At 43.0% G+C, this 115,343-nt stretch carries 90 protein-coding genes, 1 tRNA gene and 1 other RNA gene; 30 read left to right on the top strand and 62 right to left on the bottom strand.

What is annotated here, in order from left to right; all coding sequences use genetic code 11:
- Positions 1-97: 97 nt before the first annotated feature.
- Entirely contained in the window at positions 98-1,192 is a 1,095-nt protein-coding gene (locus V7R35_RS00460) for an MbnH family di-heme enzyme (RefSeq protein ID WP_334012575.1), read from the bottom strand.
- Positions 1,183-1,980, bottom strand: coding sequence for an MbnP family copper-binding protein (locus V7R35_RS00455; protein WP_334012574.1), 798 nt, complete (start codon positions 1,978-1,980; stop codon positions 1,183-1,185). Before V7R35_RS00455 ends, V7R35_RS00460 begins: the two co-directional genes overlap by 10 nt.
- Before the next feature lie 70 nt (positions 1,981-2,050).
- Between V7R35_RS00455 and V7R35_RS00450 the strand changes: the two genes are divergently transcribed.
- Positions 2,051-4,798, top strand: a complete 2,748-nt coding sequence (locus V7R35_RS00450; RefSeq protein ID WP_334012573.1) for a choice-of-anchor B family protein — start codon at positions 2,051-2,053, stop codon at positions 4,796-4,798.
- 113 nt (positions 4,799-4,911) lie between these two features.
- Positions 4,912-4,988 (top strand) — tRNA-Ile (locus V7R35_RS00445).
- An 86-nt stretch (positions 4,989-5,074) separates the two neighbouring features.
- Here the strand turns inward: V7R35_RS00445 and V7R35_RS00440 are convergent.
- The 4 genes from V7R35_RS00440 to V7R35_RS00425 all read right to left on the bottom strand — a co-directional run bounded on the left by V7R35_RS00440 (position 5,075) and on the right by V7R35_RS00425 (position 7,227).
- Positions 5,075-5,287, bottom strand: coding sequence for a hypothetical protein (locus V7R35_RS00440; RefSeq protein ID WP_334012572.1), 213 nt, complete (start codon positions 5,285-5,287; stop codon positions 5,075-5,077).
- 148 nt (positions 5,288-5,435) lie between these two features.
- The gene (locus V7R35_RS00435) at positions 5,436-5,834 is read right to left on the bottom strand and encodes a hypothetical protein (protein WP_334012570.1); all 399 of its coding nucleotides are present in this window, start codon (positions 5,832-5,834) and stop codon (positions 5,436-5,438) included.
- Positions 5,835-5,891: 57 nt separating this feature from the next.
- Positions 5,892-6,845, bottom strand: a complete 954-nt coding sequence (locus V7R35_RS00430) for a PA2778 family cysteine peptidase (protein ID WP_334012569.1) — start codon at positions 6,843-6,845, stop codon at positions 5,892-5,894.
- 1 nt (position 6,846) lies between these two features.
- Positions 6,847-7,227 carry a PA2779 family protein gene (locus V7R35_RS00425; RefSeq protein ID WP_334012567.1) on the bottom strand — a complete coding sequence of 127 codons (381 nt, stop codon included), beginning with the start codon at positions 7,225-7,227 and terminating at the stop codon, positions 6,847-6,849.
- 541 nt (positions 7,228-7,768) lie between these two features.
- Here V7R35_RS00425 and V7R35_RS00420 point away from each other — a divergent pair.
- Positions 7,769-9,223 (top strand): esterase/lipase family protein, encoded by a 1,455-nt coding sequence (locus tag V7R35_RS00420; RefSeq protein WP_334012566.1) that lies wholly within the window; start codon positions 7,769-7,771, stop codon positions 9,221-9,223.
- 128 nt (positions 9,224-9,351) lie between these two features.
- On the top strand, positions 9,352-10,944 hold the full coding sequence (locus tag V7R35_RS00415; RefSeq protein WP_334012564.1) for an ABC-F family ATPase: 1,593 nt from the start codon (positions 9,352-9,354) through the stop codon (positions 10,942-10,944).
- 70 nt (positions 10,945-11,014) lie between these two features.
- On the opposite strand, the gene nagA is transcribed toward V7R35_RS00415, so the two are convergent.
- Together nagA and V7R35_RS00405 are read right to left on the bottom strand one after the other, a co-directional pair.
- Positions 11,015-12,151: an N-acetylglucosamine-6-phosphate deacetylase gene (nagA, locus tag V7R35_RS00410; RefSeq protein ID WP_334012562.1), complete on the bottom strand. Its 1,137-nt coding sequence runs from the start codon at positions 12,149-12,151 to the stop codon at positions 11,015-11,017.
- Positions 12,133-13,029, bottom strand: coding sequence for a BadF/BadG/BcrA/BcrD ATPase family protein (locus tag V7R35_RS00405; protein WP_334012560.1), 897 nt, complete (start codon positions 13,027-13,029; stop codon positions 12,133-12,135). Before V7R35_RS00405 ends, nagA begins: the two co-directional genes overlap by 19 nt.
- Before the next feature lie 166 nt (positions 13,030-13,195).
- On the opposite strand from V7R35_RS00405, the gene V7R35_RS00400 reads away from it, so the two are divergent.
- Positions 13,196-13,954, top strand: coding sequence for a MipA/OmpV family protein (locus V7R35_RS00400; protein ID WP_334012559.1), 759 nt, complete (start codon positions 13,196-13,198; stop codon positions 13,952-13,954).
- 59 nt (positions 13,955-14,013) lie between these two features.
- Here the strand turns inward: V7R35_RS00400 and V7R35_RS00395 are convergent, their stop codons facing one another.
- The 4 genes from V7R35_RS00395 to V7R35_RS00380 form a co-directional block, all read right to left on the bottom strand.
- Positions 14,014-14,505 carry a CreA family protein gene (locus V7R35_RS00395; protein ID WP_334012558.1) on the bottom strand — a complete coding sequence of 164 codons (492 nt, stop codon included), beginning with the start codon at positions 14,503-14,505 and terminating at the stop codon, positions 14,014-14,016.
- Positions 14,506-14,577: 72 nt separating this feature from the next.
- Positions 14,578-16,128 carry a histidine ammonia-lyase gene (gene hutH / locus V7R35_RS00390; protein WP_334012556.1) on the bottom strand — a complete coding sequence of 517 codons (1,551 nt, stop codon included), beginning with the start codon at positions 16,126-16,128 and terminating at the stop codon, positions 14,578-14,580.
- Positions 16,129-16,131: 3 nt separating this feature from the next.
- Positions 16,132-17,826, bottom strand: a complete 1,695-nt coding sequence (gene hutU / locus V7R35_RS00385; RefSeq protein WP_334012555.1) for a urocanate hydratase — start codon at positions 17,824-17,826, stop codon at positions 16,132-16,134.
- Between the two features lie 132 nt (positions 17,827-17,958).
- Positions 17,959-18,711 (bottom strand): UTRA domain-containing protein, encoded by a 753-nt coding sequence (locus tag V7R35_RS00380; protein WP_334012553.1) that lies wholly within the window; start codon positions 18,709-18,711, stop codon positions 17,959-17,961.
- A 138-nt stretch (positions 18,712-18,849) separates the two neighbouring features.
- On the opposite strand from V7R35_RS00380, the gene hutI reads away from it, so the two are divergent.
- Positions 18,850-20,079 carry an imidazolonepropionase gene (gene hutI, locus V7R35_RS00375; RefSeq protein WP_334012551.1) on the top strand — a complete coding sequence of 410 codons (1,230 nt, stop codon included), beginning with the start codon at positions 18,850-18,852 and terminating at the stop codon, positions 20,077-20,079.
- Entirely contained in the window at positions 20,072-21,073 is a 1,002-nt protein-coding gene (gene hutG, locus V7R35_RS00370; protein WP_334012549.1) for a formimidoylglutamase, read from the top strand. The genes hutI and hutG overlap by 8 nt, the downstream gene beginning before the upstream one ends.
- 104 nt (positions 21,074-21,177) lie before the next feature.
- Here hutG and V7R35_RS00365 read toward each other — a convergent pair whose 3' ends face one another.
- The gene (locus tag V7R35_RS00365; RefSeq protein ID WP_334012548.1) at positions 21,178-24,936 is read right to left on the bottom strand and encodes an AAA family ATPase; all 3,759 of its coding nucleotides are present in this window, start codon (positions 24,934-24,936) and stop codon (positions 21,178-21,180) included.
- Positions 24,936-26,285, bottom strand: coding sequence for an exonuclease subunit SbcD (gene sbcD, locus V7R35_RS00360; RefSeq protein ID WP_334012546.1), 1,350 nt, complete (start codon positions 26,283-26,285; stop codon positions 24,936-24,938). The genes V7R35_RS00365 and sbcD overlap by 1 nt, the downstream gene beginning before the upstream one ends.
- 534 nt (positions 26,286-26,819) lie before the next feature.
- Here sbcD and V7R35_RS00355 point away from each other — a divergent pair.
- Positions 26,820-28,439, top strand: a complete 1,620-nt coding sequence (locus V7R35_RS00355; RefSeq protein ID WP_334012544.1) for a Calx-beta domain-containing protein — start codon at positions 26,820-26,822, stop codon at positions 28,437-28,439.
- Between the two features lie 219 nt (positions 28,440-28,658).
- Here V7R35_RS00355 and V7R35_RS00350 read toward each other — a convergent pair whose 3' ends face one another.
- From V7R35_RS00350 to V7R35_RS00310, 9 genes are all read right to left on the bottom strand, one after another.
- On the bottom strand, positions 28,659-29,924 hold the full coding sequence (locus V7R35_RS00350) for a hypothetical protein (protein WP_334012542.1): 1,266 nt from the start codon (positions 29,922-29,924) through the stop codon (positions 28,659-28,661).
- Positions 29,925-29,962: 38 nt separating this feature from the next.
- Positions 29,963-31,225, bottom strand: coding sequence for a hypothetical protein (locus V7R35_RS00345; protein WP_334012540.1), 1,263 nt, complete (start codon positions 31,223-31,225; stop codon positions 29,963-29,965).
- 15 nt (positions 31,226-31,240) lie between these two features.
- On the bottom strand, positions 31,241-32,191 hold the full coding sequence (locus V7R35_RS00340; protein WP_334012539.1) for a VWA domain-containing protein: 951 nt from the start codon (positions 32,189-32,191) through the stop codon (positions 31,241-31,243).
- Entirely contained in the window at positions 32,191-33,249 is a 1,059-nt protein-coding gene (locus tag V7R35_RS00335) for a VWA domain-containing protein (RefSeq protein ID WP_334012538.1), read from the bottom strand. The genes V7R35_RS00340 and V7R35_RS00335 overlap by 1 nt, the downstream gene beginning before the upstream one ends.
- Before the next feature lie 13 nt (positions 33,250-33,262).
- Positions 33,263-34,033, bottom strand: coding sequence for a MotA/TolQ/ExbB proton channel family protein (locus V7R35_RS00330; RefSeq protein ID WP_334012537.1), 771 nt, complete (start codon positions 34,031-34,033; stop codon positions 33,263-33,265).
- 132 nt (positions 34,034-34,165) lie between these two features.
- Positions 34,166-36,148: an SUMF1/EgtB/PvdO family nonheme iron enzyme gene (locus V7R35_RS00325; protein ID WP_334012536.1), complete on the bottom strand. Its 1,983-nt coding sequence runs from the start codon at positions 36,146-36,148 to the stop codon at positions 34,166-34,168.
- A 20-nt stretch (positions 36,149-36,168) separates the two neighbouring features.
- Positions 36,169-37,611: a hypothetical protein gene (locus tag V7R35_RS00320; protein WP_334012535.1), complete on the bottom strand. Its 1,443-nt coding sequence runs from the start codon at positions 37,609-37,611 to the stop codon at positions 36,169-36,171.
- Between the two features lie 14 nt (positions 37,612-37,625).
- Entirely contained in the window at positions 37,626-38,879 is a 1,254-nt protein-coding gene (locus V7R35_RS00315; RefSeq protein WP_334012534.1) for a hypothetical protein, read from the bottom strand.
- An 11-nt stretch (positions 38,880-38,890) separates the two neighbouring features.
- A complete protein-coding gene (locus tag V7R35_RS00310; protein ID WP_334012532.1) occupies positions 38,891-39,409 on the bottom strand; it encodes a hypothetical protein in 519 nt (172 codons plus the stop codon).
- A gap of 1,090 nt (positions 39,410-40,499) precedes the next feature.
- Between V7R35_RS00310 and V7R35_RS00305 the strand changes: the two genes are divergently transcribed.
- Together V7R35_RS00305 and V7R35_RS00300 are read left to right on the top strand one after the other, a co-directional pair.
- Entirely contained in the window at positions 40,500-41,357 is an 858-nt protein-coding gene (locus V7R35_RS00305) for a phytanoyl-CoA dioxygenase family protein (protein ID WP_334012530.1), read from the top strand.
- Positions 41,357-41,941: a TetR/AcrR family transcriptional regulator gene (locus V7R35_RS00300; protein ID WP_334012529.1), complete on the top strand. Its 585-nt coding sequence runs from the start codon at positions 41,357-41,359 to the stop codon at positions 41,939-41,941. The genes V7R35_RS00305 and V7R35_RS00300 overlap by 1 nt, the downstream gene beginning before the upstream one ends.
- Positions 41,942-42,023: 82 nt before the next feature.
- Here V7R35_RS00300 and V7R35_RS00295 read toward each other — a convergent pair whose 3' ends face one another.
- Positions 42,024-43,289 (bottom strand): TMEM143 family protein, encoded by a 1,266-nt coding sequence (locus tag V7R35_RS00295; RefSeq protein WP_334012528.1) that lies wholly within the window; start codon positions 43,287-43,289, stop codon positions 42,024-42,026.
- 190 nt (positions 43,290-43,479) lie between these two features.
- Between V7R35_RS00295 and V7R35_RS00290 the strand changes: the two genes are divergently transcribed.
- A complete protein-coding gene (locus tag V7R35_RS00290) occupies positions 43,480-44,079 on the top strand; it encodes a YigZ family protein (protein ID WP_334013245.1) in 600 nt (199 codons plus the stop codon).
- Between the two features lie 54 nt (positions 44,080-44,133).
- Here the strand turns inward: V7R35_RS00290 and V7R35_RS00285 are convergent, their stop codons facing one another.
- Both V7R35_RS00285 and V7R35_RS00280 read right to left on the bottom strand, forming a co-directional pair.
- Entirely contained in the window at positions 44,134-46,074 is a 1,941-nt protein-coding gene (locus V7R35_RS00285) for a M1 family metallopeptidase (protein WP_334012526.1), read from the bottom strand.
- 296 nt (positions 46,075-46,370) lie between these two features.
- Positions 46,371-46,799: an organic hydroperoxide resistance protein gene (locus V7R35_RS00280; protein WP_334012524.1), complete on the bottom strand. Its 429-nt coding sequence runs from the start codon at positions 46,797-46,799 to the stop codon at positions 46,371-46,373.
- A gap of 164 nt (positions 46,800-46,963) precedes the next feature.
- Between V7R35_RS00280 and V7R35_RS00275 the strand changes: the two genes are divergently transcribed.
- The 3 genes from V7R35_RS00275 (at position 46,964) to V7R35_RS00265 (ending at position 48,863) form a co-directional block, all read left to right on the top strand.
- Positions 46,964-47,410: a MarR family winged helix-turn-helix transcriptional regulator gene (locus V7R35_RS00275; RefSeq protein WP_334013244.1), complete on the top strand. Its 447-nt coding sequence runs from the start codon at positions 46,964-46,966 to the stop codon at positions 47,408-47,410.
- A 227-nt stretch (positions 47,411-47,637) separates the two neighbouring features.
- Positions 47,638-48,315 (top strand): PAQR family membrane homeostasis protein TrhA, encoded by a 678-nt coding sequence (gene trhA / locus V7R35_RS00270; protein ID WP_334012522.1) that lies wholly within the window; start codon positions 47,638-47,640, stop codon positions 48,313-48,315.
- Positions 48,312-48,863 (top strand): hypothetical protein, encoded by a 552-nt coding sequence (locus tag V7R35_RS00265; RefSeq protein ID WP_334012520.1) that lies wholly within the window; start codon positions 48,312-48,314, stop codon positions 48,861-48,863. Before trhA ends, V7R35_RS00265 begins: the two co-directional genes overlap by 4 nt.
- 113 nt (positions 48,864-48,976) lie before the next feature.
- On the opposite strand, the gene V7R35_RS00260 is transcribed toward V7R35_RS00265, so the two are convergent.
- The 9 genes from V7R35_RS00260 to V7R35_RS00220 all read right to left on the bottom strand — a co-directional run bounded on the left by V7R35_RS00260 (position 48,977) and on the right by V7R35_RS00220 (position 59,615).
- Positions 48,977-49,921: a hypothetical protein gene (locus tag V7R35_RS00260; protein ID WP_334012519.1), complete on the bottom strand. Its 945-nt coding sequence runs from the start codon at positions 49,919-49,921 to the stop codon at positions 48,977-48,979.
- 16 nt (positions 49,922-49,937) lie between these two features.
- A complete protein-coding gene (locus V7R35_RS00255; RefSeq protein WP_334012517.1) occupies positions 49,938-50,717 on the bottom strand; it encodes a hypothetical protein in 780 nt (259 codons plus the stop codon).
- The gene (locus V7R35_RS00250; RefSeq protein WP_334012515.1) at positions 50,717-51,247 is read right to left on the bottom strand and encodes an RNA polymerase sigma factor; all 531 of its coding nucleotides are present in this window, start codon (positions 51,245-51,247) and stop codon (positions 50,717-50,719) included. The genes V7R35_RS00255 and V7R35_RS00250 overlap by 1 nt, the downstream gene beginning before the upstream one ends.
- 279 nt (positions 51,248-51,526) lie before the next feature.
- Positions 51,527-52,435, bottom strand: a complete 909-nt coding sequence (locus V7R35_RS00245; protein ID WP_334012513.1) for a hydrogen peroxide-inducible genes activator — start codon at positions 52,433-52,435, stop codon at positions 51,527-51,529.
- Positions 52,436-52,653: 218 nt separating this feature from the next.
- Positions 52,654-53,925: an inorganic phosphate transporter gene (locus tag V7R35_RS00240; RefSeq protein WP_334012512.1), complete on the bottom strand. Its 1,272-nt coding sequence runs from the start codon at positions 53,923-53,925 to the stop codon at positions 52,654-52,656.
- A 340-nt stretch (positions 53,926-54,265) separates the two neighbouring features.
- Positions 54,266-54,982, bottom strand: a complete 717-nt coding sequence (gene phoU / locus V7R35_RS00235) for a phosphate signaling complex protein PhoU (RefSeq protein ID WP_334012510.1) — start codon at positions 54,980-54,982, stop codon at positions 54,266-54,268.
- A 71-nt stretch (positions 54,983-55,053) separates the two neighbouring features.
- A complete protein-coding gene (gene pstB, locus V7R35_RS00230) occupies positions 55,054-55,860 on the bottom strand; it encodes a phosphate ABC transporter ATP-binding protein PstB (RefSeq protein WP_334012508.1) in 807 nt (268 codons plus the stop codon).
- A 16-nt stretch (positions 55,861-55,876) separates the two neighbouring features.
- Positions 55,877-57,433: a phosphate ABC transporter permease PstA gene (gene pstA / locus V7R35_RS00225; protein ID WP_334012506.1), complete on the bottom strand. Its 1,557-nt coding sequence runs from the start codon at positions 57,431-57,433 to the stop codon at positions 55,877-55,879.
- Positions 57,426-59,615 carry an ABC transporter permease subunit gene (locus V7R35_RS00220; RefSeq protein ID WP_334012505.1) on the bottom strand — a complete coding sequence of 730 codons (2,190 nt, stop codon included), beginning with the start codon at positions 59,613-59,615 and terminating at the stop codon, positions 57,426-57,428. Before V7R35_RS00220 ends, pstA begins: the two co-directional genes overlap by 8 nt.
- 209 nt (positions 59,616-59,824) lie before the next feature.
- Between V7R35_RS00220 and V7R35_RS00215 the strand changes: the two genes are divergently transcribed.
- From V7R35_RS00215 to V7R35_RS00200, 4 genes are all read left to right on the top strand, one after another.
- The gene (locus V7R35_RS00215) at positions 59,825-60,331 is read left to right on the top strand and encodes a glycine cleavage system protein R (RefSeq protein ID WP_334012504.1); all 507 of its coding nucleotides are present in this window, start codon (positions 59,825-59,827) and stop codon (positions 60,329-60,331) included.
- An 84-nt stretch (positions 60,332-60,415) separates the two neighbouring features.
- Positions 60,416-62,488: a polyphosphate kinase 1 gene (ppk1, locus tag V7R35_RS00210; RefSeq protein WP_334012502.1), complete on the top strand. Its 2,073-nt coding sequence runs from the start codon at positions 60,416-60,418 to the stop codon at positions 62,486-62,488.
- A 7-nt stretch (positions 62,489-62,495) separates the two neighbouring features.
- Entirely contained in the window at positions 62,496-64,061 is a 1,566-nt protein-coding gene (gene ppx, locus V7R35_RS00205) for an exopolyphosphatase (RefSeq protein ID WP_334012500.1), read from the top strand.
- Positions 64,062-64,193: 132 nt separating this feature from the next.
- Positions 64,194-64,922 (top strand): substrate-binding periplasmic protein, encoded by a 729-nt coding sequence (locus V7R35_RS00200; RefSeq protein WP_334012498.1) that lies wholly within the window; start codon positions 64,194-64,196, stop codon positions 64,920-64,922.
- On the opposite strand, the gene V7R35_RS00195 is transcribed toward V7R35_RS00200, so the two are convergent.
- Complete coding sequence (locus V7R35_RS00195) at positions 64,915-67,029, bottom strand: S9 family peptidase (RefSeq protein ID WP_334012496.1); 2,115 nt, start codon at positions 67,027-67,029, stop codon at positions 64,915-64,917. The genes V7R35_RS00200 and V7R35_RS00195 overlap by 8 nt on opposite strands.
- A gap of 205 nt (positions 67,030-67,234) precedes the next feature.
- Here V7R35_RS00195 and V7R35_RS00190 point away from each other — a divergent pair, with 205 nt between their 5' ends.
- The gene (locus tag V7R35_RS00190) at positions 67,235-67,684 is read left to right on the top strand and encodes a hypothetical protein (RefSeq protein ID WP_334012494.1); all 450 of its coding nucleotides are present in this window, start codon (positions 67,235-67,237) and stop codon (positions 67,682-67,684) included.
- A gap of 91 nt (positions 67,685-67,775) precedes the next feature.
- On the opposite strand, the gene V7R35_RS00185 is transcribed toward V7R35_RS00190, so the two are convergent.
- The 4 genes from V7R35_RS00185 to tkt all read right to left on the bottom strand — a co-directional run bounded on the left by V7R35_RS00185 (position 67,776) and on the right by tkt (position 73,223).
- Positions 67,776-68,675: a fructose bisphosphate aldolase gene (locus V7R35_RS00185; protein WP_334012493.1), complete on the bottom strand. Its 900-nt coding sequence runs from the start codon at positions 68,673-68,675 to the stop codon at positions 67,776-67,778.
- A gap of 202 nt (positions 68,676-68,877) precedes the next feature.
- Positions 68,878-70,053 carry a phosphoglycerate kinase gene (locus V7R35_RS00180; protein ID WP_334012491.1) on the bottom strand — a complete coding sequence of 392 codons (1,176 nt, stop codon included), beginning with the start codon at positions 70,051-70,053 and terminating at the stop codon, positions 68,878-68,880.
- Between the two features lie 148 nt (positions 70,054-70,201).
- Entirely contained in the window at positions 70,202-71,212 is a 1,011-nt protein-coding gene (epd, locus tag V7R35_RS00175; protein WP_334012489.1) for an erythrose-4-phosphate dehydrogenase, read from the bottom strand.
- 19 nt (positions 71,213-71,231) lie between these two features.
- Positions 71,232-73,223 (bottom strand): transketolase, encoded by a 1,992-nt coding sequence (gene tkt, locus V7R35_RS00170; RefSeq protein WP_334012487.1) that lies wholly within the window; start codon positions 73,221-73,223, stop codon positions 71,232-71,234.
- A 415-nt stretch (positions 73,224-73,638) separates the two neighbouring features.
- Between tkt and metK the strand changes: the two genes are divergently transcribed.
- Both metK and V7R35_RS00160 read left to right on the top strand, forming a co-directional pair.
- Entirely contained in the window at positions 73,639-74,784 is a 1,146-nt protein-coding gene (gene metK, locus V7R35_RS00165) for a methionine adenosyltransferase (protein ID WP_334012486.1), read from the top strand.
- Positions 74,785-75,078: 294 nt separating this feature from the next.
- Complete coding sequence (locus V7R35_RS00160) at positions 75,079-75,576, top strand: hypothetical protein (protein WP_334012485.1); 498 nt, start codon at positions 75,079-75,081, stop codon at positions 75,574-75,576.
- Positions 75,577-75,601: 25 nt separating this feature from the next.
- Here V7R35_RS00160 and V7R35_RS00155 read toward each other — a convergent pair whose 3' ends face one another.
- Entirely contained in the window at positions 75,602-76,096 is a 495-nt protein-coding gene (locus tag V7R35_RS00155; protein WP_334012484.1) for a 3'-5' exonuclease, read from the bottom strand.
- A 312-nt stretch (positions 76,097-76,408) separates the two neighbouring features.
- Here V7R35_RS00155 and V7R35_RS00150 point away from each other — a divergent pair, with 312 nt between their 5' ends.
- From V7R35_RS00150 to V7R35_RS00140, 3 genes are read left to right on the top strand one after another with little or no spacing between them, the layout of a single operon-like run.
- Positions 76,409-77,578 (top strand): ABC transporter substrate-binding protein, encoded by a 1,170-nt coding sequence (locus V7R35_RS00150; RefSeq protein ID WP_334012482.1) that lies wholly within the window; start codon positions 76,409-76,411, stop codon positions 77,576-77,578.
- Positions 77,578-80,448 carry an ATP-binding protein gene (locus V7R35_RS00145; protein WP_334012480.1) on the top strand — a complete coding sequence of 957 codons (2,871 nt, stop codon included), beginning with the start codon at positions 77,578-77,580 and terminating at the stop codon, positions 80,446-80,448. The genes V7R35_RS00150 and V7R35_RS00145 overlap by 1 nt, the downstream gene beginning before the upstream one ends.
- A gap of 22 nt (positions 80,449-80,470) precedes the next feature.
- Positions 80,471-81,205 (top strand): substrate-binding periplasmic protein, encoded by a 735-nt coding sequence (locus V7R35_RS00140; RefSeq protein ID WP_334012478.1) that lies wholly within the window; start codon positions 80,471-80,473, stop codon positions 81,203-81,205.
- 17 nt (positions 81,206-81,222) lie between these two features.
- On the opposite strand, the gene V7R35_RS00135 is transcribed toward V7R35_RS00140, so the two are convergent.
- Positions 81,223-82,236: a DMT family transporter gene (locus V7R35_RS00135; protein WP_334012477.1), complete on the bottom strand. Its 1,014-nt coding sequence runs from the start codon at positions 82,234-82,236 to the stop codon at positions 81,223-81,225.
- Between the two features lie 170 nt (positions 82,237-82,406).
- On the opposite strand from V7R35_RS00135, the gene V7R35_RS00130 reads away from it, so the two are divergent.
- The gene (locus V7R35_RS00130) at positions 82,407-82,985 is read left to right on the top strand and encodes a trypsin-like serine protease (protein WP_334013243.1); all 579 of its coding nucleotides are present in this window, start codon (positions 82,407-82,409) and stop codon (positions 82,983-82,985) included.
- Positions 82,986-83,039: 54 nt separating this feature from the next.
- Here V7R35_RS00130 and V7R35_RS00125 read toward each other — a convergent pair whose 3' ends face one another.
- From V7R35_RS00125 to V7R35_RS00030, 20 genes are all read right to left on the bottom strand, one after another.
- Positions 83,040-84,086, bottom strand: a complete 1,047-nt coding sequence (locus V7R35_RS00125) for a protein-glutamate methylesterase/protein-glutamine glutaminase (protein ID WP_334012475.1) — start codon at positions 84,084-84,086, stop codon at positions 83,040-83,042.
- A gap of 2 nt (positions 84,087-84,088) precedes the next feature.
- Entirely contained in the window at positions 84,089-84,706 is a 618-nt protein-coding gene (cheD, locus tag V7R35_RS00120) for a chemoreceptor glutamine deamidase CheD (RefSeq protein ID WP_334012473.1), read from the bottom strand.
- 8 nt (positions 84,707-84,714) lie between these two features.
- Entirely contained in the window at positions 84,715-85,545 is an 831-nt protein-coding gene (locus V7R35_RS00115) for a CheR family methyltransferase (protein ID WP_334012472.1), read from the bottom strand.
- Positions 85,545-88,460, bottom strand: coding sequence for a methyl-accepting chemotaxis protein (locus tag V7R35_RS00110; protein ID WP_334012470.1), 2,916 nt, complete (start codon positions 88,458-88,460; stop codon positions 85,545-85,547). The genes V7R35_RS00115 and V7R35_RS00110 overlap by 1 nt, the downstream gene beginning before the upstream one ends.
- Positions 88,461-88,564: 104 nt before the next feature.
- Entirely contained in the window at positions 88,565-90,871 is a 2,307-nt protein-coding gene (locus tag V7R35_RS00105) for a methyl-accepting chemotaxis protein (protein WP_334012468.1), read from the bottom strand.
- 5 nt (positions 90,872-90,876) lie between these two features.
- Positions 90,877-91,380: a chemotaxis protein CheW gene (locus V7R35_RS00100; RefSeq protein WP_334012467.1), complete on the bottom strand. Its 504-nt coding sequence runs from the start codon at positions 91,378-91,380 to the stop codon at positions 90,877-90,879.
- The gene (locus V7R35_RS00095; protein ID WP_334012466.1) at positions 91,377-93,299 is read right to left on the bottom strand and encodes a chemotaxis protein CheA; all 1,923 of its coding nucleotides are present in this window, start codon (positions 93,297-93,299) and stop codon (positions 91,377-91,379) included. Before V7R35_RS00095 ends, V7R35_RS00100 begins: the two co-directional genes overlap by 4 nt.
- 38 nt (positions 93,300-93,337) lie before the next feature.
- Positions 93,338-93,703, bottom strand: a complete 366-nt coding sequence (locus tag V7R35_RS00090) for a response regulator (protein WP_334012464.1) — start codon at positions 93,701-93,703, stop codon at positions 93,338-93,340.
- A gap of 64 nt (positions 93,704-93,767) precedes the next feature.
- A complete protein-coding gene (locus tag V7R35_RS00085; RefSeq protein ID WP_438823442.1) occupies positions 93,768-94,898 on the bottom strand; it encodes a methyl-accepting chemotaxis protein in 1,131 nt (376 codons plus the stop codon).
- A 446-nt stretch (positions 94,899-95,344) separates the two neighbouring features.
- Positions 95,345-95,696: RNase P RNA component class A (gene rnpB, locus V7R35_RS00080), an RNA gene on the bottom strand.
- Between the two features lie 95 nt (positions 95,697-95,791).
- Positions 95,792-98,365 (bottom strand): protein translocase subunit SecD, encoded by a 2,574-nt coding sequence (gene secD, locus V7R35_RS00075; RefSeq protein WP_334012461.1) that lies wholly within the window; start codon positions 98,363-98,365, stop codon positions 95,792-95,794.
- Between the two features lie 75 nt (positions 98,366-98,440).
- The gene (locus V7R35_RS00070; RefSeq protein WP_334012459.1) at positions 98,441-98,830 is read right to left on the bottom strand and encodes a hypothetical protein; all 390 of its coding nucleotides are present in this window, start codon (positions 98,828-98,830) and stop codon (positions 98,441-98,443) included.
- A 783-nt stretch (positions 98,831-99,613) separates the two neighbouring features.
- Positions 99,614-100,435, bottom strand: a complete 822-nt coding sequence (locus V7R35_RS00065; RefSeq protein ID WP_159118435.1) for a hypothetical protein — start codon at positions 100,433-100,435, stop codon at positions 99,614-99,616.
- Positions 100,436-100,483: 48 nt separating this feature from the next.
- Positions 100,484-100,885 (bottom strand): hypothetical protein, encoded by a 402-nt coding sequence (locus V7R35_RS00060; RefSeq protein ID WP_334012457.1) that lies wholly within the window; start codon positions 100,883-100,885, stop codon positions 100,484-100,486.
- Between the two features lie 300 nt (positions 100,886-101,185).
- Positions 101,186-101,443: a hypothetical protein gene (locus tag V7R35_RS00055; protein WP_334012456.1), complete on the bottom strand. Its 258-nt coding sequence runs from the start codon at positions 101,441-101,443 to the stop codon at positions 101,186-101,188.
- Entirely contained in the window at positions 101,440-103,041 is a 1,602-nt protein-coding gene (locus V7R35_RS00050) for a TnsD family Tn7-like transposition protein (RefSeq protein WP_334012455.1), read from the bottom strand. The genes V7R35_RS00055 and V7R35_RS00050 overlap by 4 nt, the downstream gene beginning before the upstream one ends.
- Positions 103,038-103,952 carry a hypothetical protein gene (locus V7R35_RS00045; protein WP_334012453.1) on the bottom strand — a complete coding sequence of 305 codons (915 nt, stop codon included), beginning with the start codon at positions 103,950-103,952 and terminating at the stop codon, positions 103,038-103,040. The genes V7R35_RS00050 and V7R35_RS00045 overlap by 4 nt, the downstream gene beginning before the upstream one ends.
- A 4-nt stretch (positions 103,953-103,956) precedes the next feature.
- A complete protein-coding gene (locus tag V7R35_RS00040; protein ID WP_334012451.1) occupies positions 103,957-105,252 on the bottom strand; it encodes an AAA family ATPase in 1,296 nt (431 codons plus the stop codon).
- Complete coding sequence (locus V7R35_RS00035) at positions 105,245-107,452, bottom strand: integrase catalytic domain-containing protein (RefSeq protein ID WP_334012450.1); 2,208 nt, start codon at positions 107,450-107,452, stop codon at positions 105,245-105,247. The genes V7R35_RS00040 and V7R35_RS00035 overlap by 8 nt, the downstream gene beginning before the upstream one ends.
- Positions 107,440-108,342, bottom strand: a complete 903-nt coding sequence (locus V7R35_RS00030; RefSeq protein WP_334012448.1) for a TnsA endonuclease N-terminal domain-containing protein — start codon at positions 108,340-108,342, stop codon at positions 107,440-107,442. The genes V7R35_RS00035 and V7R35_RS00030 overlap by 13 nt, the downstream gene beginning before the upstream one ends.
- A 685-nt stretch (positions 108,343-109,027) precedes the next feature.
- On the opposite strand from V7R35_RS00030, the gene V7R35_RS00025 reads away from it, so the two are divergent.
- From V7R35_RS00025 to V7R35_RS00005, 5 genes are all read left to right on the top strand, one after another.
- Positions 109,028-109,963, top strand: a complete 936-nt coding sequence (locus V7R35_RS00025; RefSeq protein WP_334012446.1) for a restriction endonuclease — start codon at positions 109,028-109,030, stop codon at positions 109,961-109,963.
- A 79-nt stretch (positions 109,964-110,042) separates the two neighbouring features.
- Positions 110,043-112,604 (top strand): N-6 DNA methylase, encoded by a 2,562-nt coding sequence (locus V7R35_RS00020; RefSeq protein WP_334012445.1) that lies wholly within the window; start codon positions 110,043-110,045, stop codon positions 112,602-112,604.
- Entirely contained in the window at positions 112,597-113,823 is a 1,227-nt protein-coding gene (locus V7R35_RS00015) for a restriction endonuclease subunit S (RefSeq protein ID WP_334012444.1), read from the top strand. The genes V7R35_RS00020 and V7R35_RS00015 overlap by 8 nt, the downstream gene beginning before the upstream one ends.
- Positions 113,824-114,025: 202 nt before the next feature.
- Entirely contained in the window at positions 114,026-114,622 is a 597-nt protein-coding gene (locus tag V7R35_RS00010) for an SLATT domain-containing protein (RefSeq protein ID WP_334012442.1), read from the top strand.
- A partial coding sequence (locus V7R35_RS00005) for a reverse transcriptase domain-containing protein (RefSeq protein ID WP_334012441.1) occupies positions 114,619-115,343 on the top strand: 725 nt, incomplete at its 3' end. The genes V7R35_RS00010 and V7R35_RS00005, both read left to right, overlap by 4 nt.

Genomic DNA, 115,343 nt, shown 5'->3' with positions numbered 1-115,343 from the left:
CTTTGAGTTTATCACGATGTTAACTGTCAGCACATAAGCAATTTGTTGTAATTAGTGACTAAAGTATAAACACAAATAGTTCAAAATAAGTAAAAAATCACTCTTTTTTGTGCACTTTGTGTGTATCGATGAATTTATCGTCAGTTAAGCCATGTAAAAATGCAATCAACGCCGCCTGCTCGCTTTCTGTTAAGCGAAATCCTTTGATAAAAGGACTGCGGTAAGGGTTAATTTTATCTCGCTTGTTGCCGCCACGGGCATAAAACGCCACTACGTCTTCTAATGTTTCAATACTACCGTCGTGCATATACGGTGCCGTTAAAGCGATATTACGAAGTGTAGGTGCTCGAAATTTGCCCATATCGGCTTTATTATGGGTAATGCTGTAAAGGCCCATGTCTGACTTTGGATAGCTTCCCATACCATCTGTATTGTACATGCCAGTATTGTGAAAAGGCTGGTCTGCAAACGACTGAGAACTGTGTTTCGACGATTGCGTAAAATTAACTCCACCATGGCAGTGAAAACATTCTGTACGCTCCGAAAAGAATAAATTTAGTCCTCGTATTTGCTGAGGTGTAAGCGCGTAGTCGTCACCAGCATAAGCGTATTTATCAAACGAACTATTAAACGACACCAAACTTCTTACATAGCTTGCAAGGGCGCGCACTACGTTATTCATATTTGGAGAGCTGTCGCCATACGCTGCTTTGAAGCTTTCTCGATACGCCGGAGTATTTAACCTCGACAGTATTAACGATTCATTACCGGTAACCCCCATTTCGACAGGGTGCTCATTAAATAAAGGAATAAGAATTTGTTTTTCAATACTGTCTAAATTGTTGTGAGCCCAAGTGAACGACGCGTTGTAGGCCACATTCACCAATGCCAAAGCATTTCGAGTTAACGCTTCGCCGCTAGCCCCGATCGAAACAGTACGAGGGTCGGCAAACGCATGTTCTGGTAAGTGGCAGCTGCTACAAGCAATACTTTCATTAACACTTAGCGCTGTATCAAAAAAAAGTTTTTTACCTAAAGCCACACCCTCTTCAGTCATAGGGTTATCATTCGGCACTTGAGGAGGCGGAACGTTATGCGGCAGGTTCCACGAATAAGGTGTTGGCGGCTTACTGCATGCAGCAAGCCCAACTATAAATATACTGAGTAAGAAAGTTCTAAGCGCTATTGCCATTGCAGCCAAGGTCTGTGTGTAAGGTTGCGAAGAAGCTTATCGCATGGCTTGGTTTCAGGGCTGTCGAACATGCAGCTTGACGCCTCGTTAATGTTCACCTGTGTAACAATGTTCGAAACATGCACATCAATATCTAGCTGCGTATCAAGCTGTGTCATAGGTAAAATAAATTCCACGCGATTGGTAAAAGCGCACGATTTCTCGGGTGGGCGGACGGCCGAATCAGATTCACAGCCAACGCTACCTAGATGATACGACCATTTCTTCTCTTCATTCCCCACTTTTGACACATCCATACGCAAAAACTTATGGCCATTCTGCCAGCTCCAGAACATTGAGCTATCATTTAAGGGCGGAGGCTGCGTTAACGGGTTAGCGTGGTTGATATCAAAAGGAAGACTCATCTTAAAGCGAAGATTAGTCGATAGCTGCATCAACTCTTTCGAGGCCTCTAACACAATTCTGTCGTTAGCGTCTCGAGGGTTACTGCACAAAGAATGGAATTTTAACAGCGCGCTATCTGTCGTTTGCCATTTCGTTTGTTTGAATTTAATCCGTTGCCATCTACCATCTATACGCAGTTCGGGCTCACTCAAGTAAAAGCTGAAGTAATCAATATTCCAACGGTCATTGCCGATGCTCATTATCATTGGGCATGCCGCAGTATCTACTCCCACTAAATCAAAAGGTATTTCGCCCGGTTCTCTGCTGCTTAGCCCCAAAAAGTCACAGCCCGCTAGCGAGAAGAGTAACGCTGAGATGACACCAATGCGATAAGGCATTTTCATTTGTTTATGTACTTCCTATAGATATCTGGTACTTTTTTATGCGACACATACAATTTGCACGGACGATAATATGAGAGTATTTCTTTTTTCCCTAATAGTGCTGCTTTTGGCATTTACTAGTCAAGGTGCATACGCACACATAGATCACGATAAAGCGCGCTTTGTTGCTGCAGATGGTATAGATGAAGGACAGTGCAACAACCGCTTTCGTCCGTGTAAAACATTAGCTTATGCCGCAAGACAAGCAAGTAAAGGTGACAGGCTACTGGTTGCGGAGGGCACGTACAAACTCGAAGACAATATTGAAAGCCTACTATTAAATGATAGCCTAATGCCGGTGTTGGGTGGGTTTTCTCGTATCGATCATTTTCAAGTGCAAAACCCTACCGTAAACAATACCACTATTGTTAATACGCCAGCTTATTTGTCGGAATCACTTTACCTTAAGGGGTTTAATACAATATCAGACGGTAAAAGCGGCGAAGCCATTGCTCATTTACCACAAGATAACGTTTCACAACAAAATCTCACCAACGTTGCATGTGAAAATGGCCTTGCCGACGGATATCCTTGCGACAATGTGTCGTTGTTAAGTCGAGTCACTATCAATCAACTATCCAACGTATCGAATGACGTGAATGACATTTGGGGCCATATTGATTTAAACACGCAGCGTGAATATGCCATTGTAGGTATGAACTCAAGCGTTGTGGTAGTAGATATCACTACACCTACTTCACCTACTGTAGTGGGTGAAGTTTCCGGAAGAAGTACTGGCTGGCGTGATATTAAAGTACTGCAGTACTACGACCATACATCAAGTCGCTGGCGTGCTTTTGCTTATGCGAGTTCTGAAAGCGAAGGCTTCTCAATTATCGACCTGAATGACTTGCCAAATAGTGTTAGCTTATCTTCAAGAAACCGAGACGATAACAACGCTCACAATATTTATGTGTCTAACGTTAATTACACATTCAACACCACCATTAATAACGCCGCTGCTCAGCTACATTTAGTTGGCCAAGCCTCTAACGGTGGTGCATTTCGTTCTTACAACTTAGACACGCCACAAACACCTGCAGCAAGTTTTACGCCTAACGGGTTAACAAGGGCAGATTATACACACGACATTTCATCGATGTTTGTTACCGATGGTCGTGCCCAAACCGACTGCGTTAACGGCAACACCAATGGCTGCACAGTTATGCTTGATTTTAACGAGTCGGAAATGCGCCTGTGGGATCATACCGTACAAAATAGCACGGTTGAGCTTAGCAGTATTAGTTACGACAACGTTGCCTACACACACAGTGGCTGGGTAACTGAAGACCAACGTTTTGCTTTTGTTCACGATGAAATTGACGAACGCCAGTTCAGCTTGAACACCCGTGTAATGGTATTTGATATTTCATCGCTTACTAACCCTGTGTTGGCGGCAACGTGGGTAAGCGACAACACTACAGTCGATCACAACGGCTATGTACGTGGTAACCGCTACTATATTTCCAACTATGAGCGTGGACTAACCATACTGGATATTTCAGACCCGACAGCACCTGAACAAGTTGGTTTCTTCGACACTTACCCCGACTTTAACTCGAGTAATTTTAACGGCGCGTGGGGCGTTTACCCATTTCTTCCTAGCGGTAATATAATTGTGAGTGACAGGCAGCGAGGCCTGTTTGTACTTAAAGACAACACATTAAGCAGCACAACTACCGTTGGCTTTACGCAATCGACGTTAGAAACCGCGGCAAACACAACGCTTAACGTTCCCGTGAATAAAAGCGGTAACAACGCGCTAACGGTGAACTATGAAGTAATTCAAGGTTCGGCTGATGGCAGCGATGTTACATTAGCTTCAGGTGAACTAACGTGGGGGTTAGCTGAAACCGGTACAAAAAATATCGAGCTAAACATTGAAGCTAATGCAGACGATGAACCTAGCGAGCTGTTCTTTGTACGCCTTTTTAACCCACAGGGCGGTGGACTTGTGCCAGGGCTTGGAAGCAACATGGTGAAAATTCAAGGCGTTGCACAAGTGGGCAAAGCTGAACTAAGTACTACTGCAATTTCGGTGCTGGAAACCAATGGACAACTTGACGTTGAAGTTACACGTCAAGGCGGAAGCGAAAGCGAGCTTAACGTTGCTTATGCGCTTGAAAGCGATACAGCCGTTGCAGGTGAAGACTTCGAAGCACTAACGGGTACACTAAGCTGGCAAGAAGGCGACACAAGCGCCAGAACAATTTCAGTAACGCTGCTAAACGATACGGCTAGCGAAGACACCGAACAATTTTCAATAGTACTTAGTGCTGACGATGCCAACCTATTGGGCAGCTTTACGCAAACAACGGTGTCGATTAAAGATGATGAAAGTAATCAGGCACCTATTGTGAATGCGGGTGACGACTTTACGGCCTTACTAAGAACTAGCCAGTCATTGGATGGCACTGCAGCAGATCCTGAAGGCGAACTAACCAGCACGCAATGGTCGCAAGTGTCTGGAGAGACCGTCACTATAATGAATGCTAGTTCGCTTTCAGCCAGTTTTACTACGCCAGACAATCCAACAACTCTAGAATTCCGCCTATCGGCCACCGATGAGTTTGGTGTAGTAAGTAGCGACACGGTTATTGTTGAAGTTGAAGAACCAGCATCATCGACACCTGTAGATCCACCTCCTGTTGAAACGCCTCCCGTAGAAGACGTTACACCACCAGCAAACAATGGCGGTGGCGGCGGTTCAACTGGCCTTTGGTTACTTGTTTCTTTAGCTGTATTTACTGTGTACCGAAGACGTACTGAACAAAAATAAAGCAAACGCTCCATAAAGCCACTAGCGAGGCGTGACAAGGCAAATAAAACTGCTTATACTTGCGCTCGCTTGTGGTTGTTTTGGTAACGAAATACCACAACGCATCTTAAAATGGCCCTATAGCTCAGTTGGTTAGAGCATCCGACTCATAATCGGCAGGTCCCCTGTTCAAGTCAGGGTGGGGCCACCATTTTTTCTACAAATATCCGAACAAACCCAATTTTGAACAAAAGACACAAGACAGTGGGTTCTACCCAATCAATGTGGCTTAAAAGCTTAAAATTTACTTCGCAACCAGTTCTTGAAAGAACCCCAACGAGTCCGATTTTCGTACTCACTGCGAGTTTCTAATGTAACAAGATGAATATATTCGAAGCCACCGTCGTCATGATTTGTAGTAAGGTTTTCCTTGTGCACCTCAATTTCCGAATCATCGAGCGAAGTTGCTACTAAGTGTTTTAGAAAATCTGGTGGAGGTAGTGAAGACATACTAACTTCAATCCTTGTAGTTTTTGGTAAGTAATCTGACTATAGAAGGATGTTAGGAAAGTTGAAAGATTATCTGTCGCTATATAGCTTCCGATGAAACATTTATATAACTTCTAGTGAAGCGCTTTGCTCTCTAGCTCCACAATAACTAGGTATTTGATTTCTTCATAAACTCGTCACTAAGCCAATCATGAGCTTCATCGAAATCGGTAAAAAACAAATATTCCATTTCTTTAAGTTTAGGAATGCGCTGAAACATGATGCCTTTTATCACTAAGCCTTCATAAACATACGCCTTTGCGCACAACCCCATGTTGGGTAGCTTTCCAATTATTTCACTCAAAATATCAAACGCATCAGGGGTTGCTCCCTTTACATCACGAATATCGGCTAGCAATGCAAAGGGCTTTCCATTTAGCTCTCTTACTAAGCCAAAAAGCTCCTTGCTATAGTCATGGGCACTGTGTTCATTGAATAAACCATTCAGCGTTACTGTTACAATACCATTGTCGTACTGTACAGACGTTTTACTTAGTTTCTTTGGCATACCTTATTAAAACTTTTTTTATCGCTGTTTTAATAATAGATGATAATTGGTTTGCCGCTAATTCAAAGCACTTAATTGTGTCATATTGTGTTTGTTAGCTAGGTCTTTTAAATCTTTATTGTCAGGAAACTGTTTGAGAGCCTGATTGAGCAAGTCGTTGGCTCGCTGACTATTTCCCAGCCGATGCAGCACTACAATATAGTTGTGCATATAAGGCGCTTGATACTGCCCAACACTAAAGCCTTTTTCAAACCAATACTGCGATTTTTCAGCGTCATTCTTCAAATAGTGGTTAGCCAGCAAAAAGTACCCTAGCCATTCTTTTGGCCACTGCTGTGTCGCCGTTTCCAAAAAGGCAATGGCTTTGTCTTTATCTCCCACTTTAAGCATGTCGTATGCGGCTTGGGTATAGTTAAAGGGTATCATTTCGGTTGACGTAACCCCAGGCGGAACTGGCGTCATATACCAATAATTACCTCTACCCCAAGTGCGCTCGAAAAGTTCGAAAGACATTTCGTGGCTTTCTGTCACTCCTGTATGTAGGGTGATTGTGCCTTTTTCGCTATTAAACCCAATGACTACAGCGTAGTGCCATTGAGGTAAAAGCTGAATAGACAGGTTTTGAAAGACGATTACAGGAACATCATCGCTTACCATAGCCATAATCGATTTTAACGTACCGCGCTCGGTATAAGGTAAAAAACCATACTGCCTAGTAGCACTTACCATCTCTAGCTGAAGACTGCCCTCTTTATCTGGAATAAAGAGCTTTGGAGCAATATCGTCAGGCGATACATTTACGCCATAAAACCCGAACACTTCGGAAAGTGTTGTAGGACCACAGTAATATTGCTGTTGAGGGTAAAAAGGTACCGAGGAAATGGTATGCGGTGGTGGCAGGTTAGCCAGCCCTTGCTGACGCAGCTGGTCAGTTTGAGGCGTACCTTGGCAACCCACTAACAATAAAAAGCCTGCAAACAGGCAGGCTCTTTGAATTAATTTATCAACCATATTAGCTGCTGATCGGACGAATAAATGGATACACGTCGGTAACACCGGCAAGATCTAAGATGGCAATGACTGCAAGCACCGTTAACACAGCGCCAACAATACCACCCGCTGGCGCTTGATTAATTTCTTCATTCAACTGTGCAATTTCACTGTCGGTCATAGCATTAATACGAGCGATAGCATCGTTAGTATCTACACCCAAACCAACTAGTTTACTTTGCACGTCTGCACGATTCACCATGGCAACTAACTGTTGTTTGTTGTAGTTAGCCGTTTGCGCTTGCATAACTGTGTCTGAACTTATTGCTTCAGCGTGAACGCTGCCTGCCGTTAGAACTGTTGCGGTAAAACAACCCACTACTATCGATTTAAGTGCTTTCATAATGCTTCCTTCTTGCTAATGGCAATGGGTTATGTAAAAACTAATGCTACGGTTATATCGTATTTCTTAAAACCTGACTGTATTTCACAGTATTCGCACTGCACGTATTTTTGCATGTTTACATTGATGCTTAGTAACAGTACTAAAAACGACCATTGCCAACTTTAATGGTTTTTGCGTATGTGTTTTCACAACGCTACTATTACAGAAGCAAATGCTGCAACGATAAGGCCAACATGACATTGGGAGTGTGGTTCAGCGTAAAAAAGCAGTATTACAGAACGACAGTAATACTCATGAAAAGGGTATAAGCACTTTTTGCTGCACTAACAAAAACAAAGGCTGAAAACAGGTGCATAATTTTTATTGTAGTGTTTTTTTACTCATCATTGTTAGCTTAACTAGCGCTTGTTCATCTAACGATTTTTATCGAGAAAATAACAACACCACCTCCCTTGCACCCAGCTACGGATATGGCTTTCTTCCCCATTTATCGTTGATAAATACCAATGATCTTTTTAAGCGCTGCCAAACCCAAACTATGACAAATTCTTTGGATATCGCACTTACCCTGCACTGCACAACGGCGCTACTTTCTAGACAAGACATAACCGATAAACAAAAACGCAAAGCTTTAGAAAAATATAATAACGCTACCAGCATCTTATTCAGTCATCGCGATAAAAATGACAACCTGATTCAGGTAAAATATACCGGCCCAAGTAATATTTTCTTAGTTGATGATATGTCCCCAACCGATGAACGGCTATCACCGAAGATATTTGGCGAAATAGGCGTTGCAGCGGTAGGTAGAGAAACTAACCAGCGGGAAGACGGTACTAGTATTGATGACAACTATCCGCTTGAAGGAAGGTTTTCGGCGCTATCAATTTATCCAACCAACATCTCACTTAGCGGTTTGCGTATCCACATAGAATTAACCGCCAAACCTGTCAGTAATGCGCAACATATTCTCATGGGCTCTCAACAGTATGCATTGCGCTATTCACCTTCTGCGGCCTATTTGGCGCTTTTACAAAACGCCGACATTCACAACTTTAGCTGGCTAGGGTTTACAACCCCTCAAGAGGCAGAAAGCAGAATGGGCGTATTTAGTATTGGCCCGCTATCGGCAGACAAAACGCCTATTATCATGACTCACGGGCTTAATTCCGACCCACTTATTTGGCGCCACCTTACCATGGCAATATTAAACACACCTAGTCTGTATAGTCGCTATCAAATATGGCATGTTTACTACCCATCTGGCCCGCCACCATTTTACAACGCCATGCGTGTTAGAACCAAGCTTCGCAACTTGAAGCTACGCCTTGAAATGGAAACAGGGAATACTTTTGAAGATGCTGTTTTTATTGGTCATAGCATGGGCGGCATTATTTCTAAATTACTCACTACCCATTCAGACCAAAAGCTGTGGGATGCTACGTTTACTGCTCCTCCTGATGAACTGCTTGGCAGTGAAGACGCGACCTTGGCCGACGTATTTTTGTTTACGCCCGTTTTTTACAACAATACGGTTTTCTTTTTAGATACCCCTCACAGAGGGTCTGATGTGGCAAATAGTATCATTGGCACTATTGGATCTGCCCTTATAAGCCTGCCGTATAATTTTAAAACCCTTTTCAAACAGTTTATCGACAGAGTTGGCGTAGACCGGTTAACTGTAGCCATGCTGCCTTTTTTACAGAACTACGGGCCAGATAGCGTGCAAGTACTAAGGCCTAACCACCCACTAATGAATGCCCTAGACACTATTTCCGTGCAGGGCGAAAGCTATTCAATTATTGGCTCTACTGGCGCCCTTACATGCAGTGGCAGCATACAATGCAATGCTATATCAGATTCAGTGGTTAGCTACGCCAGTGCGTACATTGCTGATGCAAAGGAAACGCGTATTGTGCGTTCTTCACATAACTCGTTTCAAAACTACACGGCCATTGAATTTATTGTCAATAAGCTATCAAAACGGCATTAAGGCTACTGCGCTGGTTAAAATTCCCTCGACATAGTCGGCACAATTCTCTATAGTGCGCGCGCTTTTATATATTGGTGATCTACACCACCAATATCTCTTCTTTTGTTTTACCCCCTTGGATACCTGTTTTGATTACTACCGCGAATATCACAATGCAATTTGGCTCTAAGCCATTATTTGAAAATATTTCTGCTAAATTCGGTAACGGTAACCGTTATGGCCTTATTGGTGCGAACGGTTGCGGCAAGTCGACGTTTATGAAAATTTTGAGCGGTAAGCTCACTCCAAGTTCAGGTAATGTGTCGATGGCGCCAGGTACAAAGCTAGGCATACTAAGCCAGGACCAGTTCGCCTTTGAAGAATTTAGCGTTGTAGACGCGGTAATTATGGGCGATCGTGAACTGTGGGCGGTTAAACAAGAACGAGACGAAATTTACAGTAAAGCTGAAATGAGCGAAGAAGACGGCATGCGCGTTGCCGACCTTGAAACCCAGTTCGCCGAAATGGATGGCTACACCGCAGAAGCACGCGCAGGCGAAATTCTTACCTCTGCGGGTATCGACGAAAGCTACCACTTTGGCTTAATGAAAGAAGTCGCTCCAGGTAAAAAAGTGCGGGTACTTTTAGCCCAAGCGCTATTTGCTGAGCCAGACATTCTGCTTTTAGATGAGCCAACCAACAACTTGGACATTTACACCATTAGCTGGCTTGCAGACGAATTAAATAAGCGCAAATCAACCATGCTTATTATTTCGCACGACAGACACTTTCTTAACTCTGTGTGCACACATATGGCCGACATTGATTACGGCGAACTGCGTATTTACCCAGGTAATTATGACGACTACATTCAAGCCGCTATGTTAGTTCAAGAACAGCTTCACGCAGAGAATGCAAAAAAGTCTGCTGAAATTGAAGAGCTGCAAAACTTCGTTGCGCGCTTCTCGGCAAATGCATCGAAGGCGAAGCAAGCTACATCACGAGCACGTCGTTTAGAAAAAATTGAATTGGCGGAAGTTAAAGCGTCTAGCCGACGTAAGCCATACATTGTTTTTAAACAGCACAAAAAGCTTCATCGCTTAGCCATAACCTTGGAAGAGCTAGGCCATAGCTATCCTGAACTACCGCTTTTTGATAACGCAAACCTGTTATTAGAAGCGGGCCAACGCCTTGCCATTATCGGCGAAAATGGCGCTGGCAAAACCACCCTACTTAAGTGTTTGGTAAACGATATAGAGCCAACAGCAGGTAGCTACAAGTGGGCTGAAAACGCAGCGATTGGCTACATTCCGCAAGATAACGCCAAGTACTTTGCTGAAGACATCACTATGTTCGAGTGGATGAGTCAATGGCGAAGCCCTAAGCACGATGACTTGCATATTAAAGGTATGCTGGGACGACTTTTATTTACATCAGACGACTTCAACAAGCGTGTTCAGGTTTGTTCGGGTGGTGAGAAGAACCGCTTATTGTTTGGAAAGCTGATGCTTGAAGACATTAACGTGCTGCTAATGGACGAACCTACCAACCACATGGATATGGAATCCATTGAAGCGTTAAACAATGCGCTTTATAAATTCGACGGCACCGTTATCTTTGTAAGTCACGACCGAGAGTTTGTATCTTCATTGGCTACGCAAATCATTGAAATTAAAGATAAGAAATTAAACCACTTTGACGGCAATTACGAAGAGTTTCTTGCACACAAAGAAAACGCCTGAGCTGACAACAGGTAAGAGAAAATAAGTTAAAGGCCATATGCCCACAGGGCTTTTGGCCTTTAACGTGTCGCTATAATACTTTGCGCCCGCTACTCCATACCTGAAGCAACACCTGACTGTTATCAAGTAAAACAAAGTCGGCCTGTTTACCCACCTCAATACTGCCAATTTCATGCTGCAAGTTCATAAACGTTGCTGGCGTGATACTTGCCATTTTACTGGCGGCCTCAAGTGATATGCCGCAGTCGCTGTAAGTATTAACAAGTGCACTGTGCATGTCCAAGCAAGAGCCCGCTAACGTACCTTCAGGCGTGGTCAATTTATTGCCCCTGCGTACAATTTCAGTATTGAAAAAAGGTAAACGAGAGATATCGCTCCCCACATGTGCCATCGCATCGGTTACTAACATTGCACGGTCTTCACCCTTTATTTTAAGCGCAATTTCCGCACTTTTAGGGTGTAAGTGATGGTGGTCGATAATAAAGCCACTGTACGTTTGCGCATTGCTTAACGCGGCTCCAACAGCGCCAGGCTCTCGAGAAGTGAGCGCTGACATTGCATTGTATAGATGTGTAAAGCCTGTAGCCCCAGCATCAATGGCGCGCTGTACTTGTTCAAAGGTAGCGTTAGTATGCCCAATGGATACCACTACCCCTTCACTCACCAACTCTTCTATAAACGTAGAGCTAACACTTTCTGGCGCAATGGTTACTAATACGGCACCGAGATCGCTGCGTGTAATAGTAGCTATTTCAGAGTCTGACGGCACTCGAATAAATCTATCGTCGTGGACGCCTTTTTTCGCAGTACTTAAAAAAGGTCCTTCAAAATGAATGCCCTTAATAAGCGTTTTTATACACTCAGGCCCAGCCGCTAATACTTCTGCTATCGCATCTGCAGCACGTGTCATGGTGTCGGCGTTGTCTGTGATTATTGTTGGCAGCATTGATGTTGTGCCAAAACGCAAATGTGCCAATGCCATTGTCTCTATTGCAGCAGCAGAAGGCTTCGCATTAAATAGCACGCCACCACCGCCATTTACTTGCACATCTACATAGCCCGGCAATAAACGGCCGTTAACACTCAACGCTTTTTCTCTTTCAGTCGCGCTACGAATATTAACTATGCGTCCATTTTCAATTTCAAGTGTTTGGTGATAATGCCAACCAGAGGGCAATAAGACGTTGTCTACTGTGATGCACTGCATAGTAACTGTCTTTCATCGTTGGAAAAAAATATAGCGCCGTGCTGTGCATCAAATTTCGGCCTTACTAGCTGCTCTTTCAAATTTTGTTCAATAAAAGGTAAATACACAGGTGCCATTCCTCCTACAATACAAAGAGGTAACGTCGTATTTGTAGATGCCAATAAAGATTTTGTGAGCGACGTAAGGTAAGCAGCTCCCTCAGCAAGAAGGCCGTGACTGATATCGCAACCATTATCCATTGCCTCTACCGCAATAGGCGCTAACTTGCCAAAGTTATCTGGCGTGTATGAAGATACAGCTTGCACCAGCTGCAATGGCGTTGTCACCTTAAGATAATCAATTACACGCGAAGATAGCTCACTACGCTTTTGTACATCATCAAACGCCAGCAGCGCATGCTGTACGCTTTTTTGGCCCAGCCATGCTGCGCTTGCTTGATCACCTATATTAAACCCGTAGCCGCCTTTATCGGTAAACGCGCCATCAAAGTAAGCCGTTCCCGAAGAGCCTGTACCGCAAATGATAAGTACACCTTCGCTACCGCCATGTGCGCCCAAACAAGCGGCATGTGCATCGCTGATAACGGTTAATTCAGCAAATGGGTGCTCAAGAGTAAGAAAATGCGATTTTGCGTCGGGTACATTTGCTCCCGCAACGCCAGCACATACAGACACATCCTTTAATGATATGGGCAATGAAGTTTGCGCAATAACAGATTTACACGCTGTAACTATTGATGACATCGCCTGCTGAGCATCGCTCATAATATTAGCTGGCCCCGCTTCAGCACGACCTAACACATTACCGTTTATATCTTTCAATAATGCACGGCAACGCGTTCCTCCGCCATCGATGCCAATGACAAACTGTTGTCTCACGTAATTTCCAAATATTCTAATTAGTGGCTCAGATTACCACAGCGCGTAAAATCTTCTAATAGCCAAGTATATCTATTACTGGGCATCGTCTGAATAAACATTATGCAATCTAAACTGATCGAAGCACAACAGCGCTATGTATAGTCAGTAAAAAGGAAATACTTTAATGACAAAACTTGTTCACCGTCTTCTTTCATCTGTAAGCTTAACCATCGCTTTTTCTTTCCCCGCTCTCGCACAAGCTCCTCAGCAGCCACAAGGCTGGATGTATGGTTTCGGTATTAACGCCGCGCAAGATGTTTACACTGATTTTGATAACCGTATTATCCCAATCCCTATTATTGGCTATGTAGGTGAACGCCTGCGTATTTACGGGCCTTTTGTTAGTTATCAACTGTTGCAAGAACGGCAGCTGACTATTGAAGCGCAGTTGGTGCCAGTATTTGCTGGGTATGAGCAAGATGACAGCCCGGTTTTTGAAGGTATGGAAGATAGAGATTTTAGCTATGCAGCCGGATTGGGTGTGAACTATAACGTTGATAGCTGGGCATTTTCAGTATCAGGTAACGCGGATATTTTGGGCAAATTCGACGGCTTTCAAATGACAGCTAGCGCCGGGAAAACCTTTATAATTCAGGGCTTCATGATAGAGCCTGCCATTGGCGTTACTTACCAAGACAGCAACTATGTAGATTACTACTACGGTGTACGAACCGAGGAAGCAACGCTTTCGCGAGCTGCATATCAGGGTGATAGTGCCATTAACACAGAAGTGTCATTAGCAGTATCAACCCGGCGCTTTTTAGGTGGAATGACTCGTTTCGAGATTGGCGCAACATTTTTCGATGACAGTATAAGCGGCAGCCCAATTACCGACGACGATATGGCAATGAACGCCATGCTTATTTACACACGCTTCTTCTAAATGATGCGCACGGCCTTGCACTTTTTTCTCCCCGTAAATACCAAGCCGTGCACCTCTGGCTAATTTCCTGCGGGCTGCATATTAGTAAATGCCTGAGTTTCCCACAAAGGCACGGTGGATAAACTGTGTTTGTAACTTCCCGATGTTTCTTTCGTGCTGTAAGACAAATAAATCAATGTTTTTGCCTTTTCATCGTAGATACGGCGAAGCTTCATATTCTTGAAAAATACACTTTTAGACTTCTTAAAAATGACTTCGCCAGAGTCTGACTTATCTATTGCTGCAAGCATAGGCGCAGTAATTGGTCCGGTTTGTCTGCATGCTATCGCGCTATCTGAAGGGTCTGATAAGTCCAAGTCAGCTTCGATACTAGAAATGTGACACGTTACCCCGGTTACGATAGGGTCTTGAAGCGCATCTATTTTGATATCTTTGGTAGTAAATAATCCTAACGATACATCCCCTACTTCACTGTCGCTGCAGCCAGTAAGTCCAAGTAACGTCGCTCCAATTGCACTGAAAAACAAGTATGACTTAAACCTAGTTCTCATTACGCCTTCCTTATATTTTACGCGAGCTAACCGTCACGATTTGCCCTTCCATTTTATAATGGGGTGTCTTACCTAATCATTCAACATATTGAGCTGTGTCGCGTCCATAAGCTGATGTTGTTTTATAAGTCGTTTTGCTGCTTCAATATCGGGCGCAAAATACCTGTCTTGCTCATAAAAAGGCACACTTTTTCTAAGCAATGTCTTGAGCATTTGAAGTCTTTTACTTGTATTAAGTGGCTTGCGAAAATCGAGCCCTTGGCAGGCCGCTAACCATTCAATAGCCAATATGCCTGACACATTATCGAAGATATCTCGAAGCCGGCGAGCTGCGAACGTGGCCATTGAAACATGATCTTCCTGATTGGCAGACGTAGGTAGTGAATCAATTGACGCTGGATGTGCCAGTGTTTTGTTCTCACTCGCCAGTGCTGCACAAGTTACTTGGGCAATCATGAACCCTGAGTTAACACCGCCATTTTCGACTAAAAATGGGGGCAAACCACTCAAATGGGTATCAATCATTAACGACATCCTTCGCTCTGACAACGCACCAATTTCAGATAGCGCTATGGCAAGCATATCGGCTGCCATTGCTACGGTTTCGGCATGAAAGTTACCACCAGACAAAATGTCATCTTGCCCGTCATCGCGTATAAAAACGAGCGGATTATCACTAACCCCGTTAGCCTCGGTAATTAGTATTTCTTGAGCAAAGCGCATCTGTTGTAAACAGGCTCCCAGAACCTGTGGTTGACAGCGAAGTGAATAAGGATCTTGTACTTTCTCGCAGCGATGGTGTGAATTACCAATATCTGATGTTGCAAGCAGTTCTCTTAGCGCCTTTGCCACATCACTTTGAGGTTGATGACCACGTACTTCGTGAATGCGAGGGTCAAACGGCACTCGCGAGCCAAGCGCGGCTTCTACGGTCAGCGCACCAATTCCAATTGCACTGGTGAGTGCGTTTTCAGCGTAGAACAAACCTTGCAGAGCAAAAGCAGTAGATGCTTGAGTACCATTGAGTAATGCCAACCCTTCTTTTGGCGCTAACGATATAGGTTCAAGACCTGCAATTGACAGCGCGTCTTTCGCCGACAATCTTTGTCCATTGTAGAAAGCCTCACCTTCGCCAAGTAATACAACGCTCATGTGTGCTAATGGCGCCAAATCGCCACTAGCACCAACCGACCCCTTTTCAGGGATCGCCGGGTACACTTTTGCGTTGTATAGCTGAATGAGTGCCTCGATGACACTTAAACGAATTCCAGAATAACCTCGAGCAAGGGAATTAATTTTGAGCAGCATCAATAACCGCACCGTACCTTCGGACATGAAGTCTCCGGTGCCTGCGGCATGAGATAATACTATGCTGCGTTGCAATAGCTCGAGTTCATCAACATTAATACGCGTATTAGCAAGCAATCCGAAGCCGGTGTTAATGCCGTAAACCGTGCGGCCTTCTTTAATAACATTTAATACAGCCTGTTCCGCTGCATTTATCCTAGCTCTAGCACCAACAGTATCATTTTTGTCTAGAAACAAAGGGACGTGCTTACGACTGACCTCTCGCAGCTGAGAAAGAGTAAGCGTACCGGGTATAAGATTTAACGTACTAGACATGCTTTATTTCTTCCCATCGTTAACTGGCTGAGATGTGTTGACCATCGGTAAATCAAGTCCGTGTTCTTTAGCGCATGTCTTTGCGATGTCGTAGCCAGCATCAGCGTGTCGCATTACACCTGTTGCCGGATCATTATGAAGAACACGTGCGATACGTTCATCGGCCTCTTTTGAGCCATCACATACAATCACCACACCGGAGTGCTGACTAAACCCCATACCTACCCCTCCACCATGATGAAGGCTTACCCAGGTGGCACCACCAGCGGTGTTTAAAAGCGCGTTAAGTAACGGCCAATCAGATACTGCGTCAGAGCCATCAAGCATTGACTCCGTCTCGCGATTTGGTGATGCAACAGATCCGGAATCAAGATGGTCACGCCCAATGACAACGGGAGCACTTAACTCACCATCTCTTACCATTTTATTAAAGGCCAAACCTAGTTTTTGACGTTCACCAAGACCCACCCAGCAAATTCGCGCAGGCAAGCCTTGAAATTGAATACGCTCTTTGGCCATGTCTAGCCAGTTGTGCAAATGAGGGTTGTCAGGAATAAGCTCTTTAACTTTTGCATCCGTTTTATAGATATCCTCGGGATCGCCAGATAATGCAACCCAACGAAATGGACCTATGCCTTGGCAAAAAAGAGGGCGAATGTAAGCTGGCACGAAACCCGGAAAATCGAATGCATGTTCAATACCTTCCTCTAATGCCATTTGACGGATGTTGTTACCGTAATCAAGCGTTGCGGCACCGGCTTTCTGAAAACCTAACATTGCTTTTACTTGAAGCGCCATTGACTGCTTTGCAGCTTTTACGACACTGGCTTCATCAACTGTACGTTGACGTGCGGTTTGTTCCATTGACCATCCCATTGGTAAATAACCATTGAGCGGGTCATGTGCACTGGTTTGATCGGTGACTACGTCAGGAATGATGTCTTTGGCGAGCAGTGATGGGAATACTTCAGCTGCATTACCCAGTAGCCCAATCGAAATTGGTGTTCCTTGAACTTTTGCATCATTTAACATATCTAATGCTTCGTCTAGCGATGTGGCTTTTTTGTCGACATATCCCGTTCGAATACGAAAATCTATTCGACTCTCATCAACTTCTACTGCAATCATTGAAAAACCAGCCATCGTGGCCGCAAGAGGCTGCGCCCCTCCCATTCCACCGAGTCCACCCGTTAAGATCCAGCGGTTCTTAGCACATCCTTCAAAATGCTTTTTAGCAACACTCACAAAGGTCTCGTAAGTACCCTGTACGATCCCCTGCGAACCAATATAGATCCACGAGCCTGCAGTCATCTGCCCGTACATCATGAGCCCGTCTTTATCGAGCTTATTAAAGTGTTCCCAGTTTGCCCAATGCGGTACCAAGTTGGAGTTTGCAATTAATACACGAGGTGCATTTTCATGTGTTGGAAATACACCTACTGGTTTACCCGATTGAACCAAAAGTGTTTCGTCATTATTGAGTCGTTTTAGCACGTCCACAATTTTATCGTACGAACCCCAGTCACGCGCGGCCCTGCCAATGCCACCATATACCACAAGATTCTGTGGATGTTCTGCAACTTCAGGATCAAGATTATTCATTAACATGCGCAAAGGGGCTTCAGTCTGCCAGCTTTTAGCCGTGAGCGTATTTCCTCGTGGCGCGCGTATTTCTCTTGTAGGGTCAAAACGTTTCATTACTCTCTCCTAATAACATGAATGACGCATGTAATAATGGTCTTTAGCATTGGCGCGAGAATATTTTCGAAATTACTTATTTGCTCTAGTTGCTCGCGCATAAGGGTATTGCTGTAACTTCTATTTACGCCACTAGAATTCCAAATGTCCCCCCAGCCGGTAGCGACTTCCTGGGTGATACAATTCGGCGTAGCTCACTACGCTATTGGTGCTTTGTGTATTGGTTGTAGATGGAGTTAAAGATGTATCGTTAAGGCTTCGACGGGTAAAGGTTCTGCGAGATACTTTTAAACAAGGCTCATTATTTTTTATTATCAGTGCCTTTGCTATATCCTGATTAACAAGCACCGCCTCTACACTGTTATCAGCTTGGCTTAATGGTGCTACTTCGTTTAGGTAAAAGTTTGCAGTTTGGGATGTTAAGTCTTTTTCCAAGTAGTCGGGTAACCACATTGGATTTACCCAACGTTCTTCATATTGCACCGGTAAGGTATTTTCACAATGTACGATAACACTTCGAAACACAGTGGCTTTTTCGTTTACAGCTAGCTTATTAGCCAGCACTGTGCCTGCCAACAAGGTCTCTAAGACCAAAATGTGATTAGTGTAACGGTGCCCACGCTGCTCTATTTCATCGCGAATACTTTTTATTTCAAGCATCGAACTCATTGGGCGGTGATCCGATACAAACGTACCAACCCCCTGGCTGCGCATCAATATACCCTCGTCAACCATTTCACTTAGCGCGCGGCGCGCGGTCATTCTGCTCACACCATGTGTCTGAGCGAGCTGGTTTTCAGATGGCACCTGATCACCAGGCCTCATATCACCTGCCTCTATAGCATCGAGTAATAGTGTTTTGATGTGTATATAGCGTGGCTGCATAGTACAGATTACGACATTATTGTTAACATTTTGGCAACATCATACTTGTATATACAAGTATGTACAAGTAAACTTATTTTAAGTGAATCGCGGTTAATATATGCATTAACTGAGAGCAAAAGCACATAGGCAAATTTGATGAACACTCGGTACGACACGCTAATTTATAATGTGCATATAGCGTCTATGCAGGCAACAGATGCACCCTACGGACAGTTTAAAAATAGCGCCATTGCTATCAACGATGGGGTAATAGTTGCGCTAGCCAGTGCTGCAAACACCGAAGTATTAGCAGAATTTAAGGCGTTATCTGACAACGTAATTGATGGTAAACAACAGTGGCTATTACCTGGCTTCGTCGACTGTCACACCCACCTAGTATACGGCGGTAACAGAGCTACAGAATTTGAATTGCGACTCAAAGGTGCGAGCTATTTAGAGATAGCGCAACGCGGAGGCGGCATAAAAGGCACCGTTTCACATACTAGGGCTGCAGATAAAGACACGCTATTATCGAGTGCGATCAAACGTGCCTCCCGTTTGTGCGAGGAAGGAGTTACCACGCTCGAGATAAAATCAGGCTATGGCTTAGATCTCGACACTGAAGTTCGGATACTGCAGGTTGCAAAAGAACTAGAAACAAAACTTCCTCTGTCTGTGCGAACCACGTATCTCGGTGCTCACGCTGTACCTAGTGATTTTAACGACAACGCAGATGCCTATATTGATTTCGTGTGTCAAGACGTGCTGCCACATATTGCAAAACAGAAACTCGCAGATGCTGTGGATGTGTTCTGTGAGTCTATAGGCTTTAACCTATCCCAAACCGAGCGTGTATTTAACACTGCGCGAAGTGTCGGTTTGCCTGTAAAAGCCCACGTTGAACAACTTAGTGATAGTAAAGGCGCATTGCTCGCAGCAAAATTTAACGCGCAGTCTGTCGACCACATAGAATATTTAGCCGAATGCGATGTGCCTGCATTAGCGAATAACGGTACTGTTGCTGTGTTGCTCCCCGGCGCCTTTTATTACTTAAATGAGGAACAAAAACCTCCAATTGACGTACTGCGACATCATAATGTACCTATGGCCATTGCCACTGACTTTAATCCCGGAAGCTCTCCCCTAGCATCAATCCTCACCGCTATGAATATGGCATGCGTTTTATTTAGGCTAAGTCCAGAGGAGGCACTAAGAGGCATTACTGTTTACGGTGCACAAGCGCTTGGCCTCAATGACCGAGGGATAATTGATGTAGGTTATATGGCGGATTTCACATTATGGGATATAGATACGCCCGCAGAGTTGGCATATTGCATAAATGGACATAGGCCTGCTGCCATATTTAAAGGTGGAAAACGTGTTTAAATGGCATGGTCGCTGTGACGCCGAGGACGGCGCAAAAGGGTTACGGTGGCACCAACGTGTGTATAACGAAAAGACGCGTAGCGGAACAATAAACAATAATTCCGACTTCCTAAAGCGCATCTTTCTTATTGGGCTTGAAAGCGACGTAGGGGTAGAAAACAATAAAGGTCGACTTGGAGCCGCTAACGGTCCTAACGCCATACGCGATGCACTTGCCAATTTGCCGTGGCTCTGGCCCGATACTGCACTTATTGACATGGGTAACTGTGGTCTAGTCATTAACGGAGACAAAGATAGTAATTGCCCAGACACACGTCTTGATTCTCTTCAAACACGTTATGCAAATGTGGTATGCGATGCCTTGATGACTGAAAATACTGCATCGAATTTTGTGATTGGGCTTGGAGGAGGTCATGAGATTGCTTGGGGAAGTTATCAGGGATTGTTTAACGCCATTTCTAATTCTAAACGTATTGGCATAATCAACTTCGACGCTCACTTCGACCTGCGCAAACCAGCCCCTTATTACAGTTCTGGCACGCCTTTTCGACAAGTATTCGACCACTGCCAACAACACCATTTGCCGTTCAGCTATGCATGTATTGGGGTGTCTAAAGCAGCTAACACTGCTGCATTGTTTGAGTTTGCAAACCATTCTAAAACACGCTACTTGCTTGACCGAAGCTGCAATGACCAGAGCATTAAAAGCCTTCTTACACCCATGTTAGAGAATATTGATGAGCTGTATGTCACTGTGTGTTTAGACGCATTCCCAGCGGCTTTCGCACCGGGTGTTAGCGCTCCTAGCGCATTAGGTATTGCACCAGAGCTCGCTATCAATACGCTGCACTTTTTGGCGCAACAACAATCGGTGTTGAATTACGACTGGCGTTTATGTGATATCGCTGAAATGAACCCGACATTTGATATTGACAGTCGCACTGCCAAATTAGCTGCGCGACTTATTTTTGAGGTAGTGGACGCAATCATTTAACCATGCCGTGTGCGTTTTGCACTCTTCGTTAAGAAGAAATATACTTAACACATACAAACAATCATTCAGCCTACGTCGGGTTTGTAGATATCAAGAACGATGAGCTATTGCACGGTCACTGCAAACACCTTCTCTAACGCACTTAGTCCTACCCCATTGCGTTTAATCACCTTAAGCTGTGTCGGAATACGCTCTTTCATTGCTTCAATATGACTAATTACACCTATCATTTTGCCGCTGGCATTTAAGTTATCTAAGGCATCTAGCGCTACATCTAAGGTTTCAGCATCCAAGGTACCAAATCCTTCATCTAAGAACAGCGAGTCGATGCTGGTTTTATGGCTCACCAAATCAGACAATGCAAGGGCAAGCGCAAGACTTACAAGAAAACTCTCTCCGCCAGACAGTGTCTTTGTATCGCGCACCACATCACCTTGCCAGGTATCCAGTACGCTTAAGCTTAACCCATCGTTTTCTTTACGCACTAGCTGGTATCGCCCGTGCAACTTATCCAGCTGTTGATTCGCGAGAAGCACCAAGTTATCAAGGGTTAGCCCTTGTGCAAAGCGTCTAAATTTATCACCACTGGCAGAGCCAATTAACGAGTGCAAATAGGTAATGTCGTCGTAGTAAGCTTCAAATGCCGACATTTCTTGTATTAGCTGATGCTGTTTTTCACGCGCCTGCTCATTTGCTGTTAATTGCTGCTGTATTTCTCCTACTTTCGAAAGCAAACTGTCTTTTTGTTGTGCTAATTCGCTTATGCGCTGAACTACCCAGTCAGCACCATGCTCATCAACACAAGACTGCCATTTAGCAGCGCTTTGGTTAGCCTGCAGCTTTTCGTATTCTGCTTTTGCATTATTCAGGCGCAATATGCTTTGCTGCTGCTTTTCAACTAACTGCTTTTGTAGCGCAACGAGGGATTTTCGCTCTTCTTCATCAAGTAATGCTTCACAAAAACTTGCTTCATCATTAAATGGGCTAGAAGAGAGTTTTTCATTAAACGTTGTTTTCGCATCATTTAAGGCGTTTTGCTTGTCATTAAGTTGCTTTTGAAGCTGCGTTATTTCGGCATCTAAACGCTGTACTGTATTTTCTATTGTTTGGTACTGATGCCTTGCCAATTTTAAATTACCCTCTGCATTTTCAATGGCGTTTTTTGCTTTGGCTCTTTCGGCAGCAATATCGTTTTCAGGGAAAACTTGCTTTCGTTTCTCGGTAAGAGTAATTGCACTTGAAACTAACTGCTGAGTATCATTTTGAACCCGCTGCAATTGTTTTTCCGCACTTTCACTGTCGCGATTAAGCTCTATTATTTTTTCATTAAACGCATTAATGGTAGGCGTAATGGCTTCCAGCTGCTGCTTGTTGTGCTTATATGTTTTTAGCGCTTCAGACTTTTCAGACAACCATGTCTCTAAATCGGCGATAGCCGCCGCCAAGCCACTTAACGAGTCATTTTTCACATCAAATTCTGGCGTAAAATTATCGTGCGCAGCTACTTCATTGGTTAATGCGTGGTAGCGCTGCATTAGCGCAGTCTGCTTTTGCGTTAATGCATCGTTATCACTCGTTATCTGCTGATTAAGCGAACTCATTTGTTGCTGAATAAGCTTTAGCTCAGCGCTTTCATTCACCCATTGGTGGTTTACCGCTGACACTTTTTGATTGGCATCATTTACCGCTACTTCTGCATCGCCAATTTGCTGAAGCCGTTTTTTTAACGCTTCTGCGCGTGCTTTATTTTGCGTAACAAAATCACTCAGGCTAGCTGTATCGTCAATTGTGAGCACTGGCGCTGCTTGATGTGTTTTTAGTAGCGGCGTTATGTTTGTTATCAACGCTTTCCATTTATCAGTGTGGCTTACTTTGGTTTGCGTAAGTGACTCACACTGTTTTTCAATTTGGGCAAGCGACAGCTCTGCATGTCTTACTGCATCTTTTGCGTTATTACCTTTTACTTCAATATCTGCAAGCTGGGCTTTTAATGTATCTCGCCTTACTACGGTCTCTGGAACATCAATAGCAACCGATGATGTCGCGTGATCGCTTGCGCCGCATACAGGGCAAGGCTCTCCAGCTTGAAGTTTGGCTCGCAGACTAGCTACCTCTGCATCAAGCGCTATAAGTGCTTCAGTGTCTTTTAACGCATCTCGTGTTTGCTTGTACTGCTCGGCTAATTGATTTCTTTCTGCCTGTGTTTTGCGTAGTTCTTCGCTTTGCACCTGCTTTTGCTGATGCAAATCGTGGTACTCTTTTTCCGCCTGTCCATATTGTTGCTGTACATGTTCCAGCTCAAACAAGGTATTAAAGTGTGCTAGCTGGTTATCGCGCTCTTGTATCAGCTGCGCTTTGTCAGTATCGCCAAGAATGTCACTTAACGTTTGCTGACACTGAGCAAGTTGCTCTTTTTCTTTATTCAACGTGTTAGACAAGCTTTCAACGTTATTAGCCAACAGCTGTTGTTGCTTCTCTAATGCATTAAGTGAGCGGATATCTTTTTGATGCTTTTCAAGCAGCGCACTAATGGCAGTATTTTCACTAGCAATATACTGTGTGCTTTCACTCCAGCTGCGTATATATTCCGCCATATTACCCAATGCGTGGTTGTTGCTAAGAAATTGCTCAAGTGCTTCTGCCTGCTGCTTTTGGGCTTCAAACGCTTTTTCGTCCTGTACTTTTTGTTGTTCAATGGCTGCTATTTCTTGAGTAAGCCTGGTTATCTCTTGTTGCCCATGCTGTTGTGCTTTTTTAAGGTGGGCCAGTTCATTGTCAATGGGAAGTACATCGTTAGTAATTCGCGCTTCAAGCGCATTCATTTGCGCCTTTGTTTCAGCCAGTTTTGTTTCAGCTTCAGACATAGCGGTGGCAACGTCATTTTTTTGCTGCTTGAGCGCGGGTAGCTTTTCGTTTTTATCCTTAAGCTGTAGCGCATAATTGTCTGCATCACGCTGCAATGCCTGCACAGTAGTGAATGGTAATCTAAGCAATTCCGCAGGCTCACTTTGCGCTAGCTTATCTAGCTTAGGCTTTGCTTCAGCAATTGCGCCTTCTACTATTGTATGTTCGTCTTGGGCAGTAGAAATAGCATGGCGAATGTTATTAACGTCTTGCTGCCAACGTTTTTGTTGCTGTAGTTCTTCAATGTCGGTATTCAGTACGCTTACTGTATTTTTGGTTTGTGTAAACTCTTGCTGCAATGAAGTAATGTGCTCATCACTTAGTAACGTTACGCCTTCTAGCTTAAGCGAGAACTCATGCTTCTTTTGTTTTGCTTGCGTAAACTGATGATGAATTTCTTGAGAAATTTGGCCATATATTTCAGTGCCAGTGAGTTCTTCTAACAGCTCAGCCCTGTCGCCTTCGTTGGCGTTCAAAAAGGCTGCGAAATCGCCCTGCGATAGCATCATCGACTTGGTAAAGCGGGCAAAATTAAGCCCCGTTAGCTTTTCAATTTCTTCACTTTTAGGGCGCACTTGAGTTGCTAACACTTTTCCGCTTTCAACTTCTGCCAACTCAACATCGGCACTTTGCAGGTTTCCATCGGCTTTGCCACGTGCTCGCCGCATGCTCCAAAAGGCGCGGTAAGCTTTCCCTTTTATATCAAACTCAACCTCGGCTAGACACTCTGCTGTCCCTCTGGTCATTATGTCGTTATTCGATACCGAAATTGCACCTAAGCGAGGCGTTTGGTGATAAAGCGCCAAGCAAATTGCATCCAGTAGCGTAGTTTTACCCGCACCTGTTGGCCCAGTAATAGCGAACAATCCATTGTCGATAAAAGGTGACTGTGTGAAATCAATTTTCCATTCACCTTTAAGCGCATTTAAGTTTTTTAATCGAAGTGTAAGTATTCGCATTAGTGCTGCTCCTTTGCAGATTCAGCAATGCTTTTGGTGGTTTCTAACTCTTGTAAATCTTCTACATTACTTTGTATTGAAAATACCGCTTCTTTAAACAAACCCTTAATTCGCTCAACGCGTCCAGCGGTTTCTGCTTGTTCATCAGACTCGACAATCTCTTCTAAAGCCAATCTAGCTTCAAATACGTCTTCTACGCTTAACTCACTTAACTGCACATTACGCTGTTGCGACAAGGCTTTAGAAGCTTGCTTTCGCACCCGCTTAAGCTGAAGAATTTCGGCAGGTTTATCGTCAAGCAGCGCTTGAATGCGTTGTTGAAGGTCGGTTAAATAGTCTTGCGTTTCTACTTCTATGCAAAGCCATACTGGGGCATCAGGTGTGGCATTGGCAATATCTTCATGGATGTTAAGTGTGTTCTCAATATGCTGAAGGTCGCCCCGAATAACGGCCATTGCTTGAAAGCGCGGCACTTCTAATGGCGTAAGAATGGGTTGATACTGCAAATTCGGCTGCAGACTATCTTCTTCAAACTCTACAAGCATTACCTGTTTTTGGGTGTTCAGTTCATCAAAGCTTAACGGAATTGGCGAGCCGGAGTAGCGAATGTGCTCGGTTTTTGCCACCTTTTGGGGGCGATGAATATGACCTAGCGCTATATAATCTGCCGGCGGAAAACCACCTGCATCGAAGCCTTCTAACGTACCAATATAAATATCGCGCACACTTTCAGACTGACTAACGCCTAGTGCCGTTAAATGTCCGGTAGCAATAATGGGCAGGTTGGTTTGATTTGTCGTTTTTTGAGCCAGCAATGCATTTCGCTTCGCTACCGCACTTTCATATAACAAGGCGTAATGCTGTTTTATTGCGTCGCCCAGCAGTTGACGTTTGTCTGTTGCGCTTTGTCCAGCCTCGCTTACCATCACATCGCGCGGCCGAATAAACGGCACGGCACAAAGTACTGCTCCTACATCACCGTTTCTTTTATTAAGCGTTATGACTTGTTCGTCAATGTTGCCATAAGTACTGGGGATAACGTGACTGTTTAAATACTTAAGTAATTCTTTGCTTTCGTTAAGCACCGACACTGAGTCGTGATTACCGCCTAACACAACTAGCGTACACTGCTTTCCTTGAAGCGCACCGATGAACCCGTGATACAACTCTCGGGCATAACTTGGTGGCGTACCGGTGTCAAATACATCACCAGCAACAATTACTGCATCAACCTCATACGTATCTACCTGTTCTAGCAACCACTGCAGAAAAGCAGCATGCTCGTGCTTGCGACTTTTCGTAAAAAAACTTTGCCCTAAATGCCAGTCAGATGTGTGCAGTATTTTCATGAAACCTTGCTATTGGATGTGTTGTAAAACCGTTGAGTAGTGTAACAAGGGAAACAGAACAAATTCACGCCCTTGGTAACAAAACAGCTGATTATTTGCCTTCGTCGATATCAATTGAATAAACAGGAAAGGTGCATCGTAGGCCAAGCATTGGCTCTCGGATTCATGTTTAAGACCAGCAGCATATTGGCTTCGTAGGTAGAATTGTTTTTTATCAATTACAACAATGAATCTGTAAAAGAATTCTCGGTGATATCGAAAATAACAAAAGTGTAATCCATTCAGCATGCACTTACATAAGTTTACGACTATGTTTTTGTGGCGTTATCGTTAAATAGAGACAAGGATTACTATGCTACACAACGAATATGATACTTTTTCCGTATCAAAAAAGATGAAACCTCCAACACGTAAACACTCACTCGCGACAGCAGTCGCCACGTTTTTTTAGCGTCCTCTGCGCATGCTACCTCATACTTCCACAAACACTATGAACACTTACACTCTACAAACACGCAGTCTACGACTTCTTTTGTGGAATTCGATTTAGATTCAACAGTACCAGACAACATTCAGTTCTTTGACTATGTAGAGTCTGCTGACGTAATCGACATGAACGTGTTAGCGTTTTACACAGACGAGTTACTGGTACAATTAGGCAACGATATTACGGAAGTCTACGCTTTTATCGAAAAAGCGGTCGAATTTAATAATCGCGCATTAGCGTTTAATGGTGTTCCAATTAAGCGGAACCTAGCTGGTATCGTTAAGTTACCGGAAGACTTTGATGAAACTCAGGTTCATATCCCTGGTGACCCTATAGCTTACGATCCAATTACGGGTGTTGGTTACGTGGCAACCTATCTAAGTGGCATTGAAGACACCTTGTTCCAACGTGATGCTATGGATGAAAGGTTTGGCTCTTATGGAGCCAGTTATTATGCGGTATTTACTGGTCGCTCACCTATTTCACGAGTAGGGCAAGCGCAATTAGGTCGCAACATTTTCTACACCAGCTTAATCGAAGATAGTGTAGCAGAATCTTTATCTGTGTTTGCTCATGAAATTGGACACAATGACGGCTTAGAACATGACCGCTCAGAACGTGAATTTTCTTTCAGTTTTCATCTATCACCTTTAGGCATCCCTGCTGTTTGCGATAACGCAGGTACAATTATGCAACCTACTGTAAGTTTCGGGCGCCTACCTTTCTATTCTGATACCAATTTATCAGTAGAAGGCACAAGCGATATTTGCGGTATTCAAGATGTAGCGGATGTAGCACTTGCTTATCGCGAGTCAATTGAAACTGGATTCCTTCAAAGACGTTCTGGCATTATGACTAACTATCGTGATGCACTACCAAAAGACGGTGTGGTTTCATTGGTAATGGATAACACTGCTGATGAAGAAGACGGTGTAATTCGTGGCACAGTAATTTGGGATGGTCTAGCTGCTGAACAAAACGCATTTGTTAATGTGGCTATCAGTGACTACGGTACGGCATCACCTAATGATTTTGCTACCCACGACGTACATATCGAGTATACAGGCGAAGGTTCAACGGATTTCGTTATCGAATTAAACGATGACTCTGATGCTGAAAGCAACGAACAAGTAACGTTCTCACTGTTTGCAGCAAACGGCGTAAACATTGATTCAACGAAATCAACAGACACAGTAACGATTGTATCTGACGAACAAGCAAACGCAGGCTCTGTGGGCTTATCTCAAAGCACTGTCTCAGTAAATGAAGGCTCAAATGTAACATTGACGTTAGAACGTACTGGTGGCTCTGCAGGGGATTTAATAGTATCGGTAAACGCATCGTATCAAACAGCTAGCGCGAACGATGTAGACTTTACTACAACAGCTGTTACTTTCCTTGATGGTGAAACTTCTAAAACAGTATTACTTGAAGCGCTAACTGACAGCGAAGAAGAAAGCACTGAAACGCTAACACTCACGCTTACTGGCGATAACGTTGGTAACACAGATGAAGTAACGGTGAGTATCAATGATACTACGGAGTCTTCAACACCTGCTCCATCAACGCCTAACAATGGTACTGCTGGTGGTGAGAGCGGTGGTGGTAGTATCCACTTTGGCCTGCTCGGTCTTTTCCTAATGACAATCCTTAGAAAACGAGCCTAATCGACTTTTGGATAAAAGGACGGCATGCAAATCATGCCCCACTTAACCTGTGTGGTTAATATCTGACTTGATAATGTTGATTGAAGGTTTTGAGTTGACAAGAAAAACACCGCGCTTTTTGAATATCAATCCCTACTGCTGTGAACATAAAAAGCCGCGATAAAATAGCGGCTTTTTTGACTTTAACTCTTACAGCTTAATGTTCAACCCTTAAAATAGTTAAATTCCAAGTTCAATATTAGGTGTTGTCTCAAGTAGGGCGATTTTTCTCAATTGACCCTGCCACTGTGTATATTGCTCATGAAGGGTACCGGTTAGCGTGACAACTTCTTCATCAATTTTTATCACCGTTGGCGCCAAAGCCAGATCTGCATTACGACCAAGCTCCTCTAGAATCATAGATTCTTCTTTAAAACGCTGGTTTTGTTTAAAGGCGTTTTCTACTTCTTTGAAAGTCTCGTTTAATGCGAGAAGTTTTAGCATGGCCACGGCACTAGCATCTCCGCTTATAGCTACAATTGCACCTGCAAAAAGGACAGATTTAAAAATTGACCAATTACGTTCATCTAACGCTTCTCTTACTGCTATTGCAACAGGTAGAGACTCTGCTTGCCAAGACGTGTAGGCGCCATTTGTAAACATAACTGTTGCATCGATATTATCTTGGTAAGCATCCCAAAACGCATCATCCTTTGCTCTAATCGCATTAATACGATTAAACGTTTTGTCATTGCCTGCCGGAAATTGCTTAATGTTATAGGACGTCAGGACTTTGCCATTCCATTCTGTTGTTCCTGTTTCTAGCATGCTCTCATACTTCTCAGGCATATACATCGCTGCATAACGAAGTGATGTTGTGCGTTGAATGTTTTTTACTTCTTCTTGCGAAAGTTTATTGATTTCGTCGCCGGCCCAACGTGCAATAGTCCTGTAGACAGGCATATACGAATTTTCAGTCGGGTCAATACCTGGGCATTGGTAATGATGCTTGGGTACGCGATATGCAAAAACCTTCGAGTCAATTATTTCACCCCGGCTATCAACTATTGCTACATCGATTGACACAAACTCGGATGTAGATGCTTTCACTTCACCTAGTAAGTAAACGTCAGCGCTGGCACCTGCATGTGGGGTCATTACAACAGAACCAAAGGCGCCGGTTGCGCTAATTTGCTCTCTCAGAGCATGAGCATAGATATGACTTTCCATGCGTCGTAAGTTAGGCCAAATACCAAGTTCATCCAGCTCTTCTTTGTCATAGTTGCCATATTTATTTGTAGGAATGCCAGGATCTAACGTAGGGATAGCGATATCTAAATAAATGCCGTGCTTATTTTTTACAGCGACAGGCTTATCTTCGGTGCATGATATTTTACTGGCGTTTGTATACTGATTGGCATCAGGGCCAATTGTGACCTTTTTACTTGTCGACGAACAGGCTGACGTAAGCGTCAACAAAATACATAGTGGAATTAGTTTTTTCATTGTTGTTTCCATCTACTCTTTGAGATTTCAGGTTGCGTTTACAACCGCGTTGCGACGTAGCAAACGTGCGATGTGAAAACCTTCCCAGCTTGCTTTGTTGGCATATCCAAGCTATCACCAAGAGAGAAGATCAGATGTTCGCCATCTCTAGTAACCGTGAACGTATTTTTTTCAACACCACCTTTGTTTTTTCCTTGGCTAGGTGTAGAAAATAAGCCTGTGAATTTATTGCCATCAAAGTAATCATGTGAGGCATTGAATTCATGATTTGTGGCATCTTGCTCCGCCCATTCAACGGCAAAACGTGATAATAGATCATCAGTAGGATTTAAGAACTTTAGCTTTCGGTCGTAAACTTCATGAGGCACACCATTAACACTGACGTTAACTAACTGCATCAAAAGAGAATTTTTTTCCATTTCCTTTTTGCAGTTAACGACACTATTAACATACTCGCCTTTTTTGGATAGCGTCTTCTGGTCGCGTTTGTGAAAATGGTTATTCCACTCACCGCCATACAAATCAAGTGTCCACACTGGTCGAAATTCGCCTCGCTCATTTTCACTGAGTATTGCCATGGTCTCTGGGTAGCCATAAAGCAGCAACTCGCCACCTTTGGAAAGTGACGCGTTTTCCCAATCTACGCGAACAAACAACGCTGCTTTACTTTGCTCGAATTTACCGACGATTTCTTCATTGGTGTAAAGAGGATTTGGGATAATTATTTGCTTGAAATTACAGTCTTCTCTTAGTCCAGTGTCTCCTTTATTTGGAGCTAAGCGCAATGTAGTTTTATTGGAAATTTTGATGTCTTGACTGAAGTAGTTAGGGCTACACACGTGTGTTGGCACACCACCTATATTAGTTTTTAGATATCTACTGCTAGCATCAAACTTTGTAGGCCTATCGAAATCGAAAAACAACTCTACATAGCTATTGTTTTCACCAATATGCTTTGAGGCATCGATAAAAAAGCCCATTGATTTTGGAAGCTGTTTGTAAAAGATATCGTTCGTAGCATCATCATGCTTATCCCAGATACCCTGTTTTATAGCGTCTTTTACTTTATCTAGCTCGCGACTTAGAGGTGCTTTCGTGTTGTCCAGTTCGGCATAAATCGTCGAACTCAGAAAATTATTCTGTTTTTGAGGAATAAATCCAACATAAGAACGAGACTTACTTTCAACAAGTTCTGCCTGGAATATTTCTTTTTTCTCTGTTGAGCTGCATGCGCTTAAAAGTAGCGCACTCGCTAATATTGAAAATTTAATTTTGTTTGACACTAGGGTTGTATACATCATAACTATATGTCCAATTTAATAATAAAGTCCTACATAGGCACCGCGGTTCCGTGATGCTACTGCTTGCATAAATGCTGCAAAGCGCGCTGGGTTTCCTTGCCTCCTATTAAATCCAACACCATGGATTCTGATTACAGGCTTACCGTCACGTCCTTCATTCGCACGAGTGATACCACTGACAATACGGTCTAGCCCGGAAGGTTGATAGTCATCACCAAACACATACAGACTTACTTTGCCTTTGGTGTTTTTATAAAGCTGAATAACTTTAAGCATGCCTTTTTCTGGTTGACTTGCTCCGCCGCCAAAACGCTTTAATTCATTTAATGCTGTGTTTCGCATAGAAGGTCTATCTTCCAGCCACTGGCCCTCCCTGGCGCTAAACATAAAGCTTCCATCCGCTGAGATGATCTGGAAACCTTTCATCTTTGGATGACTTTTCAGAATATCGTCGACCACTGCCAACACTCTGGACCATCCTTTCCCAGTCTTCATTGAGCCAGAATTATCGATTGCGAATATCACATAATCAGCGTCAGTTGGTATGCCGCCCACTTCATCGTCCGGTATATCCGTTGACTTAGGCACGTCAAGCATGGCTGTAGCCTCATGTATTTCTTTTCGAAGTGACGAAGCTTTGTCTTTCAGTTCTTGAATCTGTTTTTGTGCGCGTGGCACAGCAGATTCATATTTTTGTGTTGCTTTGTTTACGGACGCGGTACTGTTTTTTGCCTGTTTAAGCTCCTGTAATTTGTCTGATTCTGCGCCTTTCAACGTTTCTACTTCGAGTTGCGCTTGCAGGACAGATTCAATGAGCGTGTTTAGGTTACTCGGGCTCCGTTCCGTATCTTCTGTTCCGTTTTTAGCAAGAAGTACAAGCATTACGACTGCACCAAAGGCGCAAGAGATAATGTCCAGAAAGGCAAGGTTAAACACCTCTACAGGTGCGCGTTGGATTTTTTTCATCACGGCCACTCCTTAGCAGGCGACAAGAAGGTTCCACTGGTTATGCGTGACCAATCCCAGTAAGAAGAGGGCGCGTAAGGATCACCTTCAAGAGGCAGGAGTATAGTGTTGTAATGAACGCCCTGAGGCGCCTTGGTGATGGTTGCAGCAAAGAGTTCTCGTCGACAATCTGAGGAGATGGATTTTTGCTCTGAAATAAAGCTTTTACATTTGAGGGGTAAACCATCGCCGAGTGTAGGTAATCCGTCAGTAACCAAGTAAACGTCTGTGATTTTTGGATTGGCGCTGAACAATGTTCGTAGTCCGATTTGGAGGTTAGTGCCACCATCTGGCACTACACTACCAAGATCTTTAACGATGGCCTGCATGGAGCTTTTCACGCGGGCACTGCTAACAGTATTGTTCCCCAGCACCTTCGCGGTCTCTGAAAACGCAACGACGGTTACTTTTGAATCCTTTGGTAACCGAGCAATCATCCATTGCGCAATTCGCTTAGTGCGGAGCCATTTTCTGGTCGAAACCTTTTCTCCGTCACTCAGGGCCAATTTACCCAGAATATCGAGCAGGTCATCCCCCATCATCGAGGCGCTTTTATCAATAAGTAAGCCTATTTGTTTCCCTTCAATTTTCATTCCTGTGATATAGTTCTGCTCCCCAGTGCCTTGCATCTGAATATTGGCACTTTTTTCTACTTCTTTTGAGATTGCTGCTTTCTGGTTTTCCAAGTCAGCGAGAACAGCTAGCAACGTCGCTTGGTCTTGTAATAACTTAGATTGATAATCAGTCGAATTCGCTCTGGCTTCTTCAGCTTCGTCTTGTCTGGCAGACTCTTGGGCTATCTTGTCATTGATTTCATCAATTGATTTTTGTAGCTTCTGCTTCTCATTTTCAGAGGCAGCAAGCTCTTGCTCAAGTTTGTTTTTCTCTTCAGTTGGGTCTGGGCTGAACGCCTTAAAATCAACGAGAATGAAAATCAAAATGACGGCGCCCAATCCGCACGCCATAACATCAAGAAATGCCAGATTAAAGCCATCCTGTGGTTTTCTAAGTTTAGGCATGAATCACGCTCAATTAGTTATGCAGGTGGGATAAAAGCAATGTTTCGCAAGACTCTTGTGTGCGGAGCACCATTTTGTCTTGTCGACCGTTTAGTAGGTGCATGAGCAACATCAGTACAAGCGAAATAAAGAGTGCGACGAGTGTGGAGTTGAAGGCAACACCCAATGACGCTGTCATCCCTGCAATATCCCCTTCGAGAGCTACGTCTGCTTGAGCAAGAGCTGCACCGATACCTCTTACTGTACCAACGAACCCAATTGAAGGAATGGCCCAAATGATGTAGCGAATGACGTTATTTCCGCTTTCTAGTTGGGTCGCAATTTTTTCGACTGACGACTCGATGGCGTCAGCAGCGTTTTGGACGTTATTGGTGTTTTTAAAGCGGCGAAGACAACTTATCCAGGTTTTATAGGCTGGGGTGCCACTAAATGCCGAAGTTTCAAGTTCTTTGATTGCAGCGTCAACATCAAGCGTTGTTGATTTGTCATGCTCTGGTAACAGGTCTCTTTCGTAGATTTCCTCTTCATCCAAGAGACTCCACAGTTTGTAGACCATAAGAAAAATGCAAAAGAACATGAGCGAGATACAAAACTGTTGCTCTATATCTTTTAAAATTACCCAGAAAGAAGATAACCCGGCAGTGCCTGAATTGGTCATTACCTGTTCGGCAGCCGGTCGCACCACCCCTGCAAACAAGAAATGTACGGCAGCAAAAATTACTAGAAAAACTCCCATACTCAAGAAAAAGTTTGGGTTCATGGAGAGCGTATTGTTTTTTTTCATGCGTTTCTAACCGTTAAATGTTAATTGGAAAGTCTTGTGGTGAATCAAGAGATACAAAATAAGCGCTGGCTGTCCCAGTAAGTAAGATCAAAACAGCAGCTAGGACGATTCTTTTCTTCATAACTAACCCCTTCAGTTTGCATAACGTGCGATGCGAAAACCGATGTCATCGGCTTTATCCGACACACCTTCTCGAAGACTGGCTCGTAAATTTTTCATACGACCAGTTTTAAATGAGGCACCTTTAACCACATGTTTAGTGCCGCTAGAAATGCCAAGATAATTAATGTGAGTAATGTCTGTTTTTGGTGGTCTTACAGAATAGAAATCATGTACCCATTCGCGGACATTTCCATCTAAATCGAAGAACCCTGATCGTTCTGGTTTGAACGAACCAATAGGTGCACGACCTGCAAAGCCATCGTTGAAATCTTTCAATAAAAAGGTTTGTTGTCCCTTACGTGATTGATCGGCGAAATTTCCCTGTTTGTCACGTAATCGCGTGTGAGAACCCCAAACGAATGTCGTGGGTTTTGAACGACGATTTATTTTGGCAATAAATTCCCATTCTGCTTCAGTAGGCAATCTGTAGCCGTTAGCATTTTTGTTTACGCCTACAACTTGACCATTGCTTTCCATATAAAAAGGCTCTAAGGCTTCATTTCTACTCAGCCAATTGGTAAAGAGCGCTGCATCGTTCCAAGTCACATTTACAATAGGTAGGTCTGATGCAACTGACTCCTGTTTGAATGCACTGAATTGTTTCTCTGTAATTTCGTGTCGAGAAATCCATATTTCTCGTTCAAAATCCACGTTCACGTTATGTTCATTGCGCTGTCTATTCTTTTCGTTAGGCGCTGAACCCATGGTGAAAGCACGGGGTTTCACTGACGTCATTTCAATGCCCAGTGTTTTCACGAATAAAGGTTTTCCCTCTTGTCGACGCGCATCAAACTCGGTTAGAAGCTGAGCCGTCACTTTAGTTGAGCCATCGATTTTTGGCGTAAAGCGTTTTTGGACGCTTCGGAAAGTAGGAGAAGAGAAAATAACCTCATGCGGTATGGTTTGAAGTTCTGCAGTAAGCGGCGTATTGCCTAATGGTTTACCGTCGACTTCAACAAATGCGGCTACATTGGATGAAAATGTTACGCTGGCAAGCTCTTTATCTAAGGAAAACTGGATATTCTTGTTTTCGCCCGGTGTTAATTTCACCGTTTTTGATTGACTGATAAAACCTTTCTTTTCATAGCGAAGCGTGTGATTGGTATTAGCATCAACACTTGAATGAATATTTGCAGCCCTATCGTTGATAAATAGTGCGCCACCAACTGGATTTGCTGAAACCGAAATAGTCGCTTGTTCAGGGATAAGCGTATATTTTCGTGTTGGGAACGAATTATTTCTTGTAATAGAGACATTATCATTAACAGGCTCATAACCTGCCTTTTGAACTTTGACTGCGTATTGTCCACCAGGTTGATTTATTGTTAATGGGGTTGTACCTACGTAATTGCCATCGATAAAAATTTTGGCGTTTGATGGGGATGACTCAAATTTTAAGGTGCCATTGATAGCTATCAATGCTACGTTCTGCTTTATATCTTGGGCAACTCCAGCGTCAATCTCTACCGTAGTTGATTCATAAAACGGGTGAGTTATACCAATCTGATATTGGCCTGGCTCTAGCTCTGTGCTTAGGTTAGAAGATTGAGCATATGATTTGCCATTAATGGACCATGTTACAATATCGAGACTGGGACTCGTCGTAATATTGATAGTAGCAGGGAGTGGTTTAAGTTCTAATTGAATGATGGTCGGTGAGGCAGCATTAATATCTAAATCAGCGGTTCTAAATTTCGGGGCCGAAGCAATGACTTTTGCTGCACCACCTATAACGTAGAGCTTGTTTTCAATAAAGAAACCATTTCCCTCTGACACTGAGAGCTTCGCAGATTTGGTTATTTCGTCGGGAAGCACTTCAAAACTATAACCCTTCGTTAAAAAGAGCCAACCAAAATAAATGCTGATAACACTGAATAGTGTAATAACAGTTATAAGAGCCACCAGCTTTCGTTTTTTGCGTCCCTTTGCAATGGTTTCATCATGAATACTCATGTACTACTCCAATAAAAGTTTTAAATGCGTTCAGAACAAGCTATGTAAACGCTTTGGTTAGATGTTTGAGGGGATATGACAATATCGAAAATGACCGAGCGATAACCATCACGACTGCCTTCTAATTGATATTTACCCGGTTTGAGTGAGATTATTTTTTCGTCAACCTTACCAACAATACCGACACTCAAAACCCTAATATAAGTGTTATCATCTGACGTGATAGTTAATGGTACTGGGGTGTTTTGCTTTACGATGAGCGATTCAAGGGCATCTATTTCTTCACTTAGCTTTGCACTGAACTCACGAAGATAGTTGACGTCCGCAACTGCTGTTAGTGCTCGCTGTCGAATGTTGTCATCAGCTAAACGCGATGGGTTAGCTTTGTAGCTTTCAATAACCGACAACGCGTTTCCAATTTGTTCTGCATGATTTCTGGCTTCGTTCAAAAATTCATCATTTTCGAATTTCATTAGCCCTTGATTGGTAAGTATTTCGACCGTATCCCACTCATCGAGTGTTATGAACATCTTTATCTTATTAGTTAGTTCACGTAATTCCTTATCTTTGACTAACCCAGCGAGTCGATCCCTTAATGTACGAAGGTTAGGATGATTTGGGTAAAGAATTTTCGCTTCGCTGATTAATAATTTAGCTTTTTCAAATTCCACACTTTTAATTGCACCATCTGCATCTGATATTAATTGGTAGAAATCACGTTCTTTGATTGATTCGATTACGCGGGACAGTTTTTCTCTAGCATCCGTATGCTGTGGATCTAATGTGAGAGCCTTTTGTAATGCTTTACGCTGCTTTTCTAGGCTACGCTCTACAACACCTACGCGATACTCTTCAAGAGCTTGTTGTACGAGTTCATAAGCATCAATGCGAAATTTGAGAGATATCGCTTTGTTAGAAGTTTTATGTAACCTAAGCGCTTCATTGATGTGGTATAACGCTGAACCGATATTTTTTTCATCAAATGATTGTTGTGCGTCATTAAAAGTCTGCTCAAATGCTGTGCGTAATTTATTCTTTAATTCCGCAGAGATAGACGTTATTTCGTCAAGAATACTGTCAGCTATGTCATAGTCAGGTTTGCTGTAAGCATAATAGGCATCTTCCATCCTAACCGCTAAAAACTGTGCGCGTTCTTCATATTCAGAAACCATTTCCAACTGTTCAATAAGCGGAGTGATTTGCTTTTTCACTTCAGAAAGTCTTTTTTGTAATTCTGCGCGATCTTTATTTGTTGGCTTACTTTTAGATTGTTGTTTCGTTTTTTGGGAAGGCGCTGGCAGAGGTGCCATTTCTGAAACAGGTTCTGTGTCAGGTAACTGGTCTATAAACACATAAGTGCCAACACTCAACACTGCAAGCGCAACGGTTCCAATTGCAACTTTTTGAACTAAAGCTTTCTTTTTTGCTTTGCTTTCGATGATTTCAGTATCGAGGTTGGCCATGATTTTATGTATTCCTACAACGCGGTCAAAGGAGTAGATTCCATTTCATAGATTTCTTTTAGGTGAGAGCGAAGCTGATAATATTGCTCTGTCGCCGTCCCCTGTAACTCTATGCGCTGGTCATTGAATTCAACAATCTGCTCAGCGACTTCGATGTCTAAGTTTTGTCCCATTTCATCAACAAGTTTGCGCTGAGTTTGCAGTTCTTTGTTTGTTTTCACAGCTGATGTGATGGAAGCAACCGCACCAACACCTGCAACTAGTGCAGTTGCCTGACCAAGAGAAGAGCCAGAGTTCTTCCCTAACAGTGCACTACCGATTGCTAGTAAACCACCTACGACTTGCTTCTTTGTGCGTTCTTCCTCTAACTCTCGAATGCGCTTCGCTTCGGGCAGAGTTTCGCGCTGATAATCTCGATAAGGTTGCTCAGTTATCGTCCAGAATGACTCATAGCTATCTTGAAGCTGATCCAAAAACTGTTCATCTTTGGCCTGAATGGCTTCTATCCGCTTTAGCATTCTGTCATTTTCAGACGGCATGCTCACAAGCTCAATCACACCTTTGCGGGAAGTACTTAAGTACTTACTGAAAGTTTCAGGGCCATACATGTTTGCATAACGTAAGTCAGCAACTTGTTGTACTTCCTTCTTATATACTTCAGTTTTTTGCATTAAGAGGTTGTACACAAAAGTTGCAACTTCAGTAAAGATAGGTCCGTTGGGGTTTTCACCACGTGACATAGCATCGCGATACCAACCCTCGCTTACGCGGTACTCGAATTTTTCTTCGTCCCAAACAGTGTTCTTCGCATCCATAACTTTGATGTTTAATTCAACTGTTTCAGTATCTGACGTAATAATATTACCAAGAACATAGACATCAGCGACAGCAGAGGCGTCTGGAGTGACGTGGATGGAGCCGAATGCATTCGTTTCTGATAATGCGTCCTTAGTAGCAATCGCAAAACGATTCGCTTCAAGACGGCGAACTTGAGGCCAAATACCTTCTTCTTCGATTTCGTCATAATCGATGACATTGCCATTCATGGGGAAGCCCGGGTCAAAAACCGGCACGGCAACGTTCAAAAAAATATCTGAATTGTACGTATAAACCGGCTTGCTTGAACCTAAAGGCTGAGCCGCACCGGGCCCAACCATAGAAGGCCCTACACTAGAAACTTTAGAGGAGGTTGACTGACAACCGCTTACTAGCACGAGAGATGATGTAAGTAGCGCTACAAGTGCGCTTTTGTTTCCAATTAACTTCATTTTTGTTCCTTTTAGTTACAGTTATATTTTTGACTTAGCCCCGACCAATGAGCTTTTTCCTCATCTGTCTTAACTTCCGCAAGACCTCTTGAAACTGTGTCACAAACAGCTGAATTTCCTGTTGTAACGGAATTTGGAGAGGAGCCAGAGGATGCAGCCCCTGAGTTATTTTCTGAATTAGAATTAGATTGGTCTTGGTCTGCTTCCCCGCCGCTACCAACATAGTTGCCAGGCTGCCCTGAAGAACTAGCTTCTATACTCCCACTACTGTCTGAGGCTTGATTTCCGCCGAAACCAGTTACGCCGCCAGCTGCATCACCAATTTTTTTGCTACTAGTTGCAACCGCGGCCTTCATGCACTCTTCAGTGTTATCCAAGCCAGCAAAAAGGTTCTCTTCCATGCGCTTGATTATCTCTTCGCGTGTCAGAGTAGATTCATCAACTTCGCCGATATCAACATAGGCGCAATCACCATAGGAAACGTTTTTATTCTGTTGCGCGTGAGCACAGCCAGAAGTTGTCAGTATCATCACAAGTGGAAATGCTACAGAGATACTATTGAGCATCTTTGGCGAACTGTTCATTTACGTGTTTCTCTTTTCTTCTATTTTTTGTGCACTAAACAAGCTTTTTAGCGAATAAGTTTTCAAGCATAAGAAGAGTAGACAGCATTGCTAAAAACGCAATATATGCACTTTTAGTTATACTGGAGAACCTTAACTCAACACTTCAGGAATTGTTTTGGCGACAGGTTATCTTTGTTTTATTGATGGAACCTGTTTACATAAATTATTCCTTGATCGCAGATGTTAGTCTTATGCTAGCCCTTAAGTTTTTACCGTTCTGTTTTTATTTAATAACAGACGTTTACGTCTATTATTTTGACTCTACGATTGACCTCATTAATTAGATGCAAAAAAAGTTATATATATTTTTTATAGAGGTGTCTTTTGAATGAAAGGGGCTGCGCACTGACCGTACTGGTTTTAGTTAATTTTTAGTAATCTTGTACTACTGTTTAAATTTAAAATACGTTGCGCTGTTACATTTTTTAGAAAGACACTCAAATTTGGGGTTGCCATTTGTAACTGCACAATCGTTATTAAGTACAACGCCACTTCGCACCCCTCGTCCTGCTGTTCTAGTGCACTAGCTGTTTACTTTAAATTCTACAAGTATTACCTGTTTTTTCGGTGTTTAGCTCGTCAGAGCTTAATGGTATTAGGGTGCAGGAGTGGCGAATATGCTCAGTTTTAGCCAACTCTCGGGGCGATGAATACGACTTAGCGCTGTGTAATCTGACGGCGGAAAAACACTTGAATCGACCCCTTCTAAGGTACCAATACAAATATCGCGCACATTTTCAAACTCACCGACACTTAATGCCCTAAATGCCAGTCAGGTTTGTGCAGTATTTTCATGAAACCTTGCTGTTAAATAGGGTGTTAAACAGTGAGTAGTGTGACAAATGAACTAGAAACTGTGTCTGTTTAATTCTTATAAAAAGCAACTTTAAGTCACAACTTATCAATGGGTTAAGTTGTTTGTAAAAGAAACAGCGTTGAACAAATTTCAACCACACTATATATTGAGTTGAACTCAACTTAATGAGGATTTAGCATGCCAACACTTTCTACAAAGAATATCAGCAGTGACTATATTTCCGGTGACAACGCAGGAAAATACCGCCAAACCACGAGCGAAAACGCAAAACAAATTCCAGAAGAAGTGACAAACGCCGACTTAGCGCAAATAGAAAAACAAGGCTACGTAGTTATTGAAGACGTGTTGTCTGCTGAAGAACTTGCAACCATTAAAGCGGAAATAGGGCCACTGTTAAAAGAAACAGGTAGGAACGCTTTTGAAGGATATAAAACACAACGCTTATATGCGGTACTCACCAAAACAAGAGCATTGGATCGCCTTGTTGATCATCCTCGTATTTTGGCCATGTTAGACAAAATGTTTATGCCGAATTATTTATTGTCGCAACTGCAAGTCATTAACCTATTACCCGGCGAGAGCGGTCAGCCGTTGCACTATGACGATGGTTTTTACCCAATTCCAAGACCACGCGCAGGCCTAGGCGCAGCGTCTGTTTGGGCAATTGATGACTTTACCCACACCAATGGTGCAACAGTGATTGTGCCCAACAGCCATACTTGGGATGATGAGCGCAAGCCTCAACCTGAAGAAGCTATATCTGCTGTAATGAAAGCCGGTTCAGTTTTATTCTATCCGGGAACCTTTTGGCACGGTGGCGGTGCTAACCAGTCTGATGCAAACCGTCTCGCTGTAACATGCCAATACTGTGAGCCATGGTTGCGAACACAAGAGAACTATTTTCTGGGTACACCACTTGAAGTCGTTGCAGAAGTATCTGAAGATATTCGCCGAATGCTTGGTTATTCAATTCATCCGCCTTTTGCTGGAATGGTTAATGGCATGCACCCCAAACGCTTACTTGAGAATTTGTAATGGCTAAATCAGCGGCGAAGGAATCTACCCGCCAACGTATTTTAGACGCAGCGCGTAAAGAAATAGTGCTTGGCAACGGTGACTTAGAAGTTGCCAATGTTGCCAAACGCGCAGGCGTCTCAGACGGCTTAACCTATTATCACTTTGGCAATAAATCAGGTCTAATCAACGCGATAGTAAACGACTTCTATACCAAATTCGATGACAAAGTAGCGGGCGTTCCTTTTGAGGGAGACACTTGGGCTGAGCGAGAACAAGCTCGCGTTAATGCAATGGTGACGTTGTTCTACGAAGATCCTGTGGCAATGATAGCAGTCACTCGCCTTCGTACCGATCCTACCTTTGCAGAAGAAGAAGCTGAACGAAACAGTAGACTAGAACAATTAGGTGCAAGCAATATCGCCAGCGCACAAAGGGCTAACGAACTAGATCCTTCGCTAAACCCGCTTATGATGGCATCAATGTTGTTGGCTGGCGTTATGGCCGGGGTAAGAGTGGCGTTAACCACATCACCTCCGCTCACGCTAGCGCAAGCACAACGTTCTGTGTGGAATTTCGTTGCGCGAGCTGTAGGGCTCAATTGAGGCGCTGTGACGTAGTTCTGAACAGAACAAAAAGCTGAAAATCAAATTTCAGCAAACGTCTAGTTAGAAATCGACAGCTTGGTTAAACGGGCTGATAAATATTATCCCAGTAATCATCTAGCTCTTTTACGGCTTCATTAAGCGGCAGTGCGACATAACGTTCGTGCTGCTGCGTTACCAGCTTCATTGCTATTAGCTTTTCCATGGCATCTGGTATATCAAAGTCTAATTCGCAGCTGTAAGTATGTTTAAACCACTGTTCTATTTGGGTATCAAGCGCATCTGCTGTTAGGCCCTCGTTGCCATGTTGTAGTAAAAACGTGTAGGCCAATAGCGCTTCTTTGCAGTCTTCTTCCTCAGCTGCGTCGATTAGGGTATGAAACACGCCAGCATTGTTGTCTAGGTTTTTGAAATAGAGGTTGTCAGACAGTGCCTTCATAAAACGAATTTTTCGGTTTTTAAATTTCGTCCACTCTTTAAAAATAAAGCTTCCAAACACGCCCATGCCAATACCAAAGGTAATTAAACTTTGTTTGGTCAGCTCTACCGACTCGTCTTTTAAGCCAAAATAAAAGGCAAGAAACGACGCCATCAACACCAAGGAAGCACCTAACTTTGTTACTAATACTACGGTTCCGCCAACTGCTGCCGATGCACCAATAATTAACTTGTCTAATGGGCGCATACGCACTTCGCTATTGGGGAACAACATTTCTAAGTCAGCCTTAGGTACATTCTGAAACAGCTTTATAATGGTAGAGCCAGGCGTAAATGTCACTGGATTCTGCTTTATGTTGTTGAAGTAATCTTCATCTTTAAACGTGATAAACACCGCCACACGGTCGTAATGTGTAAAAGTAATATCTTTCTTGCGTAGCCCAAAGAAATAGCGCAGCGTTTCGGTTTTCATTGACTCGCCGCGTCGATAAAACACCACGTTTTCAAAATCATCAAAGTTTACTTCAAGCCTTACTTTAAACAACGACTCTTCATTTAGCGCTTCCGCTAAATCGTCATCGGTAACACGCTCGAAGTTTGCTGCATTGAGTAGCGACGCAAAACGTTTAGAAAAAGTCTGTTGTGCGCTTTTTTTGTTGTCACGAGATACCGAAGTAAGCCTTCGCGTATCGGTATTTGGCTCGAACAATGCGTAACTATCTTTTAGCTGCTCAAGCTGCTCGTGATACTGATAGTGGATGCGACTAACAAGTAATTTAGCGAACGTAAGAAAGTTGCTATCAGCTTCTGTGCTGTGTAGTGCATGTTGAGTAAGAAAAGTGCTATGCACCTGTTGGCACATTTGAATGACGTCTTGTTTTCTAAAAGGAATAAATCGTTCTGCTGGCATGCTTATTAATATCAGTGACACGTTGTGAAAATGCGTGCTTATAAAATTCACGCTTAATAGTTATTTACGAGTAAACCACAAATTCCACATAACACAATGCCTCAAAAGGCTATAGAAGATGGGTTACAGCTTAAATGTGGTTATGGCATATGCACTTAATTGTTCATCGCCTTTGGTTTACAATGCCGACATGAGCTATCCCGTTCCCGCCAATCAGGTTGAAACCCTGTACGAAATTAAGAAAAGCAAATTCATTGCGTTAGCAGGTTTTGTTAACTCGCGTGAAAGCGCTATGACGTTGCTTGATCAAGCAAAAGCAAAATACCCAGATGCTAGACACCATTGTTGGGCTTATGTTTTTGGTAACCCTAACATGCCCACCAGTGCAGCCATGGCCGATGACGGGGAACCCAGTGGCACTGCAGGAAAACCCATTTTAAACGTACTTCAGCACAAAGATATTGGTGACATTATGATTATTGTCACGCGCTATTTTGGTGGTGTAAAACTCGGCGCTGGTGGTTTGGTACGTGCATATTCTGCAGCCGCTCAACAGGCTATAGATGCGTTAGAAGTACGCGAAGAAATAGTGCTAGACGATGTGTTTGTTGAAGTCGATTTTAAACACGAACAATTTGTTCGCCATATCGTTGAACAGGCATCTGGCAAAATAGCGCAATGCAACTATTCTCATTGTGTTGATATGCATATTCTTCTACCTAACGCTGCACTAGATGACTTTGAACAGCAAATGGCGCCTATCGCTTTATCAATAAAAAAGCAGCGCTAAGCGCTGCTTTTTAGACCTTTTAGTTAAGCATCTCTGCTTTTTAAGTAAGGGGAATTACTGTACGTATCCCTCATTAGCTTTAACCGTTAACGGGTGATACCCAGGCTTAGCTTCTTCGAAGGCACGTTTAGCAAATGCTTTGCCGTCAGGTGTTTTCGATAACTCTCGGTAAAGCGGCTTAACCAGCTTGTTTCGACCAATAGACACCAAATAATCATACAATCGGTCATAAGCAGGTTCATACTTATTCGCTACTGCAATCATTAGCCAGCTATGCGCTATTTCGTTATTTTGTGTAGAGGTTAAAGCAAAAGCAGTATCTAGCTTTTCAAGCTGCTGCGTGCTCAGTGTTGTAGGCATATTATTTAGAAAATATAACCACTCGTGCACTGTCCAGTTTGTCGTATCGATATCAACTGCCTTTACGCTACCTTCTAGCCATGCCGCACGCGTTTTGTCTATTTTTACGAAGGCATCAGATTCTGGTTTTGGTGCATCTTGTGGAATACCCGGTTCAAAAATCCAAGTATTGATGCGCTTTGCATCAAGTTTGTCGGGGTATTGTGCCAACAAGGTATCTTCTAAATACGCGATAAAGGTGTCGGTAGTAATGCTTTTAAAAGCAAAGTCTTGGAAGTATTGCATTAAAAACGCATCAAAGTTTTCACGACCAATTTTGTGCTCTATTTCCCGCAGAAACAACGCGCCCTTTTCATAAGGAATGTTTGAGAACACGTCATCTGGGTTACGTCCGCGAAGATCAATAGCAAGAATTTCGTCATTGGCTTCAAGGGCTGCTATATCGTTTTGTAAGTCTTGGTAGCCCAACACCGCTTCTTTTTTGAAACGATCATTACCGTAAATCATTTCCATAATGCGGTACGTTAGGTAAGTAGTAAAACCTTCGTTTAACCATAGGTCACGCCATGTGGCATTGGTTACCGTGTTGCCAGACCAACTGTGGGCAAGCTCGTGAGCAATAAGCGAAACCAAGCTTTTATCACCTGCAATAACCGTAGGCGTTATAAAAGACAAACGCGGGTTTTCCATGCCACCAAAAGGGAACGAAGGCGGTAAAATGAGTAGGTCATAACGATCCCACTGATACGGTCCATAGGTTTTTTCCGTAACTTCAAGCATTGCTTCAGTGTCTTCAAACTCTTTCGCAGCGCTTTCAAGCAGTGCCGGTTCTGCGTACACGCCTGTGCGCTCACCCATTGCTTTAAACTTTAAGTCACCAATGGCTAACGCAATCAGATAAGACGGAATAGGCTGTGGCATGGTGAATTCATATTCGCCGTCGCGTGGGGTATCAGGATCGTTAGAGGCACTCATTACAGCCAATAAAGATTCAGGCGTTTTAATGGTAGCGTTATAGGTTACGCGAACTTGCGGTGAATCTTGCAGTGGAATAAAGCTACGTGCGTGCACCGCCTGTGCTTGCGTAAACAAAAACGGGTGTTCTTTTCCTGCGGTTTGCGCTGGCGTAAGCCATTGTACGCCCGATGCTTCAGCAGACGTTGCATAAGCAACTTTTACAGTGTTAACACCTTCTGGCAGCGTGATTGATAGCGCTGTACCTAAGTCTTTATCTTTTTCGCCAAGCGTAAATGGTACGGGTTTACCCTGTGCTGTTACTTCACTAATATCCAGTGCACGGGTATCTAACACTAGATCGTTAAACTGCGGCGACGCTCGCTCTACTTGAAGTTCAGCGTAGCCCACTAGCTGTTTAGTGTCGAAGTTTGCTGTTAAGTCTAAGTTTAAATGTGTAACACGTATTTCGTTAGGGTTTGAAAACGAGTGATAGTCGACGCCAGATGCAATATCAGATTGTGTAAGGCCTCTCGAGTCTGCATTATCAACACTCTCATTAGCTACTTCTTTGTGCGCTGCCGCATCAGCCTGTGTTTTTTCTGAAACACTATTGTTCTCGCTGCACGCGAATAGAAGCGGTAAACACACTGCTCCTGTCAGTAATCCGTATTTTTTCATTCTTTTTCCTACACAAAATAATGACTAAGCTTTGTAATTAAATAGCTCGGTGCTTTTATAACGCAATGCTTAAAATAGCGCGATGCTTCAACAAGACTATGTTTAAGCGCTGCACGTTAAGGTAAAACAAAGCTTAAATAAAAACCTGCTATCACAAGCTTCTTTTATCACTATCCTATCAAGGCTTTAGTAGCTAAGCGAATACATAACAACTTCAGCGTAATTGAGAGAAAGCGCTCTGGTTGCAAAAAAGGCCGCATAAGCGGCCTTTTTACGGAAAACAACAAAATAAGAACTTACGCTAGTGCAATTTCAACTTCAATGTTACCGCGGGTAGCATTTGAGTATGGACACACCTGATGGGCAGTATCTACCAGTGTTTGAGCTTGTGCTTTGTCCATATCGCCTAAATCTACAGTGAGTTTTACCGCAATAGCAAAGCCTTGCTCAATAGGACCAATAGATACATCGCCGGTTACGCTAATATCATCTGCCAACTTAATTTTTTGAGACGCCGCAACATGTTTTAACGCACCGATAAAGCATGCTGAATAACCTGCAGCAAACATTTGCTCTGGGTTAGTGCCGTCACCACCAGCGCCGCCCAGCGCTTTCGGGGTAGAAAGCTTAAGCGCTAAATTGCCATCACTTGATTCTGCTGTTCCTTCACGGCCGCCTGTTGCAGTTGCCGTACCTGTGTATACCACTTGCTGTAATTTGTGCATTAAGTCTCTCCGTGTTGATAGTACGTATTGATATTACGTGTTAATACTAATAACGCAATTTAGTTTGCATGCAATATAAATTAGCATTAACGCTACTTGCAGATCAAGTAATTTGTATGCAAAATAAAAAACGTGTTTACCTATTACTATACGAAGGCAGTTACGTGTCAGAGCTTTTAAAATTGGAAAATCAGTTATGTCATCGGTTTTATACGCTGTCGAATGCATTCACACGTGCTTATCGCCCGCTGTTAAAAACGTTAGATATTACTTACCCACAGTACGTAACGTTAATGGCTTTGTGGGAGACTGATAATTTGACAATAGCTGAACTACTCACGCGCACAGCTATTGATGGTGGCGCAATGTCGCTAATGCTTAAAAAGCTAGAGAGCAAAGGCTTCTTGCAAGTCGTTAAAGACGAAAGTGATAAACGCGCTAAACGTGTTTTACTTACTCAGAAAGGAAAGGATGCCAAAACAACAGCTGAACAAGTCCCTAAGCAAATGCTGTGTAAGCTTCAAGGCATGACAACCGAAGAGAGTCGCCAGTTAAAAGATTTACTCGACAAATTAGGCGGCTGTTTTGCCAATGATGAATTAGACGAATAACCAACATCACAGCTTCTTTTTTAATTTGTAATCTCTATGTCATCACATTAAGACTTAACTTTGCTATTATCAATTAAGCGTACACTTGTTCGCTTAATTGGTACGTTATCTTAATTTTTACGTTGTATTAGTTTTTTCATTATATGAGTAGCTAAATTTTCATAGTGAAAAATGTGGGTTTTACAACGCCATACACCATTGATAATGTTAAAAAGATGGGAGTTAGCATGAGTCACACTTCGCACATTTCATCCCCTAAAAATAGCGAAGAACCAAGTATGCAGGCAAAAGCGTATTCGGTAATAGAAGAATGGTTAAACAGCATCAGTCACGGTATTGGATTTGTAGCCGCTATCGTCGGCTTGGTGTTTATGCTGTATCGCGCCGACAATACGCTTGCACTTACCACGGCGGCTATTTACGGCTCTACGCTTATCTTAATGTTTCTAAGTTCAACGCTGTATCATGCTATTACTCACCAAAAAGCAAAAGGCTGGCTGAAGCTTTTCGACCATAGCGCAATATATTTATTGATAGCGGGTACTTACACACCTTTATTGCTCGTTTCTATAGGCGGTGTATTAGGAATCACAATGACCGCAGTAATATGGTGTTTAGCACTGGGTGGCGTGACCTTCAAACTTGTTGCGCAGCATCGCTTTCCAAAAGTTTCCGTAATGACTTATTTGTTAATGGGATGGATAGCGCTGGGTTTAATTTACCCACTTTATATGGCATTACCCGGCGCGGGGCTATGGCTTTTAGTGGCTGGTGGTATATGCTTTAGCGTTGGTGTGTGCTTTTACGTAGCAAAAAAGGTAAAGTACACACATGCAATTTGGCACTTATTTGTCATTGGCGGCTGTAGCTGTCATTACTTTTCTATTTATTATTTTGTGGTATGACGAACACCTCAACAAGCTCAAATTTTAATGCTGATATTTCCGATGAAAGCGGCAACAAAAGCACGACAACAGCGCGTGAGATTGCTTGGTTTTCTTTGCGTAGTGGAAAAATTTGTCTTGGTAAGAAGCCTACTGACGCCGACTTTGCACGTTTGAAAGGCTTGGGCGTTACCCATTTAGCCACGGTTCAAACCAGCGAAGAAGACGCGCCTCGCATTAGAGATGGTGCGATTGCCGCAGGCTTAGAGTGGTCATGGGTGCCGTTTTTACATCCATCTGCGGTATCGCCTACCGACGATGTACACCTTCATCAATATCTTCATGAACTTTCACAGCTACTGTTAGAAGGTGCGCGTATTTACCTACACTGTGACGGTTCGCAACATCGCTGTTCACTGTTGTTTTACGCGCTATGTCATTATTGTCGAGTTCCGTCTGACAGTGCATACAACGCACTACATAGTTTTGGTGCAACAGCAGCTAATAATTTAGTGCGCTCTGAATTGGCTTGGGCTGCTGAGCTTGGTCATACCGCACCGCGTATGTAGATTAAACGTGAAAATCAAACAAAGCGGTTATACGCACTGATAAGACGCATTGATAAAAAAACTTAAGCAATTGGCTATACTATTCGTCTTTTTACCAGTGCGTGTTAGCTGCCTTAGAACTTATATACTTCTGCATTAGCCAACAGTTTGTTTGCATCAATTTTTTCTTGCACGCATCGAACCACATCGGTACGAGAGAAAACATAAATCCTATCTTTTCGAGCGCGATTACTCTCTACTTCGAAGTCTTTTAATACCATACTGATGTGCTCGTCTTGAGGTAGACCGCGAAGCCCTGCGCCAAATCGGCAAAGTGTTTCACTTATACCCACTTCAAAACCAGCAAGAAACGCTTTGTACTGCTGCTCTTGTTTTTCTTTGCGTTTAGCCAGCTCTTTCTCTTGCGCTTTTTCAACGGCCTTTAGCTCTTCTTGCATGTTTTTCGCTTTGGTTTGCACTTGCGAAAGCTTTTGCTGTGAAGCCTCTTTCTGTTCAAGTAGTTCTTTTTTACGCTCTTCATCGGCATGGCGCAGCTCAAACGTAATGTCGCGAAGCTCGCGTTCTGCTTCTCGGGCTTCCCACGCCAGCTCTCGCTGCATAGTTCTCAAGTCGCGCATTCTGTCATTATTGTCAGCTAACGCATGGGAAAAGTGTCTGCTTGTTGCTTCAGCATAAGACTCCCACTCTCGCGTAGCCTCCATCACTATTTCGTCCATCTCTTCAAATGAACCACTGATATGAGGGACAGGTGGCACAGGTGGTGCCGACGGTACCGCACCTACAAAACCTTCAACTAAGGTTTCAATTTCATGAACCCAATTATTGCTATGACCTCTAAGCGACAATGTAAACACCGCCCCTTGCCCAGCTAAATAACTAGTATCAATTTGATTAACGCGCCAGCTGTCAGAGGTAACGTTTTGACGTAGGGATGTATTAAGCACACCTGACATTATTTCCAGCTCATTTGCCAAGTCTTCATATTTATTCTGACTTTGCGCGACAGACATACCACTGGTTACAGTACATAGCACTAATGCTGTTATTAAACGTTTCATATATTTACCTGCTTGCTTAGTCTTCAATTAACGGTGTGGGCTCATTCAACAATGAATAAGGCGTAGCATCACCCCCAACACCTTGCTTTAGTGTTGTCATGCTTGGTTTTGTCATTTGGGGGTTTAAAACGGCGCTATAACCTATTTCAATGTCATCAATTTCGTCTTGTAAACGGCTAAACTGCTGCGCATAAAATCGTTGATCATCTATGCGTTGGTCGTTAATGAACGATAGCAGTTCAGCAAAGTCTTCTTTGCGTTCTTCTCGGCTGGACGCCAATAAATACTGTGTAAGCTCGGCGCTACTTCTTTGCTGCTGTGTCGACAAAGCTTGGGCATATTCTTTAAACAAGGTTTGATTAACCTGCTGATAATATTCTCTTTGTTCACCAAGTGCTGTTGCCACCTTTTCGGCCACCATGGTATCTACATCTTTCTTCGCTTGGGTAGCAGAAAATGTCAGTGCAATACTGTTTTGGTCAAAAGACAGTTGCGCGCCCGTGAGCACAGCTACTAAAGCACACGCAGATGTGGCCATTGCCATTGAGGATAGTGAAAACCAGCTCGCCTTTGACTTTGAAGCCGTTTGTTCAAAGAACGTACTGCTTTTGTCCCATTGCGGTGTGGCTGGCGAAGCAAAGTTGTCAGCACTGTTTTTAATAACGCTAGCGGCGTCTATGCGCTGTGCAAAGTCGCTATCTGACTGACATAGTGCATCAAACTTGTCCCGCTGGTTTTGTGTTAGTGTTCCTTCTAAAAAGGCTGCCAATAAGGCTTCTTTTTCATGTAGATTCATTACTCTAACTCCAACTTCAACTTTGCTAACGCAGCGTACAGGCGCGATTTTGCGGTGTTGGCTGATATATCCATTTGCTCAGCTATTTCATCAAACGTAAATTGGCCAAAAAACTTAAGCTCTACCACCGCTTTTTGCCCTAATGGCAGCTGTTGCATAGCTTGCATTAGTGCTCGGCTTTCTCGGTTACTACTCAGCTGCATTTCAGGGCATGGCGCGTCGCACAAAGGCGACTGAATATCGTCTATATCTACGCTAGGCTTGCGCTTGCGATAAAGTTCCACACATCGACAGTGCGCAATTCGATATAGCCAACTTTTAAAGCTGCCCTCGCCTTTAAAGCAGGTAAGGCTGCGAAACACCGAGATAAAAATCTCTTGCATAAGGTCAGCAGCATCATGGCTGTTACCCGTCATACGAATACCGTATTGATACATAGCGGTTTCATAGCGAGCAATCAGCGTATACCACGCTTTCTTATTCCCGTTTAATGCCTGTTCCACGAGCTTTTCATCTCGTTTTTTAAACACGGCCTTCCCCGTTTTGTTTATCTTTTAGTTACTTAACCATTAAGTCGTTAGGGTAGCCAAAAAAGTTTGGTAGATATGCAGTTTTTTTAGTTGTTGAACAGAAATGATGGGTAAAGTGCAGCTTTAAGTGACTTACACCTGCACGATACATATTGAATGCGGTTGAAATGGCGCTAAAACGTTAGCATTTGAAAATAAAATAAAGTTATATAAGCGGTGACACGAAACCATATCACCGCATGTCGAATTTAATTTCTGGGCCTTCTATTTCCGAGCCCTTTATTTCAACGTGGGAATAGGCAATAGTGGCGATAGAATTTCACCAATTCGTCTAAATAGCTGCATACGCGTCGTACCCGAACGCCATACTAACCCTATTTCCCTAAAGCCCTTTTCTTCTGCGGGGAAGCTCTTAAGACCAGTATGCTCCAAAATTGATTGATTAAGTGCTAATTCGGGTAAGAATGTATAGCCCATTTTGCTATTAGCAAGCTGTACTAGTGTGTATAGGCTGCTCGCGGCAACACTGCTAATTTGATCGCTATGCTGCAAGTTACAAGCACTTACGGCGTGACCGGTCATACAGTGTTCTTGCTGAAGTAAGAAAATACTCTTCTTAGGCAAAGATGAGATATCTACCGGATTCGGCAACTGCTCTGCCATTTCTTCATGGGCAATAAGATGGAACGGGTCATGCCCTAACACCATTTGCTTACACCCTGGCGTTTCCATAGGTAACGCAAGAATAAGCAAGTCCAAACGACCATCGGTAAGTTGTTGAAGTAACTTTTCGGTCGTATCTTCCTGTAGCTCTACATTAATATCAGGCAGAAATGCTGAGAATGCGCCAAGCATCCCTTCAAACATGAACGGTGCAATAGTTGGAATAACACCCAGTTTTAATGTGCCGCGCTGCCAATTACCTGCATTTTTTGCGTACTCTACAAGCTCGCCGGCTTCCTGAAGTAACACTTTACTTCGCTCTACAATATCAAGCCCAAGCGAGGTAAACACGAATGTCTTATGCTCACGTTCTAACAGCTGACTGCCAAAGTGCTCTTCAAGGTTTTGAATTGCGGTACTTAACGTAGACTGGCTTACGTTGCAACGCTGTGCTGCACGGTGAAAGTGCTGCTCTTGATGTAGCGTTACAAGGTAGTGCAAATGCTTAAGGTTTGGCCACTTCATGTATCTTCTCTCAAAAAAAGAAAAATGAATTAAAAAGGATATGTTTAATCTATCATAAAGATTACAAACAACCCACCCTAAAACTACGCTTTGCATAATCTAAGTTATAGGAGTAAGCGTACGCAGCTACAACACCATTAAAAAAGCCGCATACGAATTGACGTTATGCGGCTTTTTGTGTCATTTATGACTTGGCATCTTTAACGTAAAAGCAGGTGCTACGCTACGCCAAATGCAGCTTTCAATATGTAGAAGAAAATAATAGAAAGAATAGCGCCTGCTGGTAACGTGACAATCCACGACACAACAATATTTCTCACAATACCAAGGTTAAGCGCAGATACACCGCGAGCTAAACCCACGCCCAATACTGCACCAACAAGCGTTTGTGTAGTTGAGATAGGCAAACCTGTACCAGATGCGATTACTACCGTACAAGCAGCAGCTAGTTCTGCCGCAAAACCACGGCTAGGCGTAAGGTGTGTTATGCCCTGGCCAATAGTTTTGATAACGCGATGACCAAATAGCGCAAGACCAGCAACAATGCCTAAGCCGCCTAAAGGTAAAATCCAAGGCGCAAGCGTTGTGCTTGAGTTTATAGCACCGCCGCTACTTACCACGCTAACTACTGCGGCCAATGGACCAATAGCGTTAGCAACGTCGTTAGAACCGTGTGCAAAGGCCATACAGCACGCTGTAACTACCATTAATAGCGCGAATACCTTTTCTACATTTGCGGTTTGAAGGTCAGCGTCTTCAGAGCCGCTAAATCTCATGCGGCCAATTAACCACTTACCCATAAAGGCAAGCAACACAGCAATACCAAAAGCGAGCAGGTAACCGTTTACGGCGCTAAGCTCTAAACCTACGTGCTTTAAGCCTTTCTTGATGGTTACTAGCGACATTACGAAGCCTGCTAGTGCCATGTAAAACGGAACATATCGCTTTGCATTTTCAAACGGCGATTGCGTTTGGAAAATCAGCTTATGCGCACTCATAAAAATGAGATACGCAATAATGCCTGAAATCGCAGGCGTCACCACCCAACTACCTACAATGCCGCCTACTTTGTCCCATGCAACAGCATCCATACTCACGCCAGTTGCCGTAAAGCCAATGATAGCGCCAATAATAGAGTGCGTTGTTGAAACAGGCCATCCTAACCATGATGCAACGGCAAGCCAGATACCTGCTGCCAGCAACGATGAAATCATACCTAAAACTAAATATTCAGGTATGTCGATGAAATAGGTTGAGTCGATGATTCCCTTTCGGATGGTAGAGGTTACTTCGCCACCTGCAAGGTAAGCGCCAGCAAACTCGAAAATCATAGCAATAATGATTGCTTGTTTTATCGTTAAAGCTTTAGAACCTACAGACGTTCCCATTGCGTTAGCAACGTCGTTCGCTCCAATACCCCATGCCATGACGAAACCAACGCCGGCGGCAAGAAGAATCAGAATTAGGCCATAACTTTCAAAAAATTCCACGGATAACCGCTCCCGATCTAAACGCGATTTAGGCTAGATGCCACGTGACAACGCAGCATAGACTCTGGGCCGACTAGGCTAGAGTGAGAAGTTAAAGACAAATTGTGTTTTATCATAAGGTTCGATTAAATTTTGCACGATCTGTTCTTGGCTGCGGCGCATGATAACTTAATCGTCTACGAAGCCATAGCGAAAATCACTGAAAAACGATAAAAGAATGTGGAAATATTTGAAAGCGATGATAAAACCACCAAATATTTCACTTTTATTACAAACGTATTTCAAAGTGTAACCATAGCGTTAACTATTATATAAATCTATGTAGACCAAATGGACAAGATTACGTTAAATCTTCCAGCTTCTGCGCCATGTTTTCCAGCGGTGTATGTCGAACATCTGTTCCGCGTGTTAAATACACCACATACTCACACACATTTTTGCATCTATCGCCAATTCGCTCTAGTGAGCGCAATGCCCACAAAACATCTAACCAATCTTGCATATCGTCGGTGCTTTTTTGCATTTCTGAGGTGGTGTATGACAACAGGCGCTTATATTCACTATCAATGCGGTTATCTTGATCGTATACCTCAAGCGCAGCGGCTTCATCTTGTCGCGCAAAGGCGTCAAACGTACCTCGCATCATGGCCGCCACACGTTCACCTATTAGCAGCATACTGCTTTTTATTGTGTCTGATGTAGGTAACTTGTTTCGGGTTACTAATTTAGCAATACGCTCAATTTCATCCCCCATACGTTCTATATCGGTGATGGCCTTTGAAATTGTCATGATTAATCGCAGATCGCTGGCGGTAGGATGACGCTTTGCGATGATGCGTAGGCACTCTTCATCAATCTGCATCTCCATCGAGTTTATCTTTAAGTCGTTCAAGACAACCTTTTCGGCCAACCCCGCGTGATTGTGCTTTACTGCTTTCAGCGTATCGACAAGCTGTTGCTCTACTTCGCCGCCCATGGTCAACACCGAGTTACGTAAATTTTCCAGCTCGATGTTAAACGTGCCGGATATATGCGTGTTTAATGCAACCTGACGCATGCTAACGCCTCCTGTTACCGTTAAAAGACCAATATGGTGAATTAACCGCTTTTAAATTAACTGTCTTCAGGTTAACCATAGCGCCCCGTTATATAGTCTTCGGTTTGTTTCTTGTCTGGCATTGTGAAAAGTGTATCGCTGTCTGCGTACTCAATTAAACGCCCCTGATGGAAAAACGCGGTGTAGTCGCTTACCCGTGCCGCCTGCTGCATATTGTGCGTAACAATAATAATAGTGCACTGCTTTTTAAGTTCGTCCATCAGTTCTTCAATAAATAATGTGGTAAGCGGGTCGAGGGCCGACGTTGGTTCGTCTAGTAACAGAATATCGGGCTTTAACGCTAACGCACGCGCTATTACCAAGCGCTGCTGCTGACCGCCTGAAAGCACTTGGGCCGACTCAAACAGCCTGTCTTTCACCTCATTCCAAAGCGCCGCCTTCTTTAGCGCATTTTCAACAGCATCATCTAAATGACGACGTACTTTAACGCCTTGTAACTTTAATCCGTAGCATACGTTCTCATAAATACTCATAGGAAAAGGGTTCGGTCGCTGAAACACCATGCCCACGTTTGCGCGAAGGCGCGATACGTTTACTTTCTTACTATTAATGTTGCGGCCATCAATAATAATTTCGCCGCTGTATTTACAGCCGTCATATAAATCGTTTAGTCGATTGAAGGCACTGATTAACGTTGATTTACCGCAACCACTTTGGCCAATCAGCGCGGTAATTTTATTGCGCGGAATACGCATGCTAATGTCGTTTAATACGTGTTTATTACCAAACCACAAATTCAAATTTCTAACATCTACCGCAGTATTGTCGTCGGTTATGTCGTCTACGCTTTGGGTATTGTGTTCGAACAGCTTCAACATAATAAGTAGCGCCTGTTTATCCTGTTAAATAGCGTCTTCGCAGACGACTTCTGAGTATAACTGCTAAAATATTGAGTACAAAAACCACAATGAGCAGCAGCAAACATGCTGCAAACATCATACTTGCGCTTTTGCCATCGGTTTGGCTATGAAACGCGCCGTCATAAATTAATACACCTAAGTGCATAAACTGTCTGTCGAGATGCAAATAGGGAAACTCACCGTCGAGCGGAAGCGTAGGTGCGAACTTTACGGCACCCACTAACATAAGTGGTGCCACTTCCCCAGCAGCACGAGCAATAGCCAAGATAACGCCGGTCATAATACCGGGAGACGCAATAGGCAATATCGTTCGAACTATGGTTTCCATTTTTGTTGCCCCTAGCGCATAACTGCCAGCTTTCAAGCCCTCCGGCACACGTCTAAGCCCTTCTTCAGTAGCTACTATTACTACCGGCAACGTAAGTATGGCCATGGTTAACGACGCCCAAAACACACCAGGACTACCCATGGTAGGGGCCGGTAAAGTATCGCCAAAGAACAACTCATCTATGCTGCCCCCTACGGTGTAAACAAAGAACCCCAAACCAAACACGCCGTAAACAATAGATGGCACACCTGCCATATTGCTCACACTAACGCGTATTACCGTGGTTAAGCCGTTATTAGGTGCGTATTCACTTAAATAAATAGCGGCAAGCACGCCAAATGGCGTAACAATAATGGTCATTAAAAACACCATCAGCACGGTACCAAAAAGGGCTGGGAATACACCACCAGACGTATTGGCTTGCTTGGGTGAATCAGTTAGGAACACGCCCACATCATTGAAAAAAACTTTCCATTTTTGCCAAAGCGTTAAGTTACTCACAAAGTCAACAGTCTGAACGCTGGCCATGGGCACTAGCAGGCTTTCACCATCAGCAAATTTTACTGCCAGTTGGTACTTATCGCGTCTAGACTCCAACGCGTATACCCGCTTTTGGAATAGTTCAAATTCGCTAACAAGCTTTTCACGCGCAGGCGCTTTCTTTTCAACATTACGATTATCAAACGCTGAAAGCGCTTCGTGTATGGGTGCCAAATTTTGAACGTTTATATTTTCGATATTGGCGCTAATTAGGGCTACTTCGGCTGCAATTTGTTCGTAACTATCTAGTGATTTTTTTGAATCACTGGGCTCAACAATATGTACAGGGCTAGCAAGAATTCGGCGTCCATCAACAAACTTTATCTCGGCGGTTTCCTTTGCCAACGTTTTACTTTGAATATCAGGCGCGTTTAAACGCATCTGAGAACCGTATGGGCTCTGGGAGTCAGAATATTTAAGTGTTATCTCGTTGGTAGCAGGGTCGCTATAAACATTTGCGTAAAATGCGCGAGGCTTACCATCAGTCTCTGTCGTCACCAAGTAAACAGGCTCAGGCCAAAAATACGCCATTCCACGAAAGCTTATAAGTAAAAGCACACTTACCAACGCAATAATAAGTAAAGCTGTAAAGAAGGCCGTTAAACTTATAATCAGCGACTGTCGCTGAGAAGCATTTAAAACCGTTTTTGGCGTGCTAACCATAATAACTACGCCCCTTTATGCGCTGACGTGTCAACTCGGCTAACGTGTTAACCACAAACGTAAACATAAATAAAATGCAGGCTGTAAAAAAGAGAATTTGATAATGCGCTGATGACACTTCTGCCTCTGGTAGCTCAATGGCTAGGTTGGCAGTAAGCGCTCGTAGTCCCTCAATAAGCCCCCAACTGGATATAGGCGTATTCCCTGTCACCATAAGTACAATCATGGTTTCACCAAACGCACGCCCGAAACCGAGCATTACTGCGGCAATAATACCAGGAAATGCCACATGCAAAACTACGTGCACCAGCGTTTGCGGTCGCGTTGCGCCCAATGCGAAAGACGCGTTCTTTAAATCATTTGGCACACCATAAATGGCGTCTTCAGCAAGTGAATAAATACTAGGTGATATTGCTACACCTAACGCCAATGCCACTACTATCGTTGTTTTCCCAATTGGACTATCCGATTCAGCGGCTAATAAGGTAAAACTATCAATACCAAGTAACGAACCAATTATTGAAGGCGCATATTGCACACTAACGTAACCCAGTAAAAGTGCACCGCCTATCGCAAACAAGAGTTCGGCGCCGTGGCGAATTCGTTTTGGTAACCACTGTGCAAATGGACGCTGTACAAGTGCAACAACAATAAGCACAAAAGGGATAACTACCAAGAAAAATGCAAACGAGAAAAGAAACTGCTCGGCTTTAGGTGACAACCAGATAGCCGCTATAAAGCCAATAAGCACGCTTGGAATCGCCTCAAGCAGTTCTATCGCGGGTTTAATTGTGCTGCGCAATTTTCCCTTCGCAAAAAACGCAGTATAAATGGCCGCACCTATTGCCACAGGTATAGCAATAAGAAGCGCGAGTAAGGACGCTTTAATGCTGCCTATTAGCAATGGCGTAAGGCTGAACTTTGCTTCTTGGAAATCACTTGCGCTGGTTGTCTGCCATACGGTGTCGTCGTCTTCATAGCCTTCATAGTGCTGTGGGCTAAATAACGACGACCATGTTGTACTGCCCGACAAATCATTGCCCTGCCACACTGTTAGTGACGATGCCGTAGAGCCGAACAACTTATCCCCATACCAAATAATAGTTTGAGGGTTTACTGTAATTTTTTCTGACTTTACTACCTCTCCCGACACTCGATTAACTAACAATATGCGGTGTTTAGAAGTAAGCATGGCCACTAAATTCATACTTGCGTGTTCGGCGATATCAACCACACGCTCGTTTTGCATTAAGCGAAGACTATAGGTAGGTGAAAATACTAAACCATTGTCGCTTTGATTTAACACCCAGCGCTGAACTTCATCACCCTTTCTGTTTGCTATAAAGAATGTGCGATGTTTGGCAAGCGGAAAGGACAGTGGCATGCTAGCGCCATCGCCAGAAAAAATATCGTCTGTTACTGGGTACAGTACATTCCCCGTATCCATTAAACGATTGAAGTACACCGAGTTATTAATCTCAAGCAAAATGTTCTGGCTACCTGGCAACAATGTATAGCGCGATACATTCTTGAAAGTTTTATCTATTACTTCCGTTGGACGTTTACGGTTAACCCACCGAACGAAAATGTCATTGTTTTGTTCGATAGCCACAACAGCCCATTTAGTTGACAGCGCAATTTTCCAGCCGGTGCGTTCATTCCATTTATCTTGTGGCAAGGAAAAGGTGATGAAATTAGACAAAATCATTGCCGCTAATTCATTAGCCTTGGGCTCTTGGGTTACGTCATTAGTAACACCAAAGGCACGAACTGGCAGCACTCTTACCTGTGCATTGCCCGACACATCTACTATATAATTTTCACCCATAATCGACTGGGTTATAAGTTCGTGATCGCAAGGACGTATGTACTGGTTAGCGCTGCTTAATGTATTGTCGTTAAGTACCTTCAGTCCTAATCGACAGTCATTTTTTTGCACTAAAAGGGGTTGACCGTTTAACACATCACCGGTGTTGATTATTCGTTCGTTTGCATCAACTTTATACGTTGCTATTTGCTGAAGGCTGGGGATATAAGCGAGAGGAAGTGCTTGGCTAATTAAGTGCGTAATAAGAATTACCAGCGTCAACAAAACCAGCCCACCGAAGCCTGTAATTACATAGCGCGCCCATCTATCGTTTCGCTGACGTTTTCTGTTAATGCTGCCGCTGTCCAAACTCATGCTATCGTTCTGATCGTTTTTATTGTTGAAATTCTTCTTTTACAAGAGAATTTGACGAAAATTGCACTGGTGAGCAGTGTAAGTTTTGTTATGCTAATAGCAAGTGAAAGTTTATCGAATACCAGCGCTCACGTACTCAATTTGCTATGGTATTCCCCTGCAAGAAGACGATCAAAGTATTTCTGTTCCAGTCCATAAAGGAGCGCTACATGCAATCACTAGTTATAAGTATCATGGGTAAAGACAAGCCGGGGTTAGTCGATGCCGTAGCCAAAAGCGTTTATAAACATCAAGGAAATTGGCAAGGCTCAAGCTTCGCACATATGGCGGGTATGTTTACGGGCTTTGTGGAAGTACATGTTCCAGAGGAAGAAAAGCAAGCGCTAATTGAAGCACTCGACGCCATAAAAGATTTATCGGTGCAGTCTGTGGCGGTAACAAGCGCCGACAACACCCTTCCGACTAAACTTATTGTTGATGTTATGGGTAACGACAAAACGGGCATTGTGCAGGAATTAACATCAGTACTTCATCAATTCAATTTGAATATTCTTACATTTTCTTCGCACTGCGAGAGCGCTCCTAACTGGGGAAGCCTTATTTTCAAAGCAAAGGCAGAAATTGCCGTTCCAGAGACCTTCGATGATGGTGAGCTGCAAGATGCACTTGAAGCATTAGCCAACGACCTAGTGGTGGATATTACCGCAACGCGATAACACAAGGTTATTGCCTGCTGTCACAGAAGTGTCACCGACTGATGGCAGTCTTTGACCATTTTTATGTATAAGCATTGAGACATTATGGATAGCGACGTTTTATATTATCCCAAAGAGTTAAGCTGGTTAGCGTTTAACGAACGCGTTTTGCAAGAAGCTGCTGATAAGAATAACCCCGCCGTTGAGCGTATCCGATTTCTCGGTATTTACTCGAACAACCTAGATGAGTTTTACCGCGTACGAGCTGCCGATGTTAAACGTCAGATAACCATTGCACAAAATGAGCAAAATGAAGAAGAAGCCCACCGCCAAACCGAATTGATGGCGCAAATTCAAAAGAAAGTGGTAGAGCTTTCCGAGAAGTTTGACCAAATTCACAAAGACGTAGTGCGCGCACTTGCTCGATACAATATACATATTCTTAGGAAAGATGGGCTAGACGACTATCAGAAACAGTGGGTACGCAACTTTTTTGTAAACAAAGCACTTCGCCATATTGCCCCTATTCTTATTGATAAAAAAACGGACTTATTAAGCCGCTTAAACGGTAACTCTGTTTATTTATATGTGGCGTTGCGCCGCAAAGACAAAAACCCCAAGTTTGCTGTTATTCAAGTACCTACGTCTGAAATGTCGCGTTTCATGCTTATTCCGCCTCAAAAAAGCCGGAAAAAGAAAAGCATTATTATGCTAGATGACATGATTCAGCTTTGTATTGAAGACATCTTCCGTGGTTTCGTTAAATTTGACGAGATTGAAGCGTTCTCATTCAAAATGACCCGTGATGCAGAATATTCAATTAACGAAGAAATTGACGAAAGCTTTGTTGAAAAAATGTCGGAAAGTATGAAGCAGCGACTTATTGCTGAACCTGTTCGTGTTATCTACGACAATGACATGCCTGAAGACATGAAGCAGGACCTTAGAAAGCGCTTAAAAATTACGAAACTTGATACCATGCATGCTGCCGGTCACTACCGAAACTTCAAAGACTTTATCGGTTTTCCAAATGTAGGTCGCGAATATCTTGAACATACACCGTTACCTGCAATCGATAGCAACGCGTTTTCAAAATACAATACGGTATTCGATGCCATTACCGCTCGGGATATTCTTTTATACTACCCATATCATCGCTTCCTGCATTTCACCGAATTCGTGCGACAGGCCGCTTTTGACCCCAATGTAAAAACCATACGCATAAATATTTATCGTGTGGCGAGTAACTCGCGTATTATCAACTCGTTAATCGATGCCGTTGATAACGGTAAAAAAGTAACGGTAGTTGTTGAGCTTCGAGCGCGTTTCGATGAAGAAGCTAACATTGAATGGTCGAAGCGAATGACCGATGCAGGTATTCGTGTTGTGCTTGGTGTACCCACACTGAAAATTCACTCTAAGCTGTGCATTGTGACTCGTGAAGAGCGAGGCAGTATGGTGAACTATGCCCATTTTGGTACAGGAAACTTCAACGAAAAAACGGCCAAAATATACACCGACTACAGTTTATTCACCCGTAACCAAGAACTTGCTGATGAAGGCGTAGCCGTATTCGACCTTATCCAATACCCATACCGACGCTACAAGTTTCAACATTTACAAATATCGCCGCTAAATGCGCGTACTAAAATTCAGTCGCTAATAAGACAAGAAATCCAGCATCTAAACCAAGGTCACAAAGCGCAAATAACGTTTAAAATTAACAACCTTGTTGATAAAGAACTTATAGATGACTTATATCGTGCAAGCCAAGCTGGCGTTAAGATACGCGGCATAGTTCGCGGTATGTGCTCGTTAAATCCAGGCCTAAAAGGTATTAGTGATAATATTGAAATTATTTCTATCGTCGACAGGTTCCTTGAGCACCCTCGCGTAATGATTTTTGAAGGCGGCGGCGACAGAAAGGTGTATATTTCGTCGGCGGATTGGATGACAAGGAATATGGACAACCGTATAGAAGTAGGTTGCCCGGTATACGATAAAGGACTTCAACAGCGCATTGTTGATATAATGGAGCTACAATTCAAAGATACCTTGAAAGCGCGCGTGATTGACAAAGATCAAAGCAACAAATATGTTCGCAGAGGAAATCGCAAAAAGCTTCGCTCACAAATAGAGATATACGACTATTTGAAGAAGCTCGAAGAATCAATTTAGGAAGTACATGACCCAGCACGAATCTGTTTTTAACGACGTGGAAACACGAGAAGTAAGTAAAGTAGCCGCGCTTGATATTGGCTCGAATAGCTTTCATTTAGTGGTTGCACGTATTGTTGCTGGGTCGGTACAAATACTGCACAGAGTAAAACAGAAAGTTAGATTAGCCGAAGGGTTAAACGACCAAGATGTACTGTCTGACGAGGCCATGGAACGCGGCCTTGCCATGTTAAAAGTAGTAGCCGAAAGCTTAAAAGGCTTCGAACCTGACTCGGTGCGCATTGTAGCAACACACACACTGCGTAAAGCGCGAAACGCTCGCGACTTTATTAATGCGGCGAAAGACATACTACCCTACCCTATTGAAGTTATTTCGGGCGTAGAAGAAGCACGTCTTATTTACTCTGGTGTTGCACACACTAATTATTCTGACGGACAACAGCTGGTTGTGGATATTGGCGGTGGCTCAACCGAATTTGTTATTGGTGAAGGCTTTAATCCACTAATATGCAGAAGCTTACAAATGGGCTGTGTTAGCTACACCAAGCGTTTTTTTGCAAGTGGCGAACTTAAAAACAAAGCATTCGACCAAGCCATTACTGCTGCTGAACAGCAGTTAGAAATGATTGATAACAAATACCGTCGTTTGGGCTGGGTTCAATGTATAGGTACCTCTGGCACCATTCGCTCGTTGTTCACCTTGTGTCAGCAAGACCGTCCTAACGGTCACGACATTCCTGTTACCCTGAAAAGCCTACGCAACCTTATGAAGCAGTTTGTTAGCGCTGGGCACGTAGACAAACTTGATTACCCGGACTTAAGCGAAGATCGCCGTGCAGTGATTGCAGGTGGTTTAGCTATTTTAATAGCTGTTTTTAAGGCGTTAGAAATTGAAGGGCTAGTTTATTCTCCTGCCGCATTGCGCGAAGGCGTGCTTTATCAAATGGAAGATGAACTACATCACGCCGATATTCGAGGAAGAACGGCCAGCAGTTTGGCAACACGCTACGATGTGGATACGTCACAAGCCACCATGGTACTAAATACAACGTTGATGCTTTTTGCAGAAGTACAAAAAACATGGAAGCTTAAAAGCACGGACTTTAAGAGCATGCTAGGTTGGGCTGCATTGCTACATGAAGTAGGTATGCAAATAAACTCTCGCGGTATACAAAAGCATAGTGCTTATATTCTTGCCAACGTGGACATGCCAGGCTTCACGCAAGAGCAACAACTTTTGCTATCCACACTGGTGCGCTTTCACAGGAAGAAAATTCGCATAAACGACCTTCCTAGTTTTAACCTTTTTGATCATCAAGCTGTAAAACGGCTAATTGCCTTACTGCGCCTAGGCGTGCTGCTTAACATTAAGCGGCAAGAAGGCTTTATCCCAGACATTAATGTAGATGTTAACAAAAGTGCACTTACACTCACTTTCCCAGACGGCTGGTTAGACGAAAAACCGATAATATCCGCAGATCTTTTGCGAGAAAGTGATTATTGGAAAGCACTTGATTTGACCCTTGAAGTCATACCTGATATCACAACACTACACCCGTTAAATGACGCATAACAATTACGTAGATGTCGTGGCGTATCTCTTGAGGTTTAAGGACATTGCACAGTGAAACGTACTAGTTTTTTCTGTTTTATGGTGGCGCTGTTAAGTTTCAATACGCATGCACATCAACCGAGCATCTGTTTTGTGAGCGAACTTGTTGCACCTTTTTATTGGCTAGACGAAAACGGCGCGCCGCAAGGTGCGAATGTTGACTTAGCCGAAGCTATGAAACCCCTTCTTCCCTTTTCAAGCACGTTAGAGCACATGCCGTGGGCGAGAGCTTACAAAGAAGCAGTAAACAAGCCCAATATTGTGCTGCTCACCTTATTAAAGTCGCCGGCGCGAAGCTCGCAGTTTCATTGGCTGGGTGCAATTACTACCGTTAATGCATCATTAATAGGTTTGGCGCATAACGCTAATGAGGAAATAGCAACATTAGAAGAGGTTAAATCGAAACGAGTTGGTTCTATACGCGGGTACGGTGCAGCCGGGTACTTAACTAAGCAAGGTTTTAAAGAGAATGAAAATCTTATTTTAGTCACTGAACCGCAACAGCTATGGAACCTGCTTTATAGCGAGCGAATCGATTATGCGGCGACAGGTTTTGCAACCAGCCGCTATGAAATTGAAGCGGCAGGTTATGCTGCGGATAAATCGGTAAAAGCATTTGAACTTGATATGTCAAAATCAGAGCTTCATATGGCCACTGGTCTGGAAACCACATCAAACGAAGTTATTGCAATTAAGAACGCGCTTCAGCAGCTTAAAGAGAATGGTGAATACCAACGTATCATGATGAAGTGGGGACTGAGTCCTTTGCATTCAGCCCCACCAGCAACTCTAGAACAAGACGGTCAACGTTTTATCAATTAGTACCTATTTGACCACTTTCTTCTTTAGCGGCTTTTGGTGAATACTTTTTAAACCACGCCAAAATATTTTCAACTTTTCCAATCATTCTTGATGGCTTCGCCGCAATGCCATGTGAAGAGCCTGGCACTTTTACTAAAACCGTATCAACTTTTTGCAGTTTCAGTGCTTGATAGAACTGTTCGGTTTCAGACATCGGCGTACGTTTATCATCAACACCCGTTATCAGCATAGTGGGCGTAGTCACATTTCCCACTAAAGATAACGGAGAGCGCTTCCAATAATGCTCGACGTTGTCCCAAGGCTTACCTGGAAACTGAAATGGTATTTGGTATAGGCCAGAATCGGCAGTGAGTACTTTTGAAAGCCAGTTGATAACGGGTTTAGCCACAACGGCTGCATTAAATCGATTCGTTAAACCAATGGCATAAGCAGAAGCGATACCACCAGCAGAACCACCTGTAATGTAGAGCTGCTCTTCATCGACAATACCTTTTTCAATTAGAGCATCAATACCCGACATATGATCTGAAAAATCATACTCAGAGCTGTATTTACCCTGTAACAGCAGTGCAAAGCGTTCACCATAGCCTGTGCTACCTCGGTGGTTATCATAAAACACCACGTAGCCTTCTGCTGCCATACGCTGAAGCTCAGCAGTAAATACCGGTCCGTAAGCCAGGTTTGGCCCTCCGTGAATTTCAAGAATTAACGGGTATTTCTTGCTGCTATCGTAGTTAGGCGGAAGAATATACCAACCCTGAATTTCTTCACCGTCGATAGCTGACTTATAAACAATTTCTTTTACTTCACCCAGTGTTTTGTGTCCAAGTACATCTTCGTTTAGTTGGGTAAGCTGCTTCGTTTTACGTGCCGTTACAAATAGGTCTGCAGGACGGTCGGTACGCCCTTTAGTGTAAGCAACCACACCGTCGGCCGCATGATAGTTAGCGAAAACATAAGGCCTGCCAAGCGTTGTACCACCTAAACCTTTAGCGATATTTTTAACTTTGCCAGAAAGAGACACCAGATCAACTTGTGCGAGTCCACGAACAGACTGCTGGAAGTAGAGATTCTTATTGTCTTTCCAGATTGCATTAGACACTGAATTATCAATATCTTGAGTTAGGTTTTTATGTTCACTCCCATCAGCGTTCATCACGTAAAGATATGTGTTTTTGTACATCACCTTTTCATCACTTCTACGTGAATACGCTACACGCTTGCCATCTGGCGACACCACAGGTGATGTCTCAGCCCCTGCGAACTGTGTGATTTGCTCAATACTTCCCTGCATATCAACGGTGAAAATGTCAGCCTCTACAGGTTCATATTCCCAGTTTTCACTGCGATTTGCTGAAAAATAGATTCGCTCACCATCTGGCGTAAAACTAAAGCTACCCTTGTGATGGTAATTACCCGAGGTAAGTTGGCGAGCCGTGCCACCGTATGCGGGTACAATGAAGATATGGGTGTAAGCAGGCTCTAACACACCTCTGCCGTCAGCTTGATACCTTGCTTTGGTAATGTACTGAAATTTTTCTGACCACTTTGCGCCTTTTGGCTTCTTCGGCATCTCGACTTTAAGTGGCTTTTCATCGGCATCTACGCTCATGGTAAAAGCAATAGATTTTCCGTCAGGCGACCACGTTATATTGCTAAGCGACGATGTTACGTTAGTAACAAGCGCAGTTTGCCCTGTGTCCATCCAGCGAATGTATAGCTGTGGCTTTCCTTCTTCATTAGACAAATAAGCAAGTCGAGTTCCATCTGGAGACCAACGTGGCGAGTAATAGTTTTTCTTCGAAGATAATAGTGGCCTATGGGTTTTCCCATCTACAGATACGAGCCAGATGTTTGAACGCGTGCTGTCAGTCATTATGTCGTTTGATCGTCTAACATAAGCAACGTCTTTACCATTTGGCGAAACGCGCGCTTCACTGACATACTCTAAGTTAAAAATATCTTCCGACTGGAAAAGGTGCTTATTATCTTCTTTATCTATAGCGTCTTGGGCGTTTACTGTTGTTACGCTTGCGCCGAAAACACAGGTTAGTATCAGGAATAAAGGTTTTATTATTGATACTTGTTTTTTTATTGGTAAAGACATGTGCAACCTCTGATTTTATTTTTACCGTTATAGTAATTGATAAGAATCATATGTTTAAAAAATACGCTAAGACTACTGTTATAAGCGATTAATCACGTTAACCTATACAAAAATCGCGTGCACATTTTTCAACCTATTGACTAATTGCTGTCTATTGCATAAATGTTAGTGTTAGCGAAATGGTAAAAATAACTCACAGTCCGAAATGTTAAACCCTCATGGCGAATTTGAAAGTGCATTAAATCAGCAGCTTCTTCAGTTTTCTGGAAGGGGCCCGTGGAATGATGTCACCATGAAAAACGGTACTGTAAAAATAGGCCGTCACATTGCATCAATAACCGACGGTAAGCCCTGGGCACAGCTAAGCTGTTTATATGGTGAGAGTTTAATGCCGCCTAGCACTTTCGATATTTTCGTAAAGCAAACACACAAGAGAAAAGAAAAAGGCTTGTCATTTCTTGCTGTTGTGGTTTTAGATACAGATATTGAGCGCACTACAAAACAACAAATTCAGCAATGTTATGAACTCGCAGGGGTTAATTTTGCGTTTTATCGCTCTTTGTGTGAAGCGCTAGACAACATAAAGCAGCGCGGATTTGCTTTTAACCGAAACGAAGCGGAACATTTTTTTGAGCGGTTCAATTTCAGTCGCTAGTTATTCGAATTAAAAAGAATATTAGCTCCCCAAAATAAGCGACAAAAAAAGAGAGCAATAGCTCTCTTTTTTATTACAAGCGAACAGGTAGTTACGATTTAGATGCCTGATAAATGGCTTCAATTGCGCTATCTAGCGTTGCTTCAAATTCTTCTGTAGTTTGCTGTGCAGACACACCTTCGGTTAATGCGCGAGAGAAGCTCGCTATCATACCTTGGTTTTCAGCAAGCTTAGCGTTTGCATCGTCGCGGCTATAACCACCAGACAGTGCCACAACTTTAAGCACACGAGGATGATCAACTAGCTCTTTGTAGAAGTTCGCTTCGTTAGGAATAGTAAGCTTTAGCATGACTTCCTGGCCTTCGTTAAGCAGGTTAAGCTGCGTAAGAATTTCCAATTTAAGTAGTGCTTCTGCTTCTGCCTTTTGTGGGCTGTGAATATCCACTTCAGGTTCAATAATGGGAACAAGGCCCGCAGCTAAAATTTGTTTACCAACTTCAAACTGCTGCGCAACCACATCTTTGATACCTTGATGATTAGCAAGCTTTACAACACTTCGCATCTTGGTGCCAAAAACATCTTGTGCTACTGCTTTAGCTAGCAACGCATCTAGTGCTGGCATCGGCTTCATCACTTGAACACCGTTGCTTTCTTCAGCAAGACCTTTATCAACCTTCAAAAAAGGAATAACACGCTTCTTTTGCCACAGGAAGTGTGCAGAAGACATGCCTTCAATTTCTCTATCGAGTGTATTTTCAAACAAGATAGCGCCTAAAACACGCTCGCCGCTAAAAGGGGTGCTGGTAATAATGCGAGTACGCATTTCATGAACAAGATTGAACATCTCTTCGTCCGAGCCGTAAGCAGACTCTTCGATGCCATAAAGACGAAGCGCTTTTGGTGTACTGCCACCGCTTTGATCTAGGGCTGCAATAAAACCAGTTTGCGTTTTCAGTTTATCCAGCATTGCTTGCTGAGCTTGTGATGCCATGGCAACACTCCTTTTGTATTTACTGCCGTTTAACGACAGGTGTAGGGTTTATAATTCTTTTCAGCCTTACGTCAATGTATCGCTGTTGCTACCATTTCAAGTAGCACGGCAGCGCTTTTAATGCTGTTGAAAGCGCTGCTCGTTGTTCTTAAGCGTTATGCTTTTCGCTTTTTTATTATTTTTTGCGTAGCTTGCACGTAGCTTATTTGTTTTTTTCTTCTAGTACCGCCACCGCTGGCAGTGTTTTTCCTTCTAGGAATTCAAGGAATGCACCACCGCCGGTTGAAATATAAGACACTTTATCTGCAATTTCGTATTTGTCTACCGCGGCGAGTGTATCACCACCACCAGCAATAGAGAAAGCATCGCTTGCAGCAATGGCCTCAGAAAGCGCCTTTGTGCCTGCACTAAACTGTTCGAACTCAAACACGCCTACAGGACCATTCCAAACAATAGTACCCGCGTTTTTAATAATGTCTTCCAATGCCTTAGATGAGTTCGGACCAATATCAAAAATCATATCGTCGTCAGCCACATCACCTACGTTTTTAAGCGTAGCTTCAGTATTTTCATCAAATGCTTTACCTACAACAACGTCAGTAGGTACTGGAATATTGCCGCCGTTTGCCTGCGCTTCGCTCATTAGCTGTGTAGCTTGTTCGGTTAAGTCCATTTCAACTAACGATTTACCGACATTATGACCTTGAGCAGCAATAAAGGTGTTGGCAATACCACCACCAACAATCAGCTGATCTACTTTTTCAGCTAACGTTTTAAGTACCGTTAACTTGGTAGATACTTTCGAACCACCAACAATGGCAACCATAGGGCGCTTAGGGTTGTCTAGCGCTTTACCTAGTGCATCTAATTCAGCAGCAAGCAATGGACCAGCACACGCTTTAGGTGCAAATTTGGCAACACCATGAGTAGAAGCCTGCGCACGGTGCGCTGTACCAAACGCATCCATAACGAAAATGTCGCACAGCGCAGCATACTGCTTGGCGAGTGTTTCATCGTCTTTCTTTTCGCCTTTGTTAAAGCGTACGTTTTCAAGAATTACTAGCTCTCCTTCACCTACTTCAACGCCAGAAAGATAGTCTTTAACTAGCTTTACCGGCACATCAAGCGCGTCGTTGAGATAATCGACTACTGGCTGAAGTGAAAACTCTTCGGCTGGCTCACCCTCAGTTGGGCGACCTAAATGAGACATTACCATCACAGCTGCACCAGCGTTTAGCGCTGCTTTTATGGTTGGAATTGATGCTTTGATGCGAGCATCTGAGGTAACTTTACCGTCTTTTACCGGTACGTTTAAATCTTGTCTAATTAGAACGCGCTGACCTTTTAGGGCCATATCGTTCATGCTTGGAATTGCCATCGTCTTTCCTTGTTAATCTAAAATATGTTGCGAGTACCAAACCAAAACGGTGCATGATATAGCGTCATAGCGCTTCAAAATGGTACGCGCGAATTAACTGTGAAAGCTGCGCGGGCTGGCGCTACCAACCCTTGGCAGCATCAATGCTTTACTGTGCTTCGAACATTGCTTTAGCGGTATCGAGCATACGGTTTGCAAAACCCCATTCGTTGTCACACCACACCAGCGTTTTTACCAGCTGCTTGTGACTAACCCTTGTTTGTGTTCCGTCAACAATACACGAGTGCGGGTCATGATTAAAATCTACCGACACTAGTGGCTCTTCGGTATAGTCCAAAATACCCTGCAATCGTCCTGCCTTTACCTTTTTTAACGCCTGGTTTACTTGGTCAATAGTCACTTCAGTATTTAACGTTACACTCAAATCCATTGCCGTTACGTTGATAGTAGGCACGCGTACCGCAATAGCTTCAAATTTACCGGCAAACTTAGGCAGAATGCGCTCTATACCGGCAGCAAGGCGAGTATCAACAGGAATGATTGACTGACTTGCTGCACGTGTTCGGCGCAAATCTTCATGGTATGCATCGATAACCTGTTGGTCGTGCATAGAGGCGTGAATTGTGGTGATCGTACCACTTTCGACACCAAACGCTGCGTCTAACGCCTGTATAACAGGAACAATACAATTTGTGGTGCAAGAACCGTTGGAGACTAATTTTTGTTCACTGGTCAACGTGTCTTCGTTAGTACCAAAAATAACCGTATTATCTAAATCGGGAGAGCCTGGGGAAGAGAACAGTACTTTGCCTGCCCCTGCAGCTAAGTGCGCTTGACCAGACACTCTATCGTCGAACTTTCCCGTACACTCAAGCACAATATCAACGCCTAAGTCTTTCCAAGGTAGGTCTTTAATATCGCTTATGGCAAGCAATGCAATATCGTCACCCGCCACATTCAGCGTGTTATTTTCTAAGGCCACATTAAAACGGAACCGCCCGTGGGCGGTATCGTATTTAAGCAAATGTGCTATGCCTTCAGGTTTTGCAATGTCGTTAATGGCCACAACGTTAAACTCGTTATTGCGCCCACTTTCATACAGTGCGCGCAACACATTGCGACCAATACGACCAAACCCATTAATGGCAATATTTACCATAGGCTTATTTATTTACCTCTTACAGAGAAAGTGCAGCCTCTACTACAGCGTCAGTGGTAATGTTGAAGTGCTTGAACAAATCGCCTGCTGGTGCAGACTCACCAAACGTATCCATACCCACGATAGCACCGTTAAAGCCAACGTATTTGTACCAGCTATCTTTTGATAGTGCTTCAACCGCTACACGCTTGACAACATTAGAAGGCAAAACGCTCTCACGGTATTCAGCAGACTGACGATCGAATACGTCGGTAGATGGCATTGAAACTACACGAACCGCTTTACCTTGCTCAGTAAGTTTCGCAGCCGCTTCAATAGCTAGTTGTACTTCTGAACCCGTTGCAATAAGTATTAGCTCAGGCGTACCAGCGCAGTCTTTAAGTACGTAACCGCCTTTAGCAATGTCAGCTACTTGGGCAGCCGTTCTTTCTTGTTGTGCAAGACCTTGGCGCGTAAAGATTAGGGTTGTTGGGCCGTCTGTACGCTCGATTGCAGACTTCCACGACACCGCAGATTCTACTTGGTCACATGGACGCCAGTTATCAAGATTTGGAGTTGCGCGAAGTGCAACCACCTGCTCTACCGGCTGGTGCGTTGGGCCATCTTCACCCAAACCAATTGAATCGTGGGTGTAAACGAAAATTGCAGGCTGCTTCATTAGTGCAGCCATACGCACTGCATTACGCGCGTATTCCATGAACATAAGGAAAGTAGCGCCATAGGCTTTAAAGCCACCGTGAAGCGCAATGCCATTCATCATGGCAGACATACCAAACTCACGTACACCGTAATAAATGTAGTTACCCGATGCATCGTTGGCTTCAACGCCTTTACTGCCTTCCCAAATAGTTAGGTTTGAGCCCGCTAGGTCAGCAGAACCACCTAGTAATTCTGGTAGAAGCGGTCCAAATGCGTTTAATGCATTTTGCGACGCCTTACGTGAAGCAATGTTTTGCGGGTTTGCTTGAAGCTCGGCAATAATAGCGTCTGCTTTGTCGCTGAAGTCAGCGGGTAATTCGCCATTAACACGGCGTTTAAACTCTGCTGCTAGCTCTGGATAAGCCGCTTCGTATGTTGCGAAAGCGTCGTTCCATGCGCTTTCCGCTTCGCCGCCTTTTGCTTTACCGTCCCAACCCGCGTAAATGTTGTCTGGAATTTCAAACGCACCGTGTGTCCAACCAAGCTTTTCGCGCGTTGCTACAATTTCATCTTCACCTAGCGGTGCACCGTGACAAGACTCGGTTCCTTCTTTATTCGGCGAACCAAATCCAATGGTGGTTTTACAGCAAATAAGCGTAGGCTGCTTAGTGTTAGCTTGCGCTTTCTCGATAGCCGCTTTTACTTGCTCTGCATCATGACCGTCTACGCCTTCAATCACATCCCAGCCGTAGCTCTTGAAGCGCGCAGGCGTATCGTCGGTAAACCAACCTTCAACTTCACCGTCAATTGAAATGCCGTTGTCATCCCAAAACGCGATAAGTTTTCCAAGACCAAGTGTGCCGGCGAGTGAACAGGTTTCGTGCGAGATACCTTCCATAAGGCAGCCATCGCCCATAAAGGCATAAGTGAAGTGGTCAACAATGTCGTGACCATCGCGGTTGAACTGTGCAGCCAGTACCTTCTCAGCAAGTGCCATACCTACCGCATTACTAATGCCTTGACCTAGTGGACCTGTAGTGGTTTCAACACCTGGCGCGTAACCATACTCTGGGTGGCCTGGTGTTTTTGAGTGCAGCTGACGGAAGTTCTTTAGCTCTTCAATTGGCAGTTCGTAACCAGAAAGGTGAAGTAGTGAATACAACAGCATTGAGCCGTGGCCATTAGACAACACAAAACGGTCACGGTTAGCCCACGATGGATTAGCAGGGTTATGTGATAAGAAATCACCCCACAATACTTGTGCGATATCAGCCATCCCCATTGGGGCGCCTGGGTGACCAGATTTTGCTTGTTGAACGGCATCCATGCTTAATGCACGGATAGCATTGGCGAGTTCACGACGAGAGGGCATGTTGTCTCCTGATTTATTTTGTATCTCTTCCTACCGAGTCGAAAAGACGGGATTGCACTGGGAACGGTGAAACTGGTTGTTCCGCTATAGCTTTACTACTCGGTAGCTTTGAATGTGTGGGCTATTCTTACCTATGCCACCTTTCAGTTCAATGGCTTTTCAATGCCAATACTGAAAGTAAATCCAAAATATAGTCTATGGTTTATAAGCTAGGGGAAATGGCCAGCGCTCTTTTTACTACTAAGTTCATTATTTTTCTCTTTATTTGCTTATGAAAAACCTCAAAAGTGATCGGGTTTTGTCAACTATTCGTAACGAAGAGACTTTTAGACGTCTAGAAGTAAAGACTGGTATTTATAACTTGTTTTAGTACAATATACGACTATTTTGAAAAATTAACGCTTACGGAGCATTTATGGCCACGCATTTATTCACATCCGAGTCAGTGTCTGAAGGGCATCCGGACAAGATTGCTGATCAAATCTCAGATGCGGTTCTTGACGCAATTTTAGAGCAAGATCCGCGCGCTCGGGTGGCCTGCGAAACGTATGTTAAAACCGGTATGGTTTTAGTAGGTGGTGAAGTTACCACCTCAGCTTGGGTCGATATTGAAGAATTGACTCGAAATACAGTAAAGGAAATTGGCTACACTCATTCTGATATGGGCTTTGACGCTGACTCATGCGCAGTCCTTAACGCTATTGGTAAACAATCGCCTGATATCAATCAAGGTGTAGATCGCGAAAGCTTAGAAGAGCAAGGTGCTGGCGACCAAGGGCTAATGTTTGGTTATGCTAGCGACGAAACTGACGTGCTAATGCCTGCACCAATTACGTATTCTCACCGCCTTGTTCAAAAGCAAGCTGAGGTTCGAAAAACTGGCAAAGTAGACTTTTTACGTCCAGACGCGAAAAGCCAAATTACGTTTAAATATGAAAACGACAAGCCGGTTGGTATCGACGCAGTAGTACTTTCAACACAGCACTGCGATTCAGTAAGCACTGAAACAGTACGCGAAGCGGTAATGGAAGAAATCATCAAGCCTGTGCTTCCAAGCGAATGGATTGATGCGAATACTCGTTTTCACATTAACCCAACTGGCCGTTTTGTTATCGGTGGTCCAATGGGCGACTGTGGCCTAACAGGTCGTAAGATCATTGTGGATACTTATGGCGGTATGGCACGTCATGGTGGCGGGGCTTTCTCAGGTAAAGATCCATCAAAAGTTGACCGCAGCGCGGCATATGCAGGCCGTTATGTTGCTAAGAATATCGTTGCAGCAGGTCTTGCTAAGCGCTGTGAAATTCAGGTGTCTTACGCTATTGGTGTAGCAGAGCCTACGTCAATTAGTATCGATACTTTCGGAACTGGCGTGGTAGATGAAAAAACACTTGTGGCACTAGTGCGTGAACACTTCGACCTACGTCCATATGGTCTAATTAAGATGCTTGACCTTGAACGCCCTATTTACCGTCCTACGGCAGCGTATGGTCATTTCGGTCGCGACGAGTTCCCATGGGAAGCCACCGATAAAGCTGCTGCGTTAAAAGCGTCAGTTTAAGAATTGAATACGCTGTAAAAAAGCTGCCTAATGGCAGCTTTTTTTGTTTTATAGCACCACAATGGCAGCCAACACTCACCGTACATCAATAAATCCAACGAAATTTGTTAAGTTTTTTTCCACTATCGATCTTTTAGGACTATGCTTTAAAAGGACACAGTTTTTTGTAGCAGGCATTCGTCACGCATTACACGTTATTCAAATAATAAAACCACTTTGCACTTACAGTAAGTGGGAAATCGAAACAGGGATGGTTGAAGCGAAAGAAACACACTAAACACTAGGGCTGCAATAATGAGAACGAGCATTCCTTTTAGCTTAATACTTATTTTCGCTGTACTTCTTTCTCCGAAAGCGGTTTTCGCTGACGGCGACATTACTTTTGCAAGTGGCTCTTGGTTTACAACACACAACAACCCTATTCAGTTTAAAAGTAAAAAGATTTCCAATTGGCACTTACAAAGCCGCTATAGACTGCACTCTACAACTGAAACCCATTATTACGACAATAGCTTCACCTACCCTGCGGGCTCTCAAGGCTACATTAGCGCTAGCCGACAATTCGATACATCACTTCCTCAAAAAGTGTATGCCACTTACAACGCAAACATCACCGCGTATCAACATTATGCAGAGTGGTTATACATTCCTGATGATGTAGGCACCTTTACGCGTTTAGGTTGGCTTTTAGGTAACAGTAACGGCTTAAATATGGCGGTAGAGCTAGAGCACAGGCAGATTGGAGAGGAAGAAAATATGGCATTATCGCTTGGAGTACACTATTTATTCTGATGGGATTTATTCTAGTGAAAGAGCACTACAAGCCCATAGTTTGCGCATAGGTTTGTTGAATAACCAACGCGTCTGCACTAGCTCGATGACGTTTTACACCTAATTTTGCTAGCTGCTGTGCTTTAACTTCGTGCCACACATTCATCTGCCCTTCCGACAAAATATATTCTAGGGCTCGGCAGGTAAAGGTCATTTCTACCTGTGCAGCTGCGAAAAGCTTTATTAACCATGGATTGTCTACCACCCACCCGTCGCTGTATACCAAAGTATTACCTAAAAACGCATTCAGTTCATTACACACGCTGATGGGCTCTGCCCCCCGAGCATGCAGCATTGCACGAGTAATTCCGTGGAGCACCTGTGCGTTCTTGTCCCAATGCATCCAAGAATCAAACGGCCTTATTAGCTTGCACCATTTTGCACCATCATAGCGCACAATGCCTATTTCTATCGGGTAGCTTTGTGCGCCAAACCCACTGGCTTCAACATCAATGATCGTTGGCAAGGTTTTTTGTTGCACCCTAACTCCAAGAGATAACTTATGTTCACAAACAGTAATAACGGTGGTCATGGACTACAGAGTTAACACTTCATAGGTAACTGTGTACCGCACATTTCACGCCATCTTCTACTGCTGACATACTCTTACCGTATGCATAGTTTATACTTAAGTATGAGAGAATCGTGCCAGTTCGGCCTTGCACAACTAATTATTGTTATCGCATGATAGGACAAAGGAGCTTGGCGCTATACTAAAGGAGTACGTAGGTAAACTAACAGAAATGCGTCAATGCTATACACTTACAGTGTTGTGTTATGGATAGCGGTTACTATGCGATTACGAATTTGTGTTTTATTGCTCTTTACGCTTTGTACAAGCCATAGCGTTTATTGTGCTCAACCTCCGCTTGTTATTGGTGTTGATGCTGACTTATCAGCGGTAGCCGTAGATGGCGGTGTAGCTATTTCTCGTGGAGTAGAACTTGCAGTTGAAGAAATAAATGCACAAGGAGGCGTGTTAGGCCGCCCGCTTAAACTGGTTACAAAAGACCACAGAGGCAACCCCGCAAGAGGTATACACAACTTAAAGCAATATAGCGAAAATCCTGACCTACTAGCAGTCGTAGGTGGCGTCCATACGCCAGTACTGTTAGCTGAAATAGACATAATTCACGAAAAAAACCTGCTAATGCTAGTGCCTTGGGCAGCAGGTACACCAATAGTAGACAACAACCATAACCCCAACAATGTATTTAGAGTATCGGTTCGAGACTCTGAAGCCGCAACCGTTTTAGTGGGTTATGCGAAAAAACGTGCCATAAAGCGTGTTGCATTAGTCTTAGAGCGAACTGGATGGGGGCGTTCAAATTTAGCCTCATTAACTGAATCAGTCTCGCAACAGGGCATAACAATTTCGTCAGTACATTGGATAAACTGGCAACAAACCGATTTTTCAGAAGACATTTCTTCCATAAAAGATGAAAGCGTTGATGCAATAATATTAGTCACTAACGTACCTGAAGGCGCAGTTGTCATGAATGAACTCGCAGCCCAGGGGATGACATCGACACCGGTTGTTTCACATTGGGGTATAGCATCGGGTGAATTTACCTCTCTTCTAGATAAGCCAATTGGTGAATTCGACATTTCAGTGCTTCAGACATTTCATTTTAATCATCAAAAAAACGAGAATGCTAAACAGTTACTGGCGTCGTATCAAAATAGGTATGGTGTAAACGACCCGCTTACTTTCAAGGGTGTGACGGGTTTAGCGCACGCATACGACCTTACTCATATGGTTGCGCAAGCGGCCAATGATGCAAATAGCGTTCAAGTAAGTGCAGTTCGCGAAAAATTAGAAACAATGGCCACTTTCGAGGGAGCTGTGAAACAATATTCTCCACCGTTTACAAAAGAAAGGCACGATGCGTTGTGGTCAAATGACTATTTTATGACTAAATTCAATGATAAAGGTCAATTGGTCACTACGGACGACCGTTAATGCAAAAAACGCCTCCAAGACTTAGGAAGCTATTACTTACAAATATGTTGCCGCGACTCATTGCGTTGGTCGTGGTGCTTTCTGTCACCTTGTTTGCAGCGGCGTTTCATTTTGTATCTCAGCAAACGCAAATTTTGCAACAGCAGTCAGTTGAAGACTTACAGCAAGACCTAAGCTATATAGTGGATGACACCACCCGCCAGTTAGCTGACCTTGCTGCCAACGATATCATCATTAATTCGCTAGTTGATATGGAACAACGCGGAAACTATTTACCCATGTTTTTCCGCTCACTTAACCTTACCCAAGCCCCTCACGTTGAATTTGCCTTATTCGATTTTGCGGGAAACCAAATCATTGACAAAAACTGGCAAGCCGAGCTGCCCGATAATTTAGAAAAAACATGGCGACAACTTACGTTAGGCGAGTCAGCAACGTTTTCATCTGTATCTAAACACGGTGTATTAATCAGTGTACCTGTATTACTTGGCGGTGTGGCTGAAGGTGCATTAGTGATGTATGTAGATAGCCTGCAATCGTTGCTAACTTCTTATCCTCGACTCACCAATCAGCTTGTTTCAGACTCACAAGGCCTTGTACTTTTCAGTAGTCAGCCAACGCTGATTGCCCCTAACACGTTATTGTCTGACTTCAATGATTCTGGTTACTCATTTGAAAGTGTGCCATGGCAAAACCTAACGCTATACAGTATTGAGCCAACCTTCGCAGCGTATAAAAGCGTTGCTTGGATTGGTGTTGTACTTGCCGTTATGATTATCGGCTTTGTGTTAATTATTTTGCACATGGTAAAAAAGACAGGCGCGCTGGCGGAAAATACACTGTCTAACTTATATAACGATATTAAACACAAAACCCGCGACGGTCAGCGTGCACTGCCTTTATCAGCTAGCGAAGAAGCACAAGAGCTGGCAGATATAAGAAACGCTTTTGACAAGCTTATGCATGAGCTCGCGGAAGCCTCGCTATCAAATGAACAATTTTCGAATGTTTTAGAATCGATGGGCGATATGCTGTTGGTAGTAGACAAGAACAATGCTGTCTTACTGTCGAACAAACGCTTCGATCAGTTTTGTGAAGATCAATATGGCGAGATGTCAGATATCGCTAGATTTATCGTTCAACGCTTATCTGAAGATACCTCTAACGAGCTTACCCACTTTTCTTTAGCCACGGGTAAAGATAGATTTATTCGCTGGACAAAGGCTTCGCTAAACGACTCATTTGGCGACAAACGTGGCACTATGTATATCGGAAGTGATGAGACAGAGCGGCGCTCACTTGAAAGCAACGTGCAAATACTGACACACGCGATGGATGAGGCTACGGTTTCCATTATCATTTCAGATATAACCCGAGTGGGTCAGCCAGTAATATACGTGAATAGTGCGTTTGAAGCGCTTACCGGCTACATCCGTGAAGAAATAATTGGGCATAACTGCAGAGCAATGCAGGGCAATTCAACAGACACTAAGTCGATAGATAAAGTAAGGCAAGCCATAGCTCGGCGCGAGCCCATAGACATAACACTACTAAACTACCGTAAAGACGGTAGTGAATTTTACAACAGATTAAACCTAACACCGGTTAAAACAAACGGCGAAGTGACTCACTACATAGGGTTCCAACAAGATGTCACACAACAGCGCCTTACCGAACAATATTTGCAGGACGCGCGAGAAAAAGCAGAAGAGTCTGCAAGGTTAAAATCTAGTTTTCTTGCTAGCATGAGCCATGAGATACGCACACCTATTCATGGTATTTCAGGCGTGCTGCAATTGTTAGCAGCATCGAAATTAGACGACGATCAGCGGCACTATTTATCGCTCGCAAAATTCAGTATTCAAGGCCTGCTTCATATCGTAAACGACATTTTAGACTTTTCTAAAATTGAAGCGGGTCAACTCCAAATTGAAAATGCACCGTTTGATATCGCAAAGTCTTTGCACGCCATAGAAAACCAATTTGCACTGTTGTGCGATGACAAAGGCTTAACCCTTCAATTTAATAACGAACTTAACAATACCAATGTTGTGTTAGGTGACGAAGTTCGCTTTGGGCAAATTCTTTCTAACCTTATCGGGAACGCCATTAAGTTTACCGACAGCGGCTCAATTGAAGTACACACCAAGTTAGAAAAGCAGCACAATAATGATATTCAAATTCACTGCAAGGTTATTGATACCGGTATTGGTATTGCTGAAGATAAACAGTCGACTATTTTTGATGTATTCACCCAAGAAGATTTATCTACTACGCGCGAATTCGGTGGTACTGGACTTGGTTTATCAATTTCAAAACAACTATGTGAATTAATGGGTGGCAGCATTTCACTTGAAAGTAAAAAAGGTGAAGGCAGTACATTTTATTTCACGGTAAATATGGAATATACCGAAGAAGCATTGATAGCCCCTATTTTATTAAGCGAGCAAAAACAAAGTAGCGAGACTAAAAAGCTGAAAATTTTGGTTGTCGAAGATAATGATATTAACCAAATTATTGTTAAACAGCATTTGTCGCAACATACCACACTGAGTGCAAAGTCAGGTGTGGAAGCACTAGAAGCGCTTAATAAAATGAAAGTTACATTTGATGTAATTTTAATGGATTGCCAAATGCCTCAAATGGACGGTTTTGAAGCCACCAAACGCATAAGAAAAGGGGAAGCCGGCGACAGGTACGTTGATGTACCTATCATTGCACTTACCGCAAATGCCATGAAAGGTGACAAAGAACGATGTGTTGATGCCGGAATGAATGATTATTTAAGTAAGCCCTTCGAGGTAGAAGACTTGCTTAAAAAGGTGGAATATTGGGCAAAGAACAAAATGTCCACCGAGCCCCATTTATAAGTTGTACTGATGTAGTGTATTTATGAACAAACGAGCGTTGTTATTATTGTGCGTATTAAGTCTTTTGCCCATAACGGGTAATTGCACAGACACTGTCCTTAAATACAACTTAGGTACCTCTGGCAGTTCGGTTCCTTATGAAAACGCTGTAGACGAAAATCGTGCCGGTATTTTAGTTGAAATTTTACCGCTAATTATGCAGCGCGCGGGTATTAAAACCGAAAAGGTTATGCTTTCAACTAAGCGCGCTATGATTGCGTTTAATACAGGTAAGCTAGACTTCGACTTTTTTAGCCAAAGTTGGCTACCGCCAGATGCTCCTGTTGGAAACTTTTCTTTTTCTGACGCCATATTAACAGTGAAAGAGTATTTCATTACTTTACCCGAAAACCAAGAAAAGTACGCCGACGTCAGTACTATTTACGGCAACCCTGTAGGTACGATTTCAGGATATGTTTACTTTGATGAAGACCAATTCGATCGCCTCGACTTTGATTCTGAAAGCTCGCTTTTACTCGCATTAGGCAGAAAAAGGATTGATGTAATGATTATGGAAGAAGCCTCTTCACGATACTGGTCATCTAAATATGGCATTGAGATAGCCATTGGCCCTATACACACGCAAGGTGAACTAGCATTGCGTGTGCATAATCGCCACAAAGATAAACTTCCTCGAATCAATGAAGCCATTGCTCATTTGAAAGCTACAGGACAAATTCAGGCAATACTAAAAAAATACAGCGACTTCTCGTTGTAATGTTCTGACGTCTAAACTTAGTTGTTACTGAATGGCCTAGCTAGCGGCCAGCGCACTGTTTGAATGAACAAACATACACACACAAAGAACATACCAAGCCAACCAATAAGCTTAAATGTTTCACCTATTAGCAATATCGCAAACAGCGTAGCCACTAGAGGTTCAATTAATGTTATTAGCGTAGCCCTGCTCGCCTCTACTGTTTTAAGGCCGTAGCCAAACAGCATATAGCCTAAAAACATAGGAATAATGGCCATATATACTGAAACCGCCGCATTCATTGGGGATGTAAACAACTGGTCGCCAGTAAAAAAAAGAGACGGCAATAGCAGTAAAGAGGCAGCACCAAAAAGTGAAGCCATGGCAGACTTGGAATTAACGCCATTGTTAATAAAGTATTTTGCTGCAAACGAGTAGCCCGCATACGTAAGTCCTGCGATTAACCCCAGCACAATTCCCCACACTCTTTCATTTTTGTAAGACGTTATACTAGAAAAAGCTATATTTGTTGAAGCCACACTAGGCGCTGAATTTAATAATTCACTTTTTCCCATGGATAAGAACACCACACCTGTTGCGCCAAAACAAAAGCTAATTACCCATGTCTTAGATACTGGCTTTTTCACAATGACAAACTCCAACACAGCAGCAAACAACGGCGCACTAGCAATTGACACTACGGTACCTATGGCAACACCCGAGAGCCGCATTGATGAGTAAAAGGCAAGTGGATAGATGCTCACGCACAGCGCACCAAGCAGAAAAACGATGGGGTTGCGCTTTAATAAATGAAGGTCGCGCATAAGCTGCTTGTAGGCAAACACACACAACAACACTCCTGCAGTGCCCATGGCGAACGCACCAATGGCTAAAGGGCTAATACTGGGCACAAATTGCGCGGCAGTGCCAGTAGAACCCCATAAGAAACTAGCAACAACAATAGCTAGCGCGCCAAGCTGTGGAATGTTATGCGTCTTGGCATTAGCTTTGATTAAAAAGGGGGAATGTTTGTGGATAGGTGTTTTATTCATACAGTAAATTCTTTATTCAGGCGCTTCACTGCTGCTGCGCTGTTTGTATTTTCCGACTATACAAGATGAGCGCGCAATGCACTTAACACCTAAGACGTCATTCTTTGCAGATTAGGCGAAGTTAAACTTAAAAGTATTTATTAGTACATTCCTTTCTCACTGCCTCCACAATTGAGCTTGGTGAAAAGAATGATTTAGCGTTGATTAAGTTAAATACACCGGTTACCAGTGTTTTACCCGCTAGGCTTTATCGTGAACGTGATGAGCTTAGTAAAACGGTTTGGTTTATTGGTAGCGGCGGCACAGGAACTGGTTTAACTGGAGAAACCGTTGGTTACAAGGAAAACAATGGCACCTTGAGAAAAGCACAAAACAAGGTTGATAAAGTTACGAAGTCAGATTTGCGGTTTATATTTGATAAAGGCGAGAAAGGCGTTGAGCTTGAGGGCGTTTCTGGCAACGGTGACAGTGGCGGACCTGCTTTTATTTTTCAAGATGATGAGTTTTACCTTCTTGGCGTAAGCTCAAGAGCAGACTCTTGGTTTAAAGACGTTGCCGAATATGGCGTGAAAGAGCTTTATACTAGGGTATCGGTGCACGCAGGCTGGGTTGATAGTGTAATAGCCGCTAACGAAACTCAGCGGGCTAAAATTAGCTCATTGGAGTCCTTTCTACAGCCAGGGATGACGCCGGAAAAAATGCCACAAATTTGTGCATCTATTGGTTTTATGCCCAACAGCACTTTGTAACCACAGACCTAACACACTGCTAAAATAATTATGATACAAAAAGTATTGATTTCATTATAAGCGACTACCTGCGGAGAGTTTTTCTACAGTTTGCATAATGGCTTGACCCATATCATCCAAACTTAATACACGCTTCGCAGCGCCTTTTTCAATGGCCACTTTCGGCATACCAAACACAATGCAACTCGCTTCATCTTGACAAAATGTCTCACATCCAGCGTTAAACAATTCCAGAAGTCCATTTGCACCGTCACTTCCCATTCCTGTTAATAAAACACCTATCGCATTGCTACCAGCGCTTTTACAAAGTGAGTTGAACAACACGTCAACAGAGGGTTTGTGACCCGATACACGGGGGCCATCACTAAGTCTGATGCGATAGTCAGCTCCACTCCTTTCAATTTCCATGTGCTTATCGCCCGGTGCCAAGTAAGCCTGACCGGGAAGTAAACGCTCGCCTCCTTTCGCTTCCTTTACCTGCATTTGACATACAGAGTCTAATCGCCGCGCATAAGTAGAGGTGAAGCCTGCTGGCATATGCTGAGTAATTACTGTTGCAGGAGCATTTGCGGGGAATGTTTGTAATACCTCTTTTATAGCTTCGGTGCCGCCTGTCGAGGCACCGATTGCGATAAGTTTTTCCGTACCTGAATAACTAACCTTATTAACCGATGAGACTTTAGCAGGTTTCGCTTTCTTTACTCTAGAACGGGCCGCCGTTCGAATTTTATCAACGATTAATTCGTGATATTCCGCCATACCTTGTGCTACACCAATTTTAGGCTTGGCAACAAAATCAATCGCACCTAACTCCAGTGAGCGTAAGGTCGCTTCTGCCCCTTTTTCTGTCAGAGTAGAAATCATTACTACTGGCGTTGGCTTGGCATTCATAAGTACTTCGAGAAAACGCAAGCCATCCACTTTCGGCATCTCAATATCTAGCGTTATGACATCGGGAGACTTCTCAAGCACCAGCTTTTTGGCCACAAACGCATCTGGTGCTGCACCAACCAGCGTCATATCTGACTCACTTTTAATGATTTCGCTCAGTATTTGGCGGATAAGCGCTGAGTCATCTACTACCAACACTTTTATTGTCATGACTACTCCTCAAATAAATCGATACTGCCGCTTGGCGCTTGATTTGATAATTCCCATCGATGCTGGCTTTCACGTTCAATAATCGTCGCATTATTAAGCTCGTAAATGCGCTTCATTAGCACATTACCGTTCCTTGGAAAGAAGTACACTTTTCGAGCATAAATATCACACAAGTCACTCGCAACGATTGGTATTCCCTCAATTTCAAGAAACTGCATCACAAATTCTGCATTGAACTTCCCCACATCGTTTTGCACAAAGGTAGGTACAACCTTCCCCCCGCCAAATACTTTTGCATTTAGCCGTTCTTTTTTTGCCCCCAGTTTAACTAGCTCATTGATAAGAATTTCCATGGCATGGACGCCATACTTGGCCGCCATCCCTTGAACTTGTTCAAATTCACCCGCCAATTTATTCACTGTGGGCAGCATAAAGTGATTCATCCCACCCACTCCCGCATGAGGGTCGAACAAACATGCGGCGACACAAGAGCCTAGTACCGTAACTAACATTTTGTCCTGAGACGTCGCAAAATACTGCCCAGGTAACAGTTTTACCGCTTCCCTAGAAAACCGCTTGTCATAATAATTTATGGGTAATTCAAAATTAGGGGTCGCCACAGTATCTCCTAGTCAACAGGACGATAAATAGTTTTCCCCACCGGTCTCACTAAATTTGTGTACATATTAAAGTTCTCAGAATGTCCGGCCATATATAACCCCGCAGGCTTTAGCATACCGATCATTTTCTTGAGCACTTTAAGCTGTGTGGGTTTATCAAAATAAATCATTACATTTCGACAAAATATAACGTCCAAAGGACCATTGATATCCCACTTGGCATCGGTAAGGTTCAGCTTTTTGAACTGCACCATATTTCGAAGCTCGTCGACCACTTTTACCTTTCCTTCGTTAGCACCTTTGCCTTTATGAAAGAACTGTTTCTGTCGGTATTGAGGTATTTTCGCTATCGAGGCTAAGGGGTAAACACCGGCTTTGGCCTTTGATAGCACTTTGCTATCTATGTCTGAGGCAATGATCTTGACCGGAGTTTTAAAGCTGCCGAAAGCCTCAGCCACTACCATCGCAATTGAATAGGGTTCCTCACCAGTAGAGCTGGCAGCGCACCATATATTGGTAACGTTATGCTGGCGTAAATAATCTGCCAGCGCAGTAAAGTGATGTGGCTCTCTAAAGAAGGAGGTTAAGTTCGTGGTTAGCGCATTAATAAATTGCTCTAATTCCGATTCAGATTTGTTAACTAAAGTAAGATACTCATTGAAGCTACGTAAATTACTAGCCCTTATTCTTCGCGCCAACCTGCTGTAGACCATTGCCTCTTTTGCATCAGATAAATTTATTCCTGCTTTTTTGAACAACATTTGCTGCACGTTTTTGAAGTCCGCCTTCTCAAAGGCGAACTCCCTTGTGCTTTCTCGTGTTGAAACCGTCGCAGTCATTAGAATGACTCCCACTCAGCATCGTCAGGCATAGCGGGGGTTAATACCTTTGTATCTGGTACTCGTTGCATTGTTGCTGCAGGTGCGCGCTGTGTTTGACGAAAGTCATTATGTGAAAGAGCTGCTACATGCTGCTGGTCTCTGTTTAGCCCCTTACCTACTTCAAAAACAGAAACCCTTTCATTTAGCTGTAATGATTGCTGTTTAAGGCTATCAGCTGCAGCTGCAGCCTCTTCTACCAGTGCGGCATTTTGCTGGGTCATTTCATCCATTTGAACTACGGCTTTACTAACTTCTTCGATACCAGAGGCTTGCTCGGCGGACGCCGCTGCGATTTCAGACATTATGTCATTGACTCGTTTAATTGACGTTACAACCTCGGCCATCGTTTCACCAGATTTCACCACTAGTTCGTTGCCGCTCGCGATTTTATTAACTGAGTCAGAAATAAGCTCTTTAATGTCTTTCGCAGCTTCGGCAGAGCGCTGAGCTAGGTTACGAACTTCAGAGGCAACTACTGCGAATCCTCGCCCTTGCTCACCAGCGCGTGCTGCTTCTACTGCGGCGTTTAACGCGAGTATATTGGTTTGAAAAGCAATGCCATCAATTACACCGATAATGTCTGATATTTCTTGAGCAGAGTCATTTATCTGTGTCATGGTATCCACAACTTCACTGATAACCTCACCACCTTGAGAAGCGATTTGACTTGCTTGCGCTGCAAGACCGTTGGCTTGCTCGGCATTCTCAGCGTTGAGCTTGACGGTTCCGGTTAGCTCTTCCATGCTCGACGCTGTTTCTTCAAGACTTGACGCTTGTTGCTCTGTACGGCTTGATAAGTCGGCGTTACCAGTCGCAATCTCGCCCGATGCAACGTTGATGGTTTCTACCGCTTCATTAATGCTGGTGATTGTACTGCACATTTCGTTAATAAATTGGTTTATTGCTTCGCCTAAGACAGCAAAATCTCCGTCTAATGCATGGTCGATATTAACGGTAAGATCGCCCTCTGTAAGCTTGGTCATTACATGCTTGATTTCCTCTACTGCTTGAGTTCGGCCTGTGATGTCAGTAGCAAATTTAACTACGCGGAAGGGCTTACCGTTGTGATCTAAAATTGGGTTATAAGTAGCTTGGATGAAAATTTCTTTGCCGTTTTTGCCCACTCTGCGGTACTCACCAGAAGAGTAGGTGCCGCTGCGTAATGCATCCCAAAAGGCAGCATACTCAGGGCTTGCGCGGTGAGCTGGGTCGACAAACATACTGTGATGCTTACCTTTAATTTCTTCTAAGGTGTAACCTACTGTATTTAGGAAATTTTCATTGGCATCTTGAATAATGCCGTCCATGTTAAATTCTATGACCGCTTGTGACTTACCAATGGCGGCTAACTGCCCTTTAAAATAAGCATTTTTAACCTTTTGTTCAGTAATGTTACTGGCGTATTTCACCACTTTTATAACATTACCACTCATATCTAAAATGGGGTTGTAGGTTGCCTGGATCCATACGTCAGACCCATCTTTGGCAATACGATGAAACTCCCCTGAATAGAATTGCCCTTCACCTAGCTTTTTCCAAAACGTTCGGTATTCTTCAGATTCACGCTCTTGTTTGGTAACAAAAATGCGGTGATGTTTACCCTGAATCTCGTCTAGTGCATAGCCCACTGTGGCTAAAAAGTTATCGTTAGCGGTCACGATATTGCCGTTAGGGTCGAACTCGATGACGGCTTGCGACTTACTGATAGCGTCTATCTGCCCCGTATTGAATGCATTTTGCAGTTTTTGTTCAGTGACATCGGATGCGTACTTCACCACTTTCTGGGGCTGACCGAACTCGTCAAAAATAGGGTTGTAAGACGCCTGGATCCAAAGCTCGCTACCGTCTTTTTTTACTCGCTTAAACTCGCCTGACTTAAACTCACCTTTTTTCAAGTCGCGCCAAAATGCCGAATATTCAGGGCTCATTTTGTAATTGGGCTCAACAAACATACTATGATGTTGACCTTGGATTTCACTTAAGTCATAGCCTGTAGTAGCACAAAAGTTTTCGTTAGCGTGTTGAATCACTCCATCTAAGTCAAACTCGATGACAGCTAACGATTTATCGATGGCGTTAATCTGACCTTCATAATCTGCGTTCTTACGCTTTTGCGATGTGATGTCGGTAGCAAATTTAACAACGCGTACAATCTTGCCTAATTTGTCATAGATAGGATTGTAAGAGGCTTGGATCCAAATTTTGTCACCATTTTTTGCTACGCGGCAGTACTCTCCGCTGCTGCGTTCACCATTTCTCAGCCCTTCCCAAAACTGATTGTATTCGTCAGACACGCCATAATCTGGCAGTACAAACAATCGATGATGCTTACCGACAATGTCCTCTTTTGAATAACCTGTTACTTTGAGAAAGTTATCGTTAGCATCTTCAACAATGCCATCTGGAGTAAACGAGATTATGGCTTGGCAACGGTCGAGCCCCTCCAGTAAGCCAGATTTATGCTGCAATTCTTGGTCGTTTATCCATTCCACCATAGTGCCAAGTTTTTCGCCCTCAACACTTTTAATTGTGGTGAGCCTTAATGTAAACAACAGGTTGTCGACCGGCAGTAAAAAGGTGTCGCTACTATTACAGGTGCTATACCGCTGGCTTAATTCTCTACTACTAGCAAAAAAGCCTGCAATTGAGGTGCCGGTCAATTCTTCAAAATTAAGATTGGGAAGCGCGCTAGAAAACTGTTCGCTGTGCTCTTGCGCTAGCTGTCTAAATGCTTTATTGGCAAAGGTTATCGTTCCCGATGCGTCCACTAGCATCAAACACGCCGTACTCTCGCTCAGCGCCTGCTCTTGAAAACGAGAAAGGCTTTGAGCAGCCACCAACTCTTCATTATGAAATATATTAAAAACACCCATAGCATCACCTATCATATTTGTAGCGCTAGTTGTTTGAAGCGCTGAATAAACCCGCAACTTATAAAAAAGGCGAATTCCCTTTTGAAGAATTCGCCTTTAGTTAACTAGAAAGACTCCCACTCATCATTGTTCGGTACTTTAGGAGCTAGCTTTTTATTTGTATTTAACATGGCCACTGGAGCCACTTTTTTTTCTTTCACCACATGATGCTCTTTTTGAGGGAGCGCCTCAGTGATAGTTGCTCTGTCGCCGATATTAAAGCTCGACACACGTTCAGTCAGATTCCCGGCCTGCTGTTGTAAGCTTTCAGCCGCCGCTGCTGCTTCTTCTACCAGTGCTGCATTTTGCTGTGTCATTTCATCCATCTGCACCACCGCTTTGCTCACTTCTTCAATACCTGAAGCTTGTTCCGAACTCGCGGCAGCAATTTCCGACATGATGTCATTAACTCGTTTAATAGACGTCACCACCTCTTCCATAGTCTCGCCAGACTGATTGACAAGTTTATTGCCCCCGTCAATTTTGCTTACCGAGTCTGATATAAGCTCTTTTATCTCTTTTGCCGCTTCAGCAGAGCGCTGGGCTAAGCTTCTTACTTCTGACGCCACCACCGCAAAGCCACGGCCCTGCTCGCCTGCTCTAGCTGCCTCAACAGCGGCATTCAAGGCTAGTATATTGGTTTGGAATGCAATGCCGTCGATCACACCGATAATGTCTGAGATCTCTTGAGCTGACTCGTTGATTGAAGACATGGTGTCAACCACCTGGCGGATGAGCTCACCGCCGCGCGACGCGATTTCACAACTTTGCGATGCTAAACTGTTAGCTTGTTCCGCGTTTTCAGCGTTAAGTTTTACCGTACCGGTAAGCTCTTCCATACTCGACGCTGTTTCTTCAAGGCTTGATGCCTGCTGTTCAGTGCGACTTGAAAGGTCAGAGTTTCCTGTAGCTATTTCAGATGAAGCAGTATTAATGGTCTCTACCGCTTGGTAGATGGAGCCAATAGTGCCAGACATCTCGCCGACGAACTGATTTATAGCATCGCCCAATACTTGGAATTCGCCTTCAAATTGTTCATCAAGTTCAGCAGTTAAGTCACCACCAGATAAGCGGGTCATCACATCACTGATAGAACCGATAATACGGCGCATATCGTCAATAAAGCGGTTGATTGACGTGCCGAGCTCTTTAAACTCGCCGTCGAATTCATGCTCGATGCGGCAGTCCAAATTCCCTTGAACCAATTCATTCATTGCCGTTTTGATATCGCTTATAGCTTGCTTCCTACCCGTGATATCAATGGCATATTTCACTACGCGATGGGTTCTGCCGTTTTGATCCAAAATAGGGTTATATGATGCTTGGATCCAAATTTCCTTACCACCTTTGCCCACGCGCTTAAACTCATCAGTAAACAGTACGCCTTGACGTAGCTGCTCCCAAAACTGGCTATATTCAACGCTACGCTTGTATTCATCTTCAACGAACATGCTGTGATGTTTGCCAACAATTTCGTCTAAGCTGTAGCCAACCGTGTTGGTGAAGTTTTCGTTGGCGTTAAGAATTTTTCCGTCAAGGTCAAATTCAATAACCGCCTGAGCTTTATTTATTGCTTCAATTTGCCCTTCGAAATAAGCGTTACGTAATTTAGATGCAGTAATGTCAGTGGCAAACTTCACTACGCGAATAACCTTGCCATCACCATCAAATACCGGGTTGTAGGTCGCTTGAATCCAAACCTCTTTACCCATTTTGTCCAAACGGCAAAATTCTCCATTTTGCGCCTTACCCGCTTTGAGATCGCGCCAAAATTGTGCGTATTCCTCCGTGCGAATGTACTGGTTATCACAGAACATTTTATGATGATTGCCTACAATTTCGTTAAGGCTATAGCCAAGCGCATTTAGGAAGTTGTCGTTTGCGTTTTGGATTACACCGTCTGCATTAAACTCGATCACCGCTTGAGCGTCGTTTAATACATTAAGCATGGTACTTTTGATAAGTAGCTCAGACTGATCAACCCATTCAACCATAGTGCCTATGTTTTGATTGTCTTGGTCGAAAAAAGGCGTTAGCGTGAGCTTAAAGTTCAAGTCGCCTATGCTTATTGTAGAAGTCATTGTCGATTTTAGTTCAGCTAAGATATTGCGCTGATGTGACGGATTACGATGAAATTGGTCGATGTTCTGACCTTCCAAATTATCAGCAGAAAAACTGGGAAGAACAGCCTGAAGTTTTTTTTCATTTTCTTTAAGCAGTGTTTTTACCGACTGATTGGCGTAAATAATATTTCTTTCTGCATCAGCCATCATGATGCAACATGTTGTTGCATCAAGCGCCTGTTTGTTTCTCAATGCTTGATTTACGTCCGTTGCCTTCGTGAAGTCCTCTAACCACGTCATGATTCCCATTGTCTTCAGCCCTCAACCACTTGTGTTTTTGTTTCAACTAAGCCCAACTCGTTACTAGTAATTAAGCTCTCAATATTCACTAGAATCACCATGTGCTCTTCGACATCTGCTAACCCGTGAAGGTATTTACTATCAAACGCCACACCGAACTCTGGTGGTGGCAACATGTCTTCTTCGGATAGGCGAATTACGTCAGACACCCCGTCAACGACAATGCCAACGATACGATCGTGAACGTTTAGCATGATGACGATAGTAAAGTCGTTGTAGGTGGCTTCGCCCACGTTGAACTTAATGCGCAGATCCACGATGGGCACAATGTCGCCACGCAAATTAATCACACCTTTAATAAAGCTTGGTGCGTTAGCTATCTTGGTGACTTGCTCATAGCCGCGAATTTCTTTCACCGTCGTGATATCTAGGGCGTAGTGTTCATTGCCCAACACGAAACTTAAAAACTCACTCTCTTTCGACGCACTTACGGCTTGCTGTAGGGCTGCTTCGCTCATAGTGAAACCTCTTCATTCGGAATAGTGGTACAATTTGCCGCTACCGAGTCGGCATCTAAAATCATGGCGACCTTGCCATCCCCCATAATGGTGGCGCCTGCAATCCCTGCGACCTTTTTGTAGTGTTGTTCTAAGCTTTTGATCACTACCTGCTGCTGACCTACTAAAGAGTCCACCAACACGCCGTAGCGCTTTTTACTGCTTTCCAGAAGCACCACTATGCCTTGAGTTGGTTCAGTAATGCCGTCATCAACTTGCATAAGTTGAGTAAGCGACACTAAAGGCCAATATTGATCTCTAATCCAAAGCACTTTGTCATTGCCAAGTGTTTTTACTTGAGAAGCGGTAGGCTGAAAGGATTCGATAACATTAAGCAGCGGAATAACAAAAATTTGGTCACCCACCGAGACACACATGCCGTCTACAATGGCAAGCGTAAGGGGTAAGTGGATGTAAAAGGCTGAACCCTCTCCCTGTGACGATTCTATTTCGATGCGCCCGCCAATCGATTCTATGTTTCTGCGAACCACATCCATACCTACGCCACGGCCTGATACATCGGTAACCTCTGCTGCGGTAGAAAAACCCGCTTGGAATATAAGCTGCCAAATTTCACTGTCTGGCATGTCGGGCGTAACCGCCAACCCGTTTTGTGTGGCTTTCTCTAGAATACGAGCTTTGTTTAAGCCTGCCCCATCGTCAATAATGCCGATAATAATGCTGCTGCCTTTCTGCTCTGCACTTAAAATAACTGTACCGTTTTCAGACTTACCCGCTTCAAGGCGCTTTTCAGGGCTTTCGATACCGTGGTCAATACTGTTTCTAACTAAATGAGTAAGTGGATCGACTAATTTTTCGATAAGGCTCTTGTCAATTTCAGTGTTGCCACCTTGAATAACTAAGTCGACTTTCTTACCTAGCTTTGACGACAGGTCGCGCACTACTCGAGGGAAACGATTAAACGTCATATTCACCGGCAGCATACGCATGGACATCACCGACTCTTGAATTTCACGAGTATTGCGCTGCAGCTCATCGATAGCCAACTGAAGGCGTTCACCCACCTGCCCTTCAACTTCTTGACCCACGTTAGAAAGCATAGACTGTGTGATAACGAGCTCACCGACTAGGTTAACCATTGCATCAATTTTGGTTGTGTCTACGCGGATTGATGCGGCTTCTTTTGCTGCCGCCTTTGGCTGAGTTTTTACCGGTTTCACTATCGGCTGTTTAGGGGCTGCTGGCTGGGTGCTCTCTGTTTTTACGGGAAGGTTTTCTGGTTCGAAGAAACCGAAACCTTCATCGACCTTACTGGTGTCACGTTTTTTTTCTGCGTCACTTGTTGCCTTGGTAGGAGTCGCTTCGTCGTCGAAGAGCCCAAAACCTTCTATGTCGTCTGCGCTCTTTTCACTTTGCACTTGCGCTTCGGTCTCTTCTTCATCAAAGAAACCAAAACCCTCAATTTCGTTGGTTTCATCTTCTGCGTTTTGTTCGGGAGAGTCATGAGCACCTGCCACCACCTGCCCTGATGCATTCGCAAGCGTTTCTTCAAGTACTTTAATACTGGCATCTATTTGCTCTTGAGGCAGTTCGGTTTGCTCTTTATAAGCTGTTAGGGTGTCTTTAAGTACATCGAGAGTTTGCAGAAAAATATCGACAATATCAGACGTAACCTGAATTTCTTGGTTACGCGCTTTGTCGAGTAGGTTTTCCATGACATGGGTAAGGTTCATTAACGCATCGAAGCCGAAGATACCGCTGCCGCCTTTTATGGAATGCGCTGCCCTAAAGATACTGTTCAACTCTTCGGGGTCGGGAGCATCGACGTCCAAGGTCATGAGCAACTGCTCCATGTCTTGGAGGTGTTCATCACTCTCATCAAAAAACACACCGTGAAACTGGTTTACATCAATGGTCATGATTAACTCCCACTCGCCCAATTAAAACCAACGTTTAATTAACCCAAAACTCGCTTCATTACATCCAGCAGCTTATTTGGGTCAAAGGGTTTCACCATCCATCCGGTGGCTCCGGCGGCTTTTCCCTTTGCTTTCATGTCATCACCGGCTTCCGTTGTTAGCATAACTATTGGTGTAGAACGAAAGTTGGCCAGCCCTCGTAAAGACTTAATGAGCGTGAGGCCGTCCATGCGAGGCATGTTTTGATCGGTAAGTACAAAATCGAAACTAGCACTTTGGCACTTATCCAATGCATCTTGTCCATCTTGGGCAGTCGTTACATTGTAATTTGCTGACTTTAGCGTCATTTCAACCATTTGGCGTATAGACACAGAGTCATCAACAATCAGTATGCTTTTACTCATAATTCAACCACCTTTGTTTCATCAACGTTGCTTTTACATTGCTTTGAAAATAAATTTCTTGATGCTAAAAAAGCTCGACATCACCCGCGTCCATTGAAGTAGCAGATACCGGATTGTGGTCCGCTTGTCCTTTTTCAGTTAACGAGACTTGGTAATTCTTAAGGCTTTCTCTTACTTGGCTAGCGCCTTCAGTACTTAACAATGAAAGCTGCTCAACCACAAAATCGATTGTTTCGCGGGTGTAATTAAGATTTTGTCCGTTAATATCGCCAAATTGTAAACCTCGAATGGCCGCTGCAGTTGAGTCTGCCAACTGTTGCCTGATAGCTTCGAGTTCGCTTGCTCCCCGAATATCGGACTCTGCTTTTTTAATGATGCCTCTAAGCTGTTCGCTTATTTCATCTTTCGCGTTGACTACGTGAGAGATGTCCTGTGACGCAACAACTTCCGCTGTTTCCGTTAGTTTGTCGATAAGCGACTTAATATTTTCTATTTGGGTTTTTATCACATCGCTAAACTGCGTAGAGCGGGTTGATAGCGCACGCACTTCATCAGCAACAACTGCGAATCCTCGACCTGCCTCTCCAGCGCGAGCAGCCTCGATGGCAGCGTTCAGTGCCAAAAGGTTAGTTTGAGAAGAAATATCATCAATCCCGCTTAAAGCTTCGATAACAGTAGGCATTGCCTCTTGAATGGTTTGCACCTGGTTTTCCAAGGCTTGTGTAGACTTGGTCATTTCTTTTGTTGAATCAATAAACTGCGTAAGCGTAGCATCAGTGTCAGAAGCAAATGAACGCATTTTGTCGGCATAAGCACCGTCGCTGCTGTCGTCATCTTTCAGCAAATTATTAATGCTTATCTCTTGCTGACCTAACAAACCTTGGAGTGATATGAAGGACTCGCTCAGTGTAGAAACCGCATCGTTTTGCGTAGAAAAAACATCCATAATATTTGATGAAGTAACCGATAAAATATTATTTGCTTCAGCTACTGCAGACTCTACCGAGCCTTGGTCTTTCAAAGCCCCATTTGAAGATGGGTGGTTTTCAACGCTATGTTCGTTAACGTTAGTATCAACAGCGTTTTCACTAGACGCTTTTGATAAAGCAAACAGCAAAAACAGCACACAAACCGAACTGATAGCAAGACTGATCTGAGCAGTTGACGTGAAAGATAAGATCCAACTCACCAGCATAATAAAAAACGAAACAACGAATGCACTGCTCTTGCTGAACAAAAAATTATTAAAGCCTTTCGCTGTTAGTAATGACACAAGACCACCTTATCTGCCGCTATCGTATTAACGTCCAATTAACAACCAACTTCAGTATGGTCTAATTTTCACCTCCGACAATTATACTTTTGAATACATTAAGCACTTTGGTGACATTTGTGACACAAAGTTAATTTTTTACCAAAAAGGAAAGACATTTAATATTGTTCGCCAGTCTTTTTTCAGTATTTATATGGGATGTAGCTTTACGGAAAAATTCGATGCTTTTAGCGGTGATTTGCATTAATGATGACGTTATAGCAGCGGTAATGAAGCTACTTTCCAACGCTTCATTACCATCCATTTTGTGTGGTCTGAGTATATGGAGTTAGCTTTTAAGCGAGTATTTTATTTAAAAATAATAGGAAGGATGGAGTTGGCCGATAAGCCGGGTTCTGTCGTGGGCAACCATTCCTCTAGATCAGCAATCGCTCACTGATTCAAGCAACCTACCCGATCCCCATGCGGGCCACACGTTGAGGGATCCTATTTGGTCTTGCTCCGGGTGGAGTTTACCTTGCCACACTCTGTTACCAGAGGTGCGGTGCGCTCTTACCGCACCCTTTCACCCTTACCGGCATGTAAACATGCTTAGGCGGTATTCTCTCTGCTGCACTTGTCGTCGGCTCGCGCCGCCCAGACGTTATCTGGCACCCTGCCCTTTGGAGCCCGGACTTTCCTCCCCTTTCTTACGAAAGCGGCGATTGCCTGGCCAACTCCGCGGCGCATTCTACATGAAGTAGTTAGTAATAGCGACAAGCATAAACACCTGCAGTAACACGAGGGCAATCTAACGCATTGCCCTCACTCCATGTTTAAGGAATATGTGCCAGCGATGCCTTAATTTCCTCGGCAGTGGGCTTTAACTGCGCTTTCCCCTGCTTCTCTCTTCTACTTCCCAGTAAATAAAGCAAAGTAGAAGTGATATACAATGTTGATGTAGTACCTATAACCACCGCAAACACCATGGGTAAAGCAAAACTAGCCACGGCATCGCCTCCAAAAAGTGCCATAGGCAACAACGCCATCAACGTTGTAATAGAAGTAAACACGGTTCTGCTTAAGGTGTTATTCACAGCTTCGTTAATTATGTTGTATAAAGGAACGGTAGCATCTAACCGAATAAGCTCGCGAATGCGGTCAAGCACCACCACTTTATCGTTAATTGAATACCCGATAAGCGCAAGTAGTGCCGCCACTGCCGTTAAATTAAACTCGATGCCAGTTAGAGCAAAAAAACCAATGGTTTTAGTAAGGTCAAGTAATACAGTTATCAATGCAGCAGTTGCAAAGTGAGCTTCGAAACGCGCCCACAGATAAACAAGCATGCCCGCTCCTGCAATAAGCAAAGCCAATATAGATAGCTCGGCAAAACCACCACTGACTTTGGGGCCAACCATATCCACTTTGTCGAACGACACGGTAGCATCCGCCTCGCTAATTACCTGCTTAAGTTTTTGTGTGTACTGTTCACTATTTTGTTCGCCGCTCTTCTCGCTTTCAGTTTGATTAGACACAGCTGGCGCTCTTAACAAATAGTGGTTCGCTTCACCGTATTCTTGAATAGTAATCTGCTTAAAACCACCACGCTGTATTGCGGTGCGAAGCGCATCGGTATCAAGTTTTGGTGTGGTCAGCTCAATCATGGTTCCGCCAGTAAAATCGACGCCATAATTTAAGCCGGGTTTGGCAAACAGACCTAGTGACAGCAGTGTTATTAACACCGATGCGATTAACGCGATTTTACGAGGCGCTAAAAAGTTAATCCCAGACAGCTTGTCGCTTAACGCCAACAAGGGCGAAGAAAAGGTAAGCGGCTCCCTTTCAAAGGTTTTTTCCTTATTACGCGTTTGGTGCTTTTCAACAGTGAACAGCATCAACATTTTAGTTAACGCTACTGCGGTAAAGAGCGAAGACAAAAGCCCTAGCGCAATAGTAATAGCAAACCCTTTTACTGGGCCACTGCCAAACATAAACAGCAAACTTACTGCAATTAGCGTTGTGAAATTTGAATCGACAATTGTGGCAAAAGCCTTATCGAAACCTATGTGAATAGCGCTTTTTGCAGGCCTACCTTTGTTACTTTCTTCGCGAATTCGCTCGTTTATCAGAATATTCGCATCTACGGCCATACCCATTGTAAGAATAAGACCTGCAATACCTGGCAAGGTTAATGTTGCGCCAAACAGGGTTAGCGCTCCAAAAACCAGCGCCATGTTCACGCACAAAGCAATACTTGCAATAACGCCCCAGCGGCCGTAGATGGCTACCATTAAGGCCAGAACCAAAAGTGCGCCAGCCACCCCACTTTCGATACCCGTTTGAATAGCATCGCTACCTAAATCGGGCCCCACAGTTCTTTCTTCTAAAACATCCAGTGGCACCGGTAATGCCCCTGTTCGAAGCATCAATGCCACGTTACCAGCTTCTGGCAGAGTAAAATTACCGCTTATTTCGCCACGACCACCCGGTATAACGCTATTAATCACCGGCGCCGTCACTACGGTATCGTCTAGTACTATTGCTAAAACACGCCCAATATTATCTCGGGTCATATTGGCAAACTTTTTAGCGCCCACGCTGTCAAGTTTAAATGAAACAACCGGCTGCCCCGTTTGGTTACTTAGCACGCCAGCAGCGTCAACAATGCGCTCGCCTTCAAGCGCAACGCGCTGTTCCAGTTGATACGTATTTCCTTTTGCGTCTTGTTTTGTCATTGAGGGAACGTGCGCATCGTTTACCTGCCAGTGAAACTGCATTTGTGCTGTTGTGCCAAGTAATAGCTTTACTTCACTGGGGTCAGACACACCTGGCATTTGTACTAAAATAGCGTCGTTCCCATGTAGCGTTACGCTGGGCTCTGTAAGCCCAGTTTCATTTAAGCGCTTCCTAACAACCTCTACGCTTCGGTTAAGTGCATCGCGGACTAACTGCTGCACATACGTTTCATCAAGCTTCAAATAAACCCGTTTGCCACCGTCGATGTTTATATCAAGCGCGCTTTTGCCTGATGGCTGAAGTGATAAATCATAAGCAAGCCGTTTAACGGTGCTTGCATCACCCGCTTTTTGAAGTGTAAACGCAACGGTTTGTTTGTCGTTAATTGCTGCACCACTATGCTTGGTATAACGAATGTTGTTTTCTCGCATAACATTAAACAAATCGTTGCTAAAACTGTTTAGCTGTTTGGTTTGCAGCGCATGAGTATTAGCGCCTAAAAGCAGGTGAGAACCGCCTTGTAAATCGAGCCCTAGCGTTAAGGCCTGTGTTGTATACCACTGAGGTAAATACTGTTTTGCAGAGTGAGGTAAAATATTGGGCGCAGCGCTTGAAAGCCCTAGCATTACGACTAGTGCATATACAACGCCACGAAATGAAAATCGTGCCATTTTGGAAATCCTGAAAAAATAAAAATAACCTGCGCCCTTTCAACTAGGAGAAAGGTTGGCGCAAACAAGTTTTGATTACTTCAGAATAAGTGGTGGTGCTCTAGCAAAATGAAGATAGAAACGAGAGAGCGTTTCTACGTGTAGCAATTTGACAATACGCGCAGCAACAAACTGCCTCACTGTATTTGTCGATGTTTGAGCTAGATAATCGGGCTCGCTGTCGTCACTGCCATGTTCGTTCCCATTAGCAAAAAGCCTTAGCCCGTGAAAACGTAATGAGTAACTACCAGCTTCGTGACTAAAATGAGCAAGCGGTGACTGCTTGTTTACACTCACATCACCAAGGGTATTTACGCGGTCAAACCCAGCTGTAAATACAAGACACGACAATACCCACGCCCATAATAATGACGTGTATTTTTGTCTTATTGTGTCTGTTTTTGGTGTTGTACTTGGTGTTGTCATTACCCAAAAAGTCGGCAATTAGTGTTACAAGCGCTTTAGATTTCCGGAAGTCTTCTCATCCTTTTAATCTGCACTTTGTTCTTCAAATCTTAACAGCTTAAAAGTTGTGTAGGCAAATAAGAATGAATCAAGGGGCGGGAGTATTTATTTTAAGAGCTCCCTTAAATTCTAGCTGCAGAATCGAACTCTAAATAAGCTTACTCAAATGAAGAACCAAACGATAATTTTGTAGCGAACACAAAAAAGCCCTCATTTTGAGGGCTTCTTATTTATTTGGTTTTGCGTTTACCTATTTTTAATTCGGTGTTTATGTTTACAGTAAATAAGTCGTTTAATACTGCCCAGTAAAATCAATAAGTGGGTGGAACCTTATTTTTAATAAAGATGTTTAAAAAAATCAATCTCATAGTCGAAACTTTGTAAGTAGCTGCCTTCCCCAAGCTAGTACTTAAGCGACAGCTATGAGGCCTTTAGCGGACGTTGGACATAACTTTTGCGAAAGTCCGCTTCAGACAAACAGCAGACCTTCAGGCTTTAGGTTTTACACTTTCGATTGAAATTGATTTTGATGGAATGAGTATGTAATTGACAGGGTCCGTTTGATGAGCCCTTTACTTAAGTACCTTCAAAAACTAAAGTTTCTCTTCGTATTCCTTTTCGAATCTTTCTCTTAATTTTAACCAGTCATTTTCAGAGTGCCTATCAAAGCGTGCAACAACAAGCTGTGATGATATACCAAGAATTAATTGTTAAGGCTAATGCACAAATCAAAATGCAGTAGAATTAGCCTCGTGTTTTCAGAAAGCAAGAGGGCAATAGGTCTACGGGCACTTCGAACTTCTTGTTGGCGGGTATTTCGGGCCTATCAATTGGGCTAAATGTTTTCGTTTTCAACACGGCGGTTGTATCGCCAATGTTGGCTTTCACATCAACACCCAGTTTACGACCTACTATGGTCAATAACGTAACGGGCTCACAAAAGTAATGATTATTTTCAAGTGCCGTTCTGAAGTATTTGGTTGTGTGTAAGTGCTTGTCAAACAGAAGGCGTGCACCTTCTTTCATTAAACTGGGCTCGTTGTTTACAACGCCTCTTACAAGCTTGCTAACCCCGGGTTGAATATAGAATTCACTTTTTTTGCTTTCCAGCTTTTCTATACCATCAAGCATTTGTATAGCGGCATCGGTTTCACCGCGCCATAGATGGGCAAGCATAAGGTAGAATTCTGGCGGAGCTCTAAATCTCATATCGTTGGGAATGTCCAGTGCTAAAAGTAGAGCTGCCGACTCCTCAACCTGTTCTTCATAACCGAGCAATAGTGCGTAACTAAATAGGGCGTATTGATAGCTGTTATCATGAGATACTTTATTCTCTGCTACGGCCATCCTAGAATTTGGAATAACGTCGACAAACAACTTTTCTGATAAATTTTCATCACCGAGTAGGTTCGCTTTAAATCCCCCTACAAAGCTTGTGCCAGCTGTACCATAGTAACTCGTCACCTTGTTGGCCGCAGTGGCTGGATTATAACATTCGATGGTCTGAAGTGTATCTTTCAACTGAAGTGAAAGCTCTTGTTTAGTGTCGTCTGGAAGTTGTTTCATTCTTTTCCTTAAAGAGGCCTCGCAAAAGGGCCCCAATTACTTAACGCCTTATTTTTTTAGTGGCAATTCAATAATTACGATTTCATTAATTTGAGATGACCCGCCAACACCCAGTTCAGTTTTTTTTGTGAGCCCCTGCGTAACACCTGCGCCAGCATGCCTGTCTTTCACAACAGTGTAACGGGTTTTAATCTTTCCACTGTTAAATGCATTCCTAATCTCTTGCTTTTGAGATGCGCTGAGGCCTGAGGTTCGAGACAATGCGCCACTTTTTCTATCTATCCCAAAAAGGTAGTTATCTGTAAGCTGCCTACCATCTGCTGTGGAACTTAGGCCAGAAAGCCCTGCGTTGCCGCTGCTGTCCAATCCTTGTCTGTCACTGCATTTAAAGTTAGATATGAGCCAGTGACTTAACCCCAACTCATTTGTTGATTTGGCAAGTTTTTTCAAGTTTTTTTTCTTTCTAAAGACAGCAATTGTAGAAAACGATGCTTCAACAGTACCGATTAAATCATTAAGGATATTACTATCATCACTCGAATAAAGCCGTTTGGGCTAAATGATAGTGTTGAGCACGGCTTTTTCATGCGTAAGACTGTCTGCCTCTGAAAATGATTCTCCCCAAAGGTGCTTCACACTTACCTTTTATAGTGAAATAGAGTGCAGTGTCTTCAACGAGACTTTAGGTTGAAATTTAAGCTATACTACTTTTGAGGTTGTGTATTATCGCGATACATAGGGGGAGAAACGCTACCTACGTTTCTCTCCCTCTTTATTTGTGTTCGTTTTAAATGACACTACAGCTTCGCCAGTCATTAATTGTAATTGCTCTTGGCCTGTCAATTGACGCTCAACTATCATTCCTACATAGGCCCACTGCTCAATTTGCTCACTGGGTGTTTTTGGGTAATTAGCTATCGCTTGCTTTGCGTCATCTATCAAAGAGCTATCAAGTTGTAACTTAACACTCCTCTGACTCGCTTCATTACTTTCAGATTTTTTTGTCATTCGCTTTTCCCTTCATTGCTCTGTGTTATTTTGAACTTGACCATGTCATACATGCGCTTGCACCTCGAAAGCTTAGTAAAATTGCATGTAAACCAGCGATGATTACCAAATGCTTTGTCTAGCGCATATTTACTAGGCAATTTGTTGGTTGTTTCTAATTGTTGTTTAAGGAACCCTTTGAATTTTGGAAAAAGAGATGTGTCTCGCTTCTCCCATATTTTTGCACTGTGATTGGCATGGTTTGCTTGGATGGGAAAGGTAGCATCAAGCCACGTTTTGTCGTATCGATATGCCCAGTTCAAAGCGTTTCCTTGATGCTCTCTTAACTCTGCTCGATTAAGTAGGCCACGGCGTTTTCTCTCCTCAATTAAAGTCGCCCTTACGGCATCCCGCTTTTCATACATTCTTAAATATTGACGCCATAGGCTTAGCCCATCAACAGACTGAACTACTCCAGTAATCGATGGTTCTGACACACCAAGTTTGGCTGCAATATCCTTACAACTCACATTTTCGATTGCCATTTTTATTGCTTGTCGCTCTATGTCAGCGGTGACAATTTGTTTTCGTTCTGTTGTCTTTACGCCAATTCGGTTGGCTAATTGTTTTACGTAGCCATGACTCACTTTCAAGCGCCTGCTTATCTCCGCAACGTTAAATTGATAACTTTGTAATAGTGCTATTGCTCGTGACTCAATGGTCTCAGACATTTTTAGGGGTTTAGGAGCAGGTATTGGGAGAGGCGCTGATTCTTCGCGCATTCCTTTTACTATGAATTCAAGCAGAATAGGTTTCAATGGATGAATGCTTAAATCTTGTTCGAAAACTATTCGACGAATACTTCTGGTATTCAACACACTGGGGAGACAAAGCGCTTCAGCTACCTCGTTATAGCGCTCTAACACCGTAGACATCCGAATATGCATTTGCGATGTAAACAGCCCTCGTGAGTGAAATAGACTTTTTAAGTATTGCTGACCAACATTTTCGATATTGTTACTACGTAGCAATTGCACGATATGCTTTGCGAACTCTATCTGCTGTGCATTAGCGTCTGAAGGAATAACAGACTGTATTGGCTTAAAATAACGTGGGAGCCGATATTTTCGATGGTTAAAAGGAACACTGGTTAGTTCACACCCATGTTTGAAGCATGCATTCACTCCCCACAATTGATGTGACAAATGCCAATAAGCGATACCTATTTTAGTTATATCTTCTTTAGCACATTCTGGGCAGAAATTGCTTTGTATTAAAGAGCCAAATGCCAACTGTGGTGAGCATGAAAGGTTTGCTATGTTCATATCACCAGCGCCACACATTGCCGCCTTCAGTGCTTCATGGCGGGCGTTATAAAGAATATGCAAAGGGTAAGCTGTGTGGTTATGTAAAAGATAGTCTATACCGTATTCAGAGTGACAAGAGATATCCTGAATATGGCTAGGCAAAAGCTGATTTAAGCACCCCCCTTCATAGCCGAACCATTCCAACGAAGTCTCCGTGTATGAGACATCTCCCCATAGCCAATGACACCGAGCAACATACGAAAACAAAGTTTCATCAGGTTGAATGCGAGGTGTGTACAAGATTCTACTCATGGTCGATATTCATGCATGTAGAAAAACTTGAATAACAAAAACATTAAAGGATGAATACTGCCATTTTCAGCCATCATAGCACTGGCTTTGAATGCATTATTGTTAGCAGTGACTTCAGCAAAACGTTGTAAATTTGGAAACAAAACAGTGAAGTATCGTTGGAGCGCACTTTGCCATTGCTTATTGAGAGTAACGCTCGCTTTACTTGGAGAATGGGAATAGAAGCTACTCTCCATAAACACACGCTTGTGAAGTTCGACTTGCTCCCGTTGATATTCAACACCTCTTCTCATCAGCAGCTTGGTTTCCCAATCAAGCCAACGGTGAAAAAGTGTAATATGGGGAGTGCTAAAAAAAGATTTATCAAAAAAATCGCCTGAGTATTCAAACCCATTAAACTCGCTCACTAAACGTTGCCTCAGCGCGGTATTATGCTGATGACAAATAAAAGCAGTCATTGCTTGATGATCTGCTTTCCAAATAGCAAAGCCCTTGGCTCTTACTTCTTCATCATGGCACTTTGAGCAGTATTTTAGAGAGTGATAAGGCATTAGTAGCTTTTCAGCATCAAACAGTACGCGTCCCGTTGCCTTGTCATTCAATTGAGTTTTCACATGTGCATTTAATACATCACGAGAGATGAATCCTTGCCAATATTTGCCCACCATATTATCAGTCAGTACATCCTCGAATCTTTTTCTTCCATAGGCTTCTACTGCAAACTTCACTGCCCACCTTGGCATGGTCTCTCCTATCAAACGAGGACTTGATAATTGAAAAAGACTTAAAAATTCCTTTGGAGCGAAAAAGTCTGCATACTCCTTGAGTCGATAGAAATAGGTTGGAAGATACTCACCGGGTTTGATGTTAATATTCTCTAGCATTATGGATGAAAGACTGGTGTTCAACATAAGCTCACTCGTCCCCCATATCTAGGGCTTGAAGTCGTTTTATCCGCTCAATACGCTCTTGCTTTTTTGAGTCCTTTTTCTGCGTATTTTTATCAACTATTTGCGCTGTTTTTTCCGCAGAATAGGCTGGCGTGACATCAACTTTAGGTAGCTTCGGTTTAATCGATTCTTTGCGTATGTGAGTGGCCACATGCGCTGTATACAAAGAGTTAAATCGATTACTTTTGGTCATACTCAAATTCGCATTTAGTATATGATTTACCAGTCGCTTCAACTTGCTTATGTTTCCTTCACAATAATAAAAAATTGCATGTTCAAACTCCTTATCAACTAACTTCTCGCCCATACCTAAAAAGTTCATGCTTAAGGCTTTAACCATTGTCTTCCATGTTATGTGTTCAATAGAGTGATCATTTAGAATAAACTTACCATCACTGATTAAACGCCGTTCAGACTGCTCGCTCTGTTCTGGAGCACTGAAAAGGTCTCCTGCTTCAGGCGTACCAATGAATATCATTGGTACGCCTAAGTCGTTGAAAAATTCTTCTAAAAAAACATTAGTAACAACCTTGTTATCCCTCGTCGTTTTAGAGTTTAAAACCCATTGGACATCATCTATTACAAGTAAACCAAGGCCAACCATTCGACATATTTTAATGACATAAATCACCTGCTCACCAACAGTGTCTCTGCTTGGAAGCTTTGCAGTGAAATGACTATTGAGCTTTTTATCGATGGCATTAAGAATTGAAACTAAGAAAGCTTTTTTACTTGTCGCACTTTTAATATAAGTTTTTACAAACATGACCTGCGGTAGTCGTCTAAATCCAGTGTTTTCAGAAGGGGGATGAAAGTTATCAAAAGGATCAAGCGTTTCTAACAACTTATCATGAACGGTAGTTTTACCATGCCCAGAGCGCCCCATACAAAACATGGCAGTTCCAGCGTCTATTAGAGTATTTGGTGCAGGCAAGTCTTTTACCGAAACCTCGCCGTTTTCAACTAAGTTGAGATATTTATCGTAATCGTCTGTCTTAGGGTGGCGGTTGAGATAACCAATAAGGATCATGTGATGAATTTGATTATACAAATCAAATGTATACTCTGGCGGAACATAAAATCGTTTAGCCAAACCAACACGTTTGATACCGTTTGATAATGTAGAATAATTGGGAGTAATATCGTCCCTTGCCGATAGTCGAGATATCAATTCAGATTCAGTTAGCTTCAGCATCTGAAGCGATGTAATAAATGGATTATCATCAATCCATTTTTCAAGCAGAAGGGTCGCTTCAGTCATCACTGCCTCCTTCACTATTTAACGATGGAGTATCAAAGTAATCTGCGGATGAATCAATTGCACTAGTGCCAAACACATTTCGAGTTTCGATAACATCTCTGGCGTTTTCTGATTTCTGTGCTTGCCTGAAGTTATCCTGCATTCCGGCGACTATGCCTTTGCGATCTGGAGGGCTGGTTGAGGTGTTTTCGTTTGATAACTCACGTTCTTCAGCTATCGATGCTTGCAAGGCAACGTTTGCCATTCTTCGGTCTTTACGATTGATAGACATCCTTTGCTTTTCGATTTGTTTTTGCTGCTTAATTTCTTCAGCAGTTAGGTCTTCAAACCTTTCATCATGCGACGCCAGTGTGAATTCGATGATTTCCGTACCAAACTGTTTTGATAAGTACCATGCGTAACGCGGGTCATCCTTGTTTACACGCACTTTTATTGAAGGCTTCGCCTGACCACTAAAGCTGATCTTTAGTTGCCAATCTTGGAAACCTTTATGGGATGTTCTATATGTAAGCTCACTCGATAAAATGAGTATACCGTGGGTGGATACTTTTGCTTCCTCTTGTTCCAACATCGCGTACATCACTAGTTTTTTAGGGCGACGATTCCCAGAAGCCATTCTTTTAGAAATGTGCTTATTCCATAGCGCTAAAGGCGTCGGCTTAACTCCTTCAAACACATCAAAAGATTGTAACCGTGTGTGGTTCATTCTTTGACGATTAAACGACAAAATCGATTCAATAATTAGTCGATTTAACGAGTCAATATCATGTATGGCGAAGTTTGAAGGGTGAACGGCATCTTTTGCAGGATTCGGCTTTACACTCCCGTCCAATCGCTGAAACAGAATTTTGTCTTGAGAATCAAAATTTACCTCTACAGTCCCCTTTTTTTTACTCAAGTAAGAAGTCGCAAAGGTAATGGTTTCTAATTTCAAGTCTGCTGCCAGCATGTCATCATAAAGACTAGTGGTATATTCTCCCCCTCTATCGCAGAACAACCTTACGCATATGTGTTGGCAAGGCCAATCATCTTCATCGATTTGAATTCCGTACCTTGCACAAAAATCAACTTTATTTGTAAAAGCATTGTAGAGTGCTTTTTTGACGGCGGAAACGCCGCGCTGATAAGTAATGCAATAGCCTACAATAGCCCCCGAAAAGGTATCAACTACGAAGTACAAGTACGGGCGACCAATTACCTCTTTAGTTGTATATTCGCCCCTGCTGTTGATTCTCGATACCACGTAAATATTTAGTGTAGTGGCATCAATTTCATAGGTGTCACTTGGCCCAATAGAGTTTTCTTGTGCTTTACCACGTGTAATGTCTTGATTATTTTGAACTGCCTTTGCACTCGTTTTAAGCTCTTCCCACTTCTTCCAATCTACATGCTTTTGAAAGTGAGCCGTAAATTGATCAATAGAAATAAACTTGCGAAAGTCAAGATAGCGCTCTTTCCGTCCATATACGTCAGCCGATGAATAACAAAGGCGTTGGCAAAACTCGCTATGTAACGAAGTATATTTGTGGTCTGAAACTTTGGATAAGTATTTTTTTATGAATTGTTTAATTCGCTTTATGTCTTCTTGCGTAGCATCTCGTCTTAAATATTCGTCGGAATCGCCTTTTGCGCCAATAAAAGCTCCACCTCGTTTAGCTCTCTTCGCTTCAGCCTCTTCACTATTTAGAGGTAACTTTCGATTAGTTCCACAAAGATACGTTAGTGGTAACAGCGCTAAAGGGTGAGAACCAAATGCTAAGTATTGATTGAGATAGTTATATAACGACTGAGGAGTTATATTGGCTTGCTTGGCGTAAGCCTCGAAAGATTTTCTGGATAAATCGCCTTTGATATATAATTCTATGTCATTAGATTCAATGAGTGGTCTTATTTTTGAGTATCTCTCATACGCAGTGGCTACACGACTTTCTGTGGCAGACAAATAATGTCTAGACGAACTAAACGTATTAGGCGTTCTTTCAAACATGTCCCATGCACGTCCTTCGATATCTTCGCCAACTTTAACCAGAATAGGCTTAATAGGTTTTTTACGTTGTAGAGATAGCGCAACTACTTTTGATTCAGGAAAAGTATACGCAACGGTATATTCGAGTTCTTTCTCATCTGTATTTTTAGCTTTTATGATTTCGTTAATTGAATAATCAAATGCCTCTTCTGTCGGAAGACCTACCATTCCCATGCGTAGTCCTCCTTAGCATTAAAGACAAAACTTGCATCAGCAAGCGGACGAAATAGATCTACCTGCAAGCCTTTATGCCAGATGAGATACCAAAATACGCCGTATGTTTTTTCAAACGAGATAGACATTTTTTTGGATACCAGAAAAACCAAATCTGCCAATCGATGACGCTTTCTACCAGTAAGGAATTCTAAAAAATGAACTTGAAAAGACTTAAGAATAATATGGGGAACATCAAGGTCACGATGCCTTCTAGCTATTGCAATATTTTTGACTAAGTTCGGACTCAACGTCCAATGTGAAGATGTAATTAAACGATACTCTTGCTGCTTTTCATCTTCCCAATAAGCTTGTTCGATTTTCAGCTTATCTTGTGTGCGACCAGTAACAGCATCACCACTATCTACTATAAGCACTTCATCATTGTATTTTAACGAGACAGCAATCTTTTTTGTTTCACCTGTCATAATATCGACATATTGAAAACAAAAATCTGTCGTCATGATAGATGCTTGATACCCTTGATTAGCATCTTTTACCAATCCACGTTTTGGTGCAAAACGGGGATGCGCGATATTAAGACGAGCCGCAACCGCTAATGTTGTATCAACATCTATTAAAGGATATTGCGTTTTTACCTTAGAAACGTTTTTTAAATAACTGAGTGTCAATCCAAAATGCCGTTCCATGTCTGAAAAGTATTCGTGACGTTGTGTTTCTTGGCCTAGTTGCTCAGTTGAGGCATTTCCCATGCTTGAGAACTGACGAGCGGTTTTATACGGAATGTACTTACCTTCGAATTCTCTCCGGGTTAAATAATCGTCAATTTTATTTTCAGTTAACTCAGTGACAGTTGGCTGTTTAATTTTAGGTGAATTTGCATTTTTCATAACTTATTTTCCAATGACTACAAATCGGAAAATAGTCTCAGATATTGAGAATGACAAGGAAAAGCACAAAAACCACGAAAAGTTATTGGTAAAGTCAATAAATTCGTTGAAAACAACAAAAATAACTAACCACAAACAACTAGAATGTGTAACTATTAAAGGTTTTTATTGATAAAAATGAGAGACTGAACTGAATTTCACTTCGAAATGCACTTTATCGTAACAAATAAATTAACTTTGTCAACAGAGGCCATATTTGACGGGGACCCCATGCATTACTAAAATTTTAAAATTAACAATTTACCCAACATTTACACAATGAGAATCACAGAAGAAAAGTTGATTGAATTTGAATTATTTCTGAAGCCATTTAACAAAAGCAACAAACTAGCGTTTGAGCACTTCGTAAAGCAACGTCAATTCGCTGAAAATGAGACTAGAAAAATATCAAAAAGCTCAAAAAAAAGTTCGTCGCCAGAGTAAATATAAAACTTCCGCGTTTAGTAAGTGCTGCTTAAGTTAACTAATTGCTATCAATGCGATAAGCATTCTTGTTCCAAATGTTCTTTTACAATATCCTGACCGTTAGCCTACTTAAAAATCGTTATAGCTGTCTTTCACAGAGCCAGTTAGACTCGCTGATTTTTCTGCTAAAACTAGATAAGAATAAAATCAAGGACAAGGAATGATCCCAAATTATCAGCAATTCATGCGGCCGTTTTTAGAGGTTGTACAAGCAAACAATGGCAATGAAGTTAAACTTCGAGAAGTTATCAATCAGCTTGCTGATACATTTGACTTAACTGACGAAGAGCGTAACGAAACTCTGCCAAGTGGACGGCAAAACGTTTTAGATAATCGTATTGGCTGGGCACGAACCTACCTCACAAAAGCGGGCCTCTTAAAAGCCACTAAAAGAGCACACTTTGTCATTACTGAGCGTGGTATCAAGGCATTGCAAGATACAAATGCAACTATTAACAACGATTACCTCAAGCAATTTGATGAGTTTGTGGCCTTTAAAGAGCAAAAGAACGACAGCAGCGCCCCTCAGGCGCTAAATACAGAAGAATTTAGTAAACCATTAGCATCAAATGAAATAACGCCTGACGAAGCGTTACTGGACGCTTATAAAGCTATTAACGACGCACTGGCGTTAGAGCTTATTTCTCGCACACGTGAGGTAACTCCAGCTTTTTTTGAAGACTTGCTTATCGAACTGTTGCTAGCAATGGGCTATGGCGGCACAGGCGAAGGCGCGGCGCACGCACTCGGGAAATCAGGTGATAACGGTATAGACGGTGTTATTGACCAAGATCCATTAGGCGTTGACCAAATTTATATTCAAGCTAAACGCTACTCAGAGGGCAATAACGTCGGCTCTGGTGACATCCGTGATTTCTTTGGTGCACTCAATTTAAAGAAAGCGCAAAAAGGTATTTTCATTACCACATCGGATTTTACGCCATCCGCTATACAAACAGCTAAAGACCTTGGTATGCGAATAGTTCTAATTAACGGTAAAGAATTAGCTAAACTCATGCTTCGCTACAACATCGGCAGCAGAGACGAACAGGTGTTGCACCTGAAGAAAATCGACGAAGAGTTTTTTGAAGTATGAGCCGAAAGCCTATAACCACTGATTTCAATGAGTGCTGAGGCAAAAACTTCATCACTCAAATATAGAGAATAACGATTACATGAAACAAAAACTAACGTTAAGCAAATTAGAAAATCTACTTTTTAAAGCGTGTGACATATTACGCGGCAAAATGGATGCCTCGGAATATAAAGAATACATCTTTGGTATGTTGTTCTTAAAGCGCATGTCTGATCAATTTGAAGCAGATAAAGCCGCTATCCGCGCCCGTTTAGAAAAAGAAGGTAAATCTGAAGCAGCAATTGAAAAGCTTGTTTCTTTGCCTTCCCAGTTTGATTACTTTGTCCCAGAAGCAGCATCATGGTCAACTATTAAGCACGTTAAGAAAAACGTGGGGACTGAGCTAAATAAAGCGCTTGCTGCACTTGAAGATGCCAATATTAAAAAGGGTCTTGAAGATGTACTAAAGCATATCAACTTCAACAAAAAAGTTGGTAAAAAGCCGATGGAAGATAAGGTGCTGATCGATTTCATTCAGCATTTTGACCAAAAAGATTTTACGTTAACCAATGAATGCTTTGAATTTCCTGATTTACTAGGTGCAGCCTACGAATACTTAATTAAGTTCTTTGCCGACAGCGCTGGTAAAAAAGGTGGTGAATTCTATACGCCTTCAGAGGTAGTTCGCTTGTTGGTTGAACTTCTTCAACCCGGTGAAGGGATGGAAATATATGACCCCACAGTTGGCAGTGGCGGTATGCTCATCCAAAGTAAAAAATACGTTGAAGAAACGGGTGGTGACGTAAACAAAATAGACTTATTCGGGCAGGAAGACAGCGGCACCACATGGTCTATTTGTAAAATGAATATGATTTTGCACGGTGTTGGCGGTGCAAATATTCAAAATGAAGACACCCTTGCCAAACCCCAGCATATTGACGCGAATGGCGAAATCCGCACTTATTCAAGGGTTATCGCGAACCCCCCGTTTTCGCAAAATTACAGTCGCGATGGCATGACACACCAAAGCCGCTTCCATACATGGCTTCCTGAAGGCGGTAAAAAAGCTGATTTTATGTTTGTTCAACATATGCTGGCTTCCCTCAAGCAAGACGGCAAGATGGCAGTGGTAATGCCACATGGCGTGCTGTTCCGTGGTGGAGAAGAAAAAACCTGTCGCCAAAAGTTTATTGAAGAAGGGATCTTAGAAGCGGTTATTGGTTTACCACAAGGCTTATTCTATGGAACAGGCATTCCTGCTTGTGTCCTTGTATTTAACAAGGCTAATGCGGCTAATCGCAAACATGTTGTGTTTATCAATGCGGATCGTGAATACAAAGAAGGTAAAAACCAAAACAGTCTTCGCCCAGAAGACATTGAAAAAATCACTCATGTTTATGAATCTCTCACTTCAGATACTGATAACAAAGTAGAAAAGTACGCACGAGCAGTACCTGTTAGTGTACTTGAGCAAGAAGAATTCAATTTAAACATTAGACGTTATGTTGACAACAGCCCAGCACCAGAGCCTCATGATGTAAAAGCACATTTAAACGGTGGTGTACCTGCGGATGAAGTTAACAGTCTTGAATCTCACTGGCAAAATTATGCCAAATTAAAAGAAGCACTGTTTACTTCAGGCCACCCTAAACAAAAAGATGGTGAGTATTACTCTTTTGCTCCGGTTATTGAAAGTAAAGCTGACATTAAAACAACTATAGAAAACCACCCTCAACTTATTGCTAAACATGATGCTTTTTATGGGCAGTTAGATAACTGGTGGAGTACGCACTTTGTTCCGCAGTTCCATAAACTCGGTGATGAAACCTTAGGCTCGAAAGGTGTTTTTGCGTTAAGACGCGATGCCCTAAACAGCATTGTCAGTGCCTTATTACCTGAAAACTTGCTAACTATTTATCAAGTGCGAGGTGCAATGGCAAATAACTTTAAACAACATGAAGCGGACCTTAAATCTATTGCCAACTCAGGTTGGAATGCTGAGCTAATTCCAGATGAAGAAATTCTTGAATCTCAGTTCCCTGAGGTACTCGCAAACCTGAAAAAAGACGCAGCCAGAATTACAGAATTGGAAGCATTGTTTGCTGCGGTAAATGAGTCAACTGAAGATGATGAAGAAGCAGAGGACGAGTCTGAATCTGGCGTGTTACCAAAAGCTCAGGTGAAAGTACTTAAAGATGCGAAAAAAGAAAACAATGGGCAACTTCGTGACTTAAAGAAAGAGCTAAAGTTTGCTAAAAAAGAAGCCCCTGCGCGTGTATTACAACTTGAAGCGAGCATTGAAAAGCTAACCTCAGCCAATGCCAAGATTGACGCAAAGTTGGAGCAACACACTGCACTTGAAAAAGAGTTAAAAGAACTAAAAGCTGGCATAAAAGAAGCGGAAAAGAAAAAAGAAGATCTTGTTGATGCTGCGCGTGAAAAAATCACACGAGAAAAAGCAAAGGCACTTATTGAGGCACGCTTTAAACAGCAAATGGTTAATAGTTATGCTCATTACCTACACCAACTTGTTAAGCAATTGATTAAAGCGGTTGAGAAGCTTCACAACAAGTATGCAATTACAGCCAAAGAGATTCTTACTGAACGTGTTAAGCAGGCTAACTTGTTAAACCAGTTCTTAGTGGAGCTGGGATATGAGTAATCAATCATTTACAACAATGCTTCAGTCTACCGTTAGTGAGTTAGCTGATAAAGCATGGATTGGCCTTGTAACTACTATGACGAAAAGCTATGTCGAAAAGGGGGTTCCTCTTATTCGGAATTCGGATATAAAAGAAGGATACATTCGTACAGAGGGAATGATAAATCTAGACCCTGAATTCGCAGAGTTACATTCAGGACGAAGAGTTAAAGCTGGGGATGTAGTTAGTGTTCATACTGGAGATATTGCAACATCTTCATTAATTCCACAAACTTTAGATGGTGCTCACGGATTTGCAACAATAAATACAAGGGTCGATAATCAGCGGATTTATAATAAGTACTTATGTTACTTCTTCAATTCTTCTCATTTCAAACAGCAGGCTTATCGAGTAATAACAGGAGATGGTCGAGACAATTTGAATTTAAAAGAGTTCCTAGAATTAAAGGTAATGTACCCGCCTGACATCGAACATCAAAAAAAAATTGCAAATGTTCTATGCACTTTAGATAACCTCATAAAGGAAACTCTTAAACTAATCGAAAAATATACTGCCGTCAAACAAGGTATGATGGCAGATTTGTTCTCTCGCGGTATTGATTTATCTGGCACGCCAGAAACCAACAAACGCTATGGTCAATTGCGCCCAAGCTATGAAGAAGCGCCAGAACTATATCAAGAAACAGAACTTGGTTGGGTGCCTAAAGATTGGAAAGTTCAATCCATAAAAGAAAGAATAGAAATTTCATATGGAAAATCTCAAGTCGCTGTTAGGGATAATGATGGTTCAATTCCTGTTTATGGGACTGGCGGTTTTATAGAGTACGTCAATTCTACAATGTCTGAAGCAGACTCAATATTGATTGGGCGAAAAGGAACTTTAAATAATCCTTATTATATTGAAGCCCCATTTTGGGTTGTTGATACTGCCTATTTTGTTTCAAAATTTATTGATGGCGATATGAGGTTTTTAGCCAGAAGGCTATCCACTTTTGATTTCGTTAAATTGAATGAGTCAACTGGAGTTCCAAGTCTTAACAGAGAGACGCTTTATCGAGAGAAATTAGCATTTCCGCCTCTATATGAGCAAATTGAAATTAACCGCAGGATTGAAGCGGTAGATAAATATCTAGATAGATATAATGCAGAGAAGACAAAGACAATCAATATCAAAAAGGGCCTGATGCACGATTTGCTAACAGGGAAAGTAAAGGTATAACAAGTTTTGTTCTAGGGTGTGTTGGCCTTGATTGCTCCGGCTTGACTAGGTTGACCACTCACTTGTGAGTGCAACTAATATTGAAGAGCTTGTCTCTTAGTTGTGGCTTCTTCGGGAGTTTACGGCTTGCCCCGTCAGGGGTGTTAACTCTATGTAACCCACTGACACCCTAGAACGCCTCAATAAAAAAGGAAGTAGTAAAATGGCATTCTCCGACAATGTATGGTGGACAAGAAAAGCAAGAATACAAGCAGAAAAGCGTTTGCTTTCTAACGCATTTCAATCACAGTTGCTGTTGCTGTGGTACTCATTTTTTGGCGTTGCCGTTTCAATCTATTACTTAAAATTCACACCATCAGCAGGTAAGGAAGACTTAGCTGGTATTAGCTGGATAGTGTATTCAGTGTTGGTATTAAGTCTGTCAGGGTTTATTGCAGGGTTGTCTTTCAAAGAACGGGCTAGCCTTATTAAAGAAAGTTACGAAACCCTGAATACTTTTTATCAAAAAGCGAAAGCACAAAACGCAAATATTGCCCAGCTATCTTCTGACTATGAACAAATCATGGGGCTTTGTGAGAATCATACAGATTATGATTATTACATCGCCCTATGTCTTGAACACGTTACCAACAATAAAGAAGTGGTTACTAGTACAGGGTGTAAAAAAGACTTAGACCGCTGCCCTACATGGTATCACTGGTTAAGCATTACATGGTGGCTAGCTAGACGATATGTATTACTGACGCTTTTATATTTATTGCCTGTTATTCTTTTGGTTGCTATTGAGAAGTTAGCATGACAATTCAGCAGCAATATAATAACCATTTTTCAGAAGAAAACTTAAAGCGAATTTTCGTTGAACATGTAGTTTATTCGGGTGCGACTGGCATCGATAATCTAGATCAATATGCCTTCCGTGCTCAACTTGATGAGCAAATAGCTATTCTGTCTCGAAAAATGCTGGCAGGCACTTATAAATTTACTAAGTACAAGCTGAAATTGGTAAGTAAAGGCAAGGATAAGGCCCCTAGAGAGATTTCCATTCCAACGGTTAGAGATCGCATTGCAATGCGTGCTATGTGTGATTTTTTAACTGAGATTTATGACGGTGATATTGAATTTAATTTACCGCAAAAAGTAATCAAACGCGTGAAGGCGGATGTTGAGTCAGGCGGTTTTACAGGCGTTATTAAGCTTGATGTCAGTAACTTCTACCCTTCGATAAAGCATAATGAGTTAAGAAGCCGATTAGGTAAAAAAATACGTTCTGAGGATATTAAGAATGTACTTTTCTCAGCAATTACCTCACCAACAGTGTCAGTGTCGAAAACAACAGATCAGCTTTCGACAAGAGGCGTGCCCCAAGGTATAGCGATATCCAATATTCTTGCCGCAATTTACCTTTTAAACATTGATAACTATTTTGAATCGTTGCCAAACATTAAGTACTACCGATATGTCGATGATGTCATGGTATTTTGCGACTTTAATGACGCACAAACCATAGCAACTGATATAAG

Source organism: Alteromonas sp. S167, assembly GCF_036864375.1.
Taxonomy (GTDB): domain Bacteria; phylum Pseudomonadota; class Gammaproteobacteria; order Enterobacterales; family Alteromonadaceae; genus Alteromonas.
Note: the sequence above shows the minus strand (reverse complement) of the source record. Positions and strands in the feature narration are given on the sequence as shown.

Coding starts and splice junctions, on each gene's coding strand:
- V7R35_RS00460 (WP_334012575.1), bottom strand. CDS start 1,192: ATGGCAATAGCGCTTAGAACTTTCTTACTCAGTATATTTATAGTTGGG.
- V7R35_RS00455 (WP_334012574.1), bottom strand. CDS start 1,980: ATGAAAATGCCTTATCGCATTGGTGTCATCTCAGCGTTACTCTTCTCG.
- V7R35_RS00450 (WP_334012573.1), top strand. CDS start 2,051: ATGAGAGTATTTCTTTTTTCCCTAATAGTGCTGCTTTTGGCATTTACT.
- V7R35_RS00440 (WP_334012572.1), bottom strand. CDS start 5,287: ATGTCTTCACTACCTCCACCAGATTTTCTAAAACACTTAGTAGCAACT.
- V7R35_RS00435 (WP_334012570.1), bottom strand. CDS start 5,834: ATGCCAAAGAAACTAAGTAAAACGTCTGTACAGTACGACAATGGTATT.
- V7R35_RS00430 (WP_334012569.1), bottom strand. CDS start 6,845: ATGGTTGATAAATTAATTCAAAGAGCCTGCCTGTTTGCAGGCTTTTTA.
- V7R35_RS00425 (WP_334012567.1), bottom strand. CDS start 7,227: ATGAAAGCACTTAAATCGATAGTAGTGGGTTGTTTTACCGCAACAGTT.
- V7R35_RS00420 (WP_334012566.1), top strand. CDS start 7,769: ATGACAAATTCTTTGGATATCGCACTTACCCTGCACTGCACAACGGCG.
- nagA (WP_334012562.1), bottom strand. CDS start 12,151: ATGCAGTGCATCACAGTAGACAACGTCTTATTGCCCTCTGGTTGGCAT.
- V7R35_RS00400 (WP_334012559.1), top strand. CDS start 13,196: ATGACAAAACTTGTTCACCGTCTTCTTTCATCTGTAAGCTTAACCATC.
- V7R35_RS00395 (WP_334012558.1), bottom strand. CDS start 14,505: ATGAGAACTAGGTTTAAGTCATACTTGTTTTTCAGTGCAATTGGAGCG.
- hutH (WP_334012556.1), bottom strand. CDS start 16,128: ATGTCTAGTACGTTAAATCTTATACCCGGTACGCTTACTCTTTCTCAG.
- hutU (WP_334012555.1), bottom strand. CDS start 17,826: ATGAAACGTTTTGACCCTACAAGAGAAATACGCGCGCCACGAGGAAAT.
- V7R35_RS00380 (WP_334012553.1), bottom strand. CDS start 18,711: ATGCAGCCACGCTATATACACATCAAAACACTATTACTCGATGCTATA.
- hutI (WP_334012551.1), top strand. CDS start 18,850: ATGAACACTCGGTACGACACGCTAATTTATAATGTGCATATAGCGTCT.
- V7R35_RS00365 (WP_334012548.1), bottom strand. CDS start 24,936: ATGCGAATACTTACACTTCGATTAAAAAACTTAAATGCGCTTAAAGGT.
- sbcD (WP_334012546.1), bottom strand. CDS start 26,285: ATGAAAATACTGCACACATCTGACTGGCATTTAGGGCAAAGTTTTTTT.
- V7R35_RS00350 (WP_334012542.1), bottom strand. CDS start 29,924: ATGAAAAAACTAATTCCACTATGTATTTTGTTGACGCTTACGTCAGCC.
- V7R35_RS00345 (WP_334012540.1), bottom strand. CDS start 31,225: ATGATGTATACAACCCTAGTGTCAAACAAAATTAAATTTTCAATATTA.
- V7R35_RS00340 (WP_334012539.1), bottom strand. CDS start 32,191: ATGAAAAAAATCCAACGCGCACCTGTAGAGGTGTTTAACCTTGCCTTT.
- V7R35_RS00335 (WP_334012538.1), bottom strand. CDS start 33,249: ATGCCTAAACTTAGAAAACCACAGGATGGCTTTAATCTGGCATTTCTT.
- V7R35_RS00330 (WP_334012537.1), bottom strand. CDS start 34,033: ATGAAAAAAAACAATACGCTCTCCATGAACCCAAACTTTTTCTTGAGT.
- V7R35_RS00325 (WP_334012536.1), bottom strand. CDS start 36,148: ATGAGTATTCATGATGAAACCATTGCAAAGGGACGCAAAAAACGAAAG.
- V7R35_RS00320 (WP_334012535.1), bottom strand. CDS start 37,611: ATGGCCAACCTCGATACTGAAATCATCGAAAGCAAAGCAAAAAAGAAA.
- V7R35_RS00315 (WP_334012534.1), bottom strand. CDS start 38,879: ATGAAGTTAATTGGAAACAAAAGCGCACTTGTAGCGCTACTTACATCA.
- V7R35_RS00310 (WP_334012532.1), bottom strand. CDS start 39,409: ATGATACTGACAACTTCTGGCTGTGCTCACGCGCAACAGAATAAAAAC.
- V7R35_RS00305 (WP_334012530.1), top strand. CDS start 40,500: ATGCCAACACTTTCTACAAAGAATATCAGCAGTGACTATATTTCCGGT.
- V7R35_RS00300 (WP_334012529.1), top strand. CDS start 41,357: ATGGCTAAATCAGCGGCGAAGGAATCTACCCGCCAACGTATTTTAGAC.
- V7R35_RS00295 (WP_334012528.1), bottom strand. CDS start 43,289: ATGCCAGCAGAACGATTTATTCCTTTTAGAAAACAAGACGTCATTCAA.
- V7R35_RS00290 (WP_334013245.1), top strand. CDS start 43,480: ATGAGCTATCCCGTTCCCGCCAATCAGGTTGAAACCCTGTACGAAATT.
- V7R35_RS00285 (WP_334012526.1), bottom strand. CDS start 46,074: ATGAAAAAATACGGATTACTGACAGGAGCAGTGTGTTTACCGCTTCTA.
- V7R35_RS00280 (WP_334012524.1), bottom strand. CDS start 46,799: ATGCACAAATTACAGCAAGTGGTATACACAGGTACGGCAACTGCAACA.
- trhA (WP_334012522.1), top strand. CDS start 47,638: ATGAGTCACACTTCGCACATTTCATCCCCTAAAAATAGCGAAGAACCA.
- V7R35_RS00265 (WP_334012520.1), top strand. CDS start 48,312: ATGACGAACACCTCAACAAGCTCAAATTTTAATGCTGATATTTCCGAT.
- V7R35_RS00260 (WP_334012519.1), bottom strand. CDS start 49,921: ATGAAACGTTTAATAACAGCATTAGTGCTATGTACTGTAACCAGTGGT.
- V7R35_RS00255 (WP_334012517.1), bottom strand. CDS start 50,717: ATGAATCTACATGAAAAAGAAGCCTTATTGGCAGCCTTTTTAGAAGGA.
- V7R35_RS00245 (WP_334012513.1), bottom strand. CDS start 52,435: ATGAAGTGGCCAAACCTTAAGCATTTGCACTACCTTGTAACGCTACAT.
- phoU (WP_334012510.1), bottom strand. CDS start 54,982: ATGCGTCAGGTTGCATTAAACACGCATATATCCGGCACGTTTAACATC.
- pstB (WP_334012508.1), bottom strand. CDS start 55,860: ATGTTGAAGCTGTTCGAACACAATACCCAAAGCGTAGACGACATAACC.
- pstA (WP_334012506.1), bottom strand. CDS start 57,433: ATGGTTAGCACGCCAAAAACGGTTTTAAATGCTTCTCAGCGACAGTCG.
- V7R35_RS00220 (WP_334012505.1), bottom strand. CDS start 59,615: ATGAGTTTGGACAGCGGCAGCATTAACAGAAAACGTCAGCGAAACGAT.
- V7R35_RS00215 (WP_334012504.1), top strand. CDS start 59,825: ATGCAATCACTAGTTATAAGTATCATGGGTAAAGACAAGCCGGGGTTA.
- ppk1 (WP_334012502.1), top strand. CDS start 60,416: ATGGATAGCGACGTTTTATATTATCCCAAAGAGTTAAGCTGGTTAGCG.
- ppx (WP_334012500.1), top strand. CDS start 62,496: ATGACCCAGCACGAATCTGTTTTTAACGACGTGGAAACACGAGAAGTA.
- V7R35_RS00195 (WP_334012496.1), bottom strand. CDS start 67,029: ATGTCTTTACCAATAAAAAAACAAGTATCAATAATAAAACCTTTATTC.
- V7R35_RS00190 (WP_334012494.1), top strand. CDS start 67,235: ATGTTAAACCCTCATGGCGAATTTGAAAGTGCATTAAATCAGCAGCTT.
- V7R35_RS00185 (WP_334012493.1), bottom strand. CDS start 68,675: ATGGCATCACAAGCTCAGCAAGCAATGCTGGATAAACTGAAAACGCAA.
- V7R35_RS00180 (WP_334012491.1), bottom strand. CDS start 70,053: ATGGCAATTCCAAGCATGAACGATATGGCCCTAAAAGGTCAGCGCGTT.
- epd (WP_334012489.1), bottom strand. CDS start 71,212: ATGGTAAATATTGCCATTAATGGGTTTGGTCGTATTGGTCGCAATGTG.
- tkt (WP_334012487.1), bottom strand. CDS start 73,223: ATGCCCTCTCGTCGTGAACTCGCCAATGCTATCCGTGCATTAAGCATG.
- metK (WP_334012486.1), top strand. CDS start 73,639: ATGGCCACGCATTTATTCACATCCGAGTCAGTGTCTGAAGGGCATCCG.
- V7R35_RS00160 (WP_334012485.1), top strand. CDS start 75,079: ATGAGAACGAGCATTCCTTTTAGCTTAATACTTATTTTCGCTGTACTT.
- V7R35_RS00150 (WP_334012482.1), top strand. CDS start 76,409: ATGCGATTACGAATTTGTGTTTTATTGCTCTTTACGCTTTGTACAAGC.
- V7R35_RS00145 (WP_334012480.1), top strand. CDS start 77,578: ATGCAAAAAACGCCTCCAAGACTTAGGAAGCTATTACTTACAAATATG.
- V7R35_RS00140 (WP_334012478.1), top strand. CDS start 80,471: ATGAACAAACGAGCGTTGTTATTATTGTGCGTATTAAGTCTTTTGCCC.
- V7R35_RS00135 (WP_334012477.1), bottom strand. CDS start 82,236: ATGAATAAAACACCTATCCACAAACATTCCCCCTTTTTAATCAAAGCT.
- V7R35_RS00125 (WP_334012475.1), bottom strand. CDS start 84,086: ATGACAATAAAAGTGTTGGTAGTAGATGACTCAGCGCTTATCCGCCAA.
- V7R35_RS00115 (WP_334012472.1), bottom strand. CDS start 85,545: ATGACTGCGACGGTTTCAACACGAGAAAGCACAAGGGAGTTCGCCTTT.
- V7R35_RS00110 (WP_334012470.1), bottom strand. CDS start 88,460: ATGGGTGTTTTTAATATATTTCATAATGAAGAGTTGGTGGCTGCTCAA.
- V7R35_RS00105 (WP_334012468.1), bottom strand. CDS start 90,871: ATGGGAATCATGACGTGGTTAGAGGACTTCACGAAGGCAACGGACGTA.
- V7R35_RS00100 (WP_334012467.1), bottom strand. CDS start 91,380: ATGAGCGAAGCAGCCCTACAGCAAGCCGTAAGTGCGTCGAAAGAGAGT.
- V7R35_RS00095 (WP_334012466.1), bottom strand. CDS start 93,299: ATGACCATTGATGTAAACCAGTTTCACGGTGTGTTTTTTGATGAGAGT.
- V7R35_RS00090 (WP_334012464.1), bottom strand. CDS start 93,703: ATGAGTAAAAGCATACTGATTGTTGATGACTCTGTGTCTATACGCCAA.
- V7R35_RS00085 (WP_438823442.1), bottom strand. CDS start 94,898: ATGCTGGTGAGTTGGATCTTATCTTTCACGTCAACTGCTCAGATCAGT.
- secD (WP_334012461.1), bottom strand. CDS start 98,365: ATGGCACGATTTTCATTTCGTGGCGTTGTATATGCACTAGTCGTAATG.
- V7R35_RS00070 (WP_334012459.1), bottom strand. CDS start 98,830: ATGACAACACCAAGTACAACACCAAAAACAGACACAATAAGACAAAAA.
- V7R35_RS00065 (WP_159118435.1), bottom strand. CDS start 100,435: ATGAAACAACTTCCAGACGACACTAAACAAGAGCTTTCACTTCAGTTG.
- V7R35_RS00055 (WP_334012456.1), bottom strand. CDS start 101,443: ATGACAAAAAAATCTGAAAGTAATGAAGCGAGTCAGAGGAGTGTTAAG.
- V7R35_RS00050 (WP_334012455.1), bottom strand. CDS start 103,041: ATGAGTAGAATCTTGTACACACCTCGCATTCAACCTGATGAAACTTTG.
- V7R35_RS00045 (WP_334012453.1), bottom strand. CDS start 103,952: ATGTTGAACACCAGTCTTTCATCCATAATGCTAGAGAATATTAACATC.
- V7R35_RS00040 (WP_334012451.1), bottom strand. CDS start 105,252: ATGACTGAAGCGACCCTTCTGCTTGAAAAATGGATTGATGATAATCCA.
- V7R35_RS00035 (WP_334012450.1), bottom strand. CDS start 107,452: ATGGGAATGGTAGGTCTTCCGACAGAAGAGGCATTTGATTATTCAATT.
- V7R35_RS00030 (WP_334012448.1), bottom strand. CDS start 108,342: ATGAAAAATGCAAATTCACCTAAAATTAAACAGCCAACTGTCACTGAG.
- V7R35_RS00025 (WP_334012446.1), top strand. CDS start 109,028: ATGATCCCAAATTATCAGCAATTCATGCGGCCGTTTTTAGAGGTTGTA.
- V7R35_RS00020 (WP_334012445.1), top strand. CDS start 110,043: ATGAAACAAAAACTAACGTTAAGCAAATTAGAAAATCTACTTTTTAAA.
- V7R35_RS00015 (WP_334012444.1), top strand. CDS start 112,597: ATGAGTAATCAATCATTTACAACAATGCTTCAGTCTACCGTTAGTGAG.
- V7R35_RS00010 (WP_334012442.1), top strand. CDS start 114,026: ATGGCATTCTCCGACAATGTATGGTGGACAAGAAAAGCAAGAATACAA.